Source organism: Nonomuraea roseoviolacea subsp. carminata (genome assembly GCF_024172185.1).
Classification (GTDB): domain Bacteria; phylum Actinomycetota; class Actinomycetes; order Streptosporangiales; family Streptosporangiaceae; genus Nonomuraea; species Nonomuraea roseoviolacea.
On sequence record NZ_JAMZEC010000001.1, the window covers coordinates 7,870,443 to 7,985,785 of the forward strand.

Sequence of the window (115,343 nt, forward strand, 5' to 3'; positions counted from 1 at the left end):
GGTGCACCTGGGGCCGTCCGGTTTTGATCTGCGTCTCGCTCGTGCTGCTCATCGCGTTCCCCCTCGGATGTGCGTCGGGTGTCCGGCCGGGGTCACGGTCGCCGACCCCTGGCGTAGCTCGGTGAAGAAGCCGCCGACCGCGTCCCAGACGCGCGGGCCGCCGGCCAGCCCCTTCCAGTGGGTGCGGAGCAGGCCGACCAGGCGGTAGCAGTCGTCCACCGGCACGATCCAGTGCTCCGCGGCCTCGCCGGTCCGGTTGACGAGCAACGCCTCGACGTCGGGCGTCAGCCGCCGCAGCACGGGGTTGGCCTCCTCCAGCCGCCGCCACAGGGACGGCTCCAGCGGCGACTCCACCGGGCCGCCGGGGCTCGGGTAGAACAGGACGGTGCGGCCGGCCGCCGTGTCGTGGAAGAGGAACGCCATCCGCACCGGGATGCCCAGCTCGGCCCACGTGGCGTCGTCCAGGTCGAAACCGTCGAGCAGCCACCGGCGGTCCGGCACCAGCCGGTAGCGCCCGCCGCCCTCGGCCGTGGACGGGGCCTCGCGCGGCTCGGCGAACAGCACCGAGCAGGGACGGCAGGCGCAGCGCAGCTCGCGGGCCGCCAGGTCGAGCAGGTGGCGGTGCGGCGCGTCGAGCGGCGCGGCGCACAGCTCGCAGGACTCCTTCGGCTCCGCGGCACCGCCGGCCTCGGAGGGCGTCGAATCCGCGCCGGCCCCGGGGAGCCTCGATTCCGCGACACCGCCGGCCCCGGGAAGCGCTCGCGGCGCAGGGCGCGGAGCTCCGGGGGCCGCGCCCGCGCGGGCGATGAGCCTGCGCAGCGCGCTACCCGTGTCCCGCCCACCGTCCGGGTCCTGCACACGGCCCGGGTCCTGCACACGGCCCGGGTACCGCCCACCGGCCGGGGCGCTCATCGCGGCCGCCTCACGCCCGCGTCCCCGGCGCCCGGAGCAGGCTCTCCACGGGGATCACCACCGGCTCCGGCGCGGCCGGGGCCTCCTCCTCGACCACCACCCGCTCGAACTCGGGCGCCGCGTCCCGCACCGCCTGCTCCACGGCCGAGCGCGCCCGCGCCGCCGTGGAGCCGCACCCGCCCTTCGCCCCGGGAGCCGGGCGCAGCAGCAGCCGCACCGTGTCCTCCTCGACCGCGACGACCTCGACCCGCGCGCCGCCGAGCCGGTCGCGGGCCCCGTCCAGCGCGTGGCGGATGCGGGTCGCCGCGTCCAGCGGGTGCAGGTTGTGCAGCAGCAGCAGGTGCGCGACCAGGTCGTCGGCGGCGATCCGCTCCGGCAGGCCGCCGCCGGCCGCCGCGGCGACCGCCATCACCCGCGCGAGCGCCTCGCCGTACAGGTCGAGCAGCGCCTCGGCGAGCTCGACGGCCCGCGGGTCGGCGCCGCCTTCGAGGAGCTCCTCGACGCGGCGCACCCGCTCGGTCACCTCGTGGTCGTCCATCGCGGCTCAGCCCGTGACGCTCGTGCCGAGGGTGGGGGAGTGGACCTGCCGCAGCACCTTGCCGCCGCCGACGTACATGTGCACGCCGCAGGGCAGGCACGGGTCGAAGCTGCGGACGGTCCGCATGATGTCGATGCCCTTGAAGTTCTCGGGGCCGTTCTCCTCGAAGATGGGCAGGCCCTGCACGGCGTCCTCGTACGGCCCCGGGGTGCCGTAGACGTCGCGCGGGCTGGCGTTCCACGGCGTGGGCGGGTACGGGTGGTAATTGGCGATCTTCCCGTTGCGGATCACCATGTGGTGCGACAGGACGCCCCGCACGGCCTCGTGGAAGCCGCAGCCGATCGCCTCGTCCGGCACGTCGAAGTCGGTGAAGACCTTGGTGCGCCCGGCCCGGACGTCGTTGAGCGCCTCGTCGACGAAGTGGAAGGCCAGCGCGGCGGCGTAGGCGACGAAGTACATGCGGGCCCGGTTGCGCTCGATCGTGTTGGCCCACTTCGGCACGTGCCACTCCAGCCGCATCTCCGGCATGGAGCCGGACTTCGGCAGGTTGATCTCCACGCTGTGCCCGGTGGCGCGGACGCCGCCCGCGTCGACCAGCCCGGCCAGCGCCGTGGTCCACAGCCGGGCCAGCGGCCCGCCGCCGGTGTCGAGCGCCAGGTGGTCGCCGGTGCGCCGGTCGTGCCAGCGGGGGCTCATCACCCAGCTGTAGTTGCCGCCCTGCAGGTCGCGCTTCTGCGGCTTGGGCAGCGTCGTCTGGTTCCACGGGTGGCGCTGGTCGACCGGGTTGCCGAGCGGGTCGTGGGTGACGAACTTCTCCTCGTTCTGCCAGTCGTCGTAGTACGAGCTGCCGAGCAGGATCCGGATGCCGAGGTTGATGTCGACGAGGTTGGTGGTGATCAGCTCGCCGTCCACCACGATCCCGGGCGTGACGAACATGGCCCGGCCCCACTCGTCCATGTGCCGGTAGTCGTAGTCGCAGACGTTGGGGTCCTGGAAGGCGCCCCAGCAGCCGAGCAGCACCCGCCGCCGGCCGACCTCCTCGTAGCCGGGCAGCGCCTGGTAGAAGAAGTCGAAGACGTCGTCGTTCATCGGGACGGCCCGCTTGACGAAGTCGAGCGCCCGCACCAGCCGCACGAGGTAGTCGGTGAACACCTGGGGCGTGGCGACCGTGCCGACGCCGCCCGGGTAGAGGGTCGAGGGGTGCACGTGCCGGCCCTCCATGAGGCAGCACATCTCCCGGGTCAGCCGGCTGACCTGCAGCGCCTCCTTGTACATCGCGCCGGTGAACGGGTTGAAGGCGCGCATGATGTCGGCGATGGTGCGGTAGCCGTGCAGGTGGCCGCGGGGCGCCTCGGTGGTCTCGGCGCGGCGCAGCATGCTCGGGTTGGTCTCCTTGACCATCTGCTCGCAGTAGTCGACGAAGACCAGGTTGTCCTGGAAGAGGGTGTGGTCGAACATGTACTCGGCGGCCTCGCCGAGGTTGATGATCCAGTCGGCGAGGGGCGGGGGCTTGATGCCGTACGCCATGTTCTGCGCGTAGATCGAGCAGACCGCGTGGTTGTCACCGCAGATGCCGCAGATGCGGCTGGTGATGAAGTGCGCGTCGCGCGGGTCCTTGCCCTTCATGAACACGCTGTAGCCACGGAACAGGGACGAGGTGCTCCTGCACTCCACGACCTCCCTGTTCTCGAAGTCGATCTTGGTGTAGATGCCCAGGTTGCCGATGATCCTGGTGATCGGGTCCCAGGACATGTCCACCAGCTGGCGGGTCTCCTGGGCCTGCTCTGCCTTGGTCGTCACCTCGACGATCCCCCTTCCAGCCCCGGCCACCGGGGGTCGTATCCGCTGGTCAGCTTGTCCTCGTTGTGACGCCACTTCGGCTCTTTGTTGGCCGTCTTGTTGGTGATGGCCCGCAGGCGGCGGATCATCGCGCCGTAGACGCCGGCCGTGCCGGAGGAGACGGACGCGCCGGGCGGCTGGTCCATGAACGGCATGAACTTGTCCGGGAAGCCGGGCATCGTGCAGCCGATGCAGATGCCGCCCACGTTGGGGCAGCCGCCGATCCCGTCCATCCAGCCGCGCTTGGTGACGTTGCAGTTGACGACGGGACCCCAGCAGCCGATCTTGACCTGGCACTTGGGCGAGTTGTAGTCGCGGGCGAAGTCGCCCTGCTCGTAGTAGCCGGCCCGGTCGCAGCCCTCGTGGACTGTCTTGCCGAACAGCCACGTCGGCCGGAGCTGCCGGTCGAGCGGGATCATCGGCGCGAGACCGGCCGCCTGGTACAGCAGCCAGGTCAGGGTCTCCATGAAGTTGTCCGGCTGCACCGGGCAGCCCGGCACGTTGACGATGGGCAGGCCGCCCGCGGAGCGGAAGTCGGCGCCCAGGTAGTCGCCGAGCCCCATGCACCCGGTCGGGTTGCCCGCCATGGCGTGGATGCCGCCGTACGTGGCGCACGTGCCGATGGCGACCACGGCCCACGCGCCGGGCGCGAGCCGGTCGATCCACTGGTTGACCGTGATGGGCTGCCCGGTGGCCGGGTCGTTGCCCATCGACGTCCAGAAGCCGTCGCCGTTGATCTTCTCGTTGGGGATGGACCCCTCGACCACGAAGATGTACGGCCCGAGCTGCCCGGCCGCCGCCTGGTGGAAGGCCGCCATGAACTCGGCGCCGGTCTCCTTCGCCAGCACCTTGTTGTGCAGGTGGACCTTGGGCAGCCCGGGCACGAGCCCGAGCAGGACGTCCTCGATGCTCGGCAGCGAGGCGGCCGTGACCGACACGGTGTCGCCGTCGCAGCTCATGCCCTCGGAGGTCCACAGGATGTGCACCTCGTCCACCGCGGTGTCCGGTCTGGTTGTGGTCATGGCCCCGAGCCCCCTTGCCGGCCGTCACGGCCTCGTCGGCCTGGCGTCGCCGATCAGTGTCCGTGCGGTCACTGTCTGTAGTGCTGTACCGCGTACGGGGGCGCGGCAAACCATGACACCGATCGCGAACCGGCACGTCCGGGCCCGCCGGGGAGGCCGCGGACGTGACGGTGCGCTACCGGCGCGCCACACGTCGGCCGGGAGCGAAGCAGCGCCAGGGCGTGCGCGCCGCTGACGGGCCGGCTCGCGAACCGGCGCGCGCCGAGCGCGCCCAGCAGGCCCAGGCCGGCCATTCCGGGAGCGGGAGGAATATCACCATTGACGCCGTCCGAAACCGGCCCCTACGTTCGGCTGGAAGGATCGAGACAGGCAGGTCACATGGACGACACGCAGGACGCACGGGCCGGCGCCCGGCTCAAGGTGGAGACACACGGGCTCGACGTGATCGGCGACGCCGACCGCAAGGGACGCCCGCGCCAGCTCTTCTGGCCCTGGTTCGGGGCCAACGTCTCCGTCCTCGGGCTGAGCTACGGCTCCTTCGCCCTCGGCTTCGGCGTCTCCTTCTGGCAGGCCCTGATCGCCGGCGCCGTCGGCATCGTCTTCTCCTTCCTGCTGTGCGGGTTCGTCGCCGTGGCCGGCAAGCGCGGCTCGGCGCCGACGATGGTGCTGAGCCGGGCGGCGTTCGGCGTGCGCGGCAACCGGCTGCCCTCCGCGATCTCCTGGATGCTCACCGTCGGCTGGGAGACGGCCCTCACCGCCCTGGCCACGCTGGCCGCCGCGACCGTCTTCGAGCGCCTCGGCTGGGGCGGCGGCACCTCCACCAAGGTGATCGCGCTCGTCGTGGTGACCGCGCTGGTCGTCGCGGCCGGCGTCATGGGCTTCGACGTCATCATGCGCCTGCAGACCGTCATCACCGTGGTGACCGGCGTGCTGACCGTGATGTACGCCGTCCTGGTGCTGCCCGAGATCCACTGGGACGCGGTGCGGGCGATCCCCTCCGGCTCGGCCGGCAGCTTCGTCGGCACCCTGATCTTCATGGTGACCGGCTTCGGGCTGGGCTGGGTCAACGCCGCCGCCGACTACTCCCGCTACCTGCCGCGCCGCTCGTCCAGCGCCGGCGTGGTGGGCTGGACGACGTTCGGCGGGTCGCTGGCGCCGCTCGTGCTCCTCGTGTTCGGCCTGCTGCTGGCCGGTTCGTCGCCGGACCTCAACAAGGCCGTGGCCGGCGACCCGATCGGGGCGCTGACCACGATGCTGCCCACCTGGTTCCTCATCCCGTTCGCGGTCGTGGCGGTGCTCGGCCTGGTCGGCGGCGCGGTGCTCGACATCTACTCCTCCGGCCTCGCCCTGCTCGCGGCGGGTCTGCGGGCGCCGCGCCCGGTCGCCGCCCTGATCGACGGCGCGCTCATGGTCGCCGGCACCGTCTACATCGTGTTCTTCGCCGACGACTTCCTCACCCCGTTCATGGCGTTCCTCATCACGCTCGGCATCCCGATCGCCGCCTGGTGCGGCGTCATGCTGGCCGACCTGGCGCTGCGCCGCCGCGACTACGACGAGGCCGACCTGTACCGGCCGGCGGGCCGCTACGGCGACGTGCCGCTGCTGCCCATCGCGGTCGTCGTCGCCGCCACCCTCGTCGGCTGGGGGCTGGTCACCAACGGCACCGAGCAGTGGCTGGCCTGGCAGGGCTACCTGCTCGGCCCGCTCGGGCTCGGCGGCCGGCAGGGCGACTGGGCCTACGCCAACCTCGGCGTGCTGGCCGCGCTCGCGCTCGCCTTCGCCGCCACCTTCCTGCTCGGCCGGTCGCGGGTACGCGCCCAGGAGAGCGCCCCGGCCACGCCCGGCGCCGCCGACGAGGTGCGGGCATGACCGGCAAGGCGCCCGCGTTCCGCGACCGGGAGGCCTGGGTCGCGGTCATCGACATGCAGCACGTCTTCGGCGAGCCGGACAGCGACTGGTTCGCCCCGCGCTTCGCCGAGACCATCGACCCGATCAGGCGGCTCGTCCGCGCCTTCACCCCCCGGGTCACGTTCACCCGGTTCGTCGCCCCCGAGCACCCCGCCGGGGCCTGGGCCGACTACTACGAGCGCTGGCCGTTCGCCCGCCAACCAGCCGGCTCCCGCATGTACGCGCTCGTCGACGCGTTCGCCGCCGACGCCGGGCCGACCCTGGACGCCACGACCTTCGGCAAGTGGACGCCCGAGCTGGCCGAGCGGGTCGGCGGCGGCGGCCGGCTGATCCTGGCGGGCGTGTCCACCGACTGCTGCGTGCTGTCCACGGCGCTGGCCGCCGCCGACGCCGGCGTCGAGGTGGTCGTCGCCGCCGACGCGTGCGCGGGCGCCGACGACGCCAGCCATGTGCGGGCCCTGGACCTCATGCGGCTGTACGAGCCGCTGATCCGCGTGCTGACCGTCTCCCAGATCCTCGCGGGGCACCCGCGCCGGTGAGGGGGCGGCGGGTCAGCGGCAGACGCCGAACACCTGGGTCGTCACGAGCTGGTGGTCGGAGGTGACGTTCGGCCGCGCCGAGCCGTGCCGCACCGAGGTGCCCGTCTCCGTCATCCGCGTGTCGAGGATGGCGGCCCGGTGCGGCGGGCTGCCCATCCACCAGGTCACCGCGGCCCGCGGGGTCGCGCCGCCCGGGCCCCAGCCCTGGTAGACGTTCTCCAGCACCTGCCACGTGCCGGACGGGCAGTACCCGGCCGCCCGGACGCGGTCGCCGGGGCCGCTCAAGGTGCGCGGGTTGACGTGGAAGTTCGCCCCGTCCGTCCACCACTTGATCTGCTTGGCGGCCTTGGTGTGGGCGTCGGCCGCGTCGAACAGCCGCAGCACCTCCCGCAACGCGGGCAGGCCCCTCGCCGTGCGCTCGGCGTTGACCAGGCAGCGCACCGCGTTGTTCGCGAACGCCTCGTTCAGCGTGACGGCCGCCTGCACCCGGCTGTTGCTCCAGTCGGGGTTGTGGGCCCGGTACCACTGCGGCGTCCTGACGGTGTCGTCGGCGAACGCGCAGTCGGCCCGCGCGGAGTGTGTCGCCGCGTGCGCCGGTGCGGAGAGGGCGGCCAGCGTCAGCGCGGACGTGGCCGCCGCGGCGGCGAGCCTGCCCGTAACCGTGGGGATCATGGGGATGCGCTCCTCGCAGTCGGATCTCGCTTCCCCTCGACGGTGCGCGACGGCGGTCCGGCGCGCCTGAGTAGTCCCTCCCTACTCAGGCGGCCCTTCGTCAGGAGCCGGCGCCGTCGCCACCCGGCCTACCGGGGCGGCTGGTACCCGACGTGCCCGAGCAGCGCCCGCAGCCGCCGCTCGACCTCCGCCGCGGTCACCTCCTCCTCGCCCCGCAGCAGGACGAACCCGATCGAGCCGGCCAGGACGTCCTCCAGGACGCCCGGGTCGGTGCCCGGCGGGAGCTGCCCGTCGGCCACGGCCCGCCGGGCCACCTCGGCCAGGGCCTCCAGGCGCGGCCGGAGGTGCCGCTCGGTGTAGGCGGTCACCAGCTTGGGGTGGTCCACCGACGCCCCGATGACGCGCGCCATCAGCGCGCGGAAGCGGGGACGGCTCAGGAGCCCCGCCACGTGCCCGATCACCTCCTCCAGGGACCCTCCCACGGAGGGCGGTGCCTGGAGGTCCGGGTCGCGGGCGTGCTCCAGGGCGGCCATCAGCAGGTCCTCCCTGGTACGCCACCGCCGGTAGACGGTCAGCTTCGCCACGCCGGCGCGCTGGGCGACCCCTTCGATGCTGGTGCCCCCGGCCCCGCGCTCGATCAGCAGGTCGAGCGCCGCGTCGAGGATCGCGGCGTCGTTGCCCGGGTCGCGGGGACGTCCGCGCTCTACGCCGGCCACAGCACCTCGTCGATCCATGCCGCCAGTCTGTCGGGTGCCGGGCGGCCACGCCAACCGATGTGCCCGTCGGGACGGACCAGCACCACGTCACGCGCGTCCACCCCCGCGGCCTCGGCCGCGCCCGGCACGGGGACGAGGGCGGTGACGAGGCCGTCGCCGAGGCGGGCCGCGGCGGCCTCGGCGTGCCGGTCCGCGGCGCGCCGGTCGGCGGCGAGCACCACCCACCGCGCGGAGACGGCCGCGTGCAGGGTGACCTCCTCGCCGCCCGGGTCCAGGCACCTGAGGTCCGGCATCCGGTCGCCCGGGCGCGGGCCTGAGGCCCACCGGTGCGACGTGCGGGCCAGCGGCCCGCCCCGGTAGCCGATGCCGAGCTGGGACGCAGCCAGCCAAAGTCGCCGCTGCACGGCGGGCAGCCGGACGGCCGGAAGGACCAGCCTGTCGCGGACCAGGCGTTTCCACGCGGTGTCGGGCAGCATGACGTTGACCGCCGTGCTGGTGGCCCGCAGGACGTTGCGGGCCAGCGGGCGCCGCTCGCCCTCGTACGTGTCGAGCAGCCGCGCGTCGGCACGGCCGCGCGCCACCAGGACGAGCTTCCAGGCGAGGTTCTCGGCGTCGCCGAGCCCGGTGTTCTGCCCCTGCCCGCCGGTGGGGCTCTGGATATGGGCGGCGTCGCCGGCCAGCAGGATGCGGCCGCGGCGGTAGGCGTCGGCGAGCCGCCGGTGGATGCGGAACTCGGTGGCCCAGCGGATCTCCGTGACCGTGTCGAGGCCGACGCCGCTGCGACGGGAGAACTCCGCCAGCGCCCGCTCGGCGATCTCTCCGTCGGGCAGGTCCCGCGGCAGGTCGGCGGGGGGCTCGGTGAAGATCCGCCAGGTGTCGTCCGGCAGGGCGGTCACCGACAGCATGTGGCCGGCGTCCATCCAGGTCGTGCTGCCGTTCCGGTCGAAGGGCCACCGGGCCCGCACGTCGGCCATCAGCAGGCGCTCCATGAGCCTGCGGCCGGGGAAGCCGATCCCGGCGAGCTTGCGCACGGTGCTGTGCGCGCCGTCGCAGCCGATCAGCCACCGGGTCTCGGCCTGCCGTTCGGCGCCGTCCTCCGTCCGGACGGTGACGGTGACGCCCGCGCCGTCCTGCTCGGCCGCGACCAGCCGGGTGTCCCACTCCACCGCGCCGCCCAGCTCGCCGAGCCGCCGCCGCAGGACGCCCTCGACCTCGGCCTGCGAGACCAGGAGCGCCTGTTTCGGCAGGTCGGCGGCCGCCTGGCCGACCCGCATCCGCAGGACGGTGCGGGAGCCCTCGTTGTAGGACATGGTGAGCGAGCGCTGGGAGCGTTCGGGCAGGTCGCCGAGCGCGCCGATCCGTTCCAGGACCTCGGCCCCGCGGGGCTGCAGCCCGAGCGCCCGCGAGGTGGTGGCGGGGCCGGGGGCGGCGTCGATGAGGCGCACGGGGACGTCGCGCAGGGTCAGGTGGATGGCGAGGGCCAGCCCGGTGGGGCCGGCGCCCACCACGAGTACGGTGTCCGTCATTTAATAAACGGTACCGTACCGATTACTAATTCGGCGGCCGGTTCGCCCATGCCGGTCGATGATCGGTTCTACGGGGCGGCCGGGAGGTGGCGGAGGTCGGCCTCCATGCGCGCCGCGCTCTCGCGCAGCGCGGGCAGGACGTCGCGCAGCAGGTCGTCCGGGGTGGCCCGGCTGGCGTGGGTGGCGACGTTGACGGCCGCGACCACGCGCCCGTCCCGGCCGCGCAGCGGCACCGCGATCGACCGCACGCCCTCCTCCAGCTCCTGGTCCACCAGGGCGTAGCCGTCCTCGCCGGCCCGGCGGACCGCCTCCGCGAACGCATCGGGGGAGGTGATCGTGCGCCGGGTAAGCGGCCGGAGCGCGAGCGCCGCCGACCGTTCCGCCGGCAGGCCGGCGAGCAGCACCCGGCCCATGGACGTCGCGTACGCGGGGAAGCGGGTGCCGACCCGGATGTCCACGGTCATGATGCTCACGGTCGGGACGCGGGCCACGTACAGCACGTCGTCGCCCGACAGCACCGCGACCGAGGCGGAGTGGCCCAGCCGCGCCACCAGGTCCGCCAGGTGCGGCTGGACGACCTCGGCGAACGTGCGTTCCGACAGGTGGGCGTACCCCAGCTCCAGCACGCGGGGGAGCAGGGTGAAGCGGTGACCGTCGGAGGCCGCGTACCCGAGGCGTTGCAGGGTGAGCAGCGACCGGCGCGCCGTGGCCCGGGGCAGGCCCGTGGCCCGGGCGACGGCGGCCAGGGTCGATCCGCCGTGCGCCGCGCCGAGCGCCACCAGCACGGCGAGGCCCCGGGCCAGCGACTGCAGGCCCTCGTGGCGCGCCGCCTCCGCGCGCCCACCCTGGGCGACCGGCGCGGCGGCAGGGGAGGCCGGTCCGGCGTGGGTGGGGGCTGGCGCGGCGTCGGAGGAAGCAGGTCCGGGGCCGGGGGAGGTCGGCGCGCCGGCGGAGGAGGCCGGTGTGGTGGCCAGGGCGGCCTCCATCTCGGCGACCGTCTTGAGCAGCCTCGGCATCGCGTGCTCCCGCAGGCCGGACGCGGTGTGCCGGCTGGTGTGGCTCACCACGCTCACCGCGCAGACCGGCGCGCCGTCCCGGTCCCGTACGGGCACCGCCACCGCGACCAGCCCCGGCTCGATGAGCTGGTCGTCCTCGGCCCACGGCGCGGCGGGGTCGAGGAGGACGAGACCCGCGGCGCAGCGGCGGGCGGGCAGCAGGTCGCCGACCCGGAACGCCACCGACATGGTGCGCCGCCGCGTGAACTGGCCGATGAAGCGCACCCCGTCGCCGTCGCGCACGGCCAGCGACACCGACTCGTCCAGCTCCTCGGCCAGCCGTTCGGCGAGCGGCGCCAGGGGGTCGCGCAGGCCGCCGCCGGTCAGGTACGCCTCGCCCAGCTCCATCAGGCGCGGCGCGAGCCACAGGTCACGGCCGTCGAAGCGGACGTAGTCGAGACGGGCGTACGTGGCCAGGACGCGGTCGACCGTGGACCTGGCCAGACCGGTGGCGTGCACCAGGTCCGTGGCCCGCGTCCGCCGCGCGGGGTCGGCGGTCAGCGCACGCAGCACGGCGAGCCCCCGCTCCAGGGTCCCGGCCGGTTCCATCCGTCCCACCTCCGCCCCACCTCCGCCCGCCCGACGCCGCCCGCGGGCCAGTGGCACTTTGACAGGACCGCCGCGGCGTACGCATACTCGTCCACGATAATGAACTGAAGTTCGCTCAGCGAACACCCTTCGGGCATCCCCGGGCGGAGGGAGCGTCGTGCCGAGAGACAAGGTGGTCGCGACCGCCGCGGAGGCGCTGGCCGATGTGCGGGACGGCGCGTCGTTCGCGGTCGGCGGCTTCGGGCTCAGCGGCATCCCGAACGTCCTGATCCGCGCACTCCACGACACCGGCGTCACCGGGATCTCCGTGGTGTCCAACAACTGCGGCGTCGACGGCGGCGGCCTCGGCGTCCTCCTGGCGGCCGGGCGCATCGCCCGCGTGACCGCCTCCTACATCGGCGACAACAAGGAGTTCGCCCGGCAGTACCTCGCCGGCGCGCTGGAGGTGGAGCTGACCCCGCAGGGCAGCCTCGCCGAGCGGCTGCGCGCGGGCGGCGCCGGGATCCCCGCCTTCTACACCCCCGCCGGGGTCGGCACGCCCGTCGCCGAGGGCGGCCTGCCGCTGCGTCACAACCCCGACGGCTCGGTCGCGCTCGCCTCGCCGCCCAAGGAGGTGCGCGAGTTCGGCGGCCGGCCGTACGTGCTGGAGCACGGCATCACCACGGACTTCGCGCTGGTCCGCGCGGCCCGGGGCGACCGGCACGGCAACCTCGTCTTCGCCAAGGCGGCCCGCAACTTCAACCCGCTGGCCGCCATGGCGGGGCGGGTCACGATCGCCGAGGTCGAGGAGCTGGCCGAGCTGGACCCCGACGAGGTCCACCTGCCCGGGGTGTTCGTGCGGCGCGTGGTGGTCCTCACCCCCGAGCAGGCCGCCGACAAGGCCGTCGAGCGCCGTACGACGTCAGAGCCCCGTACGCCACGAGAGCGCCGTGCGACGTCAGAGCCCCGTACGACATCCGAGCCCGGTACGAGATCGGAACCCGCCTCGTGAGCTGGACCCGCGACGAGATGGTCGCGCGCGCGGCGGCCGAGCTGCGCGACGGGGACCACGTCAACCTCGGCATCGGCCTGCCCACCCGCATCCCGTCGTTCCTGCCGCCGGAGGTGGACGTCGTCCTGCACTCCGAGAACGGCATCCTCGGCGTCGGCCCCTACCCGGCGGAGGACGAGGTGGACCCCGACCTCATCAACGCGGGCAAGGAGACCGTGACCGTCCGCCCGGGCGCTTCGTTCTTCGACTCGGCGCTGTCGTTCGGGATGATCCGCGGCGGGCACATCGACGTGACCGTGCTGGGCGGGATGCAGGTGTCGGCGCGCGGCGACCTGGCGAACTGGATGGTGCCCGGCAAGCTGGTCAAGGGCATGGGCGGGGCGATGGACCTGGTCCACGGCGCGCGCCGGGTCGTCGTGATCATGGACCACACCGCCAAGGACGGCACCCCGAAGATCGTCGAGGAGTGCACGCTGCCGCTCACCGGGCGGGCGTGCGTCCACCGGATCATCACCGACCTCGGCGTGCTGGACGTCACCGGTGACGGGCTGAGGCTCGTCGAGACCGCGCCCGGCGTCAGCCCGGACGAGCTGCGCGACCGTACGGACGCGGAGGTGCGCCCGTGAGCACGGGCCGGGCCGCGCCTTCACAGCCCTGGAACCGGGCCGCACCTCGCACAGCCCTGGAACCGGGCCGCGCCGCGCACAGCCCCCACCTTCCAAGGAGAGCCGCACCATGACCTCACCCCCCACCCAGGCCGACATCGACCTGGAGATCGCCGCGATCCGCGCCGCCCGTGAGGGCGCGGAGACCCACCACCCCGGCCGCGACTACGCCCCCTACCGCAGCACCGCGCTGCGGCACCCGAAGCAGCCGCTGGTCCCGCTCAAGGACCCCGAGGCGGCCGAGCTGACCGGCCCCGTCTTCGGCGTCACCGACGTCACCGCTCTCGACTCCGACCTGACCCGGCAGCATCTCGGCGAGCCGATGGGCGAGCGCATCACCGTGCAGGGCCGCGTCCTCGACCGGGAGGGCCGTCCGGTACGCGGCCAGCTCGTCGAGATCTGGCAGGCCAACGCCGCGGGCCGCTACCCGCACCAGCGCGACGACCACCCCGCGCCGCTCGACCCGAACTTCACCGGCGTCGGCCGCTGCCTCACCGACGACGACGGCGGCTACGCGTTCACCACGGTCAAGCCCGGCGCCTACCCCTGGCGCAACCACGTCAACGCCTGGCGGCCGGCGCACATCCACTTCTCGGTGTTCGGCACGGCCTTCACCCAGCGGCTGGTCACCCAGATGTACTTTCCGGGCGACCCGCTGTTCCCCTACGACCCGATCCTGAACTCCGTCACCGACGAGCGCGCCAGGCAGCGGCTGGTGGCCGCCTACGACCACGAGCTGTCCACGCCCGAGTGGTCGCTCGGCTACCGGTGGGACATCGTCCTCGACGGCCCCGCCGCCACCTGGATGGAGGAAGGCCGGTGAACCCCACCCCCTCGCAGACCGTCGGCCCGTTCTACGGGTACGCGCTGCCGTTCCCCGGCGGCGGCGACCTCGCCACCGGCGGCGTCACCGTCCACGGATACGTCCGCGACGGCGCGGGCGAGCCGGTGCCGGACGCGCTGCTGGAGTTCTGGCAGGCCGACCCGGCGGGGAGCCTGCGCGGCGCGCCCGGCACGCTGCGCCGCGACCCGGTGAACGGCGCGATCATCGGCCGGCACGGCGTCGACTTCACCGGCTTCGGCCGGGTGCCGACCGACGCCGACGGCCGCTGGACGTTACGCACGGTCGTGCCCGGCACCGGCTACATCAGCGTCTGCGTGTTCGCCCGCGGCCTGCTCCACCACCTGTACACGCGGATCTACCTGGCCGAGCACCCGTTCCTCGACACGCTGCCGCCCGAGCGGGCGCGCACGCTCCTCGCCGCGCGCGAGCGCGAGGACGTCTACCGGTTCGACGTCCATCTTCAGGGGGAGAAGGAGACGGTGTTCTTTGACTTCGGCTGACCGGCCCGCCGCCCGTCCGGAATGTCCGGCGGTGGCTGATGTCGGCCTGCTGTCGCCCATGCGGGCGGGGGCCGCGGCGGAGGAGACGGGGGACGCCGCCGTCCTGCGGGCCATGCTGGACGCGGAGGCCGCGCTCGCCCGCGCGCAGGCGTCCCTCGGCCTGATCCCGGTGCGGGCCGCCGAGGTCGTGACCGTGGCCGCCCGCGACGGCGCCTTCGACATGGTGAGCCTGGCCGAACGGGCCCGCGCGGGCGGCAACCCGGTCATCCCGCTGGTGGAGGACCTGCGTGCGGCCGCCGAGCCGTTCGGCGGGTACGTCCACCGGGGCGCCACCAGCCAGGACATCCTCGACACGGCCCTCATGCTGGTCGCCCACCGCGCCCTCGGCCCCGTCACGGACGACCTGGGGCGGGTGGCCGAGCGGCTGGCCGGGCTGGCGGCCGAGCACCGCGACACGGTCATGGCCGCCCGCACGCTCACCCAGCAGGCGGTGCCGACGACGTTCGGGCTGAAGGCCGCCGGGTGGCGCGAGCTGGTGGCGGGCGCGCGCGCCCGGCTGCTCGCCGTCCGTGAGGCGCTCCCGGCCCAGCTCGGCGGCCCGGCGGGCACACTCGCCCAGCGCGACTTCCGGATGACGGGCGGCGACGGCGGTCACGAGGCTGCGGGTGACGCCGGTCATGAGGCTGGCGGTGACGTCGGTCATGCAGCGGGTGGTGGCGGTGGTCACGAGGCGGGCGGTGACCTCGGGCTGCGGCTGCTGGGCGCCTTCGCGGCCGAGACCGGGCTGGCGGAGCCCGTGCTGCCGTGGCACGTCCTGCGCGCCCCCGTCGCCGACCTGGCCGGGGCGCTGGCGTTCGCCGCGGGCGCGCTGGGCAAGCCGGCGGCCGACGTCCTCGTGCTGTCCCGTACCGAGATCGCCGAGGTGCGGGAGGGTACGGGCGGCAGGTCGTCGTCCATGCCGCACAAGCACAACCCGGTGCGCGCCACGATGATCGCCGCGGCGGCCCGCCAGGTGCCCGCGCTCGCGGCGATCCTCTACGGCTCGCTCGCCGCCGAGGAGGAGCGGCCCCCGGGCGCCTGGCACGCCGAGTGGCAGCCGCTGCGCGAGGCGCTGCGCCTGGTCGCCGGGGCGGCCCGCGATGCGGCCGAACTCGTCGCGGACCTGCGCGTGGACCCCGTCAGGATGCGCGCCAACCTGGCCGTCGAGGGCACGCCCGGCTCCGCGGCGGCCCTCGTCACCCGAGCCCTGTCCACGCCGGCTCCGTCCACGCCGCCCTCATCCGGGCCGGGCCCGTCCACGCCGCCTCCATCCCGGCCGGGCCCATCTACGCCCGGTCCGTCCGGGCGGGGACGAGCCGAGCACCCAGGGGAGGGCGCGTGAGCCTGATGCGGCACCGCCTGGACGGGCCCGAGAGCGGCCCGCCGCTCGTGCTCGGCCCGTCCCTCGGCACCTCGGCGCGCGTGTGGGATCCGCAGCTCGCCGCGTTGTCCAGGACGTTCCGCGTGCTCAGGTACGAGCTGCCGGGCCACGGCGGCTCACCCGCGCCGGCCACCGCCCTGACCATCGACGCCCTGGCGGACCAGGTGCTGGAGCTGGCCGGCGCCGCCGGCATGGAGACCTTCCACTACGCGGGCGTCTCGATCGGCGGCGCGGTCGGCACGACCCTGGCCGCGCGCCGCCCGGGCAGGGTGCGGTCGCTGGCGCTGATCTGCTCCTCCGCCCGGTTCGGCGAGCCGGAGGGCTGGCGGGAGCGGGCGCGCCTCGTGCGGGAACGGGGCACCGCCCCGCTCCTGGAGGCCGCGGCCGGGCGGTGGTTCGCGGGCCCCGCCGACCGGGCGCTGCTGGACGACCTCGCGGCCACCGACCCCGAGGGCTACGCCGCCTGCTGCGACGCCCTGGCCGCCTACGACCTGCGCGGGGAGCTCGGCGGCATCGACGTCCCGACGCTGGTGGTGGCCGGGCGGAGCGACCCGGCGACGCCGCCCGTCCACGCCAGGGAGCTGGCCGACGGCATCCCCGGCGCCACGCTCGTCGAGGTGCCGGGCGCCGCCCACCTCGCCACCGTCGACCGGCCGGACCTGGTCACCGCCGCCCTTCTCGCCCACCTGGGACAGCCACACGAGACACCGCCGCCGGAGTCGCCGGCCGCCCGGGGCACGCGGGTGCGGCGGGAGGTGCTGGGGGACGAGCACGTGGACCGCGCCGTCGCCCGCACCACCCCCTTCACCCGCGACTTCCAGGACTTCATCACCCGCTACGCCTGGGACGGCATCTGGACCCGCCCCGGCCTGGACCGCCGCACCCGGAGCTGCGTCACGCTCACCGCGCTCGCCGCCCGCGGCCACCTCGACGAGCTGGCCCTGCACGTCCGCGCCGCGCTGCGCAATGGCCTGACCCCGGACGAGATCGCCGAGGTGCTGCTGCAGACCGCCGTCTACTGCGGCGTGCCCGCCGCCAACGCCGCGTTCGCCGTGGCGCAGCGCGTCCTGGCCGAGGAGCCGAGCACCCCCGCCTGACCCGCGCGGGCCGAGGAGGGGGTCACTCCTCCACGTGGATGGCCAGGGCAGGGCGGAGCGTCGCCGCGGCACCGGTCCTGGTCGATGGTTTCACCTTCATGCGATTCTCCTCGTCGGCCGGGGGCGCTACCACGTGACGGGCAGCTCGTAGACGCCGTAGACCTGGCCGTCGTGCTTGAACGGGACGCGGTCCAGCTCGGTGGCCAGGCTCAGGGTGGGGATCCGCCGGTACAGGGTGCTGTACACCACCTGGAGCTCCATGCGGGCCAGCGGCTGGCCCAGGCACTGGTGCACCCCGAACCCGAAGGCCACGTGGCGGCGGGCGTCGCGCCGCAGGTCCAGCTCGTCGGGACCGGGGAAGACCGCGGGGTCGCGGTTGGCGACGTCGTTCGCCATGATCATGCCCTCACCCGCGCGGATGACCTGACCGGCGATCTCGATGTCCTCCAGGGCGACGCGGCGGCGCCCGCTGTGGGTGATGTTGAGGTAGCGCAACAGCTCCTCGACCGCCCCCGCGACCAGCTTCGGGTCGTCCGACTCGCGCAGGAGCGCGAGCTGGTCCGGGTGCCGCAGCAGGGCCAGCGTCCCGAGCGCGATCATGTTCGCGGTGGTCTCGTGCCCCGCGATGAGGAGCAGGACGCCCATCTGCGCGGCCTCCGCCCGCGACAGCTCACCGGCCTCGACCCGCTCGGTCAGCCGCGACAGCAGGTCGTCCGCCGGTTCGGCGAGCTTGCGTCCCACCAGGTCGTCCAGGTACGCGTTCAGCCGGGCGCCGGCGGCGGCCCGGTCCTCGGGCGCGGCGTCGCGCCTGATGACGGTCTTGCTGTTGTCCTGGAAGAAGTCGTGGTCGTCGTACGGCACGCCGAGCAGCTCACAGATCACCAGCGAGGGCACCGGCAGGGCGAACGCCTCCACCAGGTCCACCGGCCTCGGGCCGGCCAGCATGTCGTCGATCAGGTCGTCCACGATCCGCTGTACGGCCGGGCGCATCTCCTCCACCCGCTTGACCGTGAACGGCGCCTGCACCATGCGGCGCAGCCGGTGGTGCTCGGGGTCGTCCATCAGGATGAAGCTGGCGAACGTGCCCTGGGGCATGGGGGCCGGCGCCGGGTAGCCGGGTCGCGTGATGTCGGCGCTGACCCTCGGGTCCGCCATCAGCGCCCGCTGCTCGGCGTACCGGGTCACCACCCACGGCGTGCTGCCGTCCCACAGCCGGACCCGCGCCAGCGGGCCCTCCTCCTGCAGGGACCGCAGGGCCGGCGGCGGGTCGAACGGGCACCGGGCCGCCCTGGGCATGGGGAACTCCGGCACGCCGGCCGTCTCTCCGCCGGTCGCGCTCAACGTGTCGGTCATCGCGCTCTCCTCGCGTGCGTGGGGATGTTCGGGTGATCCCGGCGGGAGCCGCCGGGCGTTCAGCGTTCGGACCGGGCCAGGGACGCCGCCGGGACGCCGCTCTCCTCCGGCGGGGCGGACCGGCGCCCCGGCAGGGCGAGGGTGACGGCGGCGGCGAGCAGCGCGGCGCCGCAGCCGACCAGCATGCCGGTGCGGAAGCCCGCCTCCGACGGCAGGACGTGCCCGCCGAGGCTGACGGTCATCTGGGACAGGACGACCCCCACGACCGCGGCCGACACCGTCGTGCCGATGGAGCGCATCAGCGTGTTGAAGCTGTTGGCCGCGGCCGTCTCCGACCGCGGCACCGCGCCCATGATGAGGGCCGGCATCGAGCCGTAGGCGAACCCGACGCCGATGTTGCAGACGCAGGTGACGACGAGCAGCCCCCAGGTGGAGCCGAGCAGCACCATGGAGGAGCCGTACCCGAGCGCCATGACGAGACTCCCGACGATCAGCGTGACCTTGGGCCCCCGGGCGGCCGACAGGCGCGCCCCGATCGGGGAGACGACCATCATCATGAGGCCCGAAGGCGCCATCCAGAGGCCGGCGGCCAGCATCGACTGGCCCAGGCCGTACCCGGTGGCCTCGGGGAGCTGGAGGATCTGCATGACGACCAGCGCCTGCGCGTACATCGCGAAGCCCACCACGATGGAGGCCAGGTTCGTGAGCAGCACCTGCGGCCGGGCGGTGACGCGCAGGTCCACCAGCGGATCCCCGGCGCGCAGCTCCCACCGGCCCCAGCCGAGCAGGGCGACCAGCGCGGCGCCGAGCAGCCCGAGCGTGGTGCCGCTCGACCAGCCCCAGTCGCCGCCCTTGGAGACGCCCAGCAGCAGGCAGACCAGCCCCACGCCGAGCCCCAGCGCCCCGGCGACGTCGAGCCGCCCGGACGCCCGTCCGGGCGTGGCCGGCACCAGCAGCCGGATCAGCGCGCCGACCAGCACGCTCAGCGCCGCCGACACCCAGAACAGCACCCGCCAGCTCGCGTACTCGGCGAGCGCCGCCGAGATCGGCAGCCCGAGCGCGCCGCCGATGCCCATGGAGGAGCTCATGAGCGCGATCGAGGGGCCCAGCCGGTCGGGCGGCAGCAGGTCGCGCAGGGCGCTGATGCCGAGGGGGATCAGGCCCATGCCCATGCCCTGCATCCCCCGGCCGACGATCATGGGGACCAGGGAGCCGGCCAGCGCGCAGATCACGGATCCGGCGATCAGGGGGACCGCGCACACCAGCATCATGCGCTGCTTGCCGTACAGGTCGCCGAGGCGGCCGATGACCGGCGTGGTGACCGCGCCCGCGAGCAGCGTGGCGGTGATCACCCACGAGGCGTTGGACGCGCTCGTGCCGAGGAGCTTCGGCAGCTCCCCGACCAGGGGCACGACCAGCGTCTGCATGAGCGAGGCGACGATGCCGGCCACCGCCATCACGGTGACGATCCCGCCCGGACGCCTGGCGGGCGTGGAGTCCTCCATGAGACCTCTCTCTTCCTGGCGGGGCTAGGCCCGCGTGCTCACGTTCACGGCCGGGGCCGCGGCGAGGGTCATGGTCCCGGCCACGAGCGGGCGGCGCAGGCGGGCGGCCTTGGCCATGTTCCAGCCGAGCACGCCGGTGACCGCGCCGCCCTCCCGGTAGAGCGCCACGAAGCGGCCGTCCTCGGGGTCCCCCTCGGCGACCTCCACCTCGGCCGCCGCCGAGGGCAGCCCGTACGCCTGGATCTTGACGTCGTACTGGTCGGTCCAGAAGTACGGGACCGGCACGTACGGCCGGTCGCCGCCGAGGATGCCGGCCGCCACGACCTGGGCCTGCTCGACGGCGTTGGTCCGGTTCTCCAGCCGCAGCCGCCTGCCCAGGCCCTCGTGGTGCCAGGAGGCGACGTCGCCCACCGCGTACACGCCGGGCGCCGCGCGGCAGCGGGCGTCGCAGACCACGCCGTCGTCCACCCGCAGGCCGCTGCCGGCCAGCCAGCCCGTGGCCGGGCGCGCGCCGACCGCCACCACGACCGCGTCGGCGGGCAGCAGCTCGCCCGTGGCCAGCCGCACCCCCGTGACCCGGCCGCCGGAGCCGGTCAGCTCACGGACCGCGGCGCCCAGCCGCAGCCCGACGCCCCGCTCGGCGTGCAGCCGGGTGAGCGCGCCGCCGATCCGGTCGCCGAGCTGGTCGGCGAGCACGGCCGGGCCCAGCCCGGCGAGCGTGACGTCGAGGCCCATGCCGCGGGCGGAGGCGGCGACCTCGGCCCCCAGCACGCCCTCGCCGACCACGACGAGCCGCGGGCCGGCCAGCAGGTGCTCGCGCAGCGCGAGCGCGTCGTCCAGGGTGCGCAGCACGTGCACGCCCGCCAGGCCGTCCTGGCCGGGCAGCCGGCACGGCGTCACGCCGGTGGCCAGGACGACGGCGTCGGCGCGCAGGGTCCGGCCGGAGGCCGTCAGCACCTCGCGGGCGGCCACGTCGAGGCGGACGGCCGCGTCGCCGAGGATGAACTCCGCCTCCAGCGCGCCGAGCTGCTCCGCCGAGCGCAGGTGCGCCCGCTCGCGCTCCCACGCCCCGCGGAGCACCTGCTTGGACAGCGGCGGCCGGTCGTAGGGAGGGTGCGGCTCGGCGCCGAGGACGGTCAGGCCGCCCCGGTGGCCCTGGCGCCGCAGCGCCTCCGCGACGGCCAGGCCGCCCGCCGAGGCGCCCACGACCAGCACGTCGGCAGGGACCGTCAAGGCCGCTCCTCGACCGTGATCGCGGCGGCCGGGCACACCTCGGCCGCCTCGCGGACGGCGGCGCGCAGCGCCTCGGGCGGCGTGGCGTCCAGCAGGACCACGATGCCGTCGTCCTCGTTCTGGTCGAAGACGTCGGGCGCGAGCAGCACGCACTGCCCCGCGCCGCAGCACTTGTCGGCGTCGACGGTGATGTTCATGTCTCTCCTTCCTGGGGTCACCACGTGACGGGGACCCGCTCCAGGCCCCCGACGAGCAGCCCCTCGCGGCGCCGTAGGTCGGCGGCGGGCACGGCGAGCGCCAGCGTGGGCAGCCGCTCGACCAGCACCTTGAGGACGGTCTGCAGCTCCGTGCGGGCCAGCGACTGGCCGAGGCAGGCGTACGGGCCCGCGCCGAAGATCAGGTGCGGGTTGGGGGAGCGGGTCAGGTCCATCCCGGCGGCGTCCTCGAACGCGGACTCGTCGCGGTTGGCGGCCGAGAGGCTGCACACCACCGTGGAGCCCTTGGCCAGCGTGGTGCCGCCGATCTCGACGTCCTCGCTGATGTAGCGGGGGATGCCGAAGCCGAAGTTGGCGTCGTGACGCAGGCACTCCTCGACCGCGGTGCGCACCAGCGCGGGGTCGGCGACGATCCGCTCCCACCGGGAGCGGTCGGCCAGCAGCATCGCCACCATCTTGCCGATCATGTTGGCGGTGGTCTCGTGCCCGGCGACCAGCAGGCCCTTGGCGGTCATCAGCACGACCTCCTCGGTGACCCGGCCGTCGAGGGCGCCCACCAGCGTGATCAGCTCGCTGATCAGGTCGTCGCCCGGGGTGGCGCGCCTGGCCGCGACGTGCTCGCGCATGTACGCGGCGAACTCGGCCTGCGCGGCGTCGATCTCCTCCTGGGAGTAGCGGGTCAGGCTCAGCAGCGTGTCGGACCAGTACGCGAACCGGTCGCGGTCGGAGTCGGGCACCCCGAGCAGCTCGCAGATCACCCACACCGGCAGCGGGAACCCCAGCGCGGACACCAGGTCGGCGGGGGCTCCCCGCTCCACCATCTCGTCCACCAGGCGGCGGGCCGTCGCCTCGATGCCGGGCTGCAGCGCCGAGACGCGCCTGGCGGTGAACGCCTTGCCGATCAGCTTGCGCCACTCCCGGTGGGCCTCACCCCGCACACTGGCGCCGTCGCCACTGGCGAACACGCCGCCCGACTCGTTGGCCGTGAGGGAGGCGGCGTCCTCGGCCACCAGGTGGTGGGTGAAGCGGGGGTCGGACAGCAGCTCCTTCACGTCGTCGTAGCGGGTGAGCAGCAGCGCCTCGTCGCCGCTGGCCAGCCGGACGCGCGCCACGGGGCAGCGCTCGCGCAGCTCGGCCCACTCCGCGGGGGGCTCCAGCGCGGCGGGGGCCGGGAACGGGTAGTCCTGGATGTCGGTCACATGTCCTCCTGGTGCGCCGATCGGGGGTGATCGGCACGTCGATGGGGGTGCCGTCGGGGAGCGCGGCGGGTCAGGCGGCCGACCAGCCGCCGTCCACCGGCACGAGGGCGCCGTTGACGAACGAGGCGGCGTCGGAGGCGAGCCACAGGGCGGCCTCGGCCATCTGCTCCGGCTGCGCGAGCCGCTCGCCGAGGGCCAGCACGGGGCCGAGCCGGGCGGCGCCGGCCTGGTCGAAGGTCAGGTCCGTGGCGATGCCGGTCATGGTCGGCCCGGGCAGGATGGCGTTGCAGCGGATGCCGTCCTTGGCGTACGCCCAGGCGACGCTGCGGGTCAGGCCGGCGACGCCGTGCTTGGAGGCGGTGTACGCCGCCCCGGCGGCGCCGCCGCGGACCGCCGCCTCGGAGGCGGTGTTGACGATCGCGCCGCCGCCCTGCCGCAGCATGTGCGGCAGCACCGCGTGGGTGACGAGGAACGTGCCGGTCAGGTTGACCCGCAGGACCCGCTCCCACAGGGAGGGAGGGATGTCGGCGGGCAGCGCCATGGTGTCCATGATCCCGGCGTTGTTGCACAGCACGTCCACGCGCCCGAAGGCGCTGATCGCGGTCTCGACCAGGGCGGTCACCGACGCCTCGTCGGCGATGTCGGCGGGGACGGCGAGGGCGGCCTCGCCGATCCCGCCGGCGGTGCGCCCGGCCGCGGCGGGGTCGATGTCGCAGACGACCACGCGCGCGCCGGCCCCGGCGAAGGCGACGGCCATCGCCCGGCCGATGCCGGAGCCCGCTCCGGTGATGAGGGTGATGCGGCCGTCGAAGGCGGAGGAGGTCACAGGCGGGGTCCTTTCGCCACCGGACAATGTTGTCCGGTTACTCGGCCACCGTAACGCCCGCGTCCGCCGTGTGTCGAGCCGGAGTGTCAGAACGCGGCCGAGAACCGGACATTTTTGTCCGGTTGCTACCCTGGCGGCCATGTCAGCTACGCGTCGTCCCAACAGGGGTCCGAGTGCCGCGGCCGAGAACCGGGCCGCCCTCATCGCGGCGGCCCGCGAGGTCTTCGCCGGCGCCGGTTACGACGCGCCGCTCAGCGCGATCGCCCGCGCGGCCGGAGTCGGCCAGGGCAGCCTCTACCGGCACTTCCCCGACCGGACCAGCCTGGCGCTGGCCGTCTTCGAGGACGGGGTGAGCGAGCTGGAGGAGCTGGCCGCCGACCCGGGCGCCACCCTCGACGACGTGCTGACCATGGTCACCGAGCAGACCATCGCCTCGACCGCGTTCATCGACATGGTCAGCGTGCCGCCGCTCGACGAACGCATGATCAGGGTCCGCGACCGGGTGGCCGACGTGCTCGCGGGCGTGCTGGAGCGGGCCAGGGGCGCCGGCGTGGTGCGGGCGGACGTGACGGCCGACGACCTGGTCACGGCCGTCGGCATGCTCGCGGGCGTGCTGCGCAGGACACCCGCGCCCGACCGCCACCGGACGGCCGAGCGGGTGTGGCGCCTGCTGCGCAAGGGCATCGACGCCTGACCCTCCGTCAGCCCCGGCGCAGCGTGCCTCAGGCGCGGAGCAGGGTGACGATCCCGGCGCCGACCAGGGCCGCGGCCCACATGCGGTCCACGTTGAACCACGCCCGCCGCAGGATGGCCAGCCCCGCCACCTCGTAGACGAGCACCGCCACCACCCCGGCGACCGTGAACATCCCGAGCGTGTGCCAGAGCGCCACGCCCAGGCCGCCCGCGACGGCGTGCCCCGCGTGCCCGCCGTCGCCCGGCGTCTGCTCGGCGGCCAGCCCGGCGAAGACGGGCACGAGCATGAGGCCGGCCCCGTGCGCCGAGGACATGAGGAACGACCAGCCGGCGAGCTGCGGCAGGGACAGCCGCATCCCCACCCAGCGGAAGTGCCGCTTCGACAGCAGCCGCCACAGCCCGAAGCCGACCAGGACCACGCCGCCGGCGACCGACAGCACCGTGGCCGTCGTGAGCGAGCCGGTCACCCCGACCACCACCGCGACCAGCGCGACGGAGGCCAGGTGCCCGGCGGCGATCGCCGGCAGCGACGCCAGCAGCAGGTCGCGGCTGCGCTCCTGCAGGCCGCGGGCCACCGCGAACAGCCAGCCCATGGCCGGGTTCAGGCCGTGGAAGGCGCCCAGCAGGAGAGCGGCGGTGATCGTCATGGGTAGCAGTAGGAGTCGGACGAGGCGTCGCCGCCCTGCAGCCGCACCTGGTGCGCGCGCAGGCCGCGGAAGGCGTCGCCGTGCGGCAGGAACCGCGCGTCGAAGGTGAACGACTCGGCGTCCACCTTGGCCATCCAGGCGCCGACGCCCTCGGGGTAGAACTGGTCGTCCCAGGCGCCGTACAGGGAGTTGGTCAGGTAGACGCGGGCGCCGTCCCTGCTCACCTCGACCATCTGCGGGCCGCCGCGCAGCCGGGCGCCGCCGGCGGCGGGGTGGGACTCGCCGCGGACGATGCCGCCGATCCGCAGCGAGCCCAGCTCCACGGGCTTGAACGGGTCGCTGACGTCGTACTGCTTGAGCTCCCCGGTGCCCCAGCAGGAGACGTACAGGCGCTGGTCGTCCACGGACAGGTCGATGTCGGTGACCAGCGGCGGGACCGCGCCGAACGGCTTGAGCACGTCGGGCAGGTCCTTCGGGTCGGCGGGCTCGGCCGGGATCTCGATCACCTTGCGCGCCTGCCAGCGGCCGTCCTCACGGAACCAGGTCCACACCGACGCCGACAGGTCCTCGACGCTGATGACGACGCCGGCGAACCCGTACGTCCGCGTCGGGTCGTGCGCGGGCCTTAGCTCCAGCGTCATCTGGTGCTGGTCGCCGAGGTCCACCTCCTGGACGTGGCGGCGCCGGCGCAGGTCCCAGAAGTGCAGCCGGTGCCCGTACTTGCGGCCGAGGAGCAGCTCGCCCACGACCCCGTTCTCGATCATGGACGGCGTGCCCCACTCGGAGGTGACGAGCACGTCGTGGTTGATGTGCCACCAGAAGTCGTAGGAGAGGTACTGCGGGCCCCGGTCCATCTCCCAGCGGCCGAGCACCTCGAACGACTGGTGGTCGAGGATGGCGATGCCGCCCGGGCCGTCCTCGCCGTTGGCGCCGCCGAGCGCGGAGACGTACAGGCCCTCGGGGCCGCAGTGCACGGTGTGCGGCCGGGAGTACCCGGCGCGCTTGGCCAGCTCCTCGGGCTCGATGACCTTGACGAGCTCGGGGCTGATCCGGTCCTTGGTGTCGAGGATGTGGATGCGCGAGGACCGCAGGCCGGGCACGACCAGGTAGCGCCGCTCGACGTGGGGGTGCGGGGCGTACGGGCACAGGGCGCTGCTGCAGGCGTTCCACCCGAAGTGGTGCAGCTCGTCGCCCTTGTTGGGCAGGTCGGTCCAGCCGACCACCTGGCCGTAGCCGGGGGAGGCGGGATCGGTGTCGACGACGGCGATCGCGTCGGGACGCTCCGCCCGCCGGTCGAACGCGGCCACGTAGGCCAGCCGTTCGGCCGGCGCGGCGGCGGCGTCACGCGGCGAGGGGTAGAACGTGGGATCCGGAGTCCAGAGAGCCATGAATCCCATGATTCATTCATTACCTACCCGGTCAATAGACAAGCTGCCGAGACCTATGCCGGTTCAGTGTGAAACATTGGCGCTCGCGGGCGGAACCGTGACCCGCAGGAAGTCCAGCAGCAGCTCGGTGACCTCGGCGGGCCGCTCCAGCGACGGCAGATGACCGGCCCACGGCAGCTCGACGTGGCGGGCCTGAGGCAGCCGCTCGGGCAGCCCGGCGGCCAGCTCGCGGAAGTCGGGCACGTCGTGCGCGCCGGACACGGCCAGGCACGGCGCCGCGATCCGCGCCAGGTCGGCCTCCGGCCGGGTCTGCCGGACCTGCTCGGCCGCGGCGAGCTGCACCTCGAACGCGTGCCGCTGCATCGTCCGCACCCGCTCGCGGACCTCGTCCCCGGCCTCCGGGCCGAGCCACCGCTCCACGTTGAGCTCGACGGCCGCGTCGAGGTCGCCGGCGGCGAGCAGCGCGTCCTCCCGCTCGGCGAACGAGCGCAGCTCGGGTCCCGGCTCCTGGCCGGGCACCGCCGGGCACAGCAGCGCGAGCGCCGTGACCAGCTCAGGCCGGCTCGCGGCCAGCTCCAGGGCGACCCGGCCGCCGTAGGAGGAGCCGGCCAGCGCCGCCCGCTCGACGCCGAGCTCCCGCAGCAGCTCGGCCACGTCCCCGGCGTCGCTGTACGGCCGGTCCGCCACGGGCGAGAGCCCGAAACCGCGCAGGTCCGGCCGGATCACGCGGTACCCGGCGGCGGCCAGGGCCGCCCACTGCGGGTCCCACATGCGGCGGTCGCACACGCCCGAATGGAGCAACACCACAACCGGACCGTCACCGGTCACATCATGAGAAAGAGACACGCGACGGCACGCTAGCGAGTCGCACTCCCGGATGTCGCCCGCTTTATCCCCGGCTGGTCGATGTCGCCGTCAGGTCATCGCGGCGAGGCGGGCGCGGACCCGGATGACCACGTCCTGCGGCAGGGGCGCGTAGCCGAGCAGCGACAGGTACGACTGGCCCGCGTTGCTCGCCGTGTACCGCAGGAAGCCGCGCGTCAGCGCCGACGTCCCCCGCGCGCAGACGATCTCGTAGGTGATCAGGACCAGGGGGTACGCGCCCTTCTGCTCGGTCGTGTAGTCAGGCGTCAGCGTGACGCCGGCGGCGCTGTCGGAGATCCGGGCGTCCTCCAGGGATTTCGTGGCGCTCTCCGGTGACAGGGCGACGTACTCGCCAGCGCCGTCGCGCACCTTCGTCGTCCGGAGCCCGGCCTGGCTCGTGTGGACGTAGTCCGCGTACCCGATCGAGCCCTCGCTGTCCCGGATCGTCTCGGCCATGCCGTCGGAGCCCTCGACCCCGCGGCCCGGGCCGGGCCAGTCCGTCGACGGCGGGTACGGCCAGCCCCCCGCCGCCTTGAGGTAGGAGGTGAACACGTGGCTCGTGCCCGAGGCGTCGGAGCGGTGCAGGACGTCGATCTCCTGGTGCGGCAGGGCCGCCCCCGGGTTGTCGGCGGCGATCTGCGGGGCGTCCCAGGTGGTGATCGTCCTGCCGAACACGGCGGCCATCGTGGCGGGCGAGAGCCGCAGTTCCGGAACGGACGGCAGGTTGTAGGCCACGGCGATCGGCCCCACCACCATGGGCAGGTGCACCGCCCCGTCGCCGCACCGTCCGTCGGCCAGGGCCTGCTCCTGGGCGCCCATCACGTAGTCCGAGCCGGCGAAGTCGGTCGCGCCCTGGAAGAAGTCGCGCAGGCCGGCGCCGGAGCCGTTGGGCCGGTAGACGATCCGCGCGCCGGGATGCATGGACCGGAAGTCGTCGCGCCACGCGTTGATCGCCCCGAGCTGCGCCGTCGAGCCCGAGGCGATGATCGCGCTCCCGTCGTCCGCCGCCGGCGCGGCCGGGCCGAACTGGGCGCAGCCGGTCAGCGTGAGCCAGGCGAGCGACACGGAGAGGACCAACGACGTCAGCTTGCGCACGTATACGACCGTATGAAGGGTTCGTGACCGGAGAGGGCATTCTCGGGCAGATCAATCGGAAGAAAATGCCATCACCAGGTCAAACCATCCGATGTCCCGCCGTCCTGCTCGGCGGGGGCCATGATCGACGAGTGCCATGAAGATCGTCGTGTCGCTGAGCCGGTTGACGGCCGTCCCGCCGCCCAAGATCATGATGAGAATGACCGCGGCAACCGGCGACCCGCGCCGGGCACACGACGTGGCCGACTTCCTGGCCCGGCTCCGCCGGCTCAAGGAACGTTCCGGCTGCACATACCGGCAGCTTGAGGAGCGCGCCGCGCGCAACGGTGACGTGCTGCCGCGCAGCACCATCGCCGACGCCCTGCGGCGGCAGGCTCTGCCCCGGCCCGAGACGCTGTCCGCCTTCCTGCGCGCCTGCGGAGCCGACGACGAAATCCCGCTCTGGCTGGAGGCCAGAGGCCGGCTCGCCGAGCAGGCACCGCCCGGCCCGCCGGGTGCGACCGCCAGCCGGCCCGCCTCCGGCGAACCGCATGCCGTGGCGGGCGGCCCGGAGCACGGGCAGCCGCTCGTCCCCCGCCAGCTTCCCGCTCCACCCGCGCTCTTCGCGGGCCGGGTCGAGGAACTGGCCCAGCTCGACGCGGCGGCAGACGACGGGGACGCGCCGGGCCGGACCGTGGTGATCTCGGCGATCGGCGGGGCCGGCGGGATCGGCAAGACGTCGCTGGCACTGCGATGGGCCCATCAGCGCCTCGATCGCTTCCCCGACGGCCAGCTCTACGTCGATCTTCGCGGGTTCAGCCCGGACCCGGAGCCGGTGCCACCGGACGTGCCCCTGCGCAACTTCCTCGAAGCCCTGGGAGTCGCGCCGGCCTCCATCCCGCACGACCTCGACGCCCAGGCGGCGCTGTTCCGCAGCGTCGTGGCCGGTCGCCGGATGCTGATCATGCTGGACAACGCCCGCGACACCACCCAGATCGTCCCGCTGCTGCCCGGCAGTCCGACCTGCACCGTGCTCGTCACGAGCCGCCATCGGCTGCGCGGCCTCGCCGTCACCCACGGCGCCCGCCTGCTCGCCCTGGACCGGCTCTCGGACGCCGAAGCCCGTGACCTGCTGGCCGGACACCTGGGCCGGCACCGGGTGGCCGACCAACGCCCGGCGCTGGACGCGCTGATCGAGCACTGCGGCGGCCTGCCCCTGGCGCTGGCCGTCGTCGCCGCGCGGGCCGCAGCGCATCCCGACCATCCCCTCGCGGCGCTGGCGCAGGAGCTCCGCGACACCTCCGCCCGGCTCGACGCCCTGACCGCCGGGGAGGCCACGACCGATCTCCGTGCTGTCTTCTCCTGGTCCTGCCGCGCGCTCCAGTCGCCGGCCGGGATGGTCTTCGACCTGCTCGGCGTGGCCCCGGGCGTCGAGCTCGGCCTCGCGGCCGTGGCGAGCCTGACCGCCACCCCCGTGGCCGGATGCCGGGAACTGCTGCGGCAACTGGAGGACACCTCGCTCGTGCAACAGCCCGCGCCGGGCCGCTTCCGGATGCACGACCTGGTGCATCTCTACAGCGCGCAGCAGACGCCCGCCCGCCACGAGAGCGCCGACACGGCGCTGCGCCGGCTGGCGGACTTCTACCTGCACACCGCCTACGCGGCGGACCGGCTGCTCGATCCCCGCCGCCCGCCCGTCGCCCTCGACGCGCCGGAGCCGGGCTGCGCGCCCCAGCCGCTCGAAGGTGCCGCCGAGGCGATGAGCTGGTTCGACCTCGAGCACGCCCAGCTCATCGAGATGCAGCAGGTCGCCATGCGCCGGGGCTGGTATCCGAGGGTCTGGCAACTGGCCCGTACCCTGGTCACCTTCCACGCGCGCCGCAGGCGCAGCCGGGACCAACTGACCGTGTGGCACGCCGGCCTGGAAGCGGCGCGGGAGTCGGCCGACCTGACCGCGCAGGCGCTGGCCCACCGCTACCTCGGCCAGGCGTACACGGCCGAACGCCGCGACGAGGACGCCTTCGACCACCTTCGCCAGGCGCTGCGCTGCGCCCAGCAGGGCGGTGACACCGGTGAGGAGGCGCGCACCCACTACGCGCTGGCCGTCGGCTGGGAACGCCACGGCGACTTCCACCAGGCGCTCGACCACGCCCGCCAGGCCCTGACGCTCGTCCAGGACCTCGGCAGCGCGGTGGAGGAGGCCCGGGCCCTCAACGCGATCGGCTGGCTGGAGGCCAGGCTGCGCCGCTACGACGAGGCCGAGACGAACTGCCGGCACGCCCTGGACCTCTTCCGCCGCCACGGACACCCCGACGGCGAGGCCGACACCCTGCACAGCCTCGGCCTGATCGCCCAGCACAAGGGCGAGCACGCCGACGCGCTGACCTACTACCAGCAGGCGCTGGAGATGTACCGGGAGGTCGGCAACACGCGGGGGGAGGCAGAGTCCCTGGACAGCCTCGGCCAGGTCTACGCCGCCCGCCGCCAGTACGCCGACGCCCACCGGGCCTGGCGCCGGACACTGGACCTGCTGGACGCCCAGCAGCGGGTACGGGAGGCGGACCTGCTGCGGCTGCGCATGGCGTCCCTGCCTCGTCGCTGACGGCCGGGGTGATCTGCAGCCGTCGCTTCTGCGGAACAGCAGATGTGCGGGCCCCCGACTCTCGTGTTCGGGTCAGGAAGGCAAGAGGGCCGCTTTCAGCACGAGCAACGCCGCCAGGATGGCCACCAGCTTGATCGTGAATTTCATCTGTCCGGGCTGACCCGACCGGGTGTCTCCGCCCGTAGCCCATAGCCGGATGTCACTGCCCTGCCCGAGGGATGCCAGGGCAAGGGATAGCGTCACCACGGAGAAGTAGGCGAGCATCTCACGGACGGGCCAGTGCTTGAGGGCCCCGAGGAGCGCGACCGCCCCCGTTCCCACCAGCGCCGCCAGCACGATCTGCCATTTCAGGGCCCGGGTGGGCATCAGCCGCGCGAATATCGTGACGAATGCTGCACCGCACACAAGGGCGATGCCCCAGGCCGCGAAGAGGGGGACGGTCTCGAATGAGGTCATCTGTTTTCCTCCGATTGCCGACAGGTCCACCGGGAGGACGCGCACGCCCAAGATGGAGCGTGCGCGTCGCGTGATCTCTCAGTCTCCCCCCGACACGCTCATAACGTTGAATATCGTTCCGGGTCCTTCCAGCAGAACCTGGCCGGCCTTCGCGACCCGTCTCTGCGTGGCGGCACTGTAGGTGTTTCCGGTGATTCCGGTGAACGAGCGCGCCGAAGCCGCGTGGCGCTCCATCGCCGCGGCGACTCCGCCTGCCCTGCGGGTCACCTTGTTGAAGAGATTGCCGGCCCTCGCCCAGGCGGATCCCGCTTTGCTGGCGCCGGTGAAGACCCTTCCGGCGCCACCGAGCACAAGGCCGGCCGCCGTCTCGCCGAGTTGTTTGCCGGCTTTGCGCCAATCCCCGCCGATCGCGTAAGCCGCCGCGCTGGCCGCGCCCGTCGTGGCCGAGATCGCGGCGAAAGTCGCCCCTACGGGCTGCAGCCCTGGAACGAATGTCAGCACCGAGCCGACCAGGCCCGTCGCCGCGCTCACCACGCCGAGTCCGTCACCCAACTCGCTGAGCCACGACTTCTTGCCCTTGTCCACTTCCTTCTTCTTGCGCGCCGCCTCGTCGGCCTTCTTCTTCTTGGCCGCCGCCTCTTTCTTCTTCGCCTCAGCGACCCTGCGCTTGCTCTCCGCGATACCCTTCTTCAGGTCCTTCTGGTACTTCGGCGAGGCGAGGACCCGGTCGCGCTTCTGGTAGTACTTCTTGTAGATCTTCACCTCTTTTTTGGCGGCGTTGTCGGCCAGTTGCGTGTAGCGCTTTTTGAGTTTCTTGTCCTTGGTGTTGGCGGCCAGCCTGCGCAGGCCGAGTTCGCGTTGCGGGCAGTAGTCCTCGGCGCACAGGCCCGTCGCGTCGAGCTGGTCCACCGGGTCGCTGGCCGCGTAGGTGTACGGGTTCAGCGTCTGCGGCGCGTCGGAGTTGATCACCGGGTCCACGCTGATGAAGCGGCCCGTGGCCGGATCGTACTCGCGGGCTCCCAGATGGACCAGGCCCGTCGGGTCCACCGTGCCGCCGACGAACCCGCGATCCGCCGGCCAGGCGCCGGGCTTGGCCCCCCGGGACTCGCCGAACGGCAGCAGGTAGCGGCGGGTGACCGCGAGGTCGTCGGCCCGGATCGCCACCTCGGCCGTGCCGTGGTGGTCGGAGAAGATCCAGGTGAGCTTGTCGTCGTCAGCGCCCGTGCGGATCGCGACGGTGGTGCCGCCCTGACTGTAGTACCGGGTGGCGCTCACCGCCCCGGTGGCCGCGTCGCGCCGGAGCTCGGTCTCGCCCAGGTAGACGGTCGTGCCCGCCGGGTCGCGGCGGACGATCCGGTCTCCGTCGGCGTCGTACAGGTACGCGGTCGTCGCCCCGTTCTCCGTGACCGAGGCCAGGTGCCCTTCGGCGTCCCAGGTCAGCGACTGCGTCCTGCCGCCGGCTGTGCGGCCGGTGGTGTTGCCGTCGCTGTCGTAGGCGTAGGTGTCGGTGCCCGACGCGCCGGGGCCGGCCGTCGACACCGAGCGCAGCGTGTGCGGCTGGGCGGCGCCCGCGGCGGGGTAGGTGTAGGTGCGCGTGGTGTTCCCGGCGGCGGCGTGCCGCACCTCGCTGGTCCGATTGCCCGTCTTGTCGTAGGTGTAGGAGTGCCAGTACGGGGCCGGGCCGCCCAGCGCGTTCACGTCCGGCGCGTCGCCGCAGTCGCCCGAGGCGGGGGTCCACGCCTCGGTCAGGCGGCTCAGGTAGTCGTTGCGGTAGCACTGGGTGTCGGCGGCGGCCCCCTCGGGGGCGTCCGTGGTGGACAGCAGGTTGCCGGCCGGGTCGTAGGTGTAGGTGCGGTCGCTGACCACCCTGTCGGTGTCGGAGGCGCGCTCGACCTTGCTCCTCGTCAGCCGCCGGGTGGCCGGGTCGCGCTCGAAGCTCTGTCCCACCTGCCGGTCTCCCGACCCGAACGCGACGTCCGTGACGTCGCCGAACACGTCGTAGGAGGTCCCGGCGAGGTATTCGGCCAGGCCGGACAGGGTGGAGGGCAGGTCGGTGTCGTCGTCGTAGCGCTGGGTCAGGGTCTCGGCGGGCAGCCCGCCCGCCGCCGGCAGCTTGGTGGTGGTGAGCCGGCCGAAGGAGTCGTAGGTGTAGGTGGTGTCGTAGGTGCCGCCGAGCCCGGTCTCCGCCGCGGGGAGGGTGACCCGGGAGCCGGTGGGCTGGCCCGTGGCCGGCTGGTAGCCGAGCGTCTCGCTGCTGTAGACGTTCTGCCCGGCGTACCGCCTGGCGGCCACCGGGAGGCCCTTGCCGCCCGGCAGGGTGTCGTACGTCCACTCCGCGAGCTTGACGCCGGTGACCGACCCCTCGTAGGTGGCCGTCATCCGGCCCAGCGCGTCATAGGTGTTGGCGAGGGTGCGGCCGCGCGAGTCGGTGGTGGACACCAGCCGGTCCTCGTCGTCGTAGGCGTAGCTGCTGACGCCGCTGTCCGGGTCCTCGCTGCGGACCTTGCGTCCGCGCAGGTCGTAGCCGTACCGCCAGACGTTGCCCGCCGGATCGGTGACGGAGGACTGCGCACCGGACGGCGTGTAGGTGTAGCGGGTCGCGTCGTACGTGCCGGTGGGGGAGCCGCCGGTGTACTGCCGCAGCTCCACCGTCCGGCCGTCGGCGTCGAAGAGCTTCATCGTGACGATCTCGCCGTCGGGCGGGTCCACCGCCGTCCAGTCGCCGCCGTACGTGGTGGTGGTGCGCCATTTCTCGGCGCCCATGGACAGGAAGACCTCCGTGCTCTCGCGGTCCGCCCCGTCGTAGGTGTACCGGGTCTGCGCGGGCACCTTGCTGTCGGCCAGCGGGGCGACGAGCGTGCCGCTGGGCGGCGCGTCGTTCCAGTACGCGGCGTTGGACGTGGCCAGCCGGCCGTGGTCGTCGTGGAAGGTGTCGGAGATCAGCCGGCCCCCGGTGGGCGACGGCACCTGGGTCTGCCTGGTCCGCAGGAACCCGTCCAGGAGGGTGTAGCTGTCCCGGTAGGAGCCGTTCGGGCGGAGCAGGCCGGTGGTGACGACGCTGTGCCCGGTGTTGCGGACCTGGTAGGCGAAGCGGGCGTGCGGGCTGTCACCCGCGGCCCTGGACCGGCCCGGCCCCCACGCGGCGGTCACCCGGCCGAGCGGGTCGTACGTCTGCTCGGTGCGGCGCCCGTTGGGGTCCACCGTCGCCAGGGTGTTGCCGGTCAGCGGGTCGAACGACGCGGTGGTCGCGTGGCCGAGCGCGTTGCTGGTCACGAGCTGTGTGACCGGGCCGCCGAGCTCCGGGGTGTAGGCCGTGGTCGTCGTGTTGCCGAGGGCATCGGTGGCCTTGACCACCCGGCCGTGCCTGTCCCGCTCGGAGGCGCCGGCCGTGGAGTACACGGGCCGGTCGCCGGACCACGAGGCCGCCTCCTCGCTGCCGGTGACGTCTCCCTTCGGCGGAGGCTCGCCCCAGGTCTTGGACCCGTCGTAGTAGAAACGCTGGTCGGAGACCAGGTCGCGGGGCAGGAACCTGGGGCCGTCGCAGCGCACGGAGAAGGTCTGGACCCGCGATTCGGCGTCGATGATCCAGTCGGTCTTGTTGAGCGCGTAGGTGTAGGTGGTGCAGGTGTCGTCGGCGGGGGTGGACAGGTCGCCGAGGTCGTTCTCCTCCGTCACGTTGCCGGTGTCCGGGTCGTACGCGCTGGTCACCTCGGTCTTGCGTACCGTGCCGTCGGCCAGGCCGTTGGTGTAGCCCAGCTCCGTGCGCTCCTCGGTGAGATGGGCCTCCAGCGCGGTGCCGTCGGCCCGCACCCGCCGCGCGCTGGTCCTCAGCACGGCGGGCAGGGAGATGGTGCGCTGCAGCCAGTCTCCGTCGCCGTCGAAGACCGTGGTCTGCAGGGCGACGCCCCGCCAGTACGGCTGGTCGTCCACCGGATCGTCGCCACGGAAGTAGGGGACCTTGACCTCGCGTGTCCCGCCGGAGGTCTTGTCGTCGTCCATGCCGCGCAGGAAGAGGTGCTCGGTGCGGGTCCGCGTGCCGCGGTTCGCGTCGCCCGTGCGCACCTCCACCTTCTGGTACCCGCGCCACTGGCCCCAGCTGTGATACCGGTCAGGGGTCAGCTCGCTGTCGTCGTGGTGCCAGAGCGCCTCGCCTGGGTCGAGGTACCTGTAGTCGGTGACCTGGGCGGGGGAGTCGGTCCCGCTGTCCTCGCTCACTCGGGAGACCACCAGCTTGTGGAACCAGTCGAGGGTGGGCTCGGTCGCTCCGGAGCGCATCCAGAACGAGGGGTAGCAGTTGTCCCGGTTCTGGTCGGCCGTCGGGAGCTTCTGGGGCGTGCAGGTGTGCGGGGTGTAGGTGACCGCGATCTGACCGCCGGTCTCGTTGGTGATCTTCTGCACCCGCCACTTGTTCATGGGAGCGTCCTGGTCGTCGCTCGCGTCGACCCGGTTCGGGTAGCGGATGCCGCTGAACGTCACGGGGGGCAGCGTCGCCGTCCCGCCGGCCAGCCCGGTGTGGACGATCGCGTCCAGCCACAGGCCGCGGCCCCCGATGTCGTTGCTGTCCGGGAACGTGTGGGTCAGCGTCCACTCGTCGACGTCGCGGTACCGGCCCCCGGAGTAGACCTGCGTGGTCACCTTGGCCAGTCGCTTGGACGTCCAGAACGTCGGGGACGTGACCGCGCACGAGGTGGCGGCGCACGCCTCGTCCCAAGGGGTGTCCGGCCAGTTCTGCGGTTGTTCCTGCGCGCAGGTCGTGCCGGGCACGCAGCGGTCGGCGGCGGTGAAGACCACGCGCGCCGAGGCCGGCGTGGTCGCGTCGGCCCGCAGGCCGTACTCCACGCTCGCCAGGTATCCGCCCCGCGTGTACGGCGTCACCGTGGCGCCGTCCCTGGCGTAGTGGTTCGTCTCCTGCTGGTAGGAGTACGCCATCGCGTCGCCGTGCCGATCCACGACGTAGTCCAGGTTCCAGCGGTACGCCTGCCGGCACCAGGAGGCGGCGAAGGTCGCCTGGTGGCACGGCTCAGGCTTGCCGCCGGTGACGTCGTCGCCGAAGACCGGCACCGTCCACGCGGAGTTCGCCGTCGCCGAGCGCCCGAAGAAGTACTGGGTCCCGTCGGTCGAGGTGACCTTCCAGTACTCGCCGTCGTCGTCGCCGTTGGCCGCCCCGGTCAGCCGCTCGACGCGCCAGCCCTGGTCGTTGTCCACCCGCCACTGCCCGGACGCGTCGTCCCGCACCAGCTCACCGGACATTCCGGGGAGCGAGAGCGTGGCGTTGTCCGACTGCCAGCACAGGTCCTGCGACCCCGCCTGGCCGTCGTCCTTGCAGCTGACGTACGACCGCTCGACGTATCCGGACGACAGGTCGAAGCCCTCGCCCGCCCACGACGGCTGGTTGTTGGTGGCCGCGGTCCGCCCGTCCACGACGCCTGACGAGTACGACAGCGTCACGTCCGGCTCGATCCCCGGCACCTCCGGCGCCTTCATCGGGTACGACCAGCCGAAGTCACCCGACTCCAGGCCCACGGACCAGGAGGACGACGGCGACAGCGAGGTCGGCTGGAAGCTGCCGGTGCTGCCGGAGGGCGCGGCCGTGACGGCGAACAGGCCGCCGGTCACCTCGGCGCTGATCCGTCCCGCCTTCCCGTCGTTGCGCGCGGCCACGGTCTCCCGCGTGCCGCAGGTCGCCGGGCCGGTCAGGGCGCACTCGGGCATCCGCACCACGGCGAGGCGAGCCGCCCAGTCGCCTCCGTACGCGTGGCGGAAGCCCGAATAGTCCATCTCCACGCGCATCCGGCCGGCGGCCGGCTGCACGGCCGAGAGCCGGAGCAGCACGCCGGCCACTCCGGCGCGGGCCGCGGCCGCGCGGTCCAGCACCTCCACCCGGACCTTGGAGGCCGCGGGGGCCGCCGCCGGCGTGCCCGCGCGCGCGGTGGCGGCGACCTTGGCGGGGCCGACCCACACGGGCAGGGTGCCCGCCCGCCGCGCCTGCGCCGTTCGGACGCCGCTCGGGGCCGGCGCGTCCAGCGTCACGTCCGCGGTTCCGGCGCCCGGCCAGGTCACTGCGGGTGAGGTGCGCAGCGCGGACGCCGAGTCGGCGTCGGCCGAGGGCCGCCGCACGGGCACCGCCTTCACCGGGACGGACACCGGATCGGGCGGGGCCGGTCGAGCCCGGGAGGAGACGCCCGTCGTGGCCGACACCGGGGTGACGGCCACGACGGGTAACCCCAGCGCGAGCGCGACGAGCATCGCCAGGCCGGACAGGAACGACGTGCGGGAACGCGCGGAACTGACCATGGTCTCTCCGGGTGACGTGACAAGGGATGCGTCGATGCGCGGGCGGCGACCTCCACGGCGCGAGCGCTTCCGGGCCGCGGGTCTCCGGCCGCCCACGGCCACCATGTGGGGATGACCTTGGACAGACCCTGTGCGATCTTTGAATCCGCTTGATGGCGGTATGTCCCGTGGTGCGGTCAACGGTCCTGGGAGACGAGAAGATGACCGTGGAATTCGGCTTGCTCGGGGATCTCGACGTGCGGGTGAACGGCCGGTCGGTCGACGTCGGCCATGCCCGGCAGCGGGCTGTGCTGGCGGCGCTGGTGGTCGACGCGAACCGGACGGTCTCCGTCGACCAGCTCGTGGAGCGGGTGTGGGGCCGAGCCCGCCCCCAGCGCGTCCGCGAGTCCCTGTACAGCTACCTGTCCCGCTTGCGAGGCCGGCTGGCCGCGAGCCCGGACGCGGCGATCTCCCGGCAGCCGGGCGGATACCAGCTCGCCGTGCGCCCGGCCGCGGTGGACGTGCACCGCTTCGGCGCCCTGGCGGCCCGGGCGAGGGCCGCCGGCACGGACGCGCACGCATTTGCCCTGTTCGACGAGGCGCTCGCGGAGTGGCGCGGTGAGGCGCTGGCGCACCTGGACGGCCTCTGGTTCGACGCGGTCCGCAACGGCCTCGGGCAGTCGCGGCTGGCCGCCGAGCTGGACCGCAACGACGTCGCGCTGCGCTGCGGGGGGCACGCGCGGGTGCTGCCGGAGCTGGCGGCCGGGGTTCGCGCGCACCCGCTGGACGAGCGGCTCGCGTGCCAGCTGATGCTGGCGCTGTACCGGTGCGGCCGGCAGGGAGAGGCGCTGGAGCACTACCGGCGGACGCGGCGCGCGCTGGCCGAGGCCCTGGGCGCCGATCCGGGGCCGGAGCTCAGGCGCCTGCATCAGCGCATCCTCGCCGCCGACCCCACCCTCGCGCCCGACGCGGGTCCCACGGCCACCGCCTCGCTCGCCAAGGGCGCGCTCACCACGGTTCCGCTCGCCAACGCCTCGCTCGCCACCGCTCCGCTCGCCACGGGCGCGCTCACCACCGGTCTCGGACGCGCGGACGTCTTCGCCGCCGCGGCGCCGGTGCCGCGTCAGCTTCCCGGTCCGCCGGCCGCCTTCGTCGGCCGGGACCGGGAACTGGCCGCGCTCGGCGCCGCTCTGCGCGGCCCCGCCGACTCCGTGGTGACAGCCGTGATCCAGGGGCTCGCCGGCACCGGCAAGACCTGGCTGGCCCTGCGGTGGTCGCACGACAACCTGGAGCGCTTCCCCGACGGGCAACTCCACGTGGACCTGCGCGGGTTCGATCCGTCCAGGGAGCCGCTGCCCCCGCGAGAGGCGGTGGGTGCGTTCCTGGCCGCCCTCGGCGCGACCCCCGGGAGCGTGCCCGAAGGCGTCGACGCCCGGGCGGCCCTTTACCGCAGCCTTATCGCCGGCAGGAGGATGCTCGTCGTCGTGGACAACGCCCGCGACGCCGAGCAGGTCCGTCCACTCCTCCCGGGGGCGGCGGGCTGCGCCGTGCTGGTGACCAGCCGTACCCAGCTCACTGGACTGGTCGCGGCGGGCGGCGCGTACCCGCTGACCCTGGGCGTGCTCAGCACCGACGAGGCGCGGGACCTGCTGGCGCGCCGCCTCGGCGGCGACCGGGTGGCCGCCGAGCCCGAGGCGGTGGGCGAGCTGGTCGCCCGGTGCGGGCGGCTGCCGCTCGCCCTGTCGATCGTGGCGGCGCGGGCCGCGGCGCTGCCCGGCTTCCCCCTGGGGGAGCTGTGCGCCGAGCCGGCCGGCGCCGGGAATCCCCTCGACGCGTTCGCCGGCGGCGACCCGGGCACCGACCTGCGTGCGGTCCTCTCCCCGTCCTATCGCGCGCTCGGCGCCGGGGCGGGGCGGCTGTTCCGCCTCCTGGGCCGGCGTCCGGGCACCGGGTTGGTGGCGGCGGACGCGGCGGAGCTGCTGGACGTCCCGCCGGACGAGGCCCACCGGGCGCTGGCCGAGTTGGTCAGGGCCCATCTGGTCACCGAGCATCGTCCTGGCCGCTACGCGTGCCACCCCCTGCTCCACGCGTACGCGGCGGACCTGGCGGCCATCATGGGCACCGGCTGACAGAGGTGACCCTCCTCGTCCGGCCGAGTGTGTCTCGACGGCGAGACGGCGAGACGGCGAGACGGCGCGCGGAAGGCCGGCTCTCGGTGGCGTTTCCCGTGGTGGGCGGCTCCGGGCGCGCGGCGGCGCCGGAGAGCCGGGGTACGAGATCTTGCCCCGTGGTCCGGGTTCGCCCATATTGAGGCGGACAGCGGCCGATCAAGGAACGTCCGAAGAGACGTCCGCTGACACGTGCCCGTTCCCCGGCATCCCCTTCGCGGTGACCGCTGCCTTTCGCATGCATATGTCCCGAGTACGGCCCTGACGTTCGGTATGGAGGTAGCGATGCGCTTCAAGCGCGGATCTGTGTCGGCGGTGGCCGCCGCGGTGGGGACGGTGCTCCTCGCGTCGTCCGTGACGGGCGGGCCGGTGGTGGGCGTCCGGCCCGCCACGGCCGCCGTGACGGCCGCCCCGGCGCTGCGTCCCCTGGGGCAGGCGCCCGCCCCCGCGCCCGACCCGGCGGCGGCCGCGGCCTGGCGGAAGGCCCCGAAGGTCACCTGGCCGGGCGACGGCGCGGCTGAGGTGAAGGTCCCCGCCGTCGCCACGGCGGCCAAGGCGGGGGCGGTCACGTCGTGGGTGAAGGCGGACGGGCTTCCGGTGCGCGTGGCGAACGCCGGGGCCGGGAGCGCGACGACGGTCCGGGTCGAGGTGCTCGACCAGGCCGCCGCGAAGGTCGCCGGGATGCCCGGCCTGCTGCTCCGGGTCGGGCATGCCGACCGGGTGTCGCGCCCGACGGCGGTCGAGGTGGACTACAGCGGCTTCCGGTACGCGTACGGGGGCGACTTCGGCTCGCGGCTGCGCCTGCTGCGGCTGCCCGACTGCGCGCTGACGACACCCGCCGCGCCCGCCTGCCGGCCCGTCCCGGTGCCGTCCAGGAACGACGCCGCCGCCGGGACGGTCAGCGGCCAGGTCGCCGACGGTCTCGTCGCGGTCGCAGCCGGCCCCTCGGGCAGCACCGGCAGCTTCCAGCCGACCTCCCTCGCGCCATCGGCCACCTGGCAGGTGGGCCTCCAGTCGGGCGACTTCACCTGGTCGTATCCCTTCCCGTTGCCGCCGATGCCCGGCATGACGCCGGACCTCGGCCTGACGTACTCCTCGGGCAGCGTGGACGGCAGGGTCGCCGCCACCAACAACCAGCCGTCGTGGGTGGGTGAGGGCTTCGACTTGCCGACGGGCTTCATCGAACGCTCCTACAAGGCCTGCCGGGACGACGGCGGACCCGCCACGGGCGGCGACCTGTGCTGGGAGACGCAGAACGCGGTCCTCGTCCTGCCCGGCCTCGTCTCCGGCCCGCTCGTCCCGCTGAAAGGCGACAAGAGCTGGCGGCTGGAGGACGACCGCGGGTGGCGCGTCGACCTGCTCACCGACACCGTCAACGACGACGACGATCACGAGTACTGGCGGGTCACCTCGCCCGAGGGCACCCAGTACTTCTTCGGCAGGACCGCCGCGGCCGGCTCCACCTGGACGGTGCCCGTCTTCGGCAACGAGAGCGGGGAGCCCTGCCACGGCACGACGTTCGAGTCGTCCTGGTGCCGGCAGGCGTACCGATGGCAACTCGACCACGTGGTGGACCGGCACGGCGACGTGGTGAGCTACTTCTACGAGCGCGAGACCAACGCCTACGCCCGCGCCGGCACCACCCCCACCCCCTACGTCCGGGGCGGTTACCTCTCCCGCGTCGAGTACGGCCTGCGGGAGGGCTCCACCGCGCCCGCCCCGGCGCGCGTCACGTTCACCGCGGCCGACCGGTGCCTGCCCGGCGGCGCGTGCGTCCCCGCCCAGGCCGGGAGCTGGCCCGACACGCCCTGGGACCAGAGCTGCGGCACCACGTCCTGCGCCAACGTCGCGCCCACCTTCTGGCTCACCAAGCGGCTGGCCACCGTGACCACCCAGGTACGCGACGGTGCGGGCTACCGGAACGTCGACTCCTGGACGCTGACCCAAGCCTTCCCAGCGACCATCGACACCACCCCGCCGGGTCTGTGGCTGCAGTCCATCGTCCACACCGGGCACACCGGCCCCAACGGCGCAGCCGTGAGCCTTCCCGCGGTGACGTTCACCGGCACCCGCGACGCCAACCGGGTGGACGGCATCGACCAGAACCCGCCCATGAACAAGTGGCGGCTCGCCGGCGTGCGCAACGAGACCGGCGGCCAGATCGAGATCACCTACGCGAGCCAGAGCGCCTGCTCCCCGGACGACCTGCCCGCCGCCGACGCCAACGGCCGCACGTGCTTCCCGGCGTTCTGGATGTCCTCCGGTGCCACCTCCCCGCAGCTCGGCTGGTTCCGCAAGTACGTCGTGGAGCAGATCCGCGAGAAGGACGGCGTCGCCGGCGACGCGGACCGGGTCACCAGGTACCGGTACGACCCCGGCGCGGCGGCCTGGCACTACGACGACTCGGAGCTGGTGCCGCCAGGGCGCAAGAGCTGGGGCCAGTGGCGCGGCTTCCGCAAGGTCGAGGTGCTCACGGGCTCCGGCGACGACCAGACCCTGACGGAGCACGTGTTCCTGCGCGGCATGAACGGCGACAGGACCACGACCGGGACCCGGGCCGAGAGCGTCACCGGCTCGCGCGGCGGCAGCGTCACCGACGAGCCGTTCCGGCGCGGCTTCGCCCGTGAGACCACCGTCCGCGACGGCGTGAACGGCGCCTGGATCTCCACCGAGATCAGCAACCCCGACAGCCTCGCCACCACGGCCACGCGGGCCGTCCCGGACGGCGGCGCGACGCTGGAGGCGCATCTCGTCGGCGAGAGCTGGAAACAGACCTTCGCCGCGGTGGCCGGCGGCGGCACGCGCGAGACGAAGACCGTCTACACCTACGACGACTTCGGCACCGTGAAGCAGGTGGACGACCAGGGCGACGTGACCACCCCCGCCGACGACACCTGCACCACGAACACCTACGCCCGCAACACCACGGCCTGGATCGTCAACACGGTCAGCGCGACGCGGACGGTGGGCGTCCGCTGCGGCGCCACCGTCTCCTACCCCGACGACCTGGTCTCCGACCGGCACTTGTCCTACGACTCCCTCGACTGGGGCGCCGAGCCGGTCAAGGGCGACCTGACCCGGGTCGAGGAGGCCTCGTCCTGGGCGGCGGGCGCCCCCGTCTACACCACCGTCTCGGAGACGACGCCCGACGCGCACGGCCGCCCGGTGAAGCGACTCGACGGGGTCCGCAACGAGACCATCGTCGACTACACGCCCGCCGTGGGCGGCCCCGTGACGGAGGTGACGACGACGAACGCGCTGGGCCACCGGGCGACGACCGTCCTCGACCCGGCGCGGGGCGTGCAGACGGCCACGGTGGACGCGAACGGGGGCCGCACCAGCCTCGCCTACGACGCCCTCGGCCGCCTGACGTCGGTCTGGCTGCCGGGCCGTGCCACCTCCGCACCGCCCGACCTCCGCTACCAGTACGTGCTGCGCGCCGGCGGGGCCGCCGTGACGACCCAGCGGCTGTTGCGGGGCACCGTCTACCGGACCGGGTACGCGATCTACGACGGCCTGCTGCGCCCGCGCCAGACCCAGGACCCCGCGCCGGGCGGCGGCCGGGTCGTCACCGACACCACGTACGACGAGCACGGCCGGGTGAGCCGGCAGGCGGGTCCGCAGCCCGACGGCGCCGCCCCGAGCGGCACGCTGGTCGCGCTCCGCGACGAGACCACGAAGGCCCGGACGGTGTACGGCTACGACAAGGCGGGCCGCGAGACCTCACGCGTGTTCTTCTCGGGCACGTCGGAGCTGTGGCGGACCACCACGTCGTACGGCGGCGACTCCGTCACGGTCGACCCGCCCGACGGCGCCCCGGCGACCACCACGGTGACCGACGCCCGCGGCCGGGTGGTGGAGTCTCGCCAGTACGGCGGCGGATCGCCGAGCGGCCCCTACGAGGCGACCCGCTACACCTACACGAGCGCCGGCCGGCTCGCCACGGTGACCGACCCGGCGGGCAGCGTCTGGCGCTACTCCTACGACCTGCGCGGGCGGCAGACCCGCGCGGAGACGCCCGACACCGGCGTCACCAGCCGGACCTTCGACGCCGACGGGCGGCTGCTGTCGACCACCGACGCCCGCGGCCGCACGATCAGCCACACCTACGACGAGATCGGCCGCAGGACCGGCACCTTCGAGGGGACGACGAAACTGGCCGGCTGGGCCTACGACAGCGCGCCCGGCGGCAAGGGCCTGCTCGCCTCGGCCACCAGGTACGCAGGAGGCGACGCCTACGTCAGCGCGGTCGCCGGCTACGACGCGCGGGGCCACCGCACCGGCGTCAGCGTGACGATCCCCCCGGCCGAGACGGGACTCGCGGGGACGTACACGTCCTCCTTCACCTACAACGAGGCCGGCCTCATGGAGACGGCCAGGCCTCCGGCCGTGGGCGGCCTGCCCGCCGAGACCCTCACGTACGAGTACGACGAGCTGGGCCTGCCGGACGCCCTGAGCGGCGACGCCGTCCGCTACGTCGACCACACCACCCGCGACGGGCTCGGCCGCGTGGCCGGCAGGGTGTTCGGGGAGGGAAGCAACCAGGTCTCCCGGGAGTACAGCCGGGACCAGGCCAGCGGGCGGCTGGAGCACAGCACCTTCAACCGGTCCGCCGACGACGACCCGCTGGTTTCCGACGTCGCCTACACCTACGACCCGGCGGGGAACGTCCGCTCGCTGACGAGCTCGCCCGACGGCGCGCCGGCGGACCGGCAGTGCTTCCGCTACGACGGCCTGCGCCGGCTCACTGAGGCGTGGACGCCGACGGGCGAGTGCGACGCGGCCCCGTCCGCCGCGGCCCTCGGCGGCGCGGAGCCCTACTGGCAGAGCTACACCTACGACAAGTCGGGCAACCGGCTCACCGAGGTGCAGCACGCCGCCGGCGGGAACACCACCCGCGCCTACGCCTACCCCGGCGCCGGAGCGGCGCAGCCGCACGCCGTGCGCTCGGTGACCACCACCGGGCCGGGCGGGTCCCGCACGGACACCTACGGCTACGACGCCCGCGGCGGCTCGACCGGCCGCACCGTCGGCGGCCAGGCCCAGCAGCTCACCTGGGACGCCGAAGGGCGGGTCGCGTCCATCGCCGCCCCGGCGGGCACCACCGGCTACCTGTACGACGCCGACGGCGAGCGGCTGCTGCGCCGCGACCCCGGCGGCGTCACCCTCTACCTGGGAGACACCGAGATACGCAGGGACACCGCGGGCACCGTACGGGCCACGCGCTCCTACCGGCTCGACGACGGAGTCATGGCGGTGCGCACGGGAACGGCGCTGAGCTGGATGGTCACCGACCACCACGGCACCGTCGAGGCCATGGTCGACGCGGACTCGCTCGCGGTCACCCGCCGCCCGCGGCTGCCGTTCGGCGGGGACAGGGACGCGCAACCGGCGACCTGGCCCGGCGGGCGTGAGTTCGCGGGCGGCGACACGGACCCGGGCGGCCTGATGCGGCTCGGCGCCCGAGAGTACGACCCGGCCCTCGGCGCGTTCGTCTCGCCGGACCCCGTGGTCGACCACGACGACCCGCAGCAGGTCCAGGCGTACGGGTACGCCGACGCCAACCCGGTGACCTTCAGCGACCCGGACGGCCGCAAACCCCGCAAGACCCCCTACAACCCCGACGCGTACTACAGCGACTACTGGGCCTGCGAGAGCTTCGGCTCGATGTGCGACGGCCACGTCGACCCCACCGGAGGCGGAGGCTGGGACCTCGTCTCGGACGTGGTCGCGCCGAACGCCAACCGCGACGCCTCCGACACGGACCTGTACGGCTGCTACGGCCTCAACCCGCAACCCGCCGTCGCCTGCCGCGACCTGCCGCAGATGGCGGACCAGCCGGCGCCGGTGCTGGTGTACGCGCAACGGCCGTGCCTCGGGTGGGACCAGTGCATCACGCCCCGCCCGTACGAGTGGATCGACCAGGACGAGCTGGACGGGTCGGACGCGACGGCGACGTTCGCGGGCAGCGCGCTCGCGGCGAGCGCGTTCGAGCGCACCGGGTTCGCGGGGAGCGCGGGCTCCGGCACACTCCAGGCCGGCGCGAGCGGACGCGTGCCGCACTCGGGCTCCGGCAAGCTCTCGGACAGCGCGAGCAAGCGCACGCCCCGGAACGTCATCCCCGAGCCGCCGAAGCGCCGCGGGACCTCCGCTTCGGACGAGTGCCCGGACGGCTGCGGCGCCGGCATCGTGTACGGCGGCCCCTACCGGGTGCCGAGCGGCCAGGGGAGCGGCGGGAGCGGCCGGCTCCTGGGTGGGCTGCTGCACCAGGTGCCCCGCGGCGACCAGCGCCCGACGGGCGGCGGGTTCCGGTTCGGCAGCCTGTCCGGCACGCGCTGGCCCGGCGGCGGCGTGATCGTGCTGGGCTGAGCGGAACGGTGAGGATGAACCGTCTACGACGCCTGATCGGGGTGGCGTTGACGACCCTGGTGACGGCCGCCGGCTGCTGCGTGGCGCCGGCGGCCGCCGCGACGTCCCCCGCACAGCCGGCGGGCGCCCCGAGGGTCCATGCGAAGCCGGCGACCGCCGCGACGGTGCCGGGCGACCCGGCCGGCGGTCCGTCCCCCGGCGAGCGGCTGCACTGGACGATGACGTCGTCGGAGCAGCCCGACTACACCGGCTGGTGGGATCACCCCACCTACCACGCCCGGGTGGGTCGCGACCCGAAGGAGATGGGGGCCGAGCGCTTCCGCTCCTACTTCGAGATGGACGTCTCGTTCTACGCCGGCAAGCGCATCATCGGCCCCACGCAGTTCACCCTCAAGGAGCTGTACGCCTCCTCCTGCAGCCCGGAGCCCCTCTACCTCTACCGGGTGGGCCCGATCAGCCCGGCCACGAGCTGGAACAACGCCCCGCAGAAGTTCGAGAAGCTCGGCGAGCTGAGGACGGGGAAGGGAGGCGGCGCCGACTGCCCGTCCGGCTCGATCGAGTTCGACGTGCAGGCGCTGCTGGTCCAGGCGGCGCGGGAGCGATGGCCGACCATCACGCTCGGCCTGTTCGCCGACGAGGATCCGGGCTCCTCCGGCGGCAAGACCTTCGACGGTCCGCTGATCGGCACCGTCTACAACGCTGTTCCGGGGGTGCCGGTGCCGGCCACCGGCAGCACGGGGTGCACCGCCGGCGGCGACGTGGCCTGGGTGACGACCGCCACGCCCATGCTCGAGGTCCAGCAGCCGCCGGACGAGAACGACAAGGGCGACGCCGGCGGCCCGGCCTCGATCGCCTTCGAGGTGCGGCAGGCGGGCGGCCCGACCCTGCTCACCAGTCCCCGGCAGAGCAAGCCCGTCTTCACTCTGCCGGGCGGCGTGCTCGCCGACGGCGGCGCCTACGAGTGGCGGGCCAAGGCGTACGACCTGTACGACGAGAGCGAGTGGGGCGCCTGGTGCGGATTCCGGGTGGACGCGGCCGGACCGGTCACGGCGCCCGCCGTCACATCGACCGACTTCCCCGCCACCGGCGCGGGCCCGTACATCGACCGGCCAGGAGTGCTGAACCTCAGCGGACGCGGCGACCCGGACGTGACCGGTTTCACCTGGATAGTCGCAGGCGGTGGCGGGGCCAGCGGCAGCGTCCGCGCCGACGGGCCCGGGGGCCGGGCCTCGCTGACCTACACACCGACGCAGAGCTCCGTCCCCCCGTTGAGGATGACCGTGACGAGCGTGGACCGGCTGGGAAACGCGGGCGCCTCCACGACGTACTCCTTCAGGGTGCGGGCGCTGCCTGCGCCGATCGTCGCGCTCCCCTTGGACGAGACCTCCGGGAACGTGGCGCCGGACACGAAGCGGGACGCCATCGACGGAACGGTCACCTTCGCCGCCTCGCCGCAGTGGGTGGCGGGGCGGCGGGACAGCGGCGCGCTGCTGCTCGACGGCTCGCAGGCCGGCCGTACGGTGGGCCCCGTGGTCGACCCGGGCGCCGGTTTCACCGTCATGGCCTGGCTGCGGCTGGACGACACCGGCGACTACCGCACCGCGATCAGCCAGGCGGGCGTCAACGGCAGCGCCTTCGTCCTCCAGTACGACGGCCACTTCCGCCGGTGGGCGGTGGTCATGCCCTCCGCCGACGCCTTCGGCGCCACGAGGGCGGTCGTGCTGTCCGACACCCTCGCCCAGCCGGGGGTGTGGACCCACCTGGCGGCGGTCTGCGACGCCGAGGCCGGCCAGGTGCGGCTCTACGTGGACGGCCGCCTGGCCGGAAGCACGCCGTACCGCTCGACCTGGCGGCCCACCGGGCCCTTCATGCTCGGCGGCGCCGTCGACCTCCTGGGCACGCCGCAGCGCTGGGTCGGCGCCGTGGATGCGGTGCTGGTGTACGGCTTCGCGGTCAGCGCCCGGAAGGTCCTGGAGGACCTGGGCGGCGCGTTCGACCGGATCTCCCGGTGGCAGTTCGACGAGGGGACCGGGCGGACGGCCGCCGACTCGGCGAACAACGGCCACACACTGGCCGTGGACGCGGAGGCCACCTGGGGCCCTGGCCGGCAGGGGCAGGCGTCGCTGCATCTCAAGGGCGACCCCGACGGCGACCATCAGGGCGGCTACGCCTACTCGGCGGGGCCGGTGATCCGCACCGACGAGTCCTTCAGCGTCGGGGCATGGGTGCGTCTGGAGCGCGACGACGGCTGGTTCACCGCCGTCAGCCAGGACGGGGTCCACGACAGCGGATTCAGGCTCGGCTTCTCCGGCTTCGCGCCGCGGGGCTGGGTGTTCGCCATGCCGGGCGCCGACCTCGCTTCCGGCTCGCCGCCACCCGACGGTGTGGCCGTGGCGGCCGTCGCCCCGCAGATCGGCGTCTGGACGCACCTGACCGGCGTCTACGACAGCACCGCGAACCGGCTCAGGTTGTACGTCAACGGCCACCTCGCCGGAAGCGCCGCCTACCACAGCACGTGGAACGCGACCGGCGCGGTGGCCGTCGGCCGGGCCGAGCGCGACGACTGGCCCGGCGAGTTCTGGCCCGGCGACATCGACGACACCCAACTGGCCGGGTCGGCGATCGACGAGAACACCCTGGTCCAGTGGGTCGGCTGCGGCTGCTACGGCCGCACCGGCCGGTGGCCGCTGGACGAGGGCGCGGGCGGAACCGGCGACGACGTCACCGACGACGACCACGTCCTGGCGCTGGCCCCCGGAGCCACCTGGGCGGCCGGCCGGCACGGCTCGGCGCTGCGCCTGGACGGCAACCCCGACAACCAGTGGGACGGCGGCATGGCCTACACGGCGGAGCCGGTCGTCCAGCTCGAGCCGGAGGTCAGGTCGGACGGGGTCGTCTGGCACGACCGGGGCTTCACGGTGGCAGCATGGGTGCGACCCGAACGTGCCGACCGGCCGATGACCGCGGTGAGCCAGGACGGCGGGTCCGACAGCGGGTTCGCCCTCATGTCCACCGGCTCCCGCTGGGCCTTCGCGATGTCCCAGGCCGACCGCCCGGACGACGCCAATCCGGCAGACCGGGCCGAGGCGGCGGCGCCGGTGACGGCCGGCGCCTGGACCCACCTGCTCGGCGTGTGGGACCCCGCGCAGTCCGAGCTGCGGCTCTACGTCGACGGGACGCTCGCGGGCGCCGCCGCCCACCGGACTCCGTGGACGGCCGCCGGGGCGTTCGCGATCGGGCGGAGCCTGATCAACGGCTGGCACGCCGACTGGTGGCAGGGCGCGGTCGACGAGGTCGAGGTGCTGGACCACCCGGCGACCGCGGCCGAGATCGAGCGGCTCAGTGGCCGGCCGCCGGCGCCCACCCCGACACCCACGCCCACCCCCACCCCGACGCCGACCCCCACACCAGTGGTGACCTGCGAGTATCCCGCCTGGCGGCAGGCCGGCTACCACGCCGGGGCCCGGGTCTCGTACAACGACAAGCACTGGGAGGCGGTCAAGGAGATCTACTTCGACAACCGGAATCCGCCGGGGAGCACTCCGGACTGGAAGTCGCTGGGCAACTGCCCGATCGTCACGCGTCCATGATCACGCGCTGTCCTGTCCGGTCGTGTCCGGGACAAGCCGATCTTCTTGTACGACGTCCTCACGACGCCAATACTCATGATCGAGCATCCGCGACGAGGAATGGACGACAAAATTCTCAGGTATCGGAAACGGCCGTGGCCGGCCCGCGAAGGGGAGGGCCGGTGAAACCCTCGAGACCGACCGGGAGCCGCAGGGAGAGCCTGTGCGAGAAGGGCGAGGGCCGTCTTTCTCTCGATCACTCGGCATTGGCCCGCCAGACGTCCCTGGACCTGCGCGACGGGCTGGCCCTGGACGAATGGCAGCGGATCGGGCTGCAGATCTTCCGCATCTCCGACTCGTCCACCTGGTGGCTGGGCGACTGGCTCGACTACGGCTCCCGGCATTATCCCGACCGATATCGGCGCGCGATCGAGGAGACGGGGCTCGATTACCAGACGCTGCGCAACTACGCATGGGTGGCGCGCAAGTTCCCACCCCGGCGCAGACGCGCCGCGCTGAGCTTCCATCACCACATGGAGGTGGCCGCGCTGCCCGAGCACGAACAGGACGCGTGGCTGCGCGAGGCGGAGAGCCGCGGCTGGTCGCGCAATCAGCTCAGGCAGCAGATCAGGAAGCCGTCCGCCCGCCCCGCGGAGTCCGCCGTCGTCCAGGTGCGCGTGGGCATCCCGCCGGATCAGCTCCAGCGGTGGGAGGAGGCCGCCGGGCGGGCCCAGCGGGACCTGCTCGGCTGGATCCTCGACATCCTGAACGAGGCCGCGCGATCCACCGTGGCGCTGACGGAGGCGGTGCAGCCGGCCCGGCCCGTGCCCCTGGAGTAGCGGGCGCGCCGGGTCAGTGGCCGCCGCCCGCGAGGTTGAGGCCGACGACGCCGCACAGGATGAGCCCGATCGACACCAGCTTGAGCAGGGACGCGCTCTCGCCCAGCGCGACCATGCCCAGCACGGCCGTGCCGACCGCCCCGATGCCCGTCCACACCGCGTACGCCGTGCCGACCTCCAGGCTCTTCAGGGCCAGCGCGAGCAGGCCGAAGCTGGAGACGGCGAACACGCCGAAGGCGACGCTCGGCAGCGGAGCCGAGAACCCGTCGCTCAGCTTGAGGGCGTAGGCCATGGCCACCTCGAACAGACCGGCGGCGACGATCAACAACCAGGCCACGACGGCTCCTTTCGTACGGGTCGTACAGGAGCGTCGTCTTGTCGGGCCGGGTACGGCGCGTCTCGTCCGGACGGGCCCGGATCGGGCCCGCGTCCAGGGGAACGGCCGCGACCGTCGCCCGCATTCCCCACCCGCCCGGCATAGACCCGGAGAAAGCGGGCATGACCCGCGTTGTGCCTGGTAGCGGATGGCTTGCTCGCTGGCCGGTGATCCGGCAGCTCAAGGGCGAGGACCCCCGGGGCTCGGCCGCGCGCTCCGCCCGCACCGACGCGCTGCGGCCCCGCACCGAGCGGGCCGACAAGGTCGCCCGCTCCGTCTGCCCCTACTGCGCGGTCGGCTGCGGCCAGCTCGTCTACGTCGAGGACGGCCGGGTCACCCAGATCGAGGGCGACCCCGACTCGCCGATCTCGCGCGGGCGGCTGTGCCCCAAGGGCTCGGCCAGCAAGCAGCTGGTGACCCACCCCGGCCGCCAGACGCGGGTGCTCTACCGCAGGCCGTACGGCACCGAGTGGGAGCCGCTCGACCTGGACACCGCGATGGAGATGATCGCCGACCGGGTCGTGCGCACCCGGCGCGAGACCTGGGAGCAGACCTGCGAGGGCCGGGTCGTGCGCCGCACCATGGGCATCGCCGGCCTGGGCGGGGCGACGCTCGACGACGAAGAGAACTACCTGATGAAGAAGCTCTACACCGCCCTCGGCGCCGTCCAGATCGAGAACCAGGCCCGTATTTGACACTCCTCCACCGTCCCCGGTCTGGGGACCAGTTTCGGGCGTGGCGGCGCGACCACCTTCCAGCAGGACCTGGCGCGGGCGGACTGCATCGTCATCCAGGGCTCCAACATGGCCGAATGCCACCCGGTGGGCTTCCAGTGGGTGATGGAGGCCAAGGCGCGGGGGGCGAGGGTCTTCCACGTCGACCCGCGCTTCACCCGCACCAGCGCCCTGGCCGACCGGTACCTGCCGATCCGCGCGGGCAGCGACATCGTGCTGCTCGGCGCGCTGATCAACCACGTGCTGGAGAACGGGCTGGACTTCCGTGAGTACGTGCTGGCCTACACCAACGCCGCCACCATCGTCTCGGAGGACTTCCGCGACACCGAGGACCTCGACGGGCTGTTCTCCGGCTGGGACCCGGACACCGCCACGTACGACCCGCGGAGCTGGGCGTACGCCTCGACCGAGGAACAGCCGCCGGCGGAGCACGTCGAGGGCGGCCGGCGGCACGCCGAGGCGGCCGGGCCCGAGACCTACGGCGCGGGCGGCGCCGCCGCACACCCCAGCCCGCAGACCGACCCGACGCTGACGCACCCGCGCTGCGTCTACCAGATCCTCAGGCGGCACTTCGCCCGCTACACCCCGGAGCTGGTCGAACGGCTCTGCGGCATCCCGGCGGCCGCCTTCGCCGAGCTGGCCGAGGCCGTCACCGCCAACTCCGGCCGGGAGCGCACCACCGCGTGGGTCTACTCGGTCGGCTGGACCCAGCACACCGTGGGCGCCCAGTACATCCGCACCGCCTCGATCCTGCAGCTCCTGCTCGGCAACATGGGCCGGCCCGGCGGCGGCATCATGGCGTTGCGGGGCCACGCCAGCATCCAGGGCTCCACCGACATCCCCACCCTGTTCAACATCCTGCCCGGCTACCTCGCCATGCCGCACGCCCACCGGCACGACAACCTGGAGCACTACCTGGAGCGCGAGGGCGGCGAGACCGGCTTCTGGGGCAACCGCCGCTCCTACCTGGTGAGCCTGCTCAAGGCGTGGTGGGGCGAGGCGGCCACCGAGGACAACGACTACTGCTTCGGCCACCTGCCCCGCCTGACCGGCGACCACGGCCACTACACCACCGTGATGGGCCAGATCGACGGCACCGTCAAGGGCTACTTCGTGATCGGGGAGAACCCCGCCGTCGGCTCCTCCGGCGGCCGGGCGCAGCGCCTCGGCCTGGCGAACCTCGACTGGCTCGTGGTCCGCGACCTGACGCTGGTGGAGACCGCCACGTTCTGGCGCGACGGCCCCGAGCTGGAGACCGGCGAGATGCGCACCGAGGACATCGGCACCGAGGTGTTCTTCCTGCCCGCCGCGAGCCACGTCGAGAAGGAGGGCACCTTCACCAACACCCAGCGCCTGCTCCAGTGGCGGGAGAAGGCGCTCGACCCGCCCGGCGACTGCCGCAGCGACCTGTGGTTCTACTACCACCTCGGCAAGCTCGTCCGGCGGCGGCTGTCCGACGACGAGATCGACCGGCCCCCGCGCGAGCTGACCTGGGACTACCCCGAGCACGGCGCCCACCGGGAGCCCTCCGCCGAGGCCGTGCTGCGCGAGATCAACGGCGTCGGCCCCGACGGGCGCGCCCTGTCGTCCTCCACCCAGCTCCGCGCCGACGGGTCCACCACGTGCGGCTGCTGGATCTACTGCGGCGTCTACGCCGACGAGGTCAACCAGGCCGCCCGCCGCCGCCCCCGCTCCGAGCAGGACGTCGTCGCGCCCGAATGGGGCTGGGCCTGGCCGGCCAACCGGCGCATCCTCTACAACCGCGCCTCCGCCGACCCCGAGGGCCGCCCGTGGAGCGAGCGCAAGGCGTACGTGTGGTGGGACCCGGAACGCGGCGAGTGGACCGGCCACGACGTGCCCGACTGCGAGATCGGCAAGCCGCCGGACTACCTGCCGCCCGAGGGCGCCCGCGCCCAGGACGCGCTCGCCGGCACCGACCCGTTCATCATGCAGTCCGACGGCAAGGGCTGGCTGTACGTGCCGTCCGGGCTCGCCGACGGGCCGCTGCCCGCCCACTACGAGCCGCACGAGTCGCCGGTCGCCAACATCCTGTACGGCCAGCGGGCCAACCCCGCCCGCCGCACCTACGACCGGCCCGAGAGCCCGTACAACCGGCCGGGGCCGCTCTTCCCGTACGTGCTGACCACGTACCGGCTGACCGAGCACCACACGGCGGGCGGGATGAGCCGGCCGCTGGCCTACCTCGCCGAGCTGCAGCCCGAGCTGTTCTGCGAGATGGACCCCCGGCTCGCCGCCCGGCTCGGGCTCGGCAACGGCGACTGGGCCACGATCGTCACCAGCCGCACCGTCGTGGAGGCCAGGGTGCTGGTCACCGGGCGCGTGCGGCCGCTGCGCGTCGAGGGCCGGGTGATCCACCAGATCGGGCTGCCGTACCACTGGGGGTGGGGCGGCGGCGGCCTGGTCACCGGCGACGTCGTCAACGACCTGATGCCGCTGGTCCTCGACCCGAACGTCTACATCCAGGAGGGCAAGGCGATGACCTGCGACGTGCGGCCGGGCCGGCGGCCGAGGGGCCGGGCGCTGCTCGACCTGCTGGAGACGTACCGCCATGGCTGAGCGCATGGGGTTCTTCACCGACACCAGCGTCTGCATCGGGTGCAAGGCGTGCGAGGTGGCCTGCAAGGAGTGGAACCAGCTCCCCGACGACGGGTTCGTCTTCGAGGCGACCTCCTACGACAACACCGGCATGCTGGGGGCGAGCACGTGGCGGCACGTCGCGTTCATCGAGCAGTCGCGGCCGGTGCAGCTGCCCTCCGCTGACGACGGCGCGGAGGACTCCGTCGATCGGTGGCTGATGGCCTCGGACGTGTGCAAGCACTGCACGCACGCCGCCTGCCTGGACGTGTGCCCGACCGGGGCGCTGTTCCGCACCGAGTTCGACACGGTCGTCGTGCAGTCCGACATCTGCAACGGATGCGGGTACTGCGTGCCGGCCTGCCCGTACGGCGTGATCGACCGGCGCGAGGGCGACGGGCGCGCCTGGAAGTGCACGATGTGCTACGACCGGCAGCTCGGCGGGCTCGAACCGGCCTGCGCCAAGGCGTGCCCCACCGACTCGATCCAGTTCGGGCCGCTCGACGAGCTGCGCGAACGCGCCGAGGAGCGGGTGGCGCGGCTGCGCGCCGACGGCCACGAGGAGGCCCGCCTGTACGGGGAGAGCCCGTCCGACGGGGTGGGCGGGGCGGGCGCGTTCTTCCTGCTGCTGGACGAGCCCGAGGTGTACGGCCTGCCGCCGGACCCGGTGGTGACCACGCGCGACCTGCCGGCGATGTGGCGCTGGGCCGGGGCGGCGGCCCTGTCGCTGGCCGGAACGGTGGCGCTGGCCTTCCTGAAGGACGGGTCCCTGAGGCGCGGGGGGAGGCACCACCGGTGGGGCAGGTGAAGGCCGGGACGGCGGTCGAGGGACGCGATGCGGAGTTCCGCTCGTACTATGGCAGGCCGGTCATCAAACCGCCCGTCTGGCACGAACCCCACATGCCAACATATCTGTATCTGGGCGGGATGTCTGGCGTGTCGTCCTCGATCGCCGTCATGGCCCGGCTGACCGGCAACCCCCGCCTCGCCCGCACCGCCCGCCTGGCCGCCGCCGCGGGCGCGAGCGTGGGCGCCGCGCTGCTCGCCGCCGAGCTGGGCCGGCCCGAACGGTTCCTCAACATGCTGCGCGTCTTCAAGCCCACCTCGCCGATGAGCGTCGGCTCATGGATCCTCGCCGCCCAGAGCGGCCTGTCGGCCGCCGCCGCGTCCGCCGACCTGGCCGGGCTCCTGCCCGCCGCCGGGGGTGCGGCGCGGCTGGGGGGCCGCCGGGGCGCGGCGCGGCTGAGGGGTGGCCTGGGCGCGGCGCTGCTGGGGGGCCGCCGGAGCGCGGCGCTGCTGGGGGGCGGCGGGGACACGGGGATCCTCGGCGTCGCCGAGGACAGGGGGTTCCTGGGTGTCGCCGGGGACGCGGCGCTGCTGGCCACCGCCCTGACCGGCCCGCTGACCGCCACCTACACCGCCGTCCTGATCGCCGACACGGCCGTGCCCGCCTGGCACGAGGCGTACCGGGAACTGCCGTTCCTGTTCGCGGGCAGCGCGATGGCCGCCGCAGGGGCGGTCGCCATGCTCGCCACGCCGAGGGCACAGGCCGGTCCGGCGCGGGCGGTGGCCGCGGTCGGCGCCGTCGTCGAGACGGCTGCGGGCACGCTCATGGAGCGGCGGCTCGGCATGGTCGGCCGCCCGTACCGGGAGGGACGGGCGGGCCGCCTCATGGGGACCGCCCGGATGCTGACAGCCGGGGGAGGGCTGCTCGCGGCGGTCGCCGGGCGCAGCCGCGTGCTGACCGCGCTGTCGGGTCTCGCGCTCACGGCGGGCTCGCTGTGCACGCGCTTCGGCGTCCTGGAGGCGGGCCGCGCCTCGGCCGCCGACCCGGCGTACACGATCGTGCCCCAGCGCGACCGCCTCGACGCCGTCCCTGGTGAGGGCCTGCAAGGCTAGGGCTCCACAAGCATGGTCCTCCCATGGGGCGCGCTTCGCGCGAAGGGGCTCGGGCTGCGCCCAGTGGGGGGCCGAGCCCCCCACACCCCCAGGCAAGGGGCCTCCGGCCCCCTGCACCCCCGGGCGTGGGCCGCGTACCGCATGGTGAGAGCGTGGAGCCCTGGCACGACGGTGCAGACGCTCGGGCAAGCCAGCGCGAGGAGCGAGGGCCGATCAGCTCAATGAGGGAGCGTCACGAACCTGCCACCGGTAGACGCGCTCGTCGCGATTGATGTCGATCAGCCTGACCCGATTCAGTGTGACCGGGATGATCGCGGCATGCTCGGCCAGCACTTCACGGATAGGTGCCAGCGGTGCGCCGCTGACGCGGGAGTAGGCGAGACTGACATGGGGGCGGAACTTGTCAGCGGCTGAAGCCACTTGATGGGGATCGGACCCAACGCGCTGGTCGCCTCCAGCTCAGGCTGTGCCTCGGCCGCGAAATCGTGGAGGGCCGACTGGTCGTCCACAAGAAGGTGCCAGGTGTGGACCGAGCGTCCCTTGCGCCGGTCTGGTCGCCAATACCAGTGATCGCGGGTTTCGGTGCCGCTGGTCATCACGTGTTTGCCTCCCAGCCTGTGAAGCGCTCCAAGCGGGCGGGGAGCCCGCTGAAAGATCACTCTGCCGACTGGTGATACGACAATTCGTACAGGTGCCCGCCCTTGATCAGAACCGACACTTCGACCGGCCGCTCGTCGTCGCTGTAGACAATGCGGAACTGCCGGAACACCGGTACGTCAGGTGGGAGATCCAGCTCCTGCACCTCCGTTTCGGTGGGTTGCCGCACGGAGATGCGATCGGTGAAGCGGCGCTGCGGAAACCCGAGGTCGGCCAGCACCTGTGGCGCGCCACCGCGGATTCTCGCCCGTCCAGCCAGCGGGCTTCCCGCCACGATGCTCACCGGGTAGTAGGACCATGAGAGCTCGACGGGGGCGCCGTCGTGGACCAGAAGCCGGTGACGCATGACGACCACATCGTCCCGGCCGGCGCCGAGCGCTGCGGCGACATCGCCGGGTGGCGTCACCTCGCCCACCTTCAGCAGTTCGTAACCGTACCCGCGAGGTTCCGGGGACTTGTACGTGCTTGCCTCGACGACGAGGGGCCGCCTTTCCCGGACGAAAACGCCCTTGCCCGCGTGTCCGCGCACGAAGCCTTCGTCTTTGAGCGCCTGGAGGGCGCGCTGAATCGTCGCGTTCGCCGCATCGAAGCGCGCCACCAAACGCGGCGTGGAAGGAAGTTGCGCCCCCGGTTCCAGGTCACCGGACATGATCTCGGCGCGCAGTTCCGCTGCGATCTGCTGATGGCGGGGCCGAGGGTCTTGCCGCCTACCCACGATTGTCGGACTCCTCAGTCGATGATCATCTGATAGCGCAACTCTCGGCCGTGGGCCACCATCGTCATCACGCTGACCTCGACCGGTGTTCCATCCCCAGTCCGGAGGATGCGGCTCAGGACCAGAACCCAGTCCTCTGGGCGCAGCCGCAGAAGCTCGCGCTCCTTCTCGGTCGCGGGACGGGCTTGGACGGCTTCCTCCGCGCTGTGCGGATGGTAGCCCAGTTGCGCGAGCAGGGTGGGTGCCCCGCCAGGGATCTTCCGCATCTCGGCGAGCCGAGTGCCGCGCGCGATCGTCGCCGGATAATAGGAGTCGGCGAGCTCTGTCGGCTGGTCATCCGCCAAGACGAGACGGCGGCGGACGAAGGCGGTCTGATCTGCGGCGAGTGCCAAGGCCCGCGCAATCTGAACCGGCGGACGCACCTCCTCCACTGCCTGGAGGTGATGCGTCCCTCTCTTGCCGTGCTGAGCGGCTTCTTGTTCCCATGCGTCCGGTTCGCCGGGGTGTCGCGGCCTCACATAGGGCGCGGAAACGCTGACCCAGCCCGCTTCGCTCATGCGTTCCTCCACCGGTCGCGGAAAGCCGTTCAGCAGCCACCGTAGCTCGACGGCAAGACGGCCTGATGCGAAAGCGACGTGAATATCTAGCTGCCTTTCGTGAATTGCAGTAAGGTTGCGATGTGGCTGTCACAACGTCGGCGATCGCATTCGCCCCTCTGCAGAGCGCACATCATCTGCGGCAGGCCCTGGCCGAACGGGAGATCGACTGTGACGTTCACGCAGGCTACGGGCTCGCGCTGGTCTCGGTTTGGGTCGGCTTGGTGGTGTGGTGTGACGGTGCTTGGTTCTGGTGGCGTGTGGGCTGGAACGGGCAACGGCAGCGTGTCTTGTACGCCCGGCATCCGGTGGCTGAACCTGTGCGGGCGGCTCGGCGGGTGGCGTTGCGATACGCGGAGGTTCACCGGAACCATCCTCACTCGAAGCTGGTCGCCGATGTCGTCTCCTCCCTCTGACCGGTCGAGGAGGGCGCCACGGGCGTACGCCCCGCTCATGGTGGGTTGCCGGGCTGTGATCGTGGGCATGCTCCACAGTCCCGCGTCTACTCGCGAGTTCTCCCCACTTCTGATCGGGCGGCAGGGGGCTGTGATCGGCGTGCTACGCGGCGGCACGCTCGCCTTGATCGCGATCGACGGCACGCCAGACGACTGTTTGCCCGGACTGCGTTCGCCGGTTGGCAGGGACAGACCCGGACGAGGTGACGGCACCGGCTCGGCCGGATCAGTGGCGCCTGGCCGTGCGCTGAGGCCAGGACAGGTGGGAGCTCCTCCTCGTCTACACCGTCGTCGCCGTGCTCGAACCCCGCTACATCCGGGTTCGCGCGTAAGCCTGGAGCGCGTCGCGGACGAATCTCGCCCCCGCGGCGTCCTCGTACATGCCGGTGAAGCGGGGGTCCTCGACGAACATGCCCCCCACCCCCTTCACCATCTCGATCGAGCGCTCCCGGTCGCCCTCGGCCGTGGGGGTGCCCGGGATCTGGCTCAGCCACCGGACGTGCCGGGCGGCCAGTGACTGAGCGTGTTCCGAGGTCGGAGAGATCCCGGCCTTCGCCGCGGCCACCCAGGCGGCGACGAGGTCCTCGGCGGCCCGCTTCCAGGCCCGCTGCTCGTCGAGGGTCTTGCCGTGCCACCAGTCGTTGCCCACCTGGAACGCGCGTTCGCCCCAGCGGGAGACCACCTCGTCCTTGTAGTGGTCGTTGAACCCCGCCAGCATGACGTCCATCTGCGGTTCCGCGCCCGCCTCCAGCGCCTCGAGCGTGTGACGGACGGAGCGGATCTGCCGTTCGATGCGGTCCCGTTCCTCTTCCAGCGCGGCGATGTGGGCGCGCAGCCCGTCGCGCGCGTCCACCTCGTCCGCCAGGACCTCGGCGATGGCCGGCAGGCCCATGCCGAGCCGGCGCATGAGCAGGATCCGCTGGAGCCGGGCGACCGCGGTGGCGTCGTAGTAGCGGTACCCGTTCGCGCCGACCCGGGACGGGGGCAGGAGCCCGACGCGGTCGTAGTGCCGCAGGGCGCGGCTGGTGATGCCGGCCCTGGCCGCGAGTTCCTGGATCGTCCACTCCATCGTTCCAGTGTGACCCGTGGCGGAGCGGGCCGTTACCCGCGGCGGAGCGTGGCGGCGATGATCTCCGAGCTGTCGTCGTGCAGGGCCTGCGCCGCCGTCTTCCCGGTCGCCGCCAGATAGGTGTCGACCAGCCGGTTGCCCGCGGCGTACCCGGCGCCCATCGGCAGCCCCACAGGGGTGACACCGAGGTGCTCGGCGCCCGGGTCGCCGTGCGCCCAGGCGGTGAAGTTGTGCATGCCTGTCACGTCGAGCCCGGTGAGCACCTTCTCGAAGACCGCGTCGTCGTGCAGGTGCGGCACGCCGATGCGGGCGGGGCCGAGCTCGTCGCCGTAGAGCTGGCGGGCGAACGCGTCGGCCAGGCCCTCACCGACGATGTGCTCGCCGACCGTGACGGTCATCGGGTCCCACACGACCCCGCCCGGGGCCCACCGCAGGTTGTGGTGCAGTTCGTGCACGGCGGTGGCCTCCAGCCGTTCCACGTTCTCGGGGAACGGCCAGAGCGTGATGGCGATGTTGCCCGAGATGCCGCCGAACCCGGTCAATCCCAGGCAGGGACCCATGAAGTGCTTGTCGGCCGGATCGCCGAGGACGAACAGCACGGTGATGTCCGGGGCCTCGAACCCCGGCGTCGCCTCCAGCAGTACGGCGAGAGCGTCGTCGAGGGCGCGTTGCATCCGCTCCCAGGCTCCGGCCGCCGCCAGGGTCTCGAGCGCGTCGAGGCAACGCTCCTCGTCCCGGTCGATGGGGAACCCGGCCGATTGGCGGTGCAGGTCCACCAGGTCCAGCTCGCCGGGGTAGTAGCGGTACATGCCCCTGTTGGCCTCCAGCATCGAACGCAGGAGGCCGGCGCGCTCCGCGATCGGGGCCAGCAGGATCCGCTTCATGGCGGAGTAGGTGTCAAGAACAGTGATCGACATGGCGCCGATGCTAGAAGTTGACGCAGCGTCAAGGTCAACCGGCGGCATCGGTGGTGCCGATGTTCGGCGGCGCCCCGTCCGCGCCGGGCGGTCAGTCGCCGGGGTCGGTGCGCGGGCGGTCGAGCAGCAGGTCGGCGACATGGGCAAGGACCTGGGCCCGGGTACGGCCGCCGTGGTCGGCGGCGAGGAAATGCGCGCCGATCGCCACGCAGAAGGCGAGCATGCTGCGGGCCTCGACCTCGTCGGGGTCGGCGCAGAAGGTGCCGATCAACTCGCGCAGCAGCGCCATGCGCCGGTCGTCCACCCGTCGCAGGCGCGCGGCGACCTCCGGGTCACGCCGGGCCCACTCCCGGATCGCGAGGTCGATGGGCAGCAGGCGGTCGCTGGAGAAGGTGAGCATGCCCGCGCGGTGGATCTTGCTCTTCGGGTCGCCGCCCTCCCGCTCGACGCGGTCGATCACGTCGTCGGTGCTCTCCTGTTCCCAGGCGTCCAGCATCGCCCGCAGCAGCGCGTCGCGGTCGGCGAAGGACCCGTAGAACCCGCCTTTCGTGACACCGAGCCGCTTGGCCAGCGCCTCGACGCGGACGGCGTCCGGACCGCCGGCGGCGAGCGCCTGCAGCCCCGCCTCGATCCAGCTGTCACGTGGCGTGCGCGTCGCTCCCACGGTGTGTCCCACCTCACCTCTCCGCCTCATATACGCCACCGTATATGAGAGCTACTCTCCGATTATACGGTTGCGTATATACAAGGGGAGCAAGAGAGGTGGTTGCGGCCGTGAGGATTCCGCATGTGCACAAACCCGTCGCTTCCGGCGGACCAACGAGAACGCGAAGGATCTCCGGCTCGGCCGCCACGCCACGCGGCAGGGCGGCCACCGTGGAAGGCGCCGTGGGAACGCACGACGTCCCCGAGTCCGTCCGCGCTCTCAGCGCGTTGTCCCGCATCGACTACGTCGACCACTTCACCCTCTTCACGGACGCGGTGGACGCCGGGGACGCGACACCGGAGCAGTGGGCACGGGCGATGTTCGGCGACGTCCCCGACGCCGGGGAGTGGCTGATCTGGCGCGGCCTCCTCGGTCTGCGCCTCAGCCGAGGGCGATCGCCGGACACCGTGGCCGGATGGCGGATCACCGGACGTGGCGAGGACTGGATCCGGCTGGAGGCCGGCTCCTCGTTCCTGACCGGCAACCTTGTCGTTCAGGCAACCCATGGACGGGTGTCACTGACGACGTTCCTGCGCTACGACAGCCTCCTGGGCCATGGCGTGTGGCCTCCGTTGTCCGCCGTCCATCGCCGGCTGGTACCCGGCGTGCTCCGGGGCGCCGCGGCGAAGATGCACGGCCGCCGACCGCGGCCGTGACGTCCGGCCCTGTGGCCGGCCTGCGGGCGATCACCTGGAGGACAGGCGGCCCCCCCATCCCGTGACCACGGACAACCGGCCCGGTGGCTGCCACCTCGTTTGGTGACGTGTTCAGCCGCCGAACCGGCGCCCCGGATGCGGCGCGGCCGGCTGTCCGGGCGTAGCGCCACTTCAGAACCGGCAGTTCACGGACACTGCGACTGCTGAGGCAGCACTCCGATCGTGAGGTTGACCGCAGATCCAGGAGCGGCCGGCGTGCCGGGAGCCGGGGTCTGATCGGAGACGGTGTTGTTGTGATTGCACGTCTTGTCGACGACCTTCCTCACCGTGCCGACGGCGAGGCCCGCGGAGGTCAGGATCGACGTGGCCGAGGCCCTGGTCTCGTCGAGCACGTTCGGCACCCGCACCACGTTGAGCTTCTGCCAAGTGGAGCCGTTGGACCACCTGATGGTGTTCGGCGCCTGCAGTTTGGCGGTGTACGTGGCGTCGTCGGGGAAGGTGACCAGGATGGTGTCGCTGTTGATCACGACACCGGTGGCGGTCGGACGGTGCTGGGAGGACATGTCCACTGTCAGGACGTCGTCGACGTCCGAGATCACCGGCTGCGCGGAACCCCCGTCGGTGAACGTGCCGTTGACGTCGAACACCAGCGGTGTCGCCGCCGCGCTGGCGGCTCCTGCTCCTGCCACGCTCAGGCTGGTGGCCAGGGCCGCCGTCAGCACCCCTCCGAGGATCTTGTCGCGGACTCGCACGATCGCCTTCTCTCTTGGGCCCGGTCCAGAAGTGAGCGGGTTTGGGCCCTGGTTCGCCGCGTCACGGTCGGTCACGATCAGCATGGGCGGCTCCGTGGCCCGGCCACCATACGAGGATCTGCGTATGCCGGAAGGCCGTGGCGGCCGCGTACGCTGAGTGCGGTCTGCCGGTGAGGGGAGAACCTGATGGGGAGCTCGTCATCAGTCAGCGATCTGGATCTGCGCACCTTGGCGAGGATCGTCGGCGAGGACCGCACCGACGTGCCGGCGCAGGGGCTGCCGCCGTCGCTGCTCAGCGACCTGATGGGCCAGATCCGCTGCGACGACCTCACCGTCGCGGGCTTCGACACCCACCGGCGGGCGTGGTGGCTGGCGCAGGCCGGCCCCGGTGGCGACGAGACGACCGATGAGGACGCCGACGCGACGCACTGGGAGCACTACTGGGACTGCGAGCCCTGCAGCCACCCCGACCGCAGCGGCGACCTGCGCAGTGTCGTGACGATCGCGGACTTCTACTCCGCCCGGCAATGGCACGGCACCGGCATGTACGCCGACTATTTCAAGCCGCTGGGGATCGAGCACGAGCTCATGCTCTGCCTGCCCGCGGGGACGCCGGGGACCGGCGGCCTCGGGCGGACCTTGCGGATCGTCCTGTTCCGCGGGCCCGGCCCGGACTTCTCCGAGCGCGACCGCGCGCTGCTCACGCTGCTGCGGCCGCACCTGCACGAGGCGTACATGGAGGCCGAACGGCGCCGGCGTCCCGCTCCCCGGCTCACGCCCCGGCAGTGGCAGCTGCTGCGCCTGCTCGCCGCGGGGCACACCAACCTCCAGATCGCTCGCCGGCTGGGCGTGTCCGAGGGCACCGTGCGCAAGCACCTGGAGAACGCCTACCGGCGGCTGGGGGTCTCCAACCGCATGGACGCGGTCACCCGCGCGTTCCCGGAGGGATTCTCCGGTCCGTGCCGTCAGGCGGCCCTGGTCTGGCGGCGGTAGCCGCCGGGGGCGATGCCGTACTCCCGCTTGAACGCCCTCGCCAGCGCGAACTCCGTGCTGTAGCCCGTCCGGGCGGCGACGGTGAGCAGCGGGACGTCGGAGTCGCGCAGGAGCTTGGCAGCCAGCGTCATGCGCCAGCGGGTCAGGTAGGCCATGGGCGGTTCGCCGACCAGGGTGGTGAACCTCCGGGCGAAGGCGGCGCGGGAGAGCCCCGACCGTACGGCCAGCGACTCGACCGTCCACGCGGCCGAGGGGGTGTCGTGGATGGCGGCCAGCGCGGGGGCGACCGCCGGGTCACGGAGCGCGGTGGACCAGCCTTCGGCTTCGGCGGGCTGGTCCTCCAGCCAGGCGCGCAGGATGTACAGCAGCAGCGAGTCGATCAGCGCGGGCACGATGCCCTCCGAGCCGATACGCGGATTGTCCAGCTCCGCGCCGAGCAGCCGGACCGCGGCGCTCAGCTCGGGGTGGCGGCCGTCCCTGGCGCGCAGGTGGACCACCTCGGGCAGTTGCCGGACCACCGGATGCGGCCGGGCCATGTCGAGATGGTAGTTGCCGCACAGCAGGCTCGTGCGCGCCCCACCGCCGTCGCCGTCGCCGAGCACGACCGAGCCGATCGGCGGAGCCTTGGTGTAGCGCTCCGGTCCGGGCACCTCGCCGGGGGTGCCGGGGTGGTCGGCCAGGACGTGGCGGGAGCCGCTGCGCAGGAACACCACGTCGCCGACGTCCAGCGGGACCGGCTCCAGGTGCGGGCTGTCCATGGGGACGAGCCAGCACGAACCGTGCAGCACCACATGGAAGCCGGCGCCCGCCGCGGGCGGCAACCGCAGCCCCCACGGCGCGTGTCCGTCGGTGCGCACCGAGGTGGGACGCCCGGTGCGCATCGACTCCAGCGCTTCGGCGAGGATGTCCATGTCCAGCTTTATACCGTCAGGACGAGCTTCCCCCGGACCTGGCCGGCCTCCAGCACCTCGTGCGCCTTCCCGGCCTCCTCCAGCGGGAAGGTGTCCTGGATGCGCGGGCGGACGGCCCCCGCGTCGACCAGGGTGGCGATGGCCTCCAGCGCCGCGTAGTCGGGCTCGACCGACACCCCCGCGAAGCGCCGCCCCGCGGCCTCCACCCGCGCGGCGAGCTTCGCGTTCGCGTGCTCCATGATGCTGACCAGCATCCCGCCGGGCCTGAGCACGGCCAGCGAGCTCTCCCCGAGCGCGTTGGAGTCGAGGACGACGTCCACGTCGCGGACCGCCTCGGTGAAGTCGACCGCCCGGTAGTCGATCACCTCGTCGGCGCCGAGAGAGCTGACGAACTCGTGCTTGCCCGCGCTGGCCAGCGCGATCACGTACGCGCCGCGGGCCTTGGCGATCTGCACCGCCAGATGACCGACCCCGCCCGCCGCCCGGTGGATCAGCACCCGGTCGCCCGCCTTGACGTCCGCCGCGTCCACCAGGCTCTGCCACGCGGTGAGCCCGGCCAGGGGGAGGGCCGCGGCCTGGACGTGGTCGAGGGTGACGGGCTTGCGGGCCACCTGGCGGGAGGGGGTGGCCACATACTCGGCGTAGCCGGTCGCGGCGCGGGGGAAGAACGGCATGCCGTACACCTCGTCGCCGACCTTGTACCGGGCGCCCGGAGCGGCCTCCTCCACCACGCCGGAGATGTCCCAGCCGACGCCGAACGGCGGCTGACCCAGCAGCGGAAAGGCGCCGGACCGCACGGCGGCGTCCACCGGGTTCACCCCGCTCGCCCACACCCGGACCAGGACCTCGCCGCTCAGCGGCTCGGGGCGTTCGGTGTCGACGACGCGCAGGACCTCGGGCCCGCCGAAAGAACTCTGCATGACAGCACGCATGGGGGACGCTCCTCAGTGGTTCGATCAACTGCGGCCCACTCTAGGAACGGCGGGCGGCGCGAAGAATGGCCGGCTGTCTTCGCCGCATACCCGGTCGTCTCGCCCCGCCATGAACGACCGCCCGCCGCGGGGCGCGGTCAGCGCAGCCGCAGGTGCGGCCCCTCGAACGGGACCAGCTCGCCGACCACCGGCGCGCCGGGGATCTCACCGGCCACCAGCAGCCCGCCGGACGTCTGCGCGTCGGCGAGCAGCAGCAGCTCCTCCTCCCCGAACCGGCCCGGGTCGAGCCGGGGCCGCACCCAGTCGAGGTTGCGGCGGGTGCCGCCGCTCACGTACCCGTCGCGCAGCGCCTCCCGCGCTCCGTCCAGGTACGGCACGGCCGCCACGTCCACCACCGCCGTCACCCGGCCGGCCCGGGCGAGCTTGTAGAGGTGGCCGAGCAGGCCGAACCCGGTCACGTCCGTGGCGCACTCCACCCCGGCGGCCAGCGCGGCCCGGGACGCGTCGCGGTTCAGCGCCGTCATCACGGCGACCGCCTGCTCGAACACCTCACCCGTGGCCTTGTGCCGCGCGTTCAGCACCCCGACGCCGAGCGGCTTGCTCAGCGACAGCGGCAGCCCGGGCCGCGCCGCGTCGAGCCGCAGCAGCCGCGCCGGGTCGGCCAGGCCGGTGACCGCCATGCCGTACTTCGGCTCCGGGTCGTCCACGCTGTGACCGCCCGCGACGTGACAGCCCGCCGGCCGCGCCACGTCCAGGCCGCCGCGCAGCACCTCAGCGGCCAGCTCCAGCGGCAGCCGCCCGCGCGGCCAGCCCAGCAGGTTCACGGCCACCAGGGGCTCGCCGCCGACGGCGTACACGTCGGACAGCGCGTTGGCCGCCGCGACCCGCCCCCAGTCGTACGGGTCGTCCAGCACGGGCGTGAAGAAGTCGGCGGTCGCCACCACGGCCCGGCCGCCGTCGACGCGCACCACGGCGGCGTCGTCCCCGTCGTCCAGCCCGACGAGCAGCTCCCCGGCCGCGCCCGGCGGGGGCGACGAGCCCGCCCCGGTGGACCGGCCGGTCAGGGCGGCGACGACCGACTCCAGCTCGCCCGGCGGGATCTTGCAGGCGCAGCCGCCGCCGTGCGCGTACGCCGTCAGCCGGACCCGCTCAGGCTCCCGCCCCCGCTCCCGGTCCGGCTCCCGCTCCCGGTCCGGCCCCCGACCTCGCTCCGGCTCCGGTTCCGGGGGAACCGTGGACGTCACGCTCTCACTCACTCTGGCCTCACAACCTGGGCTCGTGCCGGTGTGCCGCCTCGACCTCTACCCGTCCGCGGGTAGGTTCTCCCCTGGAGGCGTCTGGGCGCCTGGTGGCCCCCGCGGTCTTCAAAACCGACGAGGCCGAGGTCCTCGGCCTGGCGGGTTCGATTCCCGTCCGCCTCCGCTTATGTTCGGAGAGTGGACCCGCGAAGGCGTGTGCCCCGCACCGACGCCGTGCTCGCCGACCCGCGCCTGGCCGAGGCCGCCGCGCGGCTGGGCCGTACGGTCGTCAAGGAGGCGGTGGCGCGGGCCCAGGAGCGGGCCCGCCGCGGCGAGATCGGCCCCGGGGAGGTGGCCGGCGCGGCCGTGGCGGCGCTCCCGGCGCGGGCGGCCGGCCTGCGCCCGGTGATCAACGCGACCGGCGTGCTGGTCCACACCAACCTCGGCCGGGCGCCGCTGTCGGCCGCCGCGGTCGAGGCGACGACGGCCGCGGCCGGAGCCGCCGACGTGGAGTTCGACCTGGCGGCGGGCGGCCGGGCGCGGCGCGGCCGGGGCGCGCTGGAGGCGCTGGCCGCCGCCGTGCCGCAGGCCGCGGACGTCCACGTCGTCAACAACAACGCCGCCGCGCTCGTCCTGGCGGCCACCGCGCTGGCCGCCGGCCGCGAGATCGTGGTCAGCAGGGGCGAGCTGGTGGAGATCGGCGACGGGTTCCGCATCCCCGACCTGCTCGTCTCCACCGGCGCCAGGCTGCGCGAGGTCGGCACCACCAACCGCACCACGGCCCGCGACTACGCCGGCGCCGTGGGCCCGGAGACCGGGTTCGTGCTCAAGATCCACCCGTCGAACTACCGGATCGAGGGCTTCACCGGCTCGGCCGGGGTGCCGGAGCTGACCGGGCTCGGCGTGCCCGTCGTCGTGGACATCGGCTCCGGGCTGCTCGCCCGCGAGCCGCTGCTGCCCGCCGAGCCCGACGCCGCCGGCACGCTCAAGGCCGGCGCCGACCTTGTCACGGCCAGCGGCGACAAGCTGCTCGGCGGCCCGCAGGCGGGGCTCCTGCTCGGCCGGGCCGACCTGGTGGAGCGGTGCAGGCGGCATCCGCTCGCCCGGGCGCTGCGCGTGGACAAGCTGACGCTCGCCGCGCTGGAGGCGACGCTGCGCGGTCCCGTGCCGCCGGTCGTCGAGGCGTTGCGGGCGGATCCGGCGGCGCTGGCGGAACGCGCGGCGGCGCTGGCGGCGCGGCTGTCCGGCGCGGGCGTGGACGCCCGCGCGGTGCCCAGCGCCGCGGCCGTGGGCGGGGGAGGGGCGCCGGGGGTGACGTTGCCGAGCGCCGCGGTGAGCCTGCCGGAGCGGCTCGCGGCCCCGCTGCGGGCGGGCGAGCCGCCGGTCGTGGGGCGGGTCGAGGGCGGGCGCCTGCTGCTGGACCTTCGCGCGGTCCCGCCCGCGCGGGACGACGACCTCGTCCGGGCGGTGCTGGCGTCCGGGCGGCCGGGGGCGGTGGGATGACGCACGTGGTCGCCACCGCGGGGCACGTCGATCACGGCAAGTCCACCCTCGTGCGGGCGCTGACCGGGATGGAGCCCGACCGGCTGGCGGAGGAGCGGCGGCGCGGGCTCACGATCGAGCTCGGCTACGCCTGGACGGTGCTGCCCTCGGGGGAGCGCCTGGCGTTCGTGGACGTGCCGGGGCACGAGCGGTTCCTGGCCACGATGCTGGCGGGCGTCGGGCCGGTGCCGGCCGTGATGTTCGTGGTGGCGGCCGACGAGGGGTGGATGCCGCAGTCGGAGGAGCACCTGGTCGCCCTGGAGGCCCTGGGAGTGCGGCATGGCGTGCTCGTGGTGACCCGGGCGGACCTGGCCGACCCGCGGCCGGCCGCCGAGCGGGCCCGGGACCGGCTGCGCGAAGCCGGGCTGGGCGGCGCCGAGACGGTCGTCGTGAGCGGGCGCACGGGCCAGGGGCTCGACGGGTTGCGGGCGGCGCTGGACCGGCTGGTGGCCGCGCTGCCGCCGCCCGATCCGTCCGCCCCGGTGCGGCTGTGGGTGGATCGCGCGTTCAGCGTGACCGGCAGCGGCACGGTCGTGACCGGCACGCTGCCCGCCGGCACGGTCGCGGTGGGCGACGAGCTGCTGCTGGCCGGTGAGCCGGTGCGGGTCCGGGCGCTGGAGTCGCTGAAGGAGCCGCGGGAGACGGTGTCCGCGGTCGCCAGGGTGGCGGTGAACCTGCGCGGCCACGCCGTTCCGGAACGGGGGCAGGCGCTGGTCACGCCGGGCCGGTGGACGTACACGGAGCTGGTGGACGTCCTGGTGTCCCCGGTGGGCGGGCACCCGCGCGACGAGGGGGAGTGCGGGAGGCTGCCCGGGCGGTTGACCGTCCACGTGGGGTCGGCCGCGGTCACGTGCGAGGTGCGGCCCCTCGGCGGGGCCTTCGCGCGGTTGAGGCCGGCCCGGCCGCTGCCGCTCCACCTCGGGGACGTGCTGCTCCTGCGCGACCCCGGCCGCGATCCGGGACGGGACCGGGCCGGGGTGCGGGTGCTCGCGGGCGCGACGGTCCTCGACGTGCGTCCCGAGCCGCTGCGCCGCAGAGGCGCCGCCCAGCGACGGGCGACGCTTCTGGACACGGCGCTTCTGGAGACGGGCCTCCTGGAGACGGGCCTTCTGGAGAACGGCCTACCGGCGGAGACGGCTTTCCTGGAGACGGGCCTCCGGGAGACGGCCTTCCCGGAGGGGCCGGGGGCGGCGTTCGCCCTGCGCCTGCACGGGCTGCTGCGCGCCGCCGACCTGCGCGCCATGGGCGTCGAGCCCTCCCCGCGTACCGCCGCCACCGAGCCTGCCGGCCCCGTGTGCGGCGACTGGTACGCCGAGCCCCGGCTGTGGGCGGAACAGGGACGGCGGCTGGCGGACGTCGTGCGGCGGCACGCGCTCGACAACCCCCTGGAACCCGGCATGCCCGTCGAGGCCGCCCGGCACGAGCTGGGCCTGCCCGACCGGCGGCTGGTCGTCGCCCTCGTACGGCCGCCACTCACGCTCGCCGCCGGCCGGATCTGCGCCGGGCCCGCGGGGCTGCCGCCGCCGGTGGCCGGGGCGGTCGAGCGGCTGAGGCGCGAGCTGGCGGCGCGGCCCTTCCACGCGCCCGAGGCGGCCCGGCTGGCCGAGCTGGGGCTGGGCGCGCGCGAGCTGGCCGCGGCCGTGCGCGCCGGCGCGCTGCTGCGCGTGGGTGAGGGCGTCGTGCTGCTCCCGGGGGCCGACGAGCGGGCGGCCGAGGTGCTGGGACGCCTGCCGCAGCCGTTCACGGTCAGCCAGGCCAGGCAGGCCCTCGGCACGAGCCGCCGGGTGGCGGTGCCGCTGCTCGAACACCTCGACCGGGCCGGGCTCACCGAGCGGCTGGACGACGTGCGGCGCCGCCTGGTGGAACGCGGCCGGCCGCCGTACGCGAACCCGCCGACGTAGCTGTCGGTGGGACGGCCGGCGTCGCGGGCGGTGGGACGGCCGGTCCCGCCGCCCGCGACAGCCGAGAGTGTCAGCCCGACGGGCGGTCCGGGGTGACGAGCCCGCTCTCGTAGGCGTAGACGACGGCCTGGGCGCGCCCGCGCAGCTCCAGCTTGGCCAGGATCCGGTTGACGTGCGTCTTCACCGTCGCCTCGGCCAGGCCGAGCTCCGCGGCGATCTCGGGGTTGGACAGGCCGCGCGCCACGTGGAGGAGCACCTCGCGTTCGCGCGCGGTGAGCCCGTCCGCGTCCGGCCGGGACGTGCCGTCCGGCAGGTGCACGGCGAAGCGCTCCAGCAGGCGGCGCGTCGTGCTGGGCGCCACCACGGCGTCGCCCGCGTGCACTGACCGCACGGCGCTGAACAGGTCCGCCGCCGGAGCGTCCTTGAGCAGGAAGCCCGAGGCGCCCGCCCTGATCGCGGCGAAGGCGTACTCGTCCAGGTCGAACGTCGTCAGGATGAGCACCTTCGGCGTCGCCGCCGTGGCGCCGGAGCGGATGCGGCGGGTCGCCTCGACGCCGTCCATCCCCGGCATGCGCACGTCCATGAGCACCACGTCCGCCTCGACCGCGCGCACCGTCTCGACCGCCGCCGCGCCGTCCGCGGCCTCACCGACCAACTCGACGTCCGGCTGGGAGCGCAGGACGAGCCGCAGCCCGGCCCGCACGAGCTCCTGGTCGTCCACCAGCACGACCCGGATCACGACGCCGCCTCCGCCACGCCGCCCGGAGCCCCCGCGCCCTCCCGGACGCCTCCGAGGTCGCGGGCCTCCGTGTCCGCTCGGACGCTTCCGAGGTCGCGGGCCTCCGTGTCCGCTCGGACGCTTCCGAGGTCGCGGGCCTGCGCGCCCTCCCCGACACTCTCCGAGACGTCGTCCCGCGCGACGGGAAGGCGGGCCGACACGCGGAAGCCGCCGCCGGGCAGGGGCGCCGCCTCGACCGTCCCCCCGTACATCGCCGCCCTCTCGCGCATGCCGGTCAGCCCGTGGCCGCCCCCGGTCGTCAGCGTGGCCGCGCCCCGGCCGTCGTCGGTGACGTCGAGCGCGACCTCTCCGGCGCCGAAACGGAGCTCGACCCGGGCGCGCGTGCCGGGCCCGCCGTGCTTGAGCGCGTTGGTCAGCGCCTCCTGCACGATCCGGTAGACCGCCAGCTCCTGCCCCTGGGGCAGGTCCGGGGGCGTTCCGTGCAGGGTGAGGACGGCCGGCAGCCCGGACGCGCGGGAGCGCTCGACCAGCTCGCCGAGCCGTGCCAGGCCCGGCTGGGGAGTACGCGGCTCGCCCGCGCCGGACTCGTCGCGCAGCACGCTCACCAGCCGCCGCATCTCGGCCAGCGCCCGCCGGCCGGTCGTGGAGATGGTCGCCAGCGCGTCCTGGGCCAGCTCGGGCTCGCTCGCGACCGCGTACCCGGCGCCCTCGGCGTGCAGCACGATGACGCTCACGTGGTGGGCGACCACGTCGTGCAGCTCGCGCGCGATGCGCGCCCGCTCGGCCGCGGCCGCGATGACGGCCTGCTGGCCGCGTTCCCGCTCGGCCTGCTCGGCCCGCTCCACCAGGCTCGCCACGTACCGGCGGCGCGTGGCGGCGTGGATACCGGCGATCCAGATCGCGACCACGAACACCGAGAACGCGGCGTACTCCTTGACCAGCACCCCCAGCGGCGCGCCCGGCCGCACCACCAGGAGCAGCACGCCCAGCTCGGCGACCGCGCCGGCGGCGACGGCCCAGGGCAGCGGACGCCACGCGGCGACCCGGTACATCGCGATGAGCACGCTCAGGTTGGCGGCGAGCAGGTCGGCGCCCGCCGCCCACTGCGCGAAGCTCACCGCCGCCGTGACCGCGAAGACGGCGAGCGGGTCGCGCCGCAGCCACAGCAGCGGCGCGAGAAGGGCCGCGTGCAGGGCGAGCACCGCCCACAGCGGCGCCGCCGAGCCGGCGTACGCCACCTGGATCACGCACAGCGGCGGCAACGGCGCGAGCAGGACGACGTCCTTCGACACGCTGAGGCGCGCGGTGAAGGCGTGGACGCGGGCGCGGGTTCGGGCGAGCACCCGACCCACGATAGGGATCGGCCGCCCGGCCCGGTTCCGCCCCCGGTCGGAGATCCTCGTACACCCCAGGGTGGAGAGGTCAGGGGATGAGCGTGACCTCCGGGTACGCCCGGCTCGGCCCGTCGAAGAGCGGGGTGCGCCGCCCCTTCAGGTGCAGGTCGAAGAACGCGGTGAGGTAGGCGCGCTGGGCGGCGACGGAGCGTTCCGGGTCGATGGTGCCGATGGTCTCGGCGATCGGGAGGCCCTTGAGCCGCCCGGCGAGCTGCGGGTAGATGGCCTGCAGGTCGAAGAAGGAGAAGTGCTGGGCGCCGGCGAAGCGCGCCTCGCGCTTCCAGCCGGTGGAGGCGTTCCAGAACGACTTCCAGGTGGGCTCGCTGTCGCGGGTGGTCGTCCCTCCCGCCACCTGCAGGAACGGCCGGGTGACGCCGAGGGTGGCGGCCGGTCCGAGGAGGATGCCGTCGAGGTTGGCGCCCGCGTCGACGCGCGGGTCGTCGCGCAGGAGCTGGGCGGCCGTGGCGCCGCCCATGGAGTGGCCGAACGCGCCGACGTGCGACAGGTCCAGCGCGCCGGGCAGCCCGGCGGGCAGCGGCCCGCGTCCGTGGCCGGTGTCGCGGTTCAGGCGCGTCAGCTCGTCGAGGACGAACCTCAGGTCCGCCACCCTGGCCTCCAGGAGGACCTTGAAGAGCTTCGCCTGGTCCTCCTCCGTCTTCACGGGCGGCAGCTTGGAGTGCTCGACCCGGCCGCCGGGGAACTCGACCTGGTCCGGCTCGTGGGTGTGGTCCACGGTGACGACGGCGTAGCCGCGGGCGGCCAGCTCCTCGGCCAGGACGGTGCTGAGCGTGCGCGGCGCCTCGTAGCCCGGGGAGAACAGCACCACCGGCAGCCTGCCCGCGCTCCGGTCGGCGGGGGCTCCGGCGCGGGCGTGGGTCCTGGTCGCGGCCCAGTCCACCTGGCCCGGCTTGACGCCGAGGTCGGCGGCGGTGTCCCGGTCGAAGCCGGCCGCGGCGAGCGGCGGCATCTGCGGCGCCAGGGGGAGGCCGTCCGAGCGGCGGGCGGGGTACCAGACGCTCACCATGAGCTCCCGGTACGGCTGCGAGGTCACGAGCGGGTCGGGCCGGGAACGGTCCACCAGGCGCAGGGCGACGGTGCCGATCGGGCGCCGCACGGTGGGCGCGGGCAGCTCGAACCTGATGGCGGAGGCCGCCGTCGTGGCTGCCGACGCCGACGCCGACGCCGACGCCGACGCCGGGGTCGCGGGCGCGGCCAGCAGGGCGGCGGCGAGCCCCAGCCCGGCGGCGGCTCGATATCCGCGGACGCGCGTGAACGCTGACATGAAGGGTCTCCTCGTAAGGGGGTCGAAGTCCTACGAGGAGCCTTCCAGCGATCTTCGACGTGCGGCTCGTGCGCCGGGACGAACCGCGGATGCTCCCGGAGGTTGACCGTTGATGATCATCAACCTCAGGGTTGACCCGGCGCCGTGTCCGTTCAACCGGCATTGCCTGGTTTGTGGTGGAATGCCATGCTGCTCCTCGCGCCTGCCGGATCATGGCCGAAAGGAGCATCCATGGCCGAGCCCCGGGGCACCCCCGTCGACCGCCGCCACATCGACGCGTTCCCGAATGACGCCGGCGGACCCGGGTTCCCCGCCGTCGGGTGCGGCACGGCAGGGCGGAGCGCGGTGTGACCGCGGGGCCGGTTCGCGCCGGCGCCGACGACGTGGCGCGCGGGACGCTCCTCATCGGCGAGGCGGCCGAGGAGTTCCTCGCGGCCGTGGTGCGGACCCTGCGGCGGCTGTGCGCCGGGGAGGCGGAGCGCCACCTGCGGGCGCCGCCCGTCCTCGGGGCGGCGGTGGCCGAGCGGGCCGGATACGCCGCGTCGTTCCCCCACCTGCTCGCCGCGGTGAGCCAGGGCGGCGCCCCCACGGACCTGGTGCTGACGCCCGCGGCCTGCTACCACGTGTATCCGCTGTTCGAAGGACGCGTCCTGGCCGCCCCGGTGGAGCTGACCGTGGTCGCCGACTGCTTCCGGCAGGAGGCGACGGCGGAGCCGGGCCGCCTGCGCTCCTTCCGCATGTTCGAGACGGTGCGGCTGGCGGGGCCGGGGGAGTGCGTGGCCTGGCGTGACGACCGGCTCGACCGGCTCACCCGATGGCTGGGAGCCCTGGGCCTGCCCGCCGAGGCCCGGCCCGCGAACGATCCCTTCTGGGGGCGGCCGGGCCGGCTGCTCGCCGCCGCGCAACGGGCCGACGGGCTGAAGTGGGAGCTGGCCGCCGAGGTCGCACCGGGGGTGCGGCAGGCCGTGGTGTCGGTGAACTACCACAAGGACCACTTCGGCGCCGCGTTCGGCATCCGGACCGCCGACGGGGCGCCCGCGCACACCGCCTGCCTGGGAGTGGGGTTGGAGCGCCTGCTGCTCGCCCTGCACCACGCGCACGGCCCCGACCCGGACCGCTGGCCCCGCTTCGTCCACGAGCCCGCGGCCGGGTGATACAGCACGGTCGACTCCAGCGACACCTCGTCGCTGGAGTGCACCGTCGTGAGGGCGGCGAGTCGCTCGTCCAAGGGGCAGCCGGCTGATCACCGCCGATGCCTGCCACGCGACGTCCCTCGCAGCCGCCGGGTCCTGTCGGAGATGGGCGCGCCGGTCGCCGCTCAGGCTGCGGACTCCGCCGCCCGCAGGGTGGCGCGGATCGCGTCGCCCAGTTCGGTGAGGCGGTGGACGGGGAGTTCGAGCGCGCAGACGCCGTCGGCCCAAGGGGCGGCCCGCAGGACGACATCGCGGGCCTGGCGCTTGGTCAGCCCGGGGTGCGCGCCGATCAGCGCCTCCCGCCAGGTGTTGACCAGCTTGCCGTGGGCCCGCTCCAGGAGCCCGCGCAGCAACCGCCCGGCGGCGTCCTCCGCCGGCGGGCGCCGCACCGCGTCCACGGCGCCGTCCCGGACGGCGAGCTCGTACACCGGTGACAGCGCCCCCGCCAGCCGCGAGACGTCACCCGGCGGCTCGGCGGTGAAGGCGCGGACGTGCCCGGCGCGGGCTGCCAGCAGCAGCCGCGGCAGCGCCGCTTCCAGGCCCGCGGGCACGGCGATCGCCACGCGCTCGGGCGAGGCGGCGTACGGCTTGGCGAGCCAGGTGGCCGGGCGTACCCGCGGCGTGCGCGTCATGAACCCGGCCGGCCACTCGCCCACCAGCAGTTCGGGGGCGAACGCGGCGACCCGCGCCAGCCGCTGCTCGTCGCCGGAGCCTCCCTGGCTCTCCACCGACTGCGGCCCCTGGGTGTAGATGGCGGCGCTGAAGCGCTCCACCCGGGCGGCCACGGCGGGCCGGGACTTGGTGGTGGGCCGCAGGACGTACAGGTCGGCGGCCGAGCCGATGGCCTCCGCGCCGAAATAGCGGTTGAAATCCGGATACATGGCTTCGTAGGCGAGGTTGAGGTCCTGGAGCGCGGCCTGCACCTTCAGCGCCAGCATCGGCGTGCGCTCGCTGGCCCCGTATGCCAGCATCACCCGCCCCTGGTCCGGGTCCCGGAGCCCCTCCACGCACCGGGCGACGAAGAGCCCGATGCCCTCCGGGGTGTACGGCGGGTCGGTCACGGCCACGTCCGCGTACCCGTGGAGCGACGGCGGCAGGCTGAGCCGCAGGTCCGCCCACCGGGTGCGCACCGGCAGGCCCAGCTCGGCCGCGCAGCGGTCGATGTAGGCCAGGATGCGCTCGTCGATGTCGGCCACCGCGACCTCGGCGTCCGGGTAGAGCGACGCGACGGCGAGCGAGGTCAGGTCGTGGTCGCCGACGCACAGCACCTTCGCCCCGGGCGGCCAGGAGCGCGCTCCGAGCAGCAGGGCCCGCCGCACGACGGTCTCCGGGGTGGCGGAGACGTGGTCCAGCGCCTGCCGGGCGCGCGGGGCTTTCGCGATCAGCCCCGCCATGCGTTCCACCACGTCGGCGTGGGCGGGCAGGAGGTGATCGACCGGGCCGGCCGGGTCGAGCGGGCGGTGCGGGGCGGCGAGCAGGTCGCGGGCCCGCTGCCGGGGCAGCCGGAACCGGTCGCCGGAGCGCTCGGCGCGGACCTCGCGCAGCACGGCCTCGACCGAGCGTCTCGACGTGGCCGCGCGCCGCACCAGGTCGGCGAGCGTCCACCACGAGCCGTCGCCCAGCACGGACAGCACCTCGAACGCGCGCCTGGGGTCCAGACCCGTCGCCGCCGCCAGGGCCCGCACGTCCAGCCCCTCATCGGAGCCCGGTTCTTCACCGGACCGCAGTCCTTCACCGGACCGCAGTCCTTCACCGGACCGCAGTCCTTCACCGGACCGCAGTCCTTCACCGGAGTCCGGCCGCTCGCCGGAGTCCCGGCGCTGGTCCCGGCCCTGATCCAGGGCCTCCTGGTCCCGGTCCCGGTCCTGGCCGCGCTCCGGTGACCGGCCGCCCATCCGGTCACGGACCTGCTCGTCGCCCCGCTTCCGGTCTCGGTCCCGCGCTCGCTCCTTGTCCTGCCGGGTCGCCTGGTCCCGCCGCCGCTCCTGTTTCACAGCGAGAACCCTAACGGGCCGGGCGATCTTCGGTGGGCGCTTCAGCGATCATGAACGTGCGATCACGACCACCAGCGCTCCACCGTCGCGCGGGTGGCGGCGAAGTGGTCGGCGGCGTAGCGGACGGCCGCTTCCGTGCCGTCTCCCCGCGTCCCCGCGCCGTCCCCGGGCAGGGCGCCGGCGGCGGCCTCCAGGAAGCCGGTGACGTCCTCCTCCGTCAGCGCGGCCGACGGCATGAACCGCTGGCCGTACTCCATCGGGTAGCCCTTCTCCCGCAGCGCCGCGAAGAAGCGCCGCCCCAGCTCCGGATCGGCGAAGACGACGTCGAACATGGTCGGCCAGGCCCGCGCCCACGCCGCCACCGACGCCTCCTCGAACAACCGGTCCAGCCCGTGCATGAGCCGCTCGCCCGCCGCCCGCATCGCCGCGATCGCCGCCCCGCCGGCGCTCGCCTCCAGCGTCGCCAGCGCCGCCGCGAACGGGGTGACCTCCCGCTGGTAGGTGTTGCCCAGGTGGGTACGGCGGGCCGCCTCCATGACCGCCGCGCTCCCCGCGACCGCCGACAGGGCGAAGCCGTTGGCCAGGCCCTTGCTCAGCGTGACGAGGTCGGGGACGACCCCGGCGGCGGCGTGGTAGCCGCCCCAGGCGTAGCGGAAGCCGGTCATGACCTCGTCCACCACGAGCAGCCCCCCGTGGGCGCGGGTGACGCGCTCGACCTCGCGCAGGAACTCCGGGGGGAAGACGTTGACCTCGGGAGTCACGATCACGGCCGCGAGGTCGCCGCGCTCCCGCGCCAGCCGGTCGAGCACGTCCAGGTCGTAGCCGAAGTCGGCGGTGTCGGGGTCGCGGTCCGGCAGCCCCATCTCGGGGCGGTACTGGAGCTGCCAGTCGTGCCAGCCGTGGTAGCCGGAGGTGAGCACCGTCCGGGCGCCGGTGTGCAGCCGGGCCACGCGGACCGCCGCGGTCGTGGCGCACGACCCCGTACGGAAGAACTCGACGGACTCGGCGCACGGGAAGATCTCCACGATCCGGTCGGCCACCTCCGCGCGCAGGGGTGAGCTGGCCTCCGGCAGGATCCCGCCCCGGTGCAACTCCGCGACCGCGGCGTCCACCACGGGCCGGTACCCGGCGCCGAGCGGCGCGGCGCCGGAGCAGGACGACAGGTCCACGTGGCAGCGCCCGCCGGTGTCCCACACCCGCGCGCCCGAAGCCCGCTCGAACACCGGCCCCGGGACGGGCCTCGCCAGCGACGTCCCCCGAGTGTCACTGCGGGGGCGGGTCGCGGTGTCCGGCGCGGGCGGTGCCACGGTCGTTTCGGTGGACGCTGTACGGGCCATGGGTTCTCTCCCTCGGGTCGCGGATGGCGCTCGGTGCGAGGTCGGGTCGGAGGGGACGAGGCGGCACAGGGGGACCCGCGCTCAGACGGAGGCCGTGGCCAGGTCGCGGGCGATGCGCCGGGCGATGCGGGCGGCGTTGGCGAGGATGGTGAGCGTCGGATTCACCCCTCCCGGATACGGAAAGAATCCGCCGTCCACCACATAGACGTTCTCCTGGTCGTGAATCCGGCCGTCCGCGTCGACGACGGAGGTCCGGGGATCGTCACCGGCGCGGCACCCTCCGTGCAGGTGACGGCTGCCGCGCTCATATCCGGAGGCTTCGCGCCGGATATGAGCGGCGCCGGCGCTGACGAGAAGCTCGGTGGCCCGTTCGGCGAGGTATTCGAGCCGTGCCTCATCTAATGGGTGTGTTTCGTACTCCATTAGCAGTTTTTCGGTACCGAGGGCGTTTTTCCGGTTCGACAGGCGTACCCGGTTGCGCCACATCGGCTGGTCGGCGGCGAGGTAGTGCACCCGCAACGGCATTTCCCCGTCGCGGGGCGCGCGGTCGGCGGGACTGGCCTCGTACAGGATGCCGCCCAGGCCGCCGGGGCACGCCGGGTCGAGGTAGTGGTCGGAGAAGGCGACGGTCGAGAACGGCCCGCCGGCGCCGTGGCCGGTCGCGGCCGGGGCGGCGACCGTGCCCGCGACGTACCCGCTGACCTTGAAGCACAGCCCGCGTCCCACCACGTCGTGGCGGTTGCCGAGCCCCGACGGCGACCAGCGGGTGGGCGAGCGCAGGAGCAGCGCCGAGGACTGCACGGCGTTGCCCGCCAGCACCACGCACCGGGCCCGCGTCGTGCGCCGCACCCCGGCGCGCCCGTCGAGCCACTCGACCGCGTCCGCCCGGTCGCCGGACGAGGCGTGCACGCGCAGCGCCCGGCTCTCCGTCGCGACCACCAGCGAGCCGTCCTCGGCGGCCGGGTCCAGCAACGTGGCGACCAGGTCGGCCTTCGCCCCGGTCGGGCAGGCGTGCTCGTTGCACGGGCCGCAGCGGTGGCAGGCCGGACGTCCGCGGTACGGCGCGGAGTTGATGAGCAGCGGCGTGGGGAACGGCCGCAGGCCCAGGCGGCGGCCGGCGCCCGCGAGGAGCAGGCCGGGCGGGCTGTAGGGGTGCGGCGGCAGCGGCGGGTCGTCGCCGTCGGGTTCGAGCGGGTCGGCGCCCCGCGCGCGGGCCACGCCCATGAGGCGTTCCACCGCGTCGTAGTGCTCGCGCAGGTCCGCGTACGCCAGCGGCCAGCGCGGGTCGAGGGCGTCGTCGGCGACGTGCTTGCGGGCGTCGAGGTCGACGTGCCTGAGCCGGAAGCCGATGCCGGCGAACAGCCCCATCCCGCCGCCCAGCCCCCGCGCCGACCACGGCCGCCCGGCGGGGACCGGCCGGCCGGCCCCGGCGCGCACGAGCGCGGGCTCCCAGCCGGGTTCGAGCGCGTCGAGCGTCGCGCCGGGGCCGATCCTGCCGCCCTCTTCCAGCAGCAGCACCCGCAGACCGGCACGGGCCAGCAGGTGAGCCGTGACGGCGCCGCCCGGGCCGCTGCCGACGACGCACACATCGGCCGACCGATAAAGGACCGTGGCGTCCCGCGAGGCGTTCACCCGCCGCTGGGGAGCATCATTTTTCGCAATGGCCACAGGCTAGCAACGAACCCGCCGATCACGTCAAACAGCGAAATATTACTTGTTGTCACTATTGCGTGACAGAAAGAATGTGATTGAACAGCCAATCAGTGGCACGTGACAAAAGCTGCGTTATGGACTAACCGGATCTTGTGTGCTCTCATATGACCCCTTGCAAGCCGTCGTTCCCCGACACGGGCTCGCACCGGTGGCCGTCTCACACTTCGGGGGGAATGTGGGAGTTCAGTCAGACTGCGAAAGTAGTGAACCGCATCAGGTGTACGCGGTGCACATCAAGCTTCTGAAAAGGGGAGACTCGCCGCGCGTCCTCGGAATGGACGACGACCACGTCCGCCGCCTGGCGGAGGCCGACACGGAGCTCCCGCCCATCCTTGTCCACCGCGCGACCATGCGGGTGATCGACGGGATGCACCGCCTGGGCGCGGCCGTCCTCAACGGCCGCCAGATGATCGACGTGCGGTTCTTCGAGGGCAGCGACGAGGCCGCGTTCCTGGAGGCGGTGCGGGCCAACACCACGCACGGACTGCCGCTGTCGCTCCAGGACCGCCGGGTGGCCGCGCTGCGCATCCTCGACTCCCGTCCGGGCATGTCCGACCGGGCGATCGCCGAGGTCACGGGCCTGTCGGCGAAGACGGTGAGTGGGCTGCGCCGGTGCTCGACCGCGGATTCTCCACAGTTGAACACCCGCGTCGGCAAGGACGGGCGGCGCCGCCCGCTGAACGCCGAGGAGGGTCGCCTGCGCGCCGCGCGTGTGATCGCCGCCAACCCGGACGCGTCCCTGCGGAAGATCGCCCAGGACGCCGCCGTATCGGTCGGCACCGCCCACGCCGTGCGCCAGCGGATCCGGCGCGGCGAGGACCCCCTGGCGCCGCGCGTGGCGGAACGCCTCGCAAGCGCCCCGGGAGGCGCCGACGGGACGGTGACGCCGGGGGCCGCGCTGAGCGACCCGCGCGACGGGATGCGGGGGGCCGCCGGGACGGCCGCCGAGGCCGCCGTCGCGCGACGGCGGCACACCGACCAGAGAGCCGACGCGCTGCTGCGGCTGCGCTCGCTCCAGCGCGACCCGTCGCTGCGGCTGTCGGAGGCCGGGCGGCATCTGCTGCGCTGGATGCACAGCCACGTGGTCGCCAAGAACATGCGGTCGGACCTGCTGGACGCCGTGCCCTCGCACCTCGCGCCCATCGTGGCCGACATGGCGCTGCAGTGCGCGGAGATCTGGAGCGACTTCGCCCACGACGTCCAGGAACGGCTGCGCGAGCAGTCCGAGCAGGAGCCGACGTCCCGTACCAGGACAGGGGAGCGGTCGTGGAACGGCTGACCCGGCGCACCGTGCGGTTCGCCGGGCAGAGCACCGGCTCCGGGCCGGCCACATGCGGGCAGGTGTCGATGTGGCTGGACATCACCGACAAGGACCCGGGCGAGGCGTTCTTCAACCCCTCCGGCGAGGTGGAGCTGCCGTCCGGGCTGACGGTCGAGGACGTGCTGGACGAGCTGGGCGCGCTGGTGTGCCGCCACGAGTCGCTGCGCACCTTCCTGACCGAGGACGCCGGGGGGCTGACCGAGGGCGACGGCGGATTGGCCGAGGGCGACGGAGGCCGGCTGACCCAGACGGTGACCGGCTCGGGCGAGCAGCCCGTGTGGCTCGCCGACCTCGACTCCGGGGGCTGCCCGGCAGAGGACGGAGGGCTGTGGGAGGCGATCGCGGAGCGGCGGGCGGTGGTGGAGCGGCTGCCGTTCGACCTGGCCGCCGAGCTGCCCCTGCGCCCCACGCTCTTCCACCGGTCGGGCGAGCCGCTGGCCGTCCTGCTGAGCGTGGCGCACACGGCGGCCGACGGCACCGGGGTGCGCAATCTCGTCGCGGACCTCGCCGCGATGACCGAGGCCCGCGCCAAGAGCCTGGACCGGCCGCCCCCGCCCGCCGCCCGGCAACCGCTGGAGCAGGCCCGCTACGAGACCTCGCCCGAAGGGGCCCGGCGGCTCGCGAAGGCGCTGGAGTTCTGGCGCTCCAGGCTGGCGGTGGTGCCGCGCACGATGTTCCCCGCGGAGCCGTCGGCGCTCCCGGGGGAGCGGTCGATCCCGCCGGCGTCCGACGGCCGCCCGCCGGACGCGTCGCCCTACCACGCGGCGGTGCTCTACTCGCGCGCCGCCGACCTCGCGCTGAACCTCCTCGCCGCCCGGCTCGACGTCAGCGGCACGGCGGTCCTGCTCGCGGCCACGGGGCTGGCGCTCGGCGCGTACACCGGCATGCCCACGCTGGCCGCGCGGCTCATCTGCGCCAACCGCGTCCAGGAGGCGGAGCGGCGCGCGGTCGCCTGCATGATCCAGGGCGCGCTCGTCTCGCTCGACCTCGGCGGGGAGAGCTTCGGCGAGGTGGCCCGGCGCGCCTGGACGGCCTCCGTCCGCGCGTACCGCGACGGCCTGTACGACAAGCGCGAGCTGCGCCGGATCATCCGGGAGACCGAGGAGCGGCGCGGCGTCCGGCTCGACCTGTCGTGCGTGGTCAACGACATGCGCGAGGAGATGCGCCCGGACCGTCGGCTGGCCGCCCACCGCCCCGGCTCCACCGAGGAGGCGGCCGTGCGCGCCGCGACGCGGGACAGCGTGTTCCGGCCGGAGCCGGCGGTGGAGAAGGAGAAGTTCGCCCTGTACGCGGAGGACACCCCCGAGACGGTGCGGCTGACCCTGCACGCCGACTCGCGGCACCTCGACGCCGCCGCCGTGCGCGCCGTGCTGTTCGGCGTCGAGCGGCTGCTGGTCGAGGCGGCGTTCGGGGAGGTGCGTCCGGAGGAGGCGGGCCGGGTGGCGGGGATCGCCGCTCCCCGCCGGGAGGGGCGATGGCTGTGGCACGAGGGCTGCTGGACGGACCTCGACGCGGTCGCCGCGCTGCTCACCGACGCCCTCGCCCCTCGCCTCGGTGCCGGTTCACGCGATCCCGAAACCCCGGGCGTGACGGGCGTCGGGGTGGAGGTGGAGCGGGACGCGGACGGCGAGCCGCGGATCGTCGCGCACCTCTGGCCCGACGGCGACGGCCTCACCGCCGAGGACGCGCGCGCGGCCTGCATGGCGGCGCTGCCCGGCCGGCAGACCGCGGTGGCCCCCCACCGGTACGTCATCCACGACCCCGCCGGGACGGGGCCCGCCCGAGGGGCGGCCCTCGCGTGAACGTCCACCCCGAGCAGGACGCCGGGCGGGCGCACGACATCGCGCGGCCGGAGGACATGCGGCTGGAGGACACCGTGCGGGCATTGCGGCTCGTCCCCGACGACGCCCGCGGCTTCGACGTGCCGTGGGCCGACGCCGAGCGCGACTACAACCTCCCCCCGGACGTACTGCGCCTGATGCTGGCCGAAGGACTGGGCCGCCCGAGCGGCTTCGACCACTTCGACCTGCTCAACGTCTCGCTCGACATGGGCGTGCGGTCGCTGTGGACGTTCGGCCCGGCCTCCTGGGCGAAGGGGCTGCGCGCACCCGCCGGGAGCGTCGTCCGCGCCGAGATCGAGTACGTGCCCGAGTGCGCCCACGAGCCCGGCGAGGACGAGGACTGCGCCTTCCAGGTCCTGCTGCCCGGCGGCTGGACCCCGTGCCCCCAGGGGACGGCGGTCGCCCGCTTCGAACTGCCCGTCACGTGGCCCGGGCCGGAGCCGCGTGCCGCGGAGCTGCTGGAGGAGTTCGGCCGGGTCAGGTTCGTCCGCCTGCCCATGACGGTCGGGCTGGACCTCGACTTCATCGGCCGCACCGGCGTCGCGGACTGCACGGGCGGCTCGCTCTTCCTCGTGCGCGAGGGCCGCCGGCGCGGCCTGCCGATCCGGCTGGCCCAGGGCGTCATCCTGTCGCCGCCCTTCTCCGTCCTGCACTACTGGGCGGAGATCGAGAACGACGGGCTGTGGGTGCCGCACGACCCGCTGATCGTGGGGGCGATGCTCCGCTGGGGCCTGCTCGACCCCGCCGAGTGGGACGTACGGCGCTCGACCGGGGCCGTCCTCGCCCGCGTCTCGGGGGAGATGGGGCCGATGGGGCTGGACGCCGGACGCCCGGCCGGGGTGTCCTTCGCGACCACAGTGCGGACCGTACCGATCGGATCGAGAGGATGAGCGCGGTGCCTGCGAGAGCCGTACACGGCGACGAGCGAACCCCCGTGGAGCGCAGGCTGCGCGAGCTGCTGGCCCGCAGGTCGGTGCTGCCCGGCGTCATCGAGTCGGTCGACGCCGGGGCCGACCTGTGGGAGCTGGGAATGGAGTCGCTGGCCATGGTCGGCGTCATGGTCGCCGTCGAGGACGAGTTCGGCGTCGAGTTCCCGGACGAGCTGCTCACCCGGGACACGTTCCGTTCGCTGGCGGTCATCACGGACGCGGTCGTGAGCCTCACGCGGGAGGAGGGTCCCGCATGACCGAGGCGATCTGCCGGGAGCTGGCCTCCGGCGTGCTGGCCGAGCACGCGGCCGAGGTGGACAGGGACGCCCGATTCCCCAAGGAGGCGCTGGCCGCCCTGCGCTCCCACGGCCTGCTCTCGGCGGCCGCCCCGGCCGGGCAGGGCGGGCTCGGCGCGGACGTGCCCGCGCTCGCCCGCATGGCCGCCCGCCTGGCGCGCGGCTGCGGCTCCACGGCGATGATCTGGGCGATGCACCAGGTGCAGCTCGCCTGCCTGCTCGCCTCCGACGCGGGGCCAGAGCTGGGTGCGGCCGTGAACCGGATCGTCCGCGACCAGCTCCTCGTCGCCTCGGCCACCAGCGAGGCGGGCGTCGGCGGCGCGCTACGCCGGAGCGCGTGCGCGGTCGAACGCGACGACCCCTCTCCGGCGGCCCGTCCGGACGCCGGCGAGCCCGCGTCCACGGCTCGTCTCGACAAGCACGCCACCACCGTCTCGTACGGGCTGGAGGCCGACGCGCTGCTCGTCAGCGCGCGCCGGGGACCTGACTCCCCGCCCGGCGACCAGGTCGCCGTGCTCCTCGACGCCGCGGACGCGAGCCTGGAGACGCTGGGCGGCTGGAACCCCCTCGGCATGCGCGGCACGTGCAGCCCCGCCCTGCGGATCCGCGCCGCGTTCGCGGACTGGCGGATCCTGCCGGTGCCGTTCGGCGACCTCGTGGCCCGGGTGATGACGCCGCTGTCCCACGTCCTGTGGTCCGGTGTCTGGTACGGGCTCGCCGCCGAGGCCGCCGACCGGGCCGCCGCCCACGCGCGCGGACGCGCCGGGACCGGCTCCCCTCCCAGCGGCGCCCTGGCCGAGATGCGCTGGCGGCTGTCCGCCGTGGAGGCGCAACTCGCCGAGGCGGCGCGGGCGGCGCAGGCGGTCCTGACCGGGGCCGCGGAGCCGACCGTCGCCTTCACCCTCCTGGTCAACTCGCTCAAGCTGGCCGCCTCGCAGGTCGCGGTGGACGTCGCGCTGGCCGCCCTACGGGTGTGCGGGATGGCGGGCTACTCCGAGGACGGTCCCCACTCCGTGGCCCGGCTCGTACGCGACCTGCTGTCCGCCCCCCTGATGATCGGCAACGAGCGGCTGGTCGCCATCAACGCCGAGCTGGCCCTCGTGGCCCGGGACCGGTGATGGCCGGGACCTGGGCGCACGTCCTGCCGCCCGGCGAGGTCTACTCCCCGGCCAGCGGCGGCTCCCTCGGCACGGTCGCCGCCGAGCTGACCCGCGAGCACGCCCGGCACGGCGGCGCGACCGTGATCGTCGCGGGTCGCGGCGCGGAGCACGTGGCGTCCGGGGTGCGGCTGCTCACCTACGACACACCCGGCGAGACGCTGGGGGAGCGTGAGCGGCGCGAGGACGACGAGGCCGCCGCCCGGGGCGGGCCGCGCGCCCACTACGCCCGGTTCGTCCGGCCGGCGCTGGAGGCGCTGCCGCCCGGGTTCGGCGGTCCGATCGTGCTGCACAACGCGGTCGCCGCCGTCCCGGAACTGCGGCGGCTGCGCCCGCGGGCCCGGGTGTGCCTCTACCTGCACGCCGACATGTTCCGGTCGTTCCCGGCGGCCGAACGGGCCCGCGTGGTGGCGGAGGCGGACCTGGTGGTGTGCGTGAGCAGGTTCGTCGCCGAGCGGTTCCTCGACGGGACGGGCCTGCCGCTCTCGGCGGTCGCGGTCGTGCTCAACGGGCATGACCCGGCCCGGTTCCGTCCCGCGTCCCGGCCGCCCGGCGAGGTGCCGGTCGTGCTCTTCACCGGCCGGCTCGCTCCCGAGAAGGGGCCGATGGCGCTGATCAACGCGTGCGTGGAGCTGGCGCGGGCGGGGACGAGGTTCCGGCTGCGGGTGGTGGGCAACGCCGAGCTGCACGCCTCGTCGGCGCCGGACCGGTTCGAGCGGCAGGTCAAGCACCGGGCGTCGCTGCTGGGGGACTTGGTGGAGTTCTCGCCGTTCGTGGACCGGGCCGCCATCGGGGAGGTGTACCGGGAGGCGGACGTTCTGTGCGTGCCGTCGCTGTGCGAGGACGCGAGCCCGCTCGTCCTGACCGAGGGGCTGGCCAGCGGCCTGGCGTGCCTGGCCAGCGCGCGCGGGGGCGTGCCCGAGGTGGGGCGGGACGCGGTGCGTTACTTCGACTACCGGCGGCCGGGCGACCTCGCCCGCCAGCTCGGCCGCCTCCTCCGTGAGCCCGATCTGCGGGCGGGGCTGGGGCGCCGGGGGCTGCGCCGCGCCCGCGACCTGACCTGGGAGAGCCGCTACCGCTTGCTGTGGCCGCGCCTCACGGGCTCGCCCGCCGGGCCAGGGGACTCGTCGTCTGGGGATGCGGAGCCTTCCGGACTCGGGGAGCTTCCCGGAGACGGGGAGGCGCTCCGGTGAGCGGCGCCGGAGCGCCGGTGCTCGTCGTGTCGGCGCATCTCGACGACGCCGTCCTGTCCTGGGGCGGCACGATCGCCGCGCTGACCCGGCGGGGCGTCAGGGTGGTGGTGGTGACCGTGTTCGCCGGGTGCGGCGGCGACCCGATGCCGCCGTTCGCCGCGCTGTACCACTCCTGGTGGCGGCAGGCCGGCGCCGACGCCGACGCCGAGACCCTGATCGGCGCCGCCGCCGACACGGCGGCCGGAGGGATGCGGCTGCGCCGTCAGGAGGACGCGACGGCGTGCGAGGTGCTCGGCGCCGAGGCCGTGCACCTGGACTTCGTCGACGCGCTGTACCGGCGCGACGCGGCCGGCTCGCCGCGCTGCGCCACCGGGGACGACCTGTTCTCCGCGCCGGGCCCGGACGACCGGGCGCTGGAGAAGGCGGTCATCGCCGCGCTGGCCGGCTGGATCGCCCGGCTGCGGCCCGGCGAGCTGCACGCGCCGGCGGCGGTGGGCGGGCACCTCGACCACGTGCTCACCGCGGGCGCGTGCGCCTCGGCGTTGCGCTCCGCCCCGTTCGACGTGCGAGCCCGCTGGTACGAGGACCTGCCGTACGCCCTCGAATCCGCGGACCCCGCGGGTCGCGGCGAAACCGACCCCTCGGACCCTGGCGAGACCGACCTCCCCGGCCCCGGCGAAACGGAGACGGCGCGCCCCGGGGAGGTGGCCGGCCGGGAGGCGCTCGGTCCCGCGGCCGTCTCGCGCCTCACCGGCGACGACTGGCGGCGCAAGATCGAGGCCGCCGCCGCGTACCGGTCGCAGCACCCCATGCTGTGGGACGACGACTGGCCCGACCGGCTGCTCGCGCACGCCCGCGAGATCGGCGGGGGAACGCCGGCCGAGCGCTTCCGCGAGGCCCTCCCGCGCCCGAACGGAGATCATTGACATGCCCGCGAAGCCCGTTGATAGCATCCAGCCCGTCTCCGGAGCCGGAGGTCAGATGGCCGTCGCCAAGAAAGCCCAGAACGCCCAGAACGCCCAGAAAGCCCCGCGAGCCCCGCAGGCCCAGCCGGAATCCCCCGCCCCGCCCCTGCGGACCTTCGACGTCTCGGCCGCGCAGGACGCGTGGCTGCCCGGCGCCTCCGAGGCCCTCGCCGCCGACGGCGCGGTGGTGCTCACCGGCACCGGCCTGGCCGGCCGGGCCCGCGACGTCGGCGCCCGCATGCTGGCCGAGGTCCCGCTGCTGGTCGAGCACCACGAGGACCTGATGGCCTACGACGACGGCCACATGCGGCACCGCCCTCCCGGCGGGCCCGGCGGGCACGCGGCGGCGTTCCTCGGCCACCCCGCCGTGCTCGCCCTCTGCGGCGAGCCGCTGACGTCGCCCCGCGTGATCAGCTACCACGGCCACACCGTGCTGCCCGGGTCGAAGCCGCAGCCGGTCCACGCCGACTGGGAGCCGCTGTGGCCGCGCGCGGTCACTGGCCACCCGCCGTTCATGCTGGCCGTCAACATCGCGCTCGTCGACACCGGCGAGGACAACGGCTCCATCGAGGTCTGGCCGGGCACCCACGCCCTCGCCTCCGAGGACGTCTACCGTCCCGGCTCGCTGTGCGTACGCGAGGAGCTCCTGGAGCAGCGGCGGCGGGAACGGCCGCCCGGCCGGGCCGTGATGAGCGCCGGCGACGTCCTCGTGCGCGACGTGCGCCTGTGGCACCGCGGCACCCGCAACACGACCGGCACGGCCCGCCCGATGCTGTGGCTGCTGCTGGCCGCGCCCTGGCTGCGCGCCGAGCCGTCGGTGCTGCTGGAGACCGCCGTACGCGACGAGGTCGAGGCGCTGCCCCTCGACGTGGCCGCCGACTACGTCGCCCACCCGGTCGGCGCCCTGTCCGGGGACGACGCCGGATGACCGCCACGCGGGCCACCCCGGCCGCCACCATGACGTTTCCGCATCCGCACAGTCCGACCGCCCAGGGAGGCCGCTTGCCGTACGAGGTCCGCCTGATCACCGATCAGGACATCGAGGAGGTGCTCGTGCTGTGGGGCATGAACGCCGGGGAGCACGTGCCCCTGCTGTCCTACGACCGCTGGGGGCCGGGCGTGGCGGTGCCGGCGCGACCCGAGGTGGCGGAGGTGGAGGCGTTCACCCGCGACCCGCTCGACGGCACCCGCGACCTGCTCAAGGCCGCGCTCACCGACGAGCTGTCGTTCTGCCTGGTGGCCGACAACGGGCACGGCCTGGACGGGTTCCTCACCGGGGAGATCCACACCCAGTCCGTCAACGACTTCCGCATCGGCTCGGTCCGCGAGCTGTACGTCCGCCAGGAGGCCAGGCGCCGCGGCGTCGGCTCCGCCCTGGTGGAGGCGGCGATCGCCGAGTTCCGCGCGCGGCGGGCCCGGATGTTCCGCGCCGAGGTCAACCCCGACTGGAAGGACGGCATGGCGTTCTGGCGGACCCGCAGCGCCTGGCTGCAGGACGCCGTGGTGTTCAACCACTACGAATGACCGGCCGAGCCCCTGTTTCACGACACGCCTGGGAGCATGATGAGCCTGACGGACGACGGCGCCGCGGTGGTCGCCGAGGACTCCACGCCGGTCGCCGGCGATCCGGCCGAGCTGCGGCGGCGCCTCCGGGAGCACGGCATGCTCCTGTTCAGGGGCCTGCTGCCGGAGCGCCGGCTCGCCGAGCTGCGCGCCCGCTTCACCGAGGTGCTGCGCCGCCACGACTGGCTCGCCGACGACAGCGGCGGCGGCGCCGCCGGGACGGAGGGGGAGGGACTGCGCCCGGCCGCCAACCGCCGTGACGGCAGCCCCCGCTGGTGGCGCATGTACGAGGACCTGCAGAAGGTCGAGCTGATGCACCGGGCCGCGCACGCGCCCCAGCTCGTCGAGGTGATGCGGGCCGTCCTCGGCAAGCCGCTGCTGAACCACACGCGGCGGCAGGTGAGCCTGGTGCACCCGGGCTTCTGGGTCCCGCCGCACCAGGAGCACACCCACGTCCAGGGCACCCCCGACGTGCTGACCGCCTGGGTGCCGTTCACCCCGTTCCCCGCCGGCCGTGGCACGCTGCGCGTGCTGCGCGAACGCGCCGTGCCCGGGGTGCGGCCCCTGACCGTGCTCGACACCGGCGGCGTCGAGGCCCGGATCGAGCCGGACGAGGGCGACTGGTGGCGCGCCCCCGACCTGGGGCCGGGCGACGTGGTCGTCATGCACGCCCTCGCGACGCGGGCCGTGGACGAGAACGTCACGCCGTACCTGCGCGGCGCCGTCGAGTACCGCTACCAGTCGGCGCGCGAGCCGGTGTGCTTCGCCTCGCTGCGGCCGCACCACTATCCGCGGGTGCCCGGCTGGGAGGAGATCGCGGCCGGCTGGTCGCAGCGGCGCTGGCTGCGGGTCCCGCTGCGGGTGCGGCAGGTGGACTTCCTGCTGCCCGACAACCAGGAGACCTGGCACGAGCTGCTGCCGCACCCGGTGTCGAGGCTCGTCGACGTGGAGCCCGGCCGCACGTGAACCCGTCCGGCCGGGCCAGGACAGGGGGCGGGGCCGGAGCGGCCAGGGTGGCGGTCCGCCTCTGCTTCGAGGCGTCGCCCCGGCTGCTGGTCCTCGTCCTGCTGCTGTCGACGGCCATGTCCGCGCTGCCCGCGGGGCTCCTGCTCATCGTCCGCGAGATCGTCGAGGCGTTCACGCAGCGGCAGGACGGCCGCGCGACGGCGTGGATCCTGGTGCTCGGCGGGCTGACCGCGCTGCGCGTCGCGCTGGGCGCGCTGCTGTCCGTCCGCCGCGAGGAGCTGACCGAGCTCGTCGGCATCACCTCCGAGCAGCGGCTGCTGCGGGTCACCGGCTCCGCGCCGCTGGAGCGCTTCGACGACCCCGAGTGGTACGACGCGGTCGCGCGCGCCCACGACGGCGTGACCTGGCGGCCGGCCGCCATCGCGGGCATCCTCATCGAGTTCGGCGGCCAGGTCGTCTCGCTGGCCGGCATGGTGGGGGTGCTCGCCGTCCTCGACGTCCGGCTCATCGGCCTCGCCCTGCTCGCCGGGGTGCCGCTGCTGGTGCAGCGGCGGCTGGAGGCGCGCGCCGTCTACCTCGCCCGCCGCGGCACCACCGAGCTGGAGCGCCGCCGCGACTACCTCGCCGAGCTGCTCGTCCGCTACGACCTGGCCAAGGACGTGCGCAGCTACGGGCTGGCCGCGCCGTTCACGCGCATGCACGACGACGTCAGCCGGCGCGCGCTGCGGGCCGTCATCGCGGCGAGCCGCCACAGCGTGAGCCGCGGGCTGGTCGCGGGCGTGCTGAGCGCGGTGTGCCTCGTCGTGGCGTACTTCCTCGCCGCCGGTCAGGCGTCGTCCGGCGCGCTGACGGCGGCGGAGCTGTTCCTGGTCTTCACCGCCTTCAGCACCCTGGTCAACAGCACGGTCGACCTGTTCACCATCGTGGTGGACATCGAGGAGCACGCCGCGTACCTGACCGACTTCGTCGCGCTGGCGTACGGGCCCGAGCCGCCCGCGCCCGTCCCCGCCCCCGCACCGGAGAACGCGGCGCCGGGCGGGCCGGTCGCGCCGTTCTCCGGCGCGCCTCCGCGGGTGGAGTTCCGTGGTGTGGGGTACGCGTACGCGGGCGGCCCGCCCGTGCTGCGGGAGGCGTCGTTCACGCTGCTGCCCGGGGAGTTCGCGGTGCTGGTCGGGCGCAACGGGGCGGGCAAGTCCACGCTGGTCAAGCTGCTGCTGGGGCTGCTCGGCCCGGCCACGGGGCGGATCCTCGTCGACGGTGCCGACCTGGCGCGGCTCGACCCGGCGCGGGTGCGGGAGCTGATCGGCGTGCTCTACCAGGAGTACGGGCGCTACGAGTTCACGGTGGCCGAGTCGGTCCGGCTCGGCCGCGCCGACCGGCCGCTGGACCGCGACCGGCTCGGCTTCGCGCTGCGGGCCGGCGGGCTCGACCGGGTCGTCGCCCAGCTCCCGCTCGGCGCGGACAACCCGGTGGGGCGGATGTTCCCCGGGGCCCGCGACCTGTCGGGCGGCCAGTGGCAGCGCCTCGCCCTGGCCCGGGTGCTCTACCGGGACGCGCCGGTCTGGGTGCTGGACGAGCCCACCGCGGCCCTCGACGTGCAGGCCGAGACGGCGCTGATCCAGCGGCTGCGCGCCGAGCGGGGCCGGCGTACGGTCCTGCTCATCACCCACCGGCTGGAGACCGCGCAGGCCGCCGACCGCGTCCTCGTGCTGGACGACGGGGTGCTGGTGGAGCACGGCTCCCACGACGAGCTGCTGGCGCGCGGCGGCAGCTACGCCCGGCTGTACGCCGAGTACGCCGCGGCCCGGACGTGACGGGGCGGGAGATCAGCCCCGGCCGGTCGCCCTGCGCTGGGCCGTGGCGGACAGGAACTCCAGCACGCACCGGTTCGCCACCAGCGCCGTGACGTCGGCGTGGTCGTACGGCGGCGCGACCTCCACCACGTCCAGCCCGACCACGTCGGTGTTGCGGACCAGGTCGCGGATGCCCGCCAGCAGCTCCCTGCTGGTCAGCCCGCCGGGCTCGGGGGTGCCGGTGCCGGGCGCGTACGACGGATCGAGCACGTCGATGTCGATGGAGACGTACACCTTGCCGGTGACGGTGGAGATCACCTGCTGGACGATGTCCGTCAGCCCGGTCTCGTCCACGTCCATCATCGTCCAGTGCTCGACGCCGTGCTCGCCCGCCCAGGCGAACGTCTCGCGGGACGGGCCGTAGCCGCGCAGCCCGATCTGGAACACCTGGTTGGTCAGCCCCTCCTCGATGACCCGCCGCACGGCCGTGGCGTGGGTCAGCAGGCGCTCCGGGCCGCCGTCCCAGGTGTCGGCGTGCGCGTCCCAGTGGACGAAGCTGACCGGGCCGTGCCGGTCGGCCACGGCGCGCAGGACCGGCAGCAGCACCGAGTGGTCGCCCCCGAGCACGACGATCCGGTCGGTCACGGACATGAGCTCCCGCGCCCACTTCTCCGCGGCGTCCAGGTTCTGCTCGTGACGGCCGGGCGTGACGGGCACGTCGCCCACGTCGACGATGCGCAGGTGCTCGAGGACCTCGGTCTCCAGGCCGACGTGGTACAGGTTGCCGGAGATGAGGGCCGACGCCTCGCGGATCGCCGCGGGGCCGAACCGCGCGCCGGGCCGGCCGCCCGTGCCCGAGTCGATGGGGACACCCAGGACGGCCACGTCGCTCGGACGCCCGTCGAATCTGCCGTCACTTGACGAGGGAATGTCATGAAACGTCCGAGAGGGCACTCATATCCCCAATCGCACACTTGTCTCTTCGGTTATCGGTCGGCAGCATAGGTCAAAAGATCACGCGCACAACACCGTCCGGCGGATCACCGAGATCTCCGCCTATCGACGTTTATCGCTATTTATCGCCAGGTGAGGGGAAAGAGCATTTCTCGTTCCGCGTTTGGGGAGTTGTCCGCCCGCTGGGCGGCCGAGCGGGCGCGGCCGATCCGCAAGGCGTACCGCGACGGCACGGACCGCGCGGTCAGCCCCGCCGCGACCCTCGACCGCGTCGCGCCGGCCCTGGAGGTCGCCGGCATCACCCGCGTGGCCAACGTGACCGGCATGGACCGCATCGGCATCCCGGTCTGGTGCGCGATCCGTCCCGCGTCGCGCAGCCTGGCCGTCTCCCAGGGCAAGGGCGTCACCGCGGACGCCGCCAAGGTGTCGGCGATCATGGAGTCGCTGGAGCTGTGGCACGCCGAGACCCACCACCTCCCGCTCCGCTACGACACCTACCGCGCGCTCGCGTCCGCCGGCGAGGCGGTCCTCGACCCCGCGACGCTCGTCCGCTGCCCGTGCAGCGAGTACGCCCCCGACCGCCCGATGCGCTGGGTCCGCGGCTGGGACCTGATCCGGCGCGAGCCGGCGTGGGTGCCGTACGAGGCGGTGCACTGCGACTGGCGGGTGCCGATCGCGCCCGGCGACCACGCCGTGCAGAACGGCTCCAACGGCCTGGCCTCCGGCAACAGCCTCGTCGAGGCGGCGGTCCACGCCCTGTGCGAGCTCGTCGAGCGGGAGGCCATCGTCGCCGCCCAGGACGCCGGCGACCTGCTCGCCCCGCGGCGCAGGATACGGCCCGAGACGATCGCCGACCCCTCCTGCCGGGCCCTGCTCGACCGCTTCCGGCACGCCGGGATCGACGTCCTGGTCTGGGACCTCACGCCGGAGACCGGGGTCCCCGTCTTCAACTGCCTGGCCGTGGAGACCGACACCCCCTGGTACCACCCGCTGCCGCAGACGCAGGGCTCCGGCTGCCATCCCCGCCGCTCCATCGCGCTGTCACGCGCGCTGACCGAGGCGGCGCAGGCCCGGGCCACCGTGATCGTCGGCTCGCGCGACGACATCGGCCGCGACCGGCAGAGCTGGTACTTCGACCCGGAGCAGCGGCGCGCCGTCGCCGACGCCGTCCAGGAGCGGCCCCTGCGGGACTACCAGGACGTGCCCGACGTCGACCACCCGACGATCAACGAGGACCTGGACTGGCTGGTCGCCCGGCTCGGCGCCGCCGGCGCCCCCTCCGCCGTGGTCGTCGACCTGACGATCGACGGCCTGGACCTGCCGGTGGTCAAGGCCGTCGTGCCCGGCCTGCGGTGGCGGCCGTGGGAGGAGTGAACCCCTTCCGCCGGCGGCGGCCGGGACAGGCCCGGGACGAGCGGCCGCCGGTGGTGTTCCTGGGGCCCACGCTGCCCGTCGAGGAGGCCGCCCGCGTCCTGCCCGCCGACTACCGGCCGCCCGCCGAGCTGGGCAGCGTCTACCGCGCCGCCCGCGACCGGCCGCCCGCCATCGGCATCGTGGACGGCTTCTTCGAGCGCGTCCCCGCCGTCTGGCACAAGGAGATCCTCTACGCGCTCTCCCTCGGGATCAGGGTGTACGGGGCGGCCAGCATGGGCGCGCTGCGGGCGGCCGAGCTGGCCCCGTACGGCATGATCCCGGTGGGCGAGGTGGCGGAGCAGTACCGCCGCGGCGCTCTGACGGACGACGACGAGGTGGCGGTGCTGCACGCGCCCGAGCAGGGCGGATACCGGCCGCTGTCGGAGCCCATGGTGAACATCCGGGCGACGCTCGCCGCCGCAGTCCGCGAGCGGGTCATCGGACGGGACGCCGCCGCCGCGCTGACGGCGCGCGCCAAGGCCCTGTACTACCCCGACCGCGACTGGGCGGCGCTGCTCGGCCACGACGGCGCGGACGCCGCCCTCGACGGGCAGCTCGACCGGCTGCGCGCGTGGCTGCCGGCGGGGGCGGTGGACCAGAAGCGGCTGGACGCCGAGCTGCTGCTGGCCGAGATGAGGCGGTGGCTCGACGCGGGAGGCGGGCCGCCTCCGGTGCCGCCCCGCCCGTTCGAGCAGACGGAGAACTGGGGGCAGCTCGTCGTCGCCGACGGCGGGCGGGCCATGAGTGGCGGCCAGGGGCGAGAGGAGTCCGTGAGCGTGAACGGTGACGGCAGGCCGGTGATCCGGGACAGGTCCGAGGCGGGTGCGCCGCCCTCGTCCTTCCGCACGGCCGCCCAGGCGGGCGTCAAGGCGGCGGAGGTGCCGCGGCGCCACGTGTCCGAGTTCGGCGGCGTGCGCGACCTCGAACGGGAACGGCGGCCCGTGCTCGTCGAGGGCGCGCTGGACGGCTGGCCGGCCCTGGAGCGCTGGAACCCCGCCTACTTCCGCGAGAGGACCGGGCGGACGCGGGTGCCCGTCGAGTTCTACCCCTCCGGCTCCTACTACGGCGGCTGGGTGCAGGCGCCCCTGCGCATGGACCGCTACCTCGACATCCTCACCTCGCCCGGCGAGGCCGAACGCTGCTACCTCGCCCAGGTGCCCCTGCTGGACCTGCTGCCGGAGCTGGCGGACGACCTGTCGGTGCCCGGCTGCCTGGCCGGGGCGCCGGAGATGGGGCTCGCGATGTTCCTGGGGAGGGACACGGTGACCGCCCTGCACTACCACAGTAGCCAGCAGGCCCTGCTGTGCCAGGTGAGCGGGGCCAAGGAGGTGCTGCTGTTCCCGCCGGGCGACCACCGGCACCTCGACCACCATCCGTGGTATTCGTACCGGTTCAATTTCAGCCGCATCGATTTCTCGGCCGTCTCCGCCGGGCCGGACTCGCCGCTGAGCCGGACCCGGCCGCTGCGGTGCACCGTGCGCGCGGGCGAGGCGCTTTACATCCCCCTCTACTGGGGGCACCTGGTGGAGGGCCCGGGGACCACGTCGTCGGTGACGTTCTTCTGGAAGCCCACCGCCGGCCGTCCGTGGTGGCCGCCCGCGATGCGGCTGCGGGCGGCCGTGAGCGGCGCCGTGCGGCGGCGGTTCGTCAGCCCCTTCAGCGAGGCGTTCAACCGGCGCTTCGGCCTGGACTGCTGATCCGTACGGCCCCCGCGAGCCACTCTTCCAGGACCGCCAGCCGGGCGAGCACGGCCGGCTCCACCCAGCCGCGGTCCTCACTCGCCAGCAGCCCGAGCTCCCGGCAGATCGGGAATCCGTCCGGCCCGGCGGTGACCGTGCCAGTGATCGTGATCGTGCCCGGGGCCGGCGGCTCGGTGCGGGGCAGCGCGGCGCGGGCCGCCCGGGGCACGAGCCCGGCCGGCAACGCGTTGCGCCGCAGGTAGGGCGTGGGCGGGCGGGTGTCGTAGCGGGCGGCCGGGGGCAGCCGGAGCGCCCACGCGGTGAACATCGGGTCCAGGAACGGCGACCTGCGCGGCACGGCCGCGGCCTCCGCCACGGCGGCCGGGAGCGCTCCGGCGAAGCGGGCCATGCGGGCCAGCACGTACGCGCGGACCGGCTCCCGCTGCCCGGCGAGCCGCCCGGCCAGCCCACGTGCCCAGGCGGCCGTCCACGCCTCCACCCGTTCGCGATGGCACGCCGCGAGGACGTCCGGGGCCGGCCCCAGGGCGTCGGCGAACGGCGCCAGGGCCAGGTGCAGGCCGGCGCCGAACCGGCGCGCCCGCCCGCCGCGGCCCAGCACGGCGGCGGCGTCCGCGAGCGCCCCGGCGGCGCCGTCCGCGCGCCACCGGTCGGCCAGTTGCCGGCCGGCGGCCCCCAGCCCGGCGAGACGGGACGCCGCCGGTGACCCCGCCTGGAGCAGGGGCGGCAGCGCGGGCGGGCCCGCCTGGAGCAGTTCCGCGCAGCCATCGGGGGTGAGGAGGAGCGTCGCGCCGAGCCGCAGGGCCGCGCTCTCGGCCGCCCGCACGAGCGGGGTCCGCCCGAGGTCGGGGGCGACGGGGTTCCACGCGTGCCCGCCGTTCCCGGGCGTCGGCCGCTCACCCGGCGCCGGTGCGCCCGGGACCTCAGGGGTCGTCCCGGCCGAGGGGGCAGGGAGTCGCGGGGCCATCTCGTTCGAGGGGGCAGGGAGTCGAGGAGCCGGCTCGGCCGGGGGAGCGGGGAGTCGAGCGGTCTTCTCGGCCCAGGAGGCCGGGAGCGGGCGGTCGGTCTCGGCCAGGAGGAACCGGTGGCGCCCGCCCAGAGCCGCGAGCACCCGCTGCGTGCCCACGGCGACGCTCGCGCCGTCCGGAGCGGGGTGGTCGGCGACCACGACCGTCACCTCGGCGCCCAGCGACCGCGCCGCCGCGTCGGCCGCCACCAGGAGCGCCGTCGCGCCCAGGCCGCCGTCGTGGAGGACGGCCACCGTGCGGTGGTTCCCGACGGCCCGGCGCACGGCCTCCTCCAGCCGTTCTCCCAGCTCCCGACGGTCCGCCGCCTCCGCGATCGGCGGCTCGCCGCCCGAGAGGCGACCGGAGTGGCCCGTGGCGGGGGGTGGCGCGGCGCCGTCCGCCCAGGGGGACGCGGGGTGGAGGCCCAGCGCCAGCGACGGCCGCGACAGGTACAGCGCGAGCACGTCCACGTCGATCCCGCGAAGCACCCCGTCCGCGTCCACGGACCGGCGGCCGGGCGGGTCCGGGACCGGCCGGCTCACGCGCTCGCCCCGCGCGCCTCGGCGCCGCGCAGCCACAGCTCCACCGCGCTGGCCGTGGCCACCTCGAACGTGTCCCGGCACCGCGTCCGCCAGTCCGGCCGCAGCAGCCCCCGTTCCACGGCCAGTGTCGGCTCCACCCGTGCCAGCCGCCAGTAGCGGGCGTACGACTGCGAGCCGCGCTGCCGGTACGGCGGCAGCACCGCGCCGATCCCGTCCGGGAGCAGGTCGGCGACCAGCCGCTTCCTGCGCAGGTACTCGTTCTCGTACGCCCCCGAGTACCGCACGGCCTGCGGCAGGTGGAAGGCGTACTCCGCGAAGACCGGGTCGTAGTAGGGCGCCGCCTCGGGCAGCCCGGTGGCGGGCACCACGACGTCGTACGGGAACGTCCGGTGGATCATCAGCGCCTCCGCCCACGACGCCCCGGCCTCGGCGGCCACCCGCGCCGACTCCCGCCGGTGGTCGTCCTCCCAGGCGCACGCCCGCTCGTGCATCTCACCGGTGAGCAGCGGGGAGCCCCGCTCCTGGAGCCGCCGCGGCCAGGCGGTCGCCCAGTAGAGGTCGGAGGAGGCGCGGCGGCCGAGCCGGCCTGCCAGCACGGCGACCAGCTCCCGGAGCGGCGGCCCGCCGCCGGCGGAGGCGTCACGCAGGTAGGCCATGAGGTCGCCGGGCGAGCCGGTCCGCAGCACGCGGGCGGCCATGTACCCGGGCGCCTCCAGAAGCTGGTCGGCGCCGCTGCCGTGGAGGAGCACCTGCGCCCCGGCCCCCACGGCGAGCTCGGCCATCCCGCGGTGCAGCCGGGGGAACCCGTCGAAGCGCGGGCCGTGCTCGCACCATTCAGGCTCCGGCCAGCGCCGGGGCGCGGGGTCCACGCGCAGGTGGGGGCAGCGCAGCCCGAGGAACTCCAGCAGCCGGTCCACCACCGTCTTGGGACGGCGGCCGCGGTCGTCGGGGATGTCCATGGTGACGGCGAGCAGGCGCCGCCCGGTGCGGCGGCACACCCGGGCCGTCACGGCCAGCAGGGCCGCGGAGTCCAGCCCGCCGGAGGTGGCGACCGCGACGTGCTCCCGGTCGCCGATGGCCCGCTCGACCGCGGCTTCGAGCCGGTCGCGCAGCTCCCGCGGGTGGGCGTGGCCGCGAGGGCGGGGCGGGGCGTGCCTGACGCGTTCGAGCCCGGACCAGGGCGGGGCCGGGAACAGGTCCGTGCTCAGCGCCGGCCAGGTGAACCAGGTGGCCAGCGCCGCCAGGGAGTACGTGCCGCCGGTCGCCGGCGGGGCGGCGGGCCGCCCGGTGCCGGCCTCCCGGTAGGCCGGGGTGGTGACGAACGGGGACAGCCGGTCCGGCGCCGGGGTGTAGCGGAAGGACGGGGCGGCCTGATCGGCGCGGCCGAGAGCGGCGGGGGAGTGGTCGTGACGCTGGGTGCTGGTCATGTGGGCCTCTCTGCGAGGTGGAACGCGAGCTGGCGGCCCACCACCCGGGCGAGCCGGATCCGGTTGGCCGGGCGGGTGATGCCGTGGCCCTCGCCGGAGAGCACCAGGCAGTGGTGCGGATGGCCGTGCCCGGCCAGCGCGGCGGCCATCGTGGTGGCGTGCGTCCACGGGACGAGCGGGTCGTCGCGGCCGTGCACGAGGAGGACCGGCGTGTGGCAGGCGGCGGCGTGCGTGAGGGGCGAGCGTTCGCGCAGCCGGGCGGCGTCGCGGTCGGGGTCGCCGACCCGGTGCAGGAAGTGCGCCCGCTCGTGGTGGGCCGACCCCCGCACGTGCCGCAGGAACGCGACCAGGTCGGTGGGCGCGCAGACGGCCACGGCCAGCGCGAACGCCTTCGGGCGGGCGGTCGCCGCCATGAGCGCCGCGTACCCGCCGTACGACTGCCCCATGACGGCCACCCGCCCCGGCTGGGCGATCCCCTCGGCGACCGCCCAGCTCAGCGCGTCCTCCAGGTCGTCCTGCATCCCGCCGCCCCAGTCCTCGCGGCCCAGGTCGAGGAAGCGGACGCCGTACCCCTCGGAGCCGCGGAAGTTGACCCGCAGGGAGGCGTAGCCGCGCTCGGCCAGCCACTGCGCCTCGGGGGACAGGCCCCACTCGTCGCGCGACCAGGGGCCGCCGTGCACGAGGAGCACGGTCGGGTACGGCGGCGCGGGGACGCCGGGCGGGGTGACGAGGTAGCCGTCGAGCCTGAGGCCGTCGCGCGCCGGGACGCTCACGGTGGTGGTGGGCGCGAGCCCGCCCCGCGCCGGGCCTGAGGACCCGCGCCCGGCCCACGCCGGGGCGAGCCGCGAGCCGGGCCCGTGACGGGCCGGTACGAGCCGCGCGGCGAGGCCGAGACGCGCCGGGACCAGCCGCGCGGCTAGGCGGGCCGCCGGGCCGGGCGCCCGGGTGTCCTCCGGGACCGGGTGGGCGTTGTCGGCGCGGCGGTCCCACAGCAGGTGCCGGGGCGGCGTCCCGCCGTCGTCGATCCGTACCAGCCAGGTGGCGTTGTCGCGGGTGAGGGCGGTGAGCTGGAGGTCGCCCGGGTGGCGCGCGCCGAGCCGGTCCAGGCCCGCGGCCAGGTCCGGGTCGAGCGCGCGGTGTCCCCGGCGGGTCCCCGACACGAGGGCGAGCTGGGGGAGCCGGGTCACGGGATGCAGCACGACGTCGAGGTCGTGCCCGCCGTCGTCGAGGACGGTGCGCACCGCGCCGGTGCGCAGGTCCAGCAGCCGCACGCCGAGGAACCCGTCCCGGCACGGTGCCCACAGGTAGAGGCCCATGCCGTCCGCCGTGACGTCCACGGGATGCGTGACCAGGGAGCCGGGCGGCGCGGACCGCCACACCTCCCGCCAGCCGGCCCCGTCCGTCGCGTACACCACGAGGGAGCCGTCGTCGTCACGAGCGGTGGCGGCGCGCAGCCGGTCATCGGGATCGCCGAACAGCCGCTGCGGCACGACGCCCTCGGGCACGCGCACGGCCGTCATCACCGGCTCGCGGGCGGCCGGTCCGCCGGGCGTGGACAGCACGTGCCAGGTACGCCGCCCGTCGGCGTCCGCACCGGCCAGGAGCAGGCTGTGCGAGCGCGGCTGGTCGCGGTCCACGACGTGGAACGAGCCGGCCCCCTCCGGCGTCACGTCCGTCGTACGCCCGGCGCCCTCGTCGTACACGACCACCCGGTGCCCCGTAGGTCCCGCCACGACCGCGGCGACGGCGCCGCCCGCGGGCCACCAGGCGTGGTCCACGACCTCGGCCCGGCCGAGCGGGAGCCGTCGCACGCCGTCACCCGGGCGCCACACGAACAGTCCGGGATCCCGCTCGCTCTGCCAGCTCACCGCCCGGCCGTCGGGCGACAGGGCGAGGTGGACGGCCGGCTCGGCGCCGAACCACCGTCGTTCGGCGCCACGCCCGATCAGGCCGCGCATCCTACGTCGTGGGCGCCGGCTCGGCGCCGGCCTCCAGGGCGCCCGCCACCCAGCGCTCCACGTTGCGCACCACGATGGGCAGTCGCGGGTGCACCTTCTCCAGGTCGAGCCGGTCCATGGGCCGGATGAGCCCCAGCTCCTCGACCAGCAGCGGCCCCTCGGGCAGCACGTCGAACACGTAGCGCCGGAAGGCGTCGGAGTAGCTCTGCTTGTACTCCGGCAGCAGCGGCCGCAGCTCGGGCGGCAGCAGCCGCAGGTGCAGGGCCTTGTACCACTGGTACGGGAACGGCCCCTCGGCCCGGAACCGGGAGCCCGGCGGCAGCCCGAAGGCGTACCTCAGGAACGTCTCGTCGACGAAGGGCGAGCGCTGCCGGATCGGCGCCCCGAGCGGATGCGCGTCGTACGCCCACGGGAAGATCGAGTCGCGCAGGCTGGCCGTCGCCCAGTCGCCGCCCTCGGCCCGGAACTCCGCGAACCGGGCGGCCAGCCAGTCCTCGGTCCAGTTCCGCACCGCCTCGCGGTGGACGTCGGTGAGCACCGGGGGACGCCCGCCGTTGACCACGTCGCGCAGCGCGGTCGCCACGTACAGCTGGAAGGACGTCTCCGGGGGCAGCCGCCGCGCCACGAGCGCCGCCGCCTCGCCCGCCACCTCCACGAGGGAGTCGGCGCGGCCGAACGCCGCCAGGTAGCGGCGCAGGTCCCGCCAGCGGCGTCCGCGCGCCAGCGAGGATGACAGGTGGTTCCAGGCGCCGAGCACCTCGTCGCCGCCCTGGCCGCTCAGCAGGACCGTCGCCCCGAGGGCGTGGGCGTGGTCCACGGTGGCCTGGTGCAGCCGCGTGTAGTAGTCGTGCCGGGGCCCGAGCGGCGACCAGTCCGGCTCGGGCAGCTCCCGCCACTCGGCGGGCACGACGTGCAGGTCGCAGGTGATGCCGACGGCCCGCAACTGCCGGTGGACGAGGCCGGCGGTGGCCTTGCCGAACTGGTCGCGCAGGTTCCACACGACCGCGCTCAGCCGCCGCCCCTCGCGCCGGGCCTGCCGCCAGGCGTAGGTGAAGACCGCCCACGAGTCCATGCCGCCCGACAGCAGGACGACGGCGGACTCGGCGTCCCCGAGACAGCGGGAGACGGCCGCCGCGAACTCCGCGTCCAGCGCCGACTCGTCGGAGGAGCCGAGCGGCGGCAGGTCCAGGGGCGGACGGTGCCGGGTCACGCCCTCCCAGGGGCACTCCGGCGGGAACTCCGCCTCGAACGGCAGCCCGTCGAGCATGAGCGCCAGCTTTCGCAGCGAGAATCTCTTCGCGGGCGCGGCCAGGCGCATGGGGTCGCGGTCGAGGGCGCCGTCCTTCGGACGAGAGAAGAGGGGCTCGGACAGGACGTCCGAAACCCCTCCAGAGATGCCGAGTTCTGATCGCAAGGAGTGGTTACCGCTTCTTGTTCAGCATCTTCCGGGACGCCCGGAACGTGGACCAGAACTCGGAGACGGCCCGGACGTTACGACGGACCGCCGACTCGCTCGGCTGGACGGCGTTGGCGACGAGGAGATTTCCCCCGCACCTGCGCACACCACCGCAACTGTCACGCGGCAAATCGCTGTGCCCCATCTCGTACCTCCTGTCGGGTGCGATTTTCGGCACGATTCTCAGAAAAGTCAGACAAGAACGTCAATGCTGAACATTCAGTGCGGAATTCATCCGTTCCGAAAGGGACTTGAGCGGACTGATCATGACGGCCCCGGATGCGTATGGTGGGGAGGTTGCCCAGTGCGCCGTCCACGGGGAGGGACCGCCGTTGCCCGTGTTGCTGCATGACGTCCTCGCCCGGCGGGCCGCCGCCCACCCGGCGGCTCCGGCCTTCACCGTCGACGGAGCCGGCACCCTCGACTACCTCGGCTGGCATCGCGGTGCCCGGCGCGTCGCGGCGGGACTGGCCGCCCGCGGGCTGCGGCCGGGGGAGCGGGTGGTGCTCGCGTTCGAGGACGGCGACTGGCTGTCGTTCGCGGTGTGCTTCATGGGCGTGCTGGCGGCGGGCGGGGTGGCCGTCCCGGTACGGGCGCCGGTCCCGGAGGCGCACCTGCCGGCCACGGCCGCCCGGGTGGAGGCGGCGGGCCTGGTGACGGGCGGCCGGTCGGAGGCGGAGGCCGGGGCGTTCGGCGGGTGGCGGGCGAGCGCCGGCGAACTGACGGCGACGACGCGCGGCCCGGCCGTGGCGGGCGCGGTCGGGCTGACCGGGGCGGATCCCGCCGCGGTGATCCTCACCTCGGGCACCACCGGCGCCGCCAAGGCCGTGCTCAGCGTCCACGCCTCTCTCGTCGAGGACTGGCCGGACGAGGGCGAGGACCCGGACGAGGTCCTGTCCCCGCAGGCCAACGCCCTGTTCACGTCCGTCGCGATCGGCACGAACGCGGCGCAGTCGGTGCTGAAGAGCTGCCTGGTCAACGGGGTGCACATCGTGCTCGGCCAGCCGTTCGCCCCGGAACGGCTCGCCGGACTGATCGAGGAGCACCGGGTGAGCGCGCTGAGCCTGGTGCCGACCACGGCGCGGCTCGCGGTGTCCGCGCTGCGCGGCCAGGGGCGCGCGTCGTCGCGGGTGCGTTCGGTGGTGTCGTCGTCGGCGCCGCTCGACCAGCCCACCGTGGCGGGCCTGGCCGAGGTCTTCCCGAGGGCGGAGATCTTCAACGTGTACACGGTGGCGGAGGGCGGCGCCGGGTTGCAGCACCGGTGCGCGCCGGACCGGCCGCCCGCGCTCGGCCGTCTCGGCCCCGACGCCCGCCTGGTGGACGCGGCGGGGCGGGACGTGGCGCCGGGGGAGGTGGGCGAGCTGTGGCTGCGCCACACGGGCCCCGCCCTGACCTACCTGCGCCCCTCCGCCCCCTCGGCCACGGGGACGCCACGTGAGGCGGCGGGGGCGGGGACGCCAGGGGAGGGGGCGGGGACGGCTGGGGCGGGGACGCGGTATCTGCCGGGTGGCTGGATCGCGACCGGTGACCTGTGCCGGCGGGACGCGGACGGCCTGGTGCACTTCGTGGAGCGCGCCGACGACGTGATCGTCTCCGGCGGCCTGAACATCGCCTCCGCCACGGTGGAGGCCGCGCTGCGGAGCCACCCGGCCGTCGCGGAGGTGGCCGTCTTCGGGGTGCCGCACGCGGCGCTCGGCCGGGCCGTCGTCGCGGCGGTCGTTCTCACGGCCGCGACGGCCGCGACGGCCCCGTCCGCGCTGCGCGACCACTGCGCCCGGCGGCTGCCCCGCGACCACGTGCCGGTCGACGTCGTCCCCGTCGCCGAGCTGCCCGTCACACCCAACGGGAAGGTACGCAAACGCTCGCTGGCCGAGTGGTACGCGCGCGCCTACCTGGAGGACGGGCGGACCCGCACGACCGCCGCCCGCATCGCCGGAGCACCGGCCGGTCGACGTCCCGAGCCGCCGGAGCAGCCGCCAGGACGGGACGCTCCCGACCGGCACGACGAGCTGGACGAGGCGGTCCTCGCCGTCTACCGCGACACGCTCGACGCCGAACGCGTCGGGCGGGACAGCGACTTCTACCGGCTCGGCGGGCACTCCCTCCTGGCGGTCCGCCTCGCCGCCGAACTGGAGCGCCGCATCGGCAGGCCGGTCGAGCCTGCCACGGTCCTGCGCCACCCCCGCGCCGGCGACCTGGCCGACGCCCTGAGGCGCGTCCGGGACAACACCGCGCACTGAAGCCGCCGGTCGTCACCGGGAGGGTGTCCCACCGGCGGCCCGTTCACGCCCGGCTGGCGCCGTAGGCCGCGTCGTCCGAGATGTCGATCTTCGACCGGTCGGGCAGCGCCAGCGTGGCCGCGAGCCCGATCACCGCACCGACGATCATGAAGATGGAGATCGCCTGCCAGCCGTGGTCGTGCAGCAGCCACGTCGCGATCAGCGGGGCCGGGCCGCCCGCGACGATCGAGGCGAGCTGGTAGCCGAGCCCCGCGCCGCCGTACCGCAGACCGGTCGGGAAGCTCTCGGCGATGAGCGACGCCTGCGGGCCGTACAGCATCGAGTGCTGGAGCTGCACGACGACGATCGTGATCAGGATGACCGCCGCGACGCCGGTGTTCAGCAGCGCGTAGTACGGGAACGCGACGACCGCGAGCACGATCGCCCCGAGCGCGTAGAGGCGGCGCCGCCCGACGCGGTCGCTGAGATGGCCGAAGTACGGGATCGCGACCAGCTCGACGGCCGCCGCGCAGGTGACCGCGGCGAACGCGAACGTCCTCGACATCCCGATGTGCGGCGCGGTGATGTAGGTGATGACGAACGTCGTGAACAGGTAGAAAGGCATCTGCTCGGGGATCCGCAGCAGCGCGCTGAGCAGGACCTCCTTCGGGTGCCGCTTCAGCACCTCGACCACGGGCAGCTTGGCCACCTGCCGGGTCTGCAGCACCCGCGCGAACAGCGGCGTCTCCATCACCCGCAGCCGCACCCACAGCCCGACCGCCACGAGCACGAGGCTGAGCAGGAACGGCACGCGCCAGCCCCAGTCCTTGAACGCGGGGCCCGACGCCGCGGCCAGCAGCGACATGGCGCCCGTGCCGAGGATGAGGCCGATCGGCACGCCGATCTGCGGCCAGCTCGCCATCAGGCCGCGCCTGCGCTGGTCGCCCCACTCCATCGACAGCAGCACCGAGCCGCTCCACTCGCCGCCCACCGCGATGCCCTGCAGGATGCGCAGGAGGACGAGCAGGATGGGCGCGGCCACGCCGATGGTGGCGGTGCCCGGCAGCAGGCCGATCAGCGCGCTGGAGACGCCCATCATGACCAGCGTGACGATCAGCGTCGCCTTGCGCCCGATGCGGTCGCCCCAGTGCCCGAAGATGGCCGCGCCGATCGGCCGGGCCACGAAGCCCACGGCGTACGTGGCGAACGCCGACAGCGTGCCCGCGTAGGGCGAGGACTTGGGGAAGAACACCTCGGCGAAGACCGTCGCCGCCGCGGTGCCGTACAGGAAGAAGTCGTACCACTCGATGGCGGTGCCGACGACGCTGGCCGTGGCCGCCCTCCGGACCTGCGATCGCTGTTCCTCGGCGGAAAGATTGCTCTCGGCCATCACCGCGCCTCCTTGGGCCGGTCCCAAACGTCCCGTACCCAGGAAGAGCGCGGCCAATATTCGTTTTGGTGAGATCCTTGCGAGAAGCGCCGTTTAGCGGGGCATGGCGTGCGACGCCAGGTCGACGGCCGTCTCGACATGGATGCGGGTGGAGTCGAACACCGGAATCGGGCTGTCCTCCGGCCCGACCAGCAGGGTGATCTCGGTGCAGCCGAGGATCACCGCCTGGGCGCCCCGTCCCGCGAGCTCGGCGATGACGCGCCGGTACGCGGCGCGGGAGGAGCTCTCGATCCGGTTGCGCGTGAGCTCCTGGTAGATCACGTCGTGGACGAGCGTGCGGTCCGGCTCGTCCGGCACCATGATCTCCACGCCGTGCCGCCGCATGCGTGAGCGGTAGAAGTCCATCTCCATCGTGAAACGGGTGGCGAGCAACCCCACCGTGGTGTGCCCCGCGGCGGCGACGCGGCGCGCGGTCGCGTCCACGAGGTGCACGAACGGCACGTCGATCGCCGCCTCGATCCGGTCGGCCACCTGGTGCATGGTGTTCGTGCACAGCAGCACCATGTCCGCGCCCGCCCGCTGCAGGCTCCTGGCCGACTCGGCGAGCAGCAGCCCGGCCCGCTCCCACTCCCCGCCGCGCTGCATGGCCTCGATCTCGGCGAAGTCGACGGTCAGCAGCACGCTCCTGGCGCAGTGGTGGCCGCCCAGCCGCCGTCGGGCCTCCTCGTTCAGCAGCCGGTAGTACTCGGCGGAGGATTCCCAGCTCATGCCGCCGATCAGGCCGATGGTTCGCGTCATGGCCCCCAGCGTGCCGGGCCGCCCTGCTCCTAGGTAGCCCTGGCTTTCTTGGCCGAGCGCCAAGCGATACTTATGGGGTGGACGTCCAGCGCCTGCTGATCTTCCGGGAGATCGCCCGTGCCCAGTCGATCGGCGGCGCCGCCCGCGCGCTCGGCTGGACCCAGCCGGCGGTCAGCCAGCACCTGCGCCACCTCGAACGCCAGGCGGGCATCCCCCTCGTCCTGCGCCGGCCCCGTGGCGTCCAGCTCACGGAGGCGGGGCACGCGCTGCTCCGTCACGCCGACGCCATCGCCGCCCGCGTGCAGGCCGCGACCGAGGAGCTGCAGGCGCTGTCGCAGTTGCGCGCGGGCACCGTGCGGCTGGCCGCGTTCCCCTCGGCGGGCGCGACCGTGGTCCCCGCCGCCATGAGCCTGCTCGCCCGGCGGCATCCTCGTCTGGACGTACGGCTGCGCGAAGCCGAGCCGCCGCAGGCCGCGGACCTGCTCGCCGCCGGCGACGTGGACGTCGCCCTGACGTTCGCGCACGCCGGGGAGGAACCGGCCGGCGCCGGCGAGATGGTGCGGGTGCCGATCGGGGAGGACCCGCTGCGGCTCGTCCTGCCCCGGTCCCATCCGTGCGCGCAGCCGCCGGACGTCCCGCTGCACCTGCGGGAGCTGGCGCGGGACACATGGACCGGAGGGTGCGAACGCTGCACCGACCACCTGCGCCAGGCGTGCGAGGCCGCGGGTTTCACCCCGGACATCCGCCACGGCACGGACGACTACGTGCTGACCCAGGCGCTCATCGCCCGCGGGCTGGCCGTGGGGCTGCTTCCCCAGCTCGCGCTCGACGCGGCCCTCGACCCGGGCGTCGCCGTGCGCCCGGCCGCGGGGGTGCGGCCGAGGGTGCTGTACCTCCTCCACCATCGCGAGGCCGACCAGATCCCCGCCGTCGCGAGCGCCCTGCGGGCGCTGTCCGACACCGCCGCCCGCGCGTGACCGGCCGGCCCTCACGCGGCCCGTCGTCCGTGGGGAGCGGGCCGCGTGAGGGCCGGGGTTCTCACTTCTCGGCCCGCAGCAGCTCGTCCAGGTGCTTGCGGATGACCGGCGCGGCCGCCTTGGCCAGCTCCTTGACCGCCGGTGACGACCCGTCCTTGAGCTCCTGCTCGCCCAGCCGGAGCGCCGCGCGGTGGCCCGCGATCATGGCGGTGAGCCAGGCCCGGTCGAAGGCGCGGCCGTGCAGCCGCGAGATGCGCATGAGCATCGCCCGGTCCTTCTTGGCGGCCCGCTCCGGCAGCGCCACGTCGAGGCGGTCGGCGGCCTCCTTCACCGCCTCGTCCAGCCGGGTGTGGTCGGTGACGAGCACGGCCCCGATCGAGCGGACGGCGTCGTCCGCCCCCTTGACCCGGGCGACCCTGCCGGCGGCGATCTCGGCCAGGTTGCCCTGATGGGCCAGCCGAAGGAACTTCCTGTCCTGCTTGGAGACCTGGGCCTGCCCCGACACGGGCGGCCCGCCCAGAGCCGACACAGGCGGTCCGCCCAGCAGGGCCATCGCGGCGACCACGCCGGCGCCGGCGAACGTGACACGCAGAGACATGACTACCCCCGTACATGAGCGGGACGGCTGACCGTCCCCTGGGAGCGCTTCCCGGCGGATTGCGACATATCCGGATGAAGGAGCAGAAAGTAGCTTTCAGCGACGATTCAATTACTCATCGTGACCGTTAGGGAAACGTTTGAAGGCCTCCGGGCAGGCCATGCTCAGTCTGAAGGCGGAGCGGGGCCGCCGAAGGGGAGCGCGCCATGACCGTGACGGCACTGACACAGTGGACGCTGGCGAGCCTGCCGCGACAGGTCGGGGTCCCGGGCTACGACCGCTCGGCGCTCACCGCCGGCATCGTGCACTTCGGCGTGGGCGGGTTCCACCGCGCGCACCAGGCGATGTACCTCGACCGGCTGATGAACGCCGGCCTGGCGCACGACTGGGCGATCTGCGGCGTCGGCGTCCTGCCCGGTGACGCGCGGATGCGCGACGCGCTCACCGCCCAGGACGGGCTCTACACGCTCGTGCTCAAGCACCCCGACGGCACCCGCGAGGCCCGCGTCATCGGCTCGATCATCGACTACCTCTTCGCCCCCGACGACCCGGAGGCGGTGATCGAGAAGATGGCCGGCCCGGCCGTGCGCGTCGTCTCGCTCACCGTCACCGAGGGCGGCTACAACTTCCACCCCGTCACCGGCGAGTTCGACCGGGACAACCCCGCCGTCCGCGCGGACGCGGCGCCCGGTGCGGTCCCGGCCACCGTGTTCGGCCTCGTCACCGAGGCCCTGCGGCGCCGCCGCGAGCGCGGGATCCCGCCGTTCACGGTCATGTCCTGCGACAACATCCAGGGCAACGGCGACGTGGCGCGCCGCACGTTCACGGCGTTCGCCCGGCTGCGCGACCCCGCCCTAGCGGCCTGGATGGAGGACGAGGTCGCCTTCCCCAACTCCATGGTCGACCGCATCACCCCGGTCACCACCGACGAGGACCGCGAGGCCGTGGCGCGGCTGTTCGGCGTGGGCGACGCCTGGCCGGTGGTCTGCGAGCCGTTCACGCAGTGGGCGCTGGAGGACCGCTTCCCCGCCGGGCGCCCGCCGCTGGAGGAGGCCGGGGTGCAGGTCGTGGCCGACGTGGAGCCGTACGAGCTGATGAAGCTGCGCCTGCTCAACGCCGGCCACCAGGCGCTGTGCTACTTCGGCCACCTCATGGGCCACCGGTACGTCCACGAGGCCGCGAGCGAGCCGGCGATCGCGGCGTTCCTCCTCGGCTACATGGACGCCGAGGCCACGCCCACGCTGCGCCCGGTGCCCGGCGTCGACCTGGACGCCTACAAGCACACCCTCATCGAGCGCTTCTCCAACCCCGAGGTGCGCGACACGATCGCCCGGCTGTGCGCCGAGTCGTCGGACCGGATCCCGAAGTGGCTGCTGCCCGTCGTGCGCGAGCGGCTCGCCGCGGGCGGCGAGGTCGGGCGGGCGGCGGCCGTGGTGGCGAGCTGGGCGCGTTACGCCGAGGGCGTGGACGAGCGGGGCGAGCCGATCACGGTCGTGGACCGGCTGGCCGACCGGCTGACGGCCATCGCCCGCACCCAGCGCGAGCGGCCCACCGCCTTCATCGAGAACCGTGAGCTGTTCGGCGACCTGGCCGACGACAAGCGGTTCGTGGAGCCGTACCTGCGGGCGCTCGCGTCGCTGCACACGCGTGGGGCCCGCACCACGGTGGAGGAGCTCGCCGCACGGGGCGAGGTCTCGTAACGGCCGGTCGTGCACGGTGGTCGTGAACCGCGGTCGTGGACGGCGGCGGTGAACGCCGGTCGTGACGGTGGTGGTGACGGTGGTGGTGACGGTGGTGGTGAACGGCGTCGTGGACGGCGGTCGTGGACGGGTCAGGGTGCCGGGTCGGGGCGGGCCGCGTGACGGGCATACTGGTGGCGGATGACCGGCCGGTGGTCGCGCGGCGGTTCGGCCGCGACGGACAGCGGCCAGCGCGGGCGCGCCTCCGTCAGCGTCCACGCAGCCTGGGCGGCCGCCCCGTCCGCGACGTACTCGCCCGGCCTCGGCACCACCACGGGCGGCTCGAAGGTCTGGGCGGCGATCCGCTGCACGGCGGCGTTCTGCGCCGCCCCGCCGATGAGCAGCACGCGCTCGGCCTCCACCCCCTGCCCGCGGATGGCGTCGAGGCCGTCGGCCAGGCCGCACAGCATGCCCTCGAAGGCCGCGCGGGCCAGGGCCGGCCGGGTCGCCGACGCCAGCGTCAGGCCGAAGATCGTGGCCGTGGCGTCGGGCAGGTTCGGCGTGCGCTCCCCTTCGAAGTACGGCTGGAGCACCACGCCGCCGGCGCCGGGCGGGGCGTCGAGGGCGAGCAGGCCCAGCTCCTCGTGGGTGACGTCGAGCAGGCCCGCCATCGCGTCGAGGACGCGGGCCGCGTTCAGGGTCGCGATCAGCGGCAGGAACTGGCCGGTGGCGTCGGCGAACCCGGCGACGGTGCCCGTCTCGTCCCGCGTCGGACGGCCGGTGACCGCGAAGACGGTGCCGCTCGTGCCGATCGACACGACGACGTCGCCGCTGCCCGCGTCGAGGCCGAGCGCCGCCGCGGCGTTGTCGCCGGCGCCCGGGCCGACCAGGATCGACGTCCCGGCGACCGTGCCCGCCCGTTCGGCGGGCCCGAGCACCCGCGGCAGCACCGCCGGGTGTCCCAGCGCCAGCTCCAGCAGCTCCTCGTCGTACGCGCCGGTGAACGGGCTCCAGTACGCCGTGCCGCTCGCGTCCGAGCGGTCCGTCACCAGCTCGCCCAGCTCCGGGCCGAGCGGGCTGGCGCCGGCCGGGCCGTAGCCGCGCAGCCGCCAGGTCAGCCAGTCGTGCGGCAGCGCGACGGCGGCCACCTCGGCGGCGTTGCCCGGCTCGTGGTCGCGCAGCCAGCGCAGCTTGGCCGCGGTGAACGAGGCGACGGGCACCGTGCCGGTCCGCTTGGCGTAGACCTCGGCCCCCACCTCGCGCACGAGGTCGCCGGCCGCCCCGGCCGAGCGCGTGTCGTTCCACATCAGCGCCGGCCGGACGACGTGACCGGCGGAGTCGAGCGCGATGAGGCCGTGCTGCTGGCCCGCGACCGAGATCGCGGCGACCCCGTCCAGGCCGCCCGCGCGGGAGATCGCCGCCCGCATGGCCTCCCACCAGCGCACGGGATCCACCTCCGTGCCCGGAGGGTGCCCGGCCCGGCCGGAGCGGACCGGCGCGCCGGAGCCGGCGTCCCGGATCACGACCTTGCAGTTCTGGGTCGACGAGTCGACGCCCGCGACGAGTGTCATGGCAGCCCCCCTCGCTGAGCCTACGAGGCGCTGACCAGCCAAAAAGCACCCGAAAAGCAAAAATCTCATATTAAATGCGAGAAAATCTCACATATGCGTTTACATCGGCATTTATCCAAGATAAACCGACCTCATTGCCCTTACCTGCCGCACCATGGGAGGGGACAGTGGACCGGAACCCGCACGGACCCAGCAGGCGCGACGTCCTGCGCGGCGCCCTGGCCGCGGGAGCCGCGGTCACCCTCGCCGGCTGCGGCTCGCAGGCCGACGCCCCCCACTCGGTCACCGTGGACCAGTGGCGTCAATTCAAGGGCGCCACCCTCAACTTCATCTCGGAGAACACCGCCCCGACCGCGGCCATCGCGGCCAACACGCGCCCGTTCACCGACCTGACCGGCATCAATATCAACATCGTCACCCTGGAGCTGACCGCGCTCGTCCAGCGGGTCGCCCTGGACCTCGCCTCCGGCCACGCGCAGTACCAGGTGATCTACGCCGACCCGTACCAGGTGCTGGCCCCGTACCAGCGGGGGCTGGTGGACCTGCGCACCATGCAGGCCGACCCGAACCTGCCCCACCTGCCCGGCGGCGTCGCCGACTTCATCCCCGCGCAGATGGACGCCGCCGGCCGCTTCGTCGACCCCAACGCCTACTACACCCTGCCCTACGACGCGCCCACGATGATCTGGCAGTACCGGCGTGACCTGTTCGACAAGTACCACGACCGCATGGCCAACGACCTCGGCTTCGACCCCACCCCGAGCGGCGAGCGGACCTGGGACGAGTACTACAGGATCGCGCAGTGGTTCAACAAGAACGCCACCTCGGACGTCAAGTACGGCACCGGCCACCAGGCCCGCCAGCACGACTCGCTGATGAACGACTTCAGCAACGTGCTGTGGTCCTACGGCGGCGCCTACTTCGACAACGGCAAGGAGGTCGGCCGGATCGGCTCGCGCGACCCCGGGCCCTGCCGGCTCGACTCCGACGCCGCGATCGCCGGTGCCGAGTTCTACCAGAAGCTGCTCGCCATCGCCGACCCCGCCTCCACCACCTGGGACTGGGACGGCGTGGGCGCCGCGTTCCGCGCCGGCCGCCTGGCGATGTGCCCGAACTGGCACGAGTTCGCCGCCAGCAACGAGCAGGTGATGCCCGGCAAGGCCGGCTACTCGCCGCTGCCCAGGGGGCCGGTCGCGACGGCCAACATGTACGGCGGCACCGGCGTCGCCATCAGCGACAACACGCGGCCCCACGAGCGCGGCGCGGCCTGGCTGTTCCTCGTCTGGGCCACCTCGCCGCAGACCCAGCTCGCCAACCTCAAGAGCAAGGCCGGCGGCGGCACCCCCACCCGCACCTCCGTGTACGAGCTGCCCGAGGTGCGCGCCGCCGAGAAACGCCCCTCGCCGATGCCCAACATGCTCACGGCCGCCGCGGTCCGCCAGGCGTGGGAGCCCGACAAGATCGGCCTACGGCCCAAGATCCCGATGTGGAACGAGTGCAACACCGCGATCTTCACCCAGCTGTCGCGCATGCTCACCGGCGGGTCCACGCCGGCGGACGCGATGCGCAACATCAAGGCGCGGGTGGACCAGATCGTGGCCCGAGGGTGGGTGGCCTAGATGACGCACGCAGCCGACCACTCGCCGGTGCTCGAACGAGCCCGGCCCGAACCCGCCAAGCACAGGGAGCCGCGCATCGGCTTCGAGGGCGTGATGATGACACCCGGCCTGATCGTGCTGGCCGCGCTGTCCATCGTGCCGTTCCTCGCCCTGATCGCCATGAGCTTCTCCCACGTCCGGCTGCTCGGCGGGGTGAGCCTCGACCTGGTGGGCCTGCGCAACTGGGCCCGCTTCTTCACCGACGCCGACATGTGGATGTCGTGGCTGCGGACGATCGTCTACTTCGTCCTCACCGTCGGCCTGGAGATGGTCCTCGGCGTGGCCGTCGCGCTGTGCCTGTACCGGGTGCTGCGCGGCCGGAACGTGCTGCTCGGCCTGCTGCTGCTGCCCATGTTCGTGGCGCCGTCGATCGTCGGCCTGCTGGGCCGCTACCTGACCGACTCGACCTTCGGCCTCTACGCGTGGGTGCTGCGCTCGGTCGGCTACAGCGGCGACATCCTGGGCAGCCCGGTCAGCGCGTTCGCCGCGGTGGTGTTCATGGACGTGTGGGAGTGGACCCCGCTGATCGCCCTGATCACCCTCGCCGGCCTGTCCAGCGTGCCGCAGTCGGTGCGCGAGGCCGCCGCCGTGGACGGCGCCCCGGGCTGGATGACGCTGCGCTACATCGTGTTCCCGGCGATCTCCAACGTGCTGCTCGTCGCGCTGCTCATCCGCTCCATGGACGCGATCCGGTACTTCGACATCATCTGGGTCACCACCAACGGCGGCCCCGCCGACGCCACCAAGATCGTCCCGGTGCGGCTGTACGAGACCGCGTTCCGCTTCTTCGACCTCGGCTACGCCGCCGCCATCGGCCTGGCGATGCTGGCCTTCTCGATCTTCATCGCCCGTACCTTCGTCCGGCTGCTGGACGTGAGGGGGTTGACCCGATGAGCGCCACCGAAGCAGTGCCGCGCCACCCGCCGGTGACCGCCGCCCCGCGCGGCACGCCGCAGTCGCCGCTGGAGGAGACCGGGCGCGGCACCCGCTGGGTCGTGTGGGTGGTCCTCGCCCTGTTCATGCTGTGGACGCTGGTCCCGCTGGTGTGGATGCTGATGTCGTCGTTCAAGAACCGCACCGACGTCACCGCGGCCACGCCCCAGGCGGTGTTCCAGCCGACCCTGGACAACTACCGGGGCCTGTTCTCCGGGGCGAACAACCTCACGCCCTACATCTGGCACAGCGTGCTGGCCGCCGGGATCTCCGCGGTGCTCGCCGTCTGCCTGGGCTCGCTGGCCGGCTACGGCCTGGCCCGGACCGCGATGCGCGGCAAGAGACATCTGGCCTTCTGGATCATCTCGACCCGCATGGCGCCCATCGCGGCGGTCGTGGTGCCGCTGTTCATCATCTTCCGCGGGCTCAACCTCATCGACACGATCCCGGGGCTGGTGCTGGCGTACCTGACGTTCAACCTGCCGTTCGCCATCTGGCTGATGAGCGCGTTCTTCGCCGAGGTGCCGCCGTCGCTGGAGGAGTCGGCGCTGGTCGCCGGCTGCACCCGCTGGCAGGCATTCTGGACGGTCATCCTGCCGCTGACCAAGGCCGGCCTGGTCACCACGTTCATCCTGTGCCTGGTCTTCGCCTGGAACGACTACGCCTTCGCCGTCGTCTTCTCCGGGCCGAACTCCCAGACGCTGCCCATCGCCGCCTCGCAGCTCGTCACCCAGACGGGCGTCGACTGGGGCCAGCTCACCGCGATCGGCACGATCGTGGTCGTGCCGATGATGCTCGCCGGGCTCGCCGTGCGCCGCTGGCTGGTCACCGGCCTGACCCTCGGCGCGGTCACCGGAGAGTAGGAGCGGGCCATGCGCGCGGCCGTGCTGCACGGAGTGGGCAAGATCCTCCTGGAGGACCGGCCCCGTCCCGAACCGGGGCCCCGCGAGGTGCTCGTCCAGGTGACGTCGGTCGGCACGTGCGGCTCCGACGTGCACTACTACGAGCACGGGCGGATCGGCGACTTCGTCGTGCGCTCGCCGCTGGTGCTCGGCCACGAGCCGGCCGGGATCGTCGTGCAGGCGGGGCCGGGCGCGGACGGCCACCGCACCGGGCAGCGCGTCTCGGTGGAGCCGGGCGTGCCCGACTTCACCTGCGCCCAGTGCCGGGCCGGCCGCTACAACCTCTGCCCGCGCATGCGCTTCTTCGGCACCCCGCCGATCGACGGCGCCTTCACCGAGTACGTCGCCGTCCACGAGGAGTTCGCCCACCCCGTGCCGGACGCCGTCTCCGACGACGCCGCCGCGCTGATGGAGCCGCTGTCGGTGGGCGTGTGGGCCTGCCGCAAGGCGCGGGTCGGCCCGGGCACCCGCGTCCTCGTCACCGGGGCCGGCCCGATCGGGCTGCTGTGCCTGCAGGCGGCGCGCGCCTTCGGCGCCACGGAGGTCATGGTCACCGACGTCAACCCCGCCCGGCTGGCGCGCGCCCGCGAGCTGGGCGCCACCGCGATCCTGGACGCCCGCGCGGAGAGCCTCGCCGACGCCGCGTTCGAGCCCGACGTGCTGCTCGAATGCTCCGGCCACCCGGCCGCGACCGCCGACGCCGTCCGCGCGGTGGCCCGGGCCGGGCGCGTCGTCCTCGTCGGCATGGGCGGCGACGAGATCCCGCTGCCGCTCGCGG

The 115,343-nt window shown here is 74.1% G+C and carries 89 protein-coding genes, 1 tRNA gene, 1 pseudogene and 1 riboswitch (2 of these 92 cut by a window edge); of the genes and pseudogenes, 43 read left to right on the forward strand and 48 right to left on the reverse strand.

Annotation, left to right across the window (positions count from 1 at the left end; all coding sequences use genetic code 11):
- The 5 genes from HD595_RS36565 to HD595_RS36585 all read right to left on the reverse strand — a co-directional run.
- Positions 1-52, reverse strand: partial view of a hypothetical protein gene (locus tag HD595_RS36565; protein WP_253777274.1) — the 5' end (the start) only. It extends 173 nt beyond the left edge of the window; only the first 52 of its 225 coding nucleotides appear in the window; it begins with the start codon at positions 50-52; the stop codon falls past the left edge of the window.
- Positions 49-858, reverse strand: a complete 810-nt coding sequence (locus HD595_RS36570) for a DUF5947 family protein (RefSeq protein WP_253777276.1) — start codon at positions 856-858, stop codon at positions 49-51. The genes HD595_RS36565 and HD595_RS36570 overlap by 4 nt, the downstream gene beginning before the upstream one ends.
- Before the next feature lie 64 nt (positions 859-922).
- Positions 923-1,450, reverse strand: coding sequence for a NifU family protein (locus HD595_RS36575; RefSeq protein ID WP_253777278.1), 528 nt, complete (start codon positions 1,448-1,450; stop codon positions 923-925).
- A gap of 6 nt (positions 1,451-1,456) precedes the next feature.
- On the reverse strand, positions 1,457-3,250 hold the full coding sequence (locus HD595_RS36580; protein WP_253777280.1) for a nickel-dependent hydrogenase large subunit: 1,794 nt from the start codon (positions 3,248-3,250) through the stop codon (positions 1,457-1,459).
- Positions 3,247-4,311 carry an NADH-quinone oxidoreductase subunit B family protein gene (locus tag HD595_RS36585; protein WP_253777282.1) on the reverse strand — a complete coding sequence of 355 codons (1,065 nt, stop codon included), beginning with the start codon at positions 4,309-4,311 and terminating at the stop codon, positions 3,247-3,249. Before HD595_RS36585 ends, HD595_RS36580 begins: the two co-directional genes overlap by 4 nt.
- A gap of 378 nt (positions 4,312-4,689) precedes the next feature.
- Between HD595_RS36585 and HD595_RS36590 the strand changes: the two genes are divergently transcribed.
- Together HD595_RS36590 and HD595_RS36595 are read left to right on the forward strand one after the other, a co-directional pair.
- Positions 4,690-6,180 (forward strand): purine-cytosine permease family protein, encoded by a 1,491-nt coding sequence (locus HD595_RS36590; protein WP_253777284.1) that lies wholly within the window; start codon positions 4,690-4,692, stop codon positions 6,178-6,180.
- Positions 6,177-6,758 (forward strand): cysteine hydrolase family protein, encoded by a 582-nt coding sequence (locus HD595_RS36595; protein ID WP_253777286.1) that lies wholly within the window; start codon positions 6,177-6,179, stop codon positions 6,756-6,758. The genes HD595_RS36590 and HD595_RS36595 overlap by 4 nt, the downstream gene beginning before the upstream one ends.
- Before the next feature lie 12 nt (positions 6,759-6,770).
- Here the strand turns inward: HD595_RS36595 and HD595_RS36600 are convergent, their stop codons facing one another.
- From HD595_RS36600 to HD595_RS47325, 5 genes and pseudogenes are all read right to left on the reverse strand, one after another.
- Positions 6,771-7,430 (reverse strand): CAP domain-containing protein, encoded by a 660-nt coding sequence (locus HD595_RS36600; RefSeq protein WP_253777288.1) that lies wholly within the window; start codon positions 7,428-7,430, stop codon positions 6,771-6,773.
- 128 nt (positions 7,431-7,558) lie between these two features.
- Complete coding sequence (locus HD595_RS36605; RefSeq protein WP_253777290.1) at positions 7,559-8,146, reverse strand: TetR/AcrR family transcriptional regulator; 588 nt, start codon at positions 8,144-8,146, stop codon at positions 7,559-7,561.
- On the reverse strand, positions 8,134-9,672 hold the full coding sequence (locus tag HD595_RS36610) for an FAD-dependent monooxygenase (protein ID WP_253777292.1): 1,539 nt from the start codon (positions 9,670-9,672) through the stop codon (positions 8,134-8,136). Before HD595_RS36610 ends, HD595_RS36605 begins: the two co-directional genes overlap by 13 nt.
- Before the next feature lie 68 nt (positions 9,673-9,740).
- The gene (locus HD595_RS47320) at positions 9,741-10,484 is read right to left on the reverse strand and encodes an IclR family transcriptional regulator domain-containing protein (protein WP_253781428.1); all 744 of its coding nucleotides are present in this window, start codon (positions 10,482-10,484) and stop codon (positions 9,741-9,743) included.
- Between the two features lie 243 nt (positions 10,485-10,727).
- Positions 10,728-11,531, reverse strand: a pseudogene (locus HD595_RS47325) (IclR family transcriptional regulator); the annotation flags it as partial.
- Here HD595_RS47325 and HD595_RS36625 point away from each other — a divergent pair.
- The 6 genes from HD595_RS36625 to pcaDC all read left to right on the forward strand — a co-directional run bounded on the left by HD595_RS36625 (position 11,434) and on the right by pcaDC (position 16,793).
- Complete coding sequence (locus HD595_RS36625) at positions 11,434-12,267, forward strand: CoA transferase subunit A (RefSeq protein ID WP_253777294.1); 834 nt, start codon at positions 11,434-11,436, stop codon at positions 12,265-12,267. The pseudogene HD595_RS47325 and the gene HD595_RS36625 overlap by 98 nt on opposite strands.
- Positions 12,264-12,893 (forward strand): CoA transferase subunit B, encoded by a 630-nt coding sequence (locus HD595_RS36630; RefSeq protein WP_253777296.1) that lies wholly within the window; start codon positions 12,264-12,266, stop codon positions 12,891-12,893. The genes HD595_RS36625 and HD595_RS36630 overlap by 4 nt, the downstream gene beginning before the upstream one ends.
- A gap of 109 nt (positions 12,894-13,002) precedes the next feature.
- Complete coding sequence (gene pcaH / locus HD595_RS36635) at positions 13,003-13,755, forward strand: protocatechuate 3,4-dioxygenase subunit beta (RefSeq protein WP_253777298.1); 753 nt, start codon at positions 13,003-13,005, stop codon at positions 13,753-13,755.
- Complete coding sequence (gene pcaG / locus HD595_RS36640) at positions 13,752-14,276, forward strand: protocatechuate 3,4-dioxygenase subunit alpha (RefSeq protein ID WP_253777299.1); 525 nt, start codon at positions 13,752-13,754, stop codon at positions 14,274-14,276. The genes pcaH and pcaG overlap by 4 nt, the downstream gene beginning before the upstream one ends.
- Before the next feature lie 31 nt (positions 14,277-14,307).
- A complete protein-coding gene (locus HD595_RS36645; RefSeq protein WP_253777301.1) occupies positions 14,308-15,657 on the forward strand; it encodes a lyase family protein in 1,350 nt (449 codons plus the stop codon).
- A gap of 5 nt (positions 15,658-15,662) precedes the next feature.
- Entirely contained in the window at positions 15,663-16,793 is a 1,131-nt protein-coding gene (gene pcaDC, locus HD595_RS36650) for a bifunctional 3-oxoadipate enol-lactonase/4-carboxymuconolactone decarboxylase PcaDC (protein ID WP_253781429.1), read from the forward strand.
- A 126-nt stretch (positions 16,794-16,919) separates the two neighbouring features.
- Here the strand turns inward: pcaDC and HD595_RS36655 are convergent, their stop codons facing one another.
- Genes HD595_RS36655 through HD595_RS36680 form a run of 6 tightly spaced genes read right to left on the reverse strand, consistent with a single transcriptional unit; the run spans position 16,920 to position 23,124 of the window.
- The gene (locus HD595_RS36655; RefSeq protein WP_253777309.1) at positions 16,920-18,146 is read right to left on the reverse strand and encodes a cytochrome P450; all 1,227 of its coding nucleotides are present in this window, start codon (positions 18,144-18,146) and stop codon (positions 16,920-16,922) included.
- 59 nt (positions 18,147-18,205) lie between these two features.
- Positions 18,206-19,651, reverse strand: a complete 1,446-nt coding sequence (locus HD595_RS36660; protein WP_253777311.1) for an MFS transporter — start codon at positions 19,649-19,651, stop codon at positions 18,206-18,208.
- Positions 19,652-19,675: 24 nt separating this feature from the next.
- A complete protein-coding gene (locus HD595_RS36665) occupies positions 19,676-20,884 on the reverse strand; it encodes an NAD(P)/FAD-dependent oxidoreductase (RefSeq protein ID WP_253777313.1) in 1,209 nt (402 codons plus the stop codon).
- The gene (locus HD595_RS36670; RefSeq protein WP_253777315.1) at positions 20,881-21,081 is read right to left on the reverse strand and encodes a ferredoxin; all 201 of its coding nucleotides are present in this window, start codon (positions 21,079-21,081) and stop codon (positions 20,881-20,883) included. The genes HD595_RS36665 and HD595_RS36670 overlap by 4 nt, the downstream gene beginning before the upstream one ends.
- Positions 21,082-21,098: 17 nt before the next feature.
- Positions 21,099-22,319, reverse strand: coding sequence for a cytochrome P450 (locus HD595_RS36675; protein WP_420540767.1), 1,221 nt, complete (start codon positions 22,317-22,319; stop codon positions 21,099-21,101).
- A 49-nt stretch (positions 22,320-22,368) separates the two neighbouring features.
- Positions 22,369-23,124: an SDR family NAD(P)-dependent oxidoreductase gene (locus HD595_RS36680; protein ID WP_253777325.1), complete on the reverse strand. Its 756-nt coding sequence runs from the start codon at positions 23,122-23,124 to the stop codon at positions 22,369-22,371.
- 139 nt (positions 23,125-23,263) lie between these two features.
- Between HD595_RS36680 and HD595_RS36685 the strand changes: the two genes are divergently transcribed.
- Entirely contained in the window at positions 23,264-23,818 is a 555-nt protein-coding gene (locus HD595_RS36685; protein ID WP_253777327.1) for a TetR/AcrR family transcriptional regulator, read from the forward strand.
- Positions 23,819-23,846: 28 nt separating this feature from the next.
- Here HD595_RS36685 and HD595_RS36690 read toward each other — a convergent pair whose 3' ends face one another.
- From HD595_RS36690 to pstS, 4 genes are all read right to left on the reverse strand, one after another.
- A complete protein-coding gene (locus HD595_RS36690) occupies positions 23,847-24,464 on the reverse strand; it encodes a hypothetical protein (protein ID WP_253777329.1) in 618 nt (205 codons plus the stop codon).
- A complete protein-coding gene (locus tag HD595_RS36695; RefSeq protein ID WP_253777331.1) occupies positions 24,461-25,852 on the reverse strand; it encodes a selenium-binding family protein in 1,392 nt (463 codons plus the stop codon). The genes HD595_RS36690 and HD595_RS36695 overlap by 4 nt, the downstream gene beginning before the upstream one ends.
- 63 nt (positions 25,853-25,915) lie before the next feature.
- On the reverse strand, positions 25,916-26,659 hold the full coding sequence (locus HD595_RS36700) for an alpha/beta fold hydrolase (protein ID WP_253777333.1): 744 nt from the start codon (positions 26,657-26,659) through the stop codon (positions 25,916-25,918).
- A 108-nt stretch (positions 26,660-26,767) separates the two neighbouring features.
- The gene (gene pstS, locus HD595_RS36705) at positions 26,768-27,811 is read right to left on the reverse strand and encodes a phosphate ABC transporter substrate-binding protein PstS (RefSeq protein ID WP_253777335.1); all 1,044 of its coding nucleotides are present in this window, start codon (positions 27,809-27,811) and stop codon (positions 26,768-26,770) included.
- Positions 27,812-28,010: 199 nt separating this feature from the next.
- On the opposite strand from pstS, the gene HD595_RS36710 reads away from it, so the two are divergent.
- Positions 28,011-30,392: a tetratricopeptide repeat protein gene (locus tag HD595_RS36710; protein WP_253777337.1), complete on the forward strand. Its 2,382-nt coding sequence runs from the start codon at positions 28,011-28,013 to the stop codon at positions 30,390-30,392.
- A gap of 72 nt (positions 30,393-30,464) precedes the next feature.
- On the opposite strand, the gene HD595_RS36715 is transcribed toward HD595_RS36710, so the two are convergent.
- Together HD595_RS36715 and HD595_RS36720 are read right to left on the reverse strand one after the other, a co-directional pair.
- Positions 30,465-30,848 (reverse strand): hypothetical protein, encoded by a 384-nt coding sequence (locus HD595_RS36715; RefSeq protein ID WP_253777340.1) that lies wholly within the window; start codon positions 30,846-30,848, stop codon positions 30,465-30,467.
- A gap of 78 nt (positions 30,849-30,926) precedes the next feature.
- Positions 30,927-37,142 (reverse strand): RHS repeat-associated core domain-containing protein, encoded by a 6,216-nt coding sequence (locus HD595_RS36720; RefSeq protein ID WP_253777342.1) that lies wholly within the window; start codon positions 37,140-37,142, stop codon positions 30,927-30,929.
- 206 nt (positions 37,143-37,348) lie between these two features.
- On the opposite strand from HD595_RS36720, the gene HD595_RS36725 reads away from it, so the two are divergent.
- The 4 genes from HD595_RS36725 (at position 37,349) to HD595_RS36740 (ending at position 50,066) form a co-directional block, all read left to right on the forward strand.
- Entirely contained in the window at positions 37,349-39,250 is a 1,902-nt protein-coding gene (locus HD595_RS36725) for an AfsR/SARP family transcriptional regulator (protein WP_253777343.1), read from the forward strand.
- Between the two features lie 324 nt (positions 39,251-39,574).
- The gene (locus tag HD595_RS36730) at positions 39,575-45,658 is read left to right on the forward strand and encodes an RHS repeat-associated core domain-containing protein (RefSeq protein ID WP_253777345.1); all 6,084 of its coding nucleotides are present in this window, start codon (positions 39,575-39,577) and stop codon (positions 45,656-45,658) included.
- Between the two features lie 14 nt (positions 45,659-45,672).
- A complete protein-coding gene (locus HD595_RS36735; protein WP_253777347.1) occupies positions 45,673-49,248 on the forward strand; it encodes a LamG domain-containing protein in 3,576 nt (1,191 codons plus the stop codon).
- Positions 49,249-49,409: 161 nt separating this feature from the next.
- Positions 49,410-50,066: an LmbU family transcriptional regulator gene (locus HD595_RS36740; protein ID WP_253777349.1), complete on the forward strand. Its 657-nt coding sequence runs from the start codon at positions 49,410-49,412 to the stop codon at positions 50,064-50,066.
- Between the two features lie 13 nt (positions 50,067-50,079).
- Here HD595_RS36740 and HD595_RS36745 read toward each other — a convergent pair whose 3' ends face one another.
- Complete coding sequence (locus HD595_RS36745) at positions 50,080-50,403, reverse strand: DMT family transporter (RefSeq protein WP_253777351.1); 324 nt, start codon at positions 50,401-50,403, stop codon at positions 50,080-50,082.
- Between the two features lie 27 nt (positions 50,404-50,430).
- Positions 50,431-50,496, reverse strand: a riboswitch (guanidine-III (ykkC-III) riboswitch).
- A 68-nt stretch (positions 50,497-50,564) separates the two neighbouring features.
- Between HD595_RS36745 and fdh the strand changes: the two genes are divergently transcribed.
- From fdh to nrfD, 3 genes are read left to right on the forward strand one after another with little or no spacing between them, the layout of a single operon-like run.
- Complete coding sequence (gene fdh, locus HD595_RS36750; protein WP_253777353.1) at positions 50,565-53,753, forward strand: formate dehydrogenase; 3,189 nt, start codon at positions 50,565-50,567, stop codon at positions 53,751-53,753.
- Positions 53,746-54,579: a 4Fe-4S dicluster domain-containing protein gene (locus tag HD595_RS36755; RefSeq protein ID WP_253777355.1), complete on the forward strand. Its 834-nt coding sequence runs from the start codon at positions 53,746-53,748 to the stop codon at positions 54,577-54,579. The genes fdh and HD595_RS36755 overlap by 8 nt, the downstream gene beginning before the upstream one ends.
- Positions 54,576-55,670, forward strand: coding sequence for an NrfD/PsrC family molybdoenzyme membrane anchor subunit (gene nrfD, locus HD595_RS36760; RefSeq protein WP_308211382.1), 1,095 nt, complete (start codon positions 54,576-54,578; stop codon positions 55,668-55,670). The genes HD595_RS36755 and nrfD overlap by 4 nt, the downstream gene beginning before the upstream one ends.
- Before the next feature lie 213 nt (positions 55,671-55,883).
- On the opposite strand, the gene HD595_RS36765 is transcribed toward nrfD, so the two are convergent.
- The 6 genes from HD595_RS36765 to HD595_RS36790 form a co-directional block, all read right to left on the reverse strand.
- On the reverse strand, positions 55,884-56,090 hold the full coding sequence (locus HD595_RS36765; protein ID WP_253777359.1) for a 2'-5' RNA ligase family protein: 207 nt from the start codon (positions 56,088-56,090) through the stop codon (positions 55,884-55,886).
- A gap of 235 nt (positions 56,091-56,325) precedes the next feature.
- Positions 56,326-57,042 carry a GntR family transcriptional regulator gene (locus HD595_RS36770; protein ID WP_253777361.1) on the reverse strand — a complete coding sequence of 239 codons (717 nt, stop codon included), beginning with the start codon at positions 57,040-57,042 and terminating at the stop codon, positions 56,326-56,328.
- A 14-nt stretch (positions 57,043-57,056) separates the two neighbouring features.
- The gene (locus HD595_RS36775) at positions 57,057-57,599 is read right to left on the reverse strand and encodes a GntR family transcriptional regulator (RefSeq protein WP_253777364.1); all 543 of its coding nucleotides are present in this window, start codon (positions 57,597-57,599) and stop codon (positions 57,057-57,059) included.
- Positions 57,600-58,403: 804 nt separating this feature from the next.
- Positions 58,404-59,162, reverse strand: a complete 759-nt coding sequence (locus HD595_RS36780) for a MerR family transcriptional regulator (protein ID WP_253777366.1) — start codon at positions 59,160-59,162, stop codon at positions 58,404-58,406.
- Between the two features lie 32 nt (positions 59,163-59,194).
- Positions 59,195-60,079 carry a DUF2268 domain-containing putative Zn-dependent protease gene (locus tag HD595_RS36785; RefSeq protein WP_253777368.1) on the reverse strand — a complete coding sequence of 295 codons (885 nt, stop codon included), beginning with the start codon at positions 60,077-60,079 and terminating at the stop codon, positions 59,195-59,197.
- A gap of 91 nt (positions 60,080-60,170) precedes the next feature.
- Positions 60,171-60,743, reverse strand: coding sequence for a TetR/AcrR family transcriptional regulator (locus HD595_RS36790; protein ID WP_253777370.1), 573 nt, complete (start codon positions 60,741-60,743; stop codon positions 60,171-60,173).
- Positions 60,744-60,967: 224 nt separating this feature from the next.
- On the opposite strand from HD595_RS36790, the gene HD595_RS36795 reads away from it, so the two are divergent.
- Positions 60,968-61,441 carry a DUF2867 domain-containing protein gene (locus HD595_RS36795; protein WP_253777371.1) on the forward strand — a complete coding sequence of 158 codons (474 nt, stop codon included), beginning with the start codon at positions 60,968-60,970 and terminating at the stop codon, positions 61,439-61,441.
- A 185-nt stretch (positions 61,442-61,626) separates the two neighbouring features.
- Here the strand turns inward: HD595_RS36795 and HD595_RS36800 are convergent, their stop codons facing one another.
- Positions 61,627-62,193: a PASTA domain-containing protein gene (locus HD595_RS36800; RefSeq protein WP_253777374.1), complete on the reverse strand. Its 567-nt coding sequence runs from the start codon at positions 62,191-62,193 to the stop codon at positions 61,627-61,629.
- A gap of 228 nt (positions 62,194-62,421) precedes the next feature.
- Between HD595_RS36800 and HD595_RS36805 the strand changes: the two genes are divergently transcribed.
- Positions 62,422-63,186 (forward strand): helix-turn-helix domain-containing protein, encoded by a 765-nt coding sequence (locus tag HD595_RS36805; protein WP_253777376.1) that lies wholly within the window; start codon positions 62,422-62,424, stop codon positions 63,184-63,186.
- On the opposite strand, the gene HD595_RS36810 is transcribed toward HD595_RS36805, so the two are convergent.
- The 3 genes from HD595_RS36810 to selD all read right to left on the reverse strand — a co-directional run bounded on the left by HD595_RS36810 (position 63,159) and on the right by selD (position 66,168).
- Complete coding sequence (locus HD595_RS36810; RefSeq protein WP_253777378.1) at positions 63,159-64,097, reverse strand: AraC family transcriptional regulator; 939 nt, start codon at positions 64,095-64,097, stop codon at positions 63,159-63,161. The two genes, HD595_RS36805 and HD595_RS36810, sit on opposite strands and share 28 nt — an antisense overlap.
- An 8-nt stretch (positions 64,098-64,105) precedes the next feature.
- Positions 64,106-65,029 (reverse strand): NADP-dependent oxidoreductase, encoded by a 924-nt coding sequence (locus tag HD595_RS36815; protein ID WP_253777380.1) that lies wholly within the window; start codon positions 65,027-65,029, stop codon positions 64,106-64,108.
- 137 nt (positions 65,030-65,166) lie between these two features.
- The gene (gene selD, locus HD595_RS36820) at positions 65,167-66,168 is read right to left on the reverse strand and encodes a selenide, water dikinase SelD (protein WP_253781430.1); all 1,002 of its coding nucleotides are present in this window, start codon (positions 66,166-66,168) and stop codon (positions 65,167-65,169) included.
- Positions 66,169-66,358: 190 nt separating this feature from the next.
- Here selD and HD595_RS36825 point away from each other — a divergent pair.
- The 3 genes from HD595_RS36825 (at position 66,359) to selB (ending at position 69,710) form a co-directional block, all read left to right on the forward strand.
- Positions 66,359-66,452 (forward strand) — tRNA-Sec (locus tag HD595_RS36825).
- Positions 66,453-66,465: 13 nt separating this feature from the next.
- Positions 66,466-67,770 carry an L-seryl-tRNA(Sec) selenium transferase gene (gene selA, locus HD595_RS36830; RefSeq protein ID WP_253777382.1) on the forward strand — a complete coding sequence of 435 codons (1,305 nt, stop codon included), beginning with the start codon at positions 66,466-66,468 and terminating at the stop codon, positions 67,768-67,770.
- Positions 67,767-69,710 (forward strand): selenocysteine-specific translation elongation factor, encoded by a 1,944-nt coding sequence (gene selB / locus HD595_RS36835; protein ID WP_253777384.1) that lies wholly within the window; start codon positions 67,767-67,769, stop codon positions 69,708-69,710. Before selA ends, selB begins: the two co-directional genes overlap by 4 nt.
- 70 nt (positions 69,711-69,780) lie before the next feature.
- Here the strand turns inward: selB and HD595_RS36840 are convergent, their stop codons facing one another.
- From HD595_RS36840 to HD595_RS36850, 3 genes are all read right to left on the reverse strand, one after another.
- On the reverse strand, positions 69,781-70,449 hold the full coding sequence (locus HD595_RS36840; protein WP_253777386.1) for a response regulator: 669 nt from the start codon (positions 70,447-70,449) through the stop codon (positions 69,781-69,783).
- Positions 70,446-71,792 carry a sensor histidine kinase gene (locus HD595_RS36845; RefSeq protein ID WP_253777388.1) on the reverse strand — a complete coding sequence of 449 codons (1,347 nt, stop codon included), beginning with the start codon at positions 71,790-71,792 and terminating at the stop codon, positions 70,446-70,448. Before HD595_RS36845 ends, HD595_RS36840 begins: the two co-directional genes overlap by 4 nt.
- A 79-nt stretch (positions 71,793-71,871) precedes the next feature.
- Positions 71,872-73,125 carry an alpha/beta hydrolase family protein gene (locus HD595_RS36850; protein ID WP_253777390.1) on the reverse strand — a complete coding sequence of 418 codons (1,254 nt, stop codon included), beginning with the start codon at positions 73,123-73,125 and terminating at the stop codon, positions 71,872-71,874.
- Positions 73,126-73,472: 347 nt separating this feature from the next.
- On the opposite strand from HD595_RS36850, the gene HD595_RS36855 reads away from it, so the two are divergent.
- Complete coding sequence (locus HD595_RS36855; protein ID WP_253777392.1) at positions 73,473-74,279, forward strand: class-II aminoacyl-tRNA synthetase family protein; 807 nt, start codon at positions 73,473-73,475, stop codon at positions 74,277-74,279.
- A gap of 164 nt (positions 74,280-74,443) precedes the next feature.
- Here HD595_RS36855 and HD595_RS36860 read toward each other — a convergent pair whose 3' ends face one another.
- The 3 genes from HD595_RS36860 to HD595_RS36870 form a co-directional block, all read right to left on the reverse strand.
- On the reverse strand, positions 74,444-76,312 hold the full coding sequence (locus tag HD595_RS36860) for a bis-aminopropyl spermidine synthase family protein (protein ID WP_253777393.1): 1,869 nt from the start codon (positions 76,310-76,312) through the stop codon (positions 74,444-74,446).
- 62 nt (positions 76,313-76,374) lie between these two features.
- A complete protein-coding gene (locus HD595_RS36865) occupies positions 76,375-77,649 on the reverse strand; it encodes an aminotransferase class III-fold pyridoxal phosphate-dependent enzyme (RefSeq protein ID WP_253777395.1) in 1,275 nt (424 codons plus the stop codon).
- An 81-nt stretch (positions 77,650-77,730) separates the two neighbouring features.
- Positions 77,731-79,281 carry a GMC oxidoreductase gene (locus HD595_RS36870; RefSeq protein ID WP_253777397.1) on the reverse strand — a complete coding sequence of 517 codons (1,551 nt, stop codon included), beginning with the start codon at positions 79,279-79,281 and terminating at the stop codon, positions 77,731-77,733.
- Positions 79,282-79,588: 307 nt separating this feature from the next.
- Here HD595_RS36870 and HD595_RS36875 point away from each other — a divergent pair, with 307 nt between their 5' ends.
- The 11 genes from HD595_RS36875 (at position 79,589) to HD595_RS46990 (ending at position 91,407) form a co-directional block, all read left to right on the forward strand.
- The gene (locus HD595_RS36875) at positions 79,589-80,641 is read left to right on the forward strand and encodes a streptomycin biosynthesis regulator (protein WP_253777399.1); all 1,053 of its coding nucleotides are present in this window, start codon (positions 79,589-79,591) and stop codon (positions 80,639-80,641) included.
- Complete coding sequence (locus HD595_RS36880) at positions 80,629-82,485, forward strand: condensation domain-containing protein (RefSeq protein ID WP_253777401.1); 1,857 nt, start codon at positions 80,629-80,631, stop codon at positions 82,483-82,485. The genes HD595_RS36875 and HD595_RS36880 overlap by 13 nt, the downstream gene beginning before the upstream one ends.
- Entirely contained in the window at positions 82,482-83,414 is a 933-nt protein-coding gene (locus tag HD595_RS36885; protein ID WP_253777403.1) for a hypothetical protein, read from the forward strand. The genes HD595_RS36880 and HD595_RS36885 overlap by 4 nt, the downstream gene beginning before the upstream one ends.
- A 5-nt stretch (positions 83,415-83,419) precedes the next feature.
- Positions 83,420-83,710: an acyl carrier protein gene (locus HD595_RS36890; protein WP_253777405.1), complete on the forward strand. Its 291-nt coding sequence runs from the start codon at positions 83,420-83,422 to the stop codon at positions 83,708-83,710.
- Positions 83,707-84,867, forward strand: coding sequence for an acyl-CoA dehydrogenase family protein (locus tag HD595_RS36895; protein ID WP_253777407.1), 1,161 nt, complete (start codon positions 83,707-83,709; stop codon positions 84,865-84,867). Before HD595_RS36890 ends, HD595_RS36895 begins: the two co-directional genes overlap by 4 nt.
- Positions 84,867-86,099, forward strand: coding sequence for a glycosyltransferase family 4 protein (locus HD595_RS36900; protein WP_253777409.1), 1,233 nt, complete (start codon positions 84,867-84,869; stop codon positions 86,097-86,099). Before HD595_RS36895 ends, HD595_RS36900 begins: the two co-directional genes overlap by 1 nt.
- The gene (locus HD595_RS36905) at positions 86,096-87,025 is read left to right on the forward strand and encodes a PIG-L deacetylase family protein (protein WP_253777411.1); all 930 of its coding nucleotides are present in this window, start codon (positions 86,096-86,098) and stop codon (positions 87,023-87,025) included. The genes HD595_RS36900 and HD595_RS36905 overlap by 4 nt, the downstream gene beginning before the upstream one ends.
- 55 nt (positions 87,026-87,080) lie before the next feature.
- A complete protein-coding gene (locus HD595_RS36910) occupies positions 87,081-87,992 on the forward strand; it encodes a phytanoyl-CoA dioxygenase family protein (protein WP_253777413.1) in 912 nt (303 codons plus the stop codon).
- 74 nt (positions 87,993-88,066) lie between these two features.
- Positions 88,067-88,588, forward strand: coding sequence for a GNAT family N-acetyltransferase (locus HD595_RS36915; protein ID WP_253777415.1), 522 nt, complete (start codon positions 88,067-88,069; stop codon positions 88,586-88,588).
- Between the two features lie 36 nt (positions 88,589-88,624).
- A complete protein-coding gene (locus HD595_RS36920; protein WP_253777417.1) occupies positions 88,625-89,593 on the forward strand; it encodes a phytanoyl-CoA dioxygenase family protein in 969 nt (322 codons plus the stop codon).
- A complete protein-coding gene (locus tag HD595_RS46990) occupies positions 89,590-91,407 on the forward strand; it encodes an ABC transporter ATP-binding protein (protein ID WP_253777419.1) in 1,818 nt (605 codons plus the stop codon). Before HD595_RS36920 ends, HD595_RS46990 begins: the two co-directional genes overlap by 4 nt.
- 12 nt (positions 91,408-91,419) lie before the next feature.
- On the opposite strand, the gene speB is transcribed toward HD595_RS46990, so the two are convergent.
- The gene (speB, locus tag HD595_RS36930) at positions 91,420-92,271 is read right to left on the reverse strand and encodes an agmatinase (RefSeq protein WP_253777421.1); all 852 of its coding nucleotides are present in this window, start codon (positions 92,269-92,271) and stop codon (positions 91,420-91,422) included.
- 240 nt (positions 92,272-92,511) lie between these two features.
- Here speB and HD595_RS36935 point away from each other — a divergent pair, with 240 nt between their 5' ends.
- Together HD595_RS36935 and HD595_RS36940 are read left to right on the forward strand one after the other, a co-directional pair.
- Positions 92,512-93,714, forward strand: coding sequence for a YcaO-like family protein (locus HD595_RS36935; RefSeq protein ID WP_253777423.1), 1,203 nt, complete (start codon positions 92,512-92,514; stop codon positions 93,712-93,714).
- Positions 93,711-95,450: a TfuA-like protein gene (locus tag HD595_RS36940; protein WP_253777425.1), complete on the forward strand. Its 1,740-nt coding sequence runs from the start codon at positions 93,711-93,713 to the stop codon at positions 95,448-95,450. Before HD595_RS36935 ends, HD595_RS36940 begins: the two co-directional genes overlap by 4 nt.
- On the opposite strand, the gene HD595_RS36945 is transcribed toward HD595_RS36940, so the two are convergent.
- From HD595_RS36945 to HD595_RS36960, 4 genes are read right to left on the reverse strand one after another with little or no spacing between them, the layout of a single operon-like run.
- Complete coding sequence (locus tag HD595_RS36945) at positions 95,422-96,999, reverse strand: hypothetical protein (RefSeq protein WP_253781479.1); 1,578 nt, start codon at positions 96,997-96,999, stop codon at positions 95,422-95,424. The two genes, HD595_RS36940 and HD595_RS36945, sit on opposite strands and share 29 nt — an antisense overlap.
- Positions 96,996-98,426, reverse strand: a complete 1,431-nt coding sequence (locus HD595_RS36950; RefSeq protein ID WP_253777427.1) for an asparagine synthase-related protein — start codon at positions 98,424-98,426, stop codon at positions 96,996-96,998. Before HD595_RS36950 ends, HD595_RS36945 begins: the two co-directional genes overlap by 4 nt.
- Positions 98,423-100,384 carry an alpha/beta hydrolase family protein gene (locus HD595_RS36955; protein WP_253777430.1) on the reverse strand — a complete coding sequence of 654 codons (1,962 nt, stop codon included), beginning with the start codon at positions 100,382-100,384 and terminating at the stop codon, positions 98,423-98,425. Before HD595_RS36955 ends, HD595_RS36950 begins: the two co-directional genes overlap by 4 nt.
- A 1-nt stretch (position 100,385) precedes the next feature.
- On the reverse strand, positions 100,386-101,798 hold the full coding sequence (locus tag HD595_RS36960) for an asparagine synthase-related protein (RefSeq protein WP_253777432.1): 1,413 nt from the start codon (positions 101,796-101,798) through the stop codon (positions 100,386-100,388).
- A 380-nt stretch (positions 101,799-102,178) separates the two neighbouring features.
- On the opposite strand from HD595_RS36960, the gene HD595_RS36965 reads away from it, so the two are divergent.
- Entirely contained in the window at positions 102,179-104,080 is a 1,902-nt protein-coding gene (locus tag HD595_RS36965) for an AMP-binding protein (protein WP_253781431.1), read from the forward strand.
- A gap of 43 nt (positions 104,081-104,123) precedes the next feature.
- On the opposite strand, the gene HD595_RS36970 is transcribed toward HD595_RS36965, so the two are convergent.
- Both HD595_RS36970 and HD595_RS36975 read right to left on the reverse strand, forming a co-directional pair.
- The gene (locus HD595_RS36970) at positions 104,124-105,449 is read right to left on the reverse strand and encodes an MFS transporter (RefSeq protein ID WP_253777435.1); all 1,326 of its coding nucleotides are present in this window, start codon (positions 105,447-105,449) and stop codon (positions 104,124-104,126) included.
- A 93-nt stretch (positions 105,450-105,542) separates the two neighbouring features.
- A complete protein-coding gene (locus tag HD595_RS36975) occupies positions 105,543-106,247 on the reverse strand; it encodes an aspartate/glutamate racemase family protein (RefSeq protein ID WP_253777437.1) in 705 nt (234 codons plus the stop codon).
- Positions 106,248-106,324: 77 nt separating this feature from the next.
- On the opposite strand from HD595_RS36975, the gene HD595_RS36980 reads away from it, so the two are divergent.
- Entirely contained in the window at positions 106,325-107,224 is a 900-nt protein-coding gene (locus HD595_RS36980) for a LysR family transcriptional regulator (protein ID WP_253777440.1), read from the forward strand.
- A 61-nt stretch (positions 107,225-107,285) separates the two neighbouring features.
- On the opposite strand, the gene HD595_RS36985 is transcribed toward HD595_RS36980, so the two are convergent.
- Positions 107,286-107,822 (reverse strand): DUF4142 domain-containing protein, encoded by a 537-nt coding sequence (locus HD595_RS36985; RefSeq protein ID WP_253777442.1) that lies wholly within the window; start codon positions 107,820-107,822, stop codon positions 107,286-107,288.
- 206 nt (positions 107,823-108,028) lie between these two features.
- Here HD595_RS36985 and HD595_RS36990 point away from each other — a divergent pair, with 206 nt between their 5' ends.
- Positions 108,029-109,522 carry a mannitol dehydrogenase family protein gene (locus tag HD595_RS36990; protein ID WP_253777444.1) on the forward strand — a complete coding sequence of 498 codons (1,494 nt, stop codon included), beginning with the start codon at positions 108,029-108,031 and terminating at the stop codon, positions 109,520-109,522.
- Positions 109,523-109,653: 131 nt separating this feature from the next.
- On the opposite strand, the gene HD595_RS36995 is transcribed toward HD595_RS36990, so the two are convergent.
- Complete coding sequence (locus HD595_RS36995) at positions 109,654-111,072, reverse strand: xylulokinase (RefSeq protein WP_253777446.1); 1,419 nt, start codon at positions 111,070-111,072, stop codon at positions 109,654-109,656.
- Between the two features lie 167 nt (positions 111,073-111,239).
- On the opposite strand from HD595_RS36995, the gene HD595_RS37000 reads away from it, so the two are divergent.
- The 4 genes in view from HD595_RS37000 to HD595_RS37015 are tightly spaced (at most 9 nt apart) and all read left to right on the forward strand, a layout consistent with a single transcriptional unit that may run on beyond the window.
- Positions 111,240-112,691 (forward strand): extracellular solute-binding protein, encoded by a 1,452-nt coding sequence (locus HD595_RS37000; protein ID WP_253777448.1) that lies wholly within the window; start codon positions 111,240-111,242, stop codon positions 112,689-112,691.
- The gene (locus HD595_RS37005) at positions 112,692-113,624 is read left to right on the forward strand and encodes a carbohydrate ABC transporter permease (RefSeq protein WP_253777450.1); all 933 of its coding nucleotides are present in this window, start codon (positions 112,692-112,694) and stop codon (positions 113,622-113,624) included. It begins immediately after the preceding gene.
- Positions 113,621-114,526, forward strand: a complete 906-nt coding sequence (locus tag HD595_RS37010; RefSeq protein ID WP_253777452.1) for a carbohydrate ABC transporter permease — start codon at positions 113,621-113,623, stop codon at positions 114,524-114,526. Before HD595_RS37005 ends, HD595_RS37010 begins: the two co-directional genes overlap by 4 nt.
- A 9-nt stretch (positions 114,527-114,535) precedes the next feature.
- Positions 114,536-115,343 carry the 5' portion of an NAD(P)-dependent alcohol dehydrogenase gene (locus HD595_RS37015; protein WP_253777454.1) on the forward strand. It continues 206 nt past the right edge of the window, so only the first 808 of its 1,014 coding nucleotides appear in the window; its start codon is at positions 114,536-114,538; its stop codon lies off the right edge, out of view.

What these genes read in the sequence shown, in the direction of transcription:
- HD595_RS36575 (WP_253777278.1), bottom strand. Translation starts at nt 1,450, where the DNA reads ATGGACGACCACGAGGTGACCGAGCGGGTGCGCCGCGTCGAGGAGCTC.
- HD595_RS36585 (WP_253777282.1), bottom strand. Translation starts at nt 4,311, where the DNA reads ATGACCACAACCAGACCGGACACCGCGGTGGACGAGGTGCACATCCTG.
- HD595_RS36590 (WP_253777284.1), top strand. Translation starts at nt 4,690, where the DNA reads ATGGACGACACGCAGGACGCACGGGCCGGCGCCCGGCTCAAGGTGGAG.
- HD595_RS36595 (WP_253777286.1), top strand. Translation starts at nt 6,177, where the DNA reads ATGACCGGCAAGGCGCCCGCGTTCCGCGACCGGGAGGCCTGGGTCGCG.
- HD595_RS36600 (WP_253777288.1), bottom strand. Translation starts at nt 7,430, where the DNA reads ATGATCCCCACGGTTACGGGCAGGCTCGCCGCCGCGGCGGCCACGTCC.
- HD595_RS36610 (WP_253777292.1), bottom strand. Translation starts at nt 9,672, where the DNA reads ATGACGGACACCGTACTCGTGGTGGGCGCCGGCCCCACCGGGCTGGCC.
- pcaH (WP_253777298.1), top strand. Translation starts at nt 13,003, where the DNA reads ATGACCTCACCCCCCACCCAGGCCGACATCGACCTGGAGATCGCCGCG.
- pcaDC (WP_253781429.1), top strand. Translation starts at nt 15,663, where the DNA reads ATGCGGCACCGCCTGGACGGGCCCGAGAGCGGCCCGCCGCTCGTGCTC.
- HD595_RS36655 (WP_253777309.1), bottom strand. Translation starts at nt 18,146, where the DNA reads ATGACCGACACGTTGAGCGCGACCGGCGGAGAGACGGCCGGCGTGCCG.
- HD595_RS36660 (WP_253777311.1), bottom strand. Translation starts at nt 19,651, where the DNA reads ATGGAGGACTCCACGCCCGCCAGGCGTCCGGGCGGGATCGTCACCGTG.
- HD595_RS36670 (WP_253777315.1), bottom strand. Translation starts at nt 21,081, where the DNA reads ATGAACATCACCGTCGACGCCGACAAGTGCTGCGGCGCGGGGCAGTGC.
- HD595_RS36685 (WP_253777327.1), top strand. Translation starts at nt 23,264, where the DNA reads ATGTCAGCTACGCGTCGTCCCAACAGGGGTCCGAGTGCCGCGGCCGAG.
- HD595_RS36690 (WP_253777329.1), bottom strand. Translation starts at nt 24,464, where the DNA reads ATGACGATCACCGCCGCTCTCCTGCTGGGCGCCTTCCACGGCCTGAAC.
- HD595_RS36695 (WP_253777331.1), bottom strand. Translation starts at nt 25,852, where the DNA reads ATGGCTCTCTGGACTCCGGATCCCACGTTCTACCCCTCGCCGCGTGAC.
- HD595_RS36710 (WP_253777337.1), top strand. Translation starts at nt 28,011, where the DNA reads ATGACCGCGGCAACCGGCGACCCGCGCCGGGCACACGACGTGGCCGAC.
- HD595_RS36715 (WP_253777340.1), bottom strand. Translation starts at nt 30,848, where the DNA reads ATGACCTCATTCGAGACCGTCCCCCTCTTCGCGGCCTGGGGCATCGCC.
- HD595_RS36720 (WP_253777342.1), bottom strand. Translation starts at nt 37,142, where the DNA reads ATGGTCAGTTCCGCGCGTTCCCGCACGTCGTTCCTGTCCGGCCTGGCG.
- HD595_RS36730 (WP_253777345.1), top strand. Translation starts at nt 39,575, where the DNA reads ATGCGCTTCAAGCGCGGATCTGTGTCGGCGGTGGCCGCCGCGGTGGGG.
- HD595_RS36735 (WP_253777347.1), top strand. Translation starts at nt 45,673, where the DNA reads ATGAACCGTCTACGACGCCTGATCGGGGTGGCGTTGACGACCCTGGTG.
- HD595_RS36755 (WP_253777355.1), top strand. Translation starts at nt 53,746, where the DNA reads ATGGCTGAGCGCATGGGGTTCTTCACCGACACCAGCGTCTGCATCGGG.
- HD595_RS36775 (WP_253777364.1), bottom strand. Translation starts at nt 57,599, where the DNA reads ATGAGCGAAGCGGGCTGGGTCAGCGTTTCCGCGCCCTATGTGAGGCCG.
- HD595_RS36780 (WP_253777366.1), bottom strand. Translation starts at nt 59,162, where the DNA reads ATGGAGTGGACGATCCAGGAACTCGCGGCCAGGGCCGGCATCACCAGC.
- HD595_RS36785 (WP_253777368.1), bottom strand. Translation starts at nt 60,079, where the DNA reads ATGTCGATCACTGTTCTTGACACCTACTCCGCCATGAAGCGGATCCTG.
- HD595_RS36810 (WP_253777378.1), bottom strand. Translation starts at nt 64,097, where the DNA reads ATGGACATCCTCGCCGAAGCGCTGGAGTCGATGCGCACCGGGCGTCCC.
- HD595_RS36815 (WP_253777380.1), bottom strand. Translation starts at nt 65,029, where the DNA reads ATGCGTGCTGTCATGCAGAGTTCTTTCGGCGGGCCCGAGGTCCTGCGC.
- selB (WP_253777384.1), top strand. Translation starts at nt 67,767, where the DNA reads ATGACGCACGTGGTCGCCACCGCGGGGCACGTCGATCACGGCAAGTCC.
- HD595_RS36850 (WP_253777390.1), bottom strand. Translation starts at nt 73,125, where the DNA reads ATGTCAGCGTTCACGCGCGTCCGCGGATATCGAGCCGCCGCCGGGCTG.
- HD595_RS36865 (WP_253777395.1), bottom strand. Translation starts at nt 77,649, where the DNA reads ATGGCCCGTACAGCGTCCACCGAAACGACCGTGGCACCGCCCGCGCCG.
- HD595_RS36895 (WP_253777407.1), top strand. Translation starts at nt 83,707, where the DNA reads ATGACCGAGGCGATCTGCCGGGAGCTGGCCTCCGGCGTGCTGGCCGAG.
- HD595_RS36900 (WP_253777409.1), top strand. Translation starts at nt 84,867, where the DNA reads ATGGCCGGGACCTGGGCGCACGTCCTGCCGCCCGGCGAGGTCTACTCC.
- HD595_RS36910 (WP_253777413.1), top strand. Translation starts at nt 87,081, where the DNA reads ATGGCCGTCGCCAAGAAAGCCCAGAACGCCCAGAACGCCCAGAAAGCC.
- HD595_RS36920 (WP_253777417.1), top strand. Translation starts at nt 88,625, where the DNA reads ATGATGAGCCTGACGGACGACGGCGCCGCGGTGGTCGCCGAGGACTCC.
- HD595_RS36950 (WP_253777427.1), bottom strand. Translation starts at nt 98,426, where the DNA reads ATGACCAGCACCCAGCGTCACGACCACTCCCCCGCCGCTCTCGGCCGC.
- HD595_RS36955 (WP_253777430.1), bottom strand. Translation starts at nt 100,384, where the DNA reads ATGCGCGGCCTGATCGGGCGTGGCGCCGAACGACGGTGGTTCGGCGCC.
- HD595_RS36970 (WP_253777435.1), bottom strand. Translation starts at nt 105,449, where the DNA reads ATGGCCGAGAGCAATCTTTCCGCCGAGGAACAGCGATCGCAGGTCCGG.
- HD595_RS36975 (WP_253777437.1), bottom strand. Translation starts at nt 106,247, where the DNA reads ATGACGCGAACCATCGGCCTGATCGGCGGCATGAGCTGGGAATCCTCC.
- HD595_RS36985 (WP_253777442.1), bottom strand. Translation starts at nt 107,822, where the DNA reads ATGTCTCTGCGTGTCACGTTCGCCGGCGCCGGCGTGGTCGCCGCGATG.
- HD595_RS36990 (WP_253777444.1), top strand. Translation starts at nt 108,029, where the DNA reads ATGACCGTGACGGCACTGACACAGTGGACGCTGGCGAGCCTGCCGCGA.
- HD595_RS36995 (WP_253777446.1), bottom strand. Translation starts at nt 111,072, where the DNA reads ATGACACTCGTCGCGGGCGTCGACTCGTCGACCCAGAACTGCAAGGTC.
- HD595_RS37005 (WP_253777450.1), top strand. Translation starts at nt 112,692, where the DNA reads ATGACGCACGCAGCCGACCACTCGCCGGTGCTCGAACGAGCCCGGCCC.
- HD595_RS37010 (WP_253777452.1), top strand. Translation starts at nt 113,621, where the DNA reads ATGAGCGCCACCGAAGCAGTGCCGCGCCACCCGCCGGTGACCGCCGCC.